Consider the following 91,577-nt stretch of genomic DNA (forward strand, 5'->3'; position numbering starts at 1 on the left):
CCACGGCTATCGCCGAGACCGGCTGGAACGTGGAAATCCTCGCGCCGCGCTCGCTGATCAACCGCCCGGTGCGCACGGTCGTCGCCGTGGGCGGTGCCACGTTGTTGGTGCTGATGCTGTTGCTGGGGTTGCTGATGCAGCGCCGCCGGCACTATCTGGAACGCATCGCCTTCGAAGCCAAGGCCCGCCGCGAGTTGGAAATGCGCGTGGCCGAGCGTACCAGCGACCTGGAGGGCCTTAACCGGCGCCTTAAACAGGAAGTGCTGGAGCGCGAGCATGCCCAGCAAGAACTGGTGCGCGCCCAGGATGATCTGGTTCAGGCCGGTAAACTCTCGGCGCTGGGCACCATGTCGGCGAGTATCAGCCATGAATTGAATCAGCCACTGGCGGCGATTCGCAGCTATGCCGAAAACGCCGAGATCCTGCTCGACCATGAGCGCACCAACGATGCCCGCGGCAACCTCAAGCTGATCAGTGAATTGACCGGGCGCATGGCCTCGATCATCGCCCACTTGCGTGCCTTCGCCCGCCGTGACCGTCACGCGCCGGAGAGCGTGGCCCTGCAACCGGCACTGGATGACGCCCTGGCATTACTGGCCAAGCGTCGGCGTTCGATGGAGGTGGAGTTGATTCGCGACTTGCCAGAGGCGACCTTGTGGGTGCAGGCCGGTGAAACCCGTCTGCGCCAGGTGCTGGGTAACTTGCTGGCCAATGCTCTGGACGCCCTCACCGAAAAAGGCCCGCCACGCAGACTCTGGCTGAGTGCCGAAACCACGCCCCAGGGCGTCAACCTGTACATTCGCGACAATGGCCCGGGCTTTTGCATGGAAGCCCTGGGCCGCGCCAGCGAGCCGTTCTACACCACCAAGACGCGCACCCAGGGCCTGGGCCTGGGCCTGGCGATCTGCGACACCCTGATGCGCGCCTTCGGCGGCGAACTGTTGTTCGCCAACCACAAGGAGGGCGGCGCGCTGTTAACCTTGAAATTGCGCGCCGGCTCGCCGGGCGTCAGTCTGCAACCGTCCGAGGACCGCAGTGTATGAGTATCGACAACTCGATTCAGGTGGTATTGATCGACGACGATCCACACCTGCGTCAGGCCCTGTGCCAGACCCTGGACCTGGCCGGCCTGAAAGTCCTGCCCCTGGGAGAAGCCAACGGGCTCACCGCACGCCTGTCCCGCGACTGGCCGGGCGTGGTAGTCAGCGACATTCGCATGCCCGGCATGGACGGCCTGGAACTGCTGGCTGAACTGCACGGCCAGGACCCCGACCTGCCGGTGCTGCTGATCACCGGCCACGGCGACGTACCGCTGGCGGTGCAAGCCATGCGTGCCGGCGCCTATGACTTCCTGGAAAAACCCTTCGCCAGCGACGCGCTGCTCGACAGCGTGCGCCGTGCCCTGGCCCTGCGCCGGCTGGTGCTGGACAACCGCAGCCTGCGCCTGGCTCTCAGCGACCGCCAGCAACTCAGTACGCGCCTGGTAGGGCACTCGCCACAGATGTTGCGCCTGCGCGAGCAAATCGGTGCACTGGCCGCGACCAAGGCCGATGTGCTGATCCTCGGCGAAACCGGGGCAGGCAAGGAGGTCGTCGCCCGCGCCCTGCACGACCTCTCAAGCCGACGCAGCGGCCCGTTTGTGGCGATCAACGCCGGGGCGCTGGCGGAATCGGTGGTGGAAAGCGAACTGTTCGGCCATGAACCCGGCGCGTTTACCGGCGCGCAAAAGCGCCGCATCGGCAAGTTCGAGTTTGCCAATGGCGGCACGCTGTTTCTGGATGAAATTGAAAGCATGAGCCTGGATGTACAGGTCAAGTTGCTGCGCCTTTTACAGGAGCGCGTCGTGGAACGCCTGGGTGGCAATCAGCTGATCCCGCTGGATATCCGCATTATCGCCGCCACCAAGGAAGACCTGCGCCAGGCCGCCGACCAGGGCCGCTTCCGTGCCGACTTGTATTACCGCCTCAATGTGGCGCCGCTGCGCATCCCCCCGCTACGGGAACGGGGTGAAGATGCGCTGATGCTGTTCCAGCACTTCGCCGACGAGGCCAGCAGCCGCCACGGCCTGCCCTTGCACGAACTGCAACCGGGCCAGCGCGCGCTGTTGCTGCGCCACAGCTGGCCAGGCAATGTGCGGGAACTGCAAAACGCCGCGGAGCGTTTCGCCCTCGGCCTGGAGTTGGCCCTGGATAACACCCAGGACCACCCCGCGGCCGGTGTGCTGACCTCCACACCCGGAGGCCTGAGCGAGCAAGTCGAACAGTTCGAAAAAAGCCTGATCGCCGCCGAACTGACCCGCCCCCACAGCTCTGTGCGCAGCCTCGCCGAAGCCCTGGGCGTACCGCGCAAAACCTTGCACGACAAACTGCGCAAACACGGCCTGAACTTCGCCGACAGTGCCGGCCAGAGCGCCGATGACGAATGACATCGTCCACCTACAAAGAGGCCGCCATGAGCCGTGATAGCCGTTACCTGGAATCCATCCTCCACCACGACATCCCACTCACCCGGGAAATGGGCCTCAGGGTGCTCGACTGGCAACACGACCAACTGCAACTGCACCTGCCCTTGCAAGCCAATATCAACCACAAGAGCACCATGTTCGGCGGCAGCCTCTACTGCGGCGCGGTGCTGGCGGGTTGGGGTTGGCTGCACCTGAAGCTGCGTGAAGCCGGGATTGAAGACGGGCACATCGTGATTCAGGAAGGTCAGATCAGCTACCCGCTGCCGGTGACCCAGGACGCGACAGCCATTTGCGCGGCGCCGGATGAAAAGATTTGGAAGCGCTTCGTGGCGACCTACCAGCGCTATGGGCGGGCGCGGTTGGCGCTGGAGACGTGGATTGTGAATGAGGGCAGTGCAGAGCGTGCCGTCGTCTTTACCGGCCAATACGTCCTGCATCGCTAGCAGCCATGACACAAAACAACTGTGGGAGCGGGCTTGCCTGCGATAGCGGTGGATCAGCCAATACCTGTATGACTGACACTGCGCCATCGCGGGCAAGCCCGCTCCCACATTTTGCTCTGCAGTGGCCTTAAGATCTGGCCAGGGTCAACAGCCGCTCACGCCACGCCGCCTTGGCCGGCAACGCCAGAAAGAACGGGTTCAGCAACGACTCCCGCGCCGGGTAACTGAACGGCTTGCCATTCAACTCCAACACTTCGCCCCCAGCCCCTTCCAATACACCCTGGGCCGCTGCGGTATCCCACTGCGAGGTCGGCGCCAGGCGCGGATAACAATCGGCACTGCCCTCGGCTAATAAGCAAAACTTCAAGGAGCTGCCGATATTCGCCAGTTTCAACTCGCCCAAGCCTTCACTGAGGCCATTGAGCAGGCGCTCCTGCTCAGGGCTGGTATGACGACGGCTGGCCACCACCGTAAAAGCCTCACCCGAAGCCGGGGCCTGGCGTACTTGAATCTGCTTGGGCGCTGCATTGACGTCCGACCGCCAAGCCCCCAGGCCCGCGCCGCCGAAGTAACAACGGCCAGTGGTCGGTATCGACACCACGCCGAACACCACGCGGCCCTGTTCGATCAATGCAATATTGACGGTGAACTCTTCACTCCCAGAAATGAATTCCTTGGTGCCATCCAGAGGGTCCACCAACCACCAGCGCTGCCAGCCGGCACGCACGCTCTGATCGATATCGGCGTCCTCTTCAGACAGCACTGGAATGCTTGGGTCCAGCGCGGTGAGGCCTGCGAGAATGAGATGGTGGGCAGCCAGGTCGGCAGCCGTCACGGGAGAATCATCCGCTTTGGACGTCACGGCTACCTCGGCACGCCAGTACGGCAGGATGGCTTCACCCGCCTGCCGAGCCAATTCAATGACCGGTGCGATAAACGGGTGGCCTAAAAACAGTTCGCTCATGCGGTGAACGCTCCACGCTGGGTCAACAGGTCTCTTACCAGATACAGCGCAGCCAGGGCGCGACCTTCGCTGAACTGCTCGTTTTGCGCCAGCGCCGACAGCTCACGCAGGTTGACCCGGTCTACCCGCATTGGTTCGGGCTCATCACCTTCAAGACGCTCTTCGTAGAGATCGGTAGCCAACACCACCTGGATCTTCTGGCTCATATAGCCGGGCGACAATGACAGCTCGGTGATGTGCTCCAACTGCCGTGCACCGTAGCCGGCCTCTTCCTTGAGTTCGCGGTCTGCCGCTGCAAGCACGTCTTCGCCGGGCTCGATCAGGCCTTTGGGCAACGACAATTCATATTCGTCAGTGCCGCCGCAGTATTCTTCCACCAGCACTGCATGATCTTCATCGATCATCGCCACAATCATCACAGCGCCGTAGCCCGTGCCACGCCCGACAAGACGCTCATAGGTCCGCTCAACGCCATTGGAAAAGCGTAATTGCACTTCCTCCACGCGGAACAAACGGCTACTGGCGACTATTTCGCGGGCGAGGACAGTGGGTTTCTGGCGCATAAACGGCTCCTTGGCGTGATCGGGTTACTATACCGTGGCTTTTCCGATTGTCTGTGTCGGATATTTTTACTTACATGAGACCCCACCATGCCCTCTCTGCCCTGGCACGCCATCGACACCGTCCTGCTGGACATGGACGGCACCCTGCTCGACCTGCATTACGACAACCACTTCTGGATGGAACACCTGCCGCAACGCTATGCCGAACTGCACGGCGTAAGCCGAGCCATGGCCGAGATGGAGTTGCAGCCACTGTTCGAGCGTAACGCCGGACAGTTGCAATGGTATTGCCTGGATTTCTGGAGCGCCGAGCTCAAGATCCCGGTGCGCGAACTCAAGTTGGAAACCGCCCACCTGATTGCCCTGCGTCCGGATGCCGATACCTTCCTGGCGGCGATCAAACAGGCCGGCAAGCGCGTGATCATGATCACCAACGCTCATCGTGATTCGCTGTCATTGAAGTTGGAGCGCATTGAACTGGCGCCGTATTTCGAGCGATTGATCAGCTCTCACGACTACGGTTTCCCCAAGGAAAACCCGCAATTCTGGGAGGCCTTACAAGCGGATATCCACTTTGACCCGGCCCGTAGCCTGTTTATAGATGACACTTTGCCGATCCTGCGCAGTGCCCGGGATTTCGGCGTGGGACATTTACTGGCAGTGAAAGAACCTGATAGCAAAAAAGGCTCAAAGGACACCGCAGAATTTGCGGCCGTCGGGGATTATCGAGAACTCATCGCCGGGCTTATGTAGGAGCGAGCTTGCTCGCGAAAAACGTCAACGATAACGCGTGCTTCCTGGATAAACGCGGTGCCTGTGAGTTTTTCGCGAGCAAGCTCGCTCCTACAAAAGGGCGAGCTTGCTCATTTTATCCTGCGTATTACTCAGGGATGCGCAGTGTCTGGCCCGGGTAGATCTTGTCCGGGTGCGACAACAGTGGCTTGTTAGCCTCGAAGATCTTGTTGTACTGGTTGGCATTACCGTACACCGCCAGGGAAATCGCGCTGAGGGTATCGCCCTTTTTCACTACGACGAAACGAGCAGCGGCAACCGCAGGACCACTGACAGTAATCTGGTCATCCACACTTGCCACGCCGGCAATGTTACCCAGCGCCAACAGGATCTTCTCTTTCTCTTCCTGCGTGGCCACTTCACCGGTCACCGTGACCTTGTCGCCATCCACCGTGGTCTGCACGTTTGGATTACCCAGGCCCACCTTGCTCACATGCTCCTTCAACTGCTCACTGGCGTTCGCATTACCCGGCGTCAACAGGTCGACAATCTTTTCGCCGGCTTCTTTGATAAAGCTAAAAATACTCATGGTGCGCTCTCCTTGGGATTTAATTTCCAGATGCCCAAGACTAGACCAGTCCTGCCGACTTGGGTTCCAGACTGGCTAAAGACTCAAAAGTATCGCAATCACCCCTGCCTGGAATAAGCCCGACGAAAACGCGGGTGAACCTTGATCGACGCCCTCTATCAATAGATCAATACAGGCGATTAGACGCGACCCTTTGTCGCGCCTAGTCTAATCACTGATCAATCCGCCGGTGGTACTGCCCCATGAACGCCAAGCGCCCTCACTGCGCGGCGCCCGCTCTCGAATCGACCGCGCCCGTCGCCAGCCAGAGCTATCACTATTGCAATCTTGAACACACTGAAGTCGCCAGCACTGCGCTGGCCGAAGAGGTGGCGTTGGCGATTGCCTACAACGATATCAGCCAGGCGGTGATGCTGGTGACGCCTACGGACCTGGAAGACTTCATTGTAGGTTTCAGCCTCGGCAGCGGCATTATCACCGACGTTAACGACATTTATGACCTGAAAATCAGCGGTTCAGGCGCAGCCCAGTACGCCCAGGTACAGGTTTCCAGCCGTGCGTTCTGGAACCTCAAGCAGCAACGCCGCCAATTGGCGGGCACCAGCGGCTGCGGCCTGTGTGGCGTGGAAGCGGTAGAGCAAGCATTGCCCGACCTCCAGGTACTGCCCGGCGCGCCCTTGCCGCCGGCGCAGTGGCTCGACGGCCTGCGCCAGCGTATCAGTGCATTCCAACCCCTGGGCCAGCACAGCGGCGCCGTGCATGCGGCGGTTTTTATGAACAGCCAGGGCGAATTGCTGATGGGTCGCGAAGACATCGGCCGGCATAACGCCCTGGATAAATTGATTGGCGCGTTGATCCGCCAAAAGATTCCGACCGACGGCGGCCTGGCGATTGTTACCAGCCGCTGCAGCCTCGAATTGATTCAGAAAGTCTTGCGCGCGGGCATCCAGACCCTGGTCAGCCTGTCGTCGCCCACCGGCCTGGCCCTGCAATGGGCACGCCGGCACAACCTCAACCTCATCCACCTGCCGCAAAAAAGCGCGCCACGGGTCTATAGCCCTGCGATGGAGCACCAGCCATGAGCCTTCACCACCAAGCCGACCAGACCCCAACCCCACGCTACAAGCCCTATAAAGGCCCAGCCGGTGGCTGGGGCGCCCTGATCAGTGTGGCGCAAGCCTGGCTGACCAGTGACAACGCCCTCAAAAACCTGCGCATGATGCTCAAGACCAATCAGAACGGCGGCTTCGACTGCCCGGGCTGCGCCTGGGGCGACTCGCCGGAAAGCGGCATGGTCAAGTTCTGCGAAAACGGCGCCAAGGCGGTCAACTGGGAAGCCACCAAGCGCCGCGTCGATGCGGCCTTCTTCGCCAAGCACAGCGTCACGGCGTTGCTGGAGCAAAGCGACTACTGGCTGGAGTACCAGGGCCGCCTGACGGAGCCAATGCGCTATGACGCCGAGACCGATCGCTACCTGCCCATCAGTTGGGATGCCGCGTTCGACCTGATCGGCAAGCACCTCAACGCGCTGCCCAGCCCGAACATGGCCGAGTTCTACACCTCGGGCCGCGCCAGCAACGAAGCCGCCTACCTGTACCAGTTGTTCGTACGCGCCTTTGGCACCAACAACTTCCCGGACTGCTCGAACATGTGCCACGAAGCCAGCGGCGTAGCCCTGGCGCAGAGTGTCGGCGTGGGCAAAGGTACCGTAACCTTTGATGACTTCGAACATGCCGATGCCATTTTCGTCTGGGGCCAGAACCCCGGCACCAACCACCCACGCATGCTCGAGCCGCTGCGCGAAGCGGTGAAACGCGGCGCTCAGGTGGTGTGTATCAACCCCCTGAAAGAGCGCGGCCTGGAGCGCTTCCAGCACCCGCAACATCCGCTGGAAATGCTCACCAACGGCGACAAGCCGACCAACACCGCCTACTTCCGCCCGGCGCTGGGTGGCGATATGGCTATCTTGCGTGGCATGGCCAAGTTCCTGCTGCTGTGGGAACGCCAAGCCCTGGCCGAAGGCAAGGAAGCGGTGTTCGACCACGACTTCCTCAATGAGCACACTACCAACGTCCTGGAATACCTGGGTCAGATCGACGATACCTCGTGGGAGGAGATCGTCGAGCAGTCCGGCCTGACCCTGGTGGAGATCGAGCAAGCGGCACGCATGTACGCCAAAGGCAAGAGTGTAATCATGTGCTGGGCGATGGGGATTACCCAGCATCGCCACTCGGTGCCGACCATCCAGGAAATCGCCAACCTGATGCTGCTGCGCGGCAATATCGGCCGCCCAGGTGCCGGGCTGTGCCCGGTGCGTGGCCACAGTAACGTACAGGGCGACCGCACCATGGGCATCAACGAACGCCCACCGGTGGCGTTTCTGGACGCGCTGGAGCGTCGTTTCCAGTTCCAGGTGCCTCGCGACAATGGCCATAACGTGGTGGAAGCGATTCACGCCATGCTTGAAGGCCGCTCCAAAGTCTTTATCGGCCTGGGCGGTAACTTTGCCCAAGCCACGCCAGACAGCACGCGCACCTTTGAAGCGCTGCGAAATTGCGACCTGACCGTGCAGATCAGCACCAAGCTCAACCGCAGCCACCTGATGCACGGTAAAGATGCGTTGATCCTGCCGTGCCTGGGCCGCACCGACATAGACATCCAGGCCGACGGCCCGCAAGCGGTGACGGTGGAAGACTCGTTCAGCATGGTCCACGGCTCCAACGGCCAACTGCAACCGCTGTCGAAACTGATGAAGTCCGAGCCGGCGATCCTGGCGGGCATTGCTGCCGCCACCCTGGGCAGCAAGCCCGTGGATTGGAACTGGCTGGTGGCCGACTACGGGCGCATCCGCGACCTGATCGCCGACACCATCCCAGGCTTCAAGGACTTCAACGAGAAGATCAAGCATCCAGGCGGCTTCTATCTGGGCAACTCCGCCGGCGCACGGCGCTGGAACACTCCATCAGGTCGCGCCAACTTCCGCCCGAACATCTTGCCCAAAGACCTGATCCACGAGCTCACCCACGCCACGGGCCGGGTGCCGGACCTGATCATGCAGTCAATGCGCTCCCATGATCAGTACAACACCACCATCTACGGCCTGGACGACCGTTATCGCGGGGTCAAAGGCCAGCGTGACGTGCTGTTCGTCAACGAAGCCGACATCATCCGCCTGGGCTTCAAGCCGGGGCAGAAGGCAGACATCGTGTCGCTGTGGGAAGACGGCCGTGAGCGCCGCGTGAAGGGCTTTACGCTGCTGGCATTTGATATTCCGGCGGGGCAGGCGGCGGCTTACTACCCCGAAGTGAACCCGTTGGTGCCGTTGGAAAGCACTGGCGACGGTAGCCATACGCCAACTTCTAAGTTTGTTGCGATTCGCTTGGAGGCGGCGAGTGAGAGTGGGTTGATCATGGCGCGCTCGGCCTGACTCGATCCGAGATATGTGTTGCTTGAACTAACGCTTTCGCGGGCAAGCCCGCTCCCACACTGGGATGGGTTCACCATTGAGACTGTGTGGACCGATCGAATGTGGGAGCGGGCTTGCCCGCGAAGAGACCAGCACAAGCACCGCACATTCTGCAGGCACAAAAAAAGGCCGCTTTTGCATAAAAGCGGCCCTTCCGAAGTAGCTAAAGACCCGTAAAAACGACTTAAGTTCCCCATACAAAACAGCAACTTAGCAAATTGTATACAACCTCTGCCGCCGGTCGGATTTCGATTGTCAGCGCCTCGATACAACCTCAGGATCGCGCCGTCATCCCTTGAGGTTTCCCTGAATGAAGTTCTCCTCGATTCTCTTGTTGTCCCTTGGCCTGGTCAGTGGCGCAGCCATGGCAGGCGGCACCACCGAAGCCGGTGTAGGCGGCGCATTGGGTGGGGTACTAGGTTCCGTTGTCGGCCAGCAGCTGGGCGGCAACACCGGTTCGACCATTGGCGCGGCCCTGGGCGGCGCAGGCGGTAGTGCAGTCGGCGCCGACAAACGTAGCCGTGGCGAAGCCGCCATTGGTGGCGCACTGGGCGCAGCCGGCGGTAACGTCGTAGGGCGCAGCGTTGGCGGCAGCACTGGTGCACTGATCGGCTCCGCAGCCGGCGGTGGCGCGGGCGGCGCGCTAGGCAACTACATGGGTAACGAAAGTGATCGCGACAGCCGCCATTACCGCGATCGCGACCGTGACGATCGTCGCTACTACCGCGATGGCCACCCAGGTCGCGGCCATGCCTATGGGCATCGCAAGAACAAGCATCGTTATCGCGACTGATAAACCCGCGCTCTGACGAACACATCCGATGTGGGAGCCGGGCTTGCCCGCGATAGCAGTGAATCAGGTTTAGACGTACTGCCTGATACTGCGCCATCGCGGGCAAGCCCAGCTCCCACATTTGGTCTGTATTGCTTGTAGGTGCGTCAAACCAGCAGCCGCTGCATCGCTTCGCGCAACATTCCCGGAATCGGCACTGGCTGGTTCGAGGCTCGATCCACAAACACATGGACAAAGCGCCCCGCCGCACGCGCCTCCTGCTCGCCCGCCTTGAATACCGCCAGCTCATACTGCACCGAGCTATTGCCCAGCTTGCCCACCCGCAGACCGACCTCAATGCACTCGGGAAAAGCGATCGAGGCGAAGTAATCGCAGGCCGAACTCACCACAAACCCCACCACTTCACCGTCATGAATATCCAACCCGCCCTGTTCGATCAGGTAGGTATTAACGGCTGTATCGAAGAAGCTGTAGTAAGTGACGTTATTCACATGGCCGTAGGCATCGTTGTCGTGCCAACGCGTGGTGATCGGTTGGAAGTGGCGGTAATCGTCGCGCACAGGCGTTGAGTCAGGCATCGGCAAGTCTCATCAAAGTTGATCCAATTGAGCATGGGCCCAGTCGCGCACCTCGGCGTAGGGGTAGTCTTCCAGCGCAGCAAAACCGGGAATGCCTCGCGCCTTCAACTTGGTAAACAACGGTACGCTGATACCGCCAAGGAAACGCGTCAAACGCTCCGCATTCGGCAAGTGCCCCGTGTGCTCATGATGCCTGTGGATAAAATCACCGCACAGCCCCATGAAGTTTTTATCCACAAGCGGCGGCAGGCTCGGCGGCGCCGGCAGATGGGCGACCTGGCCGTGGCATACCGAACAATGCCCGCAACGCCGGGGCGCATTATCATCACCAAAGTAGTGCGCCAGACGTTGCCCCAGGCAGTGGTCGGTGGCGAACAGGTCGAGCATGGCGTGAATCCGCGCGACCTCCGTCACCTCATGCTGCTTGAAGCCTGTGTATAACTCGGCGCTTAACGCGTGGGGGTCGAAATGGGTGTCGAGCAAACTGTAGACCTCAGTCATCTGCTTGCTTTCGAGCTCGATCAGGCCCTGCTCCTGAAAATAATCCAGTGCCTTCACCACCCGACTACGCTCGGCATTGTGCTGTTGATAAAGCGCATCGAAATCGACCGTCGCCCAGGTTTTAGCGCGCTTGCACACCTGGATGATCGCCGCGACAAACTGCTGCCGCTCGCCGGTAAAACGCGCCAGCAAGGCCTCGGGCTCGATCAGGTATTTGAAACGGTATTCCGCATAAAACGCATAGCGCGGCGCGATCACGCCCTTGAGCTCCAACTGCACCAGGAGCGTCTTGAGCGGCAACTCGCGAATATTGCTGTGGTCCGACAGCGACCTGAGCAGGAACTCCCACTGCCCTTCACTACGCGCGGCCTGCAACTCCTCCAGTACGCGCAAAATGCCTTGCTGCTCCGGCGTATCACCGTACACGAAGTTTTCCAGCACATTGAGGCTGTCGCGGTTGGCCAACACCAGGCAATCCGACGGCTGCCCGTCACGCCCTGCGCGGCCGATTTCCTGGCTGTAGTTCTCGATTGACTTGGGCAGGTCGAAGTGCACGACATTGCGGATGTCACTCTTGTCGATGCCCATGCCAAACGCGATGGTTGCGACAATGCAATTGGAACGCCCGCCCATGAAACGCTGCTGGATACCTTCACGTTTTTCATGGGGCAGCCCCGCGTGATAAGCCTCGGCCTGAATGCCGTGGCGGTTCAGATGCTCGGCAATCTGCTCGGCGGTTTTCTGCAAGGTGACGTAGACAATACTCGGCTGGTTGGCCCGCGCTTTCATCCATTCCACCAGCCTGCGGCGTTTGTCGTGGCCGCTGACTGGTTCCACCAGCAGGTTGAGGTTGGGCCGATAGAAGCCCGTGGTCACTACATCTTCGGCAGCAATGGCGAACTTGGCCTGCATGTCAGCGATCACCTTGGGCGTGGCCGTGGCCGTCAGCAACAGCGCCTGAGGGATGTTGAACTGGCGCTGGTAGTCCGGCAGCTTCAAATAATCCGGGCGGAAGTTGTGGCCCCATTCGGAGATACAGTGCGCCTCGTCTACCACCAGCAACGAGATCTGCACGCTGTTCAGGAAATTACGGAAACGCTCGTTCTTCAAACGCTCCACGGAAATCATCAGAATCTTGAGCTCGCCCGATCGCGCACGGGCCATTACATCATTGGCCTCATCACGGCTCTGGGCCGAGTCGATACTGCCCGCCGAAATGCCATGGCGCTGCAGGAAACCCAACTGGTCCTGCATCAACGCCAGCAACGGCGACACCACCAGCGTCAGGTGCGGCAGCAACACGGCCGACAACTGGTAACACAAGGATTTGCCCGACCCCGTAGGGAAAATGGCGGCGGCAGATCGCCCAGCCAGCACGGCGCTGACCGTCTCTTCCTGGCCCAAGCGAAAGTGTGGGTAACCAAAGACCTGCTGGAGGGTGTCGTGCATAAGGCTGTCACTCCATTGACCGCTGAGTTGGCTCAAAAACATAGCCCGGGATTCTCAGCGAATCGAGAAAGGTCGCGAGGAAAAAAGAGACAGGATGATACACAGAGGGAAGGATGGCTCAGGGCCGAAGTGGGACTTTTCCGAGAAAGTAACAAGACGCAGCAGATACAAATGTGGGAGCTGGCTAGCCCTCTCCCACATTTCAAAACCGTGCTACTGCTGAATCAGCGGTTTTGCACCCGCTCGATCGCCGTGTCATACACCGGGTTGGCCTTTTGCTCCTTGGCCAACTGGTAATGACGCAGCGCATCCGGGAACTGCCCGGCCGCTTCGTAGATGCGTGCAATGTTGTAGTAAGCACCGGCGCGCACAGTCGCGGCATTGGTACCGGTGGCCAGGGCGATAGCCTTGCGGTTGGCCCAGATCGACTCCGCGGTATTGCCGGCTTTCTGATACGCCAGGCCCAGGTTGCCGTAAGCCTTGCCGAAGCTGTTATCCAGCTCGATGGCTTGACGGAAGAAGTCGATGGCCTGATCCAGGTTACCGGCCTGGTAGGCCGCTTCGCCCTTGAGGTTCAGCTTCTTCGCATCGGCCTGTGCCGACGTGCTCGCCGTCACGGCAGTGACGGCCACACTGTCGTCCAGCAACGGCTTGACCTCGTTGAGTACATCTTCGGCGCCAACTCTCACGCCGGTGAAGGTGTTGATGTCCTGGAAGTCGCCACTGCCGGTCATGCGGAACACAGTCCACAGGTTGCCCGTGCGGTTCTGCGGCACATAGTAAGTGCGTACCAGGGATTGTCCCATGTACACGAACACCTTGGCCTCACTGTTGGACAACTCGCTGGAGGTGGGAGAGCCGCTGTTGGAATAGTCGTGCACGGCATAGACGTAGCTTTCGCCGTAATGCTTTTTCTGCAGGGTGATGGTCTCCGGGCCATAGCTATCGGTGTCATCCACGTCCAGTTCGGCGTCGGTGCCCTTTTTATTGTTGAAGAAGATGTTGTTGCCGGGGAAGATCATATGGGAGTCGAGGTCGCGCGGAGCCTTGCCCCAGGTCAACACCACACGCAGGCCGTCGAGATTTTCCATCACCGGGCTGATGGCATAGGTCATGCCTTTGCACGGGCACTTCACCACCAGGTTGGAATAGCCAGGCTTCTTGATGATCAGCAGGTTGCTGGCATCGTCAGCCACTTCACTGGTCAGCGTCACCTGGCCTTGCGCGTTGGTACGGCCCACCACGTTCTGCGCGCCATTACGTTGCAGCAGCACCTCGGCATCGGCGATTTTCTGGTCCTTGACCACCGCGCTCAGCACTTCAATCGGCAACTGCTCGGCCTGGGCAGAAAACGCCACCGCACACAAAGACATCGCCGAGGCGACACGAAGCAAACCCATGCTTAACTCCCTTTAAGTAGTGGGCGGAATCGCCCTACAAGATTTTGCGGTGAAACATACGCTGAAATGGGCTCGCTGGCAGATTTTTTATACAAGTTGTGACGGGCGCTTTATCCCGCCTACCGAGCTACGCATTGCGCTACATTCAAGCCTTGCTCTCCAAGAGGACGCAGCGATGAGCGAACTGACGTTTGAGCAAAAACAGAATCACTATCACAAGATCCGGCGTTCCAATTACTTGGTCAGCCTGCGCCTGGAAGGGTTGGATACCCAACCGACCGACGTCGACAAACCCCTGCCGACACGCGAAGCCGTCCTTGCCAAGTACCGCAACACCTCTAGCTGATGCTCGACAAATACGGGGTGGGCCAGGCCCCATACTGCTACCCCGGTAGCAGCACTCTGCGCAACCGCCTCCATTTGCTCGATGAGGCACGCCTGCACCAGGCCGAGCGGGAATTATCCGAAATCGCCGTAGGCAACCTTCCACTCTTTCCGCCGCCCTACGACCTTGATCGCCTGTCACCCGCTTCTCATCGACACTCAAGCATCAGCCAAAGACATCCAATCCGCCGCCCACCAGCGTATCCGCGCCGCCAGCGACTGATTGGAAACTTTCTCTTGCCTGACCTTCGAACACGCTGACCTCAAAGACATTTCCCACATCATTATTAATGCGCTGTACCTGCTCGTTCAGGACGGCTGTGATTTGTTGGAAGCCGCGCAACACGTTCAGCTGCAACCTGAACAAGCGCAAGTCTAAGCAACACCTGTGTAGGAGCGAGCTTGCTCGTGAAAATCGCCAACGATGACGCGGTAAATCAGAAAAAACGCGGCGCCCTTGAGTTTTTCGCGAGCAAGCTCGCTCCTACACTGATCAGCTTTACCCATTACATCGTTGCAAGCCATAAATGCCGGAGGCTTTTGTAAGACACCGCCAAACGTCACGCCATCCATTTCCCAAACTGCTTCAAATACCCGTTCAACCCTCTATACCAGTTACGCGTAGCCGACTGAACATAACCTCCTATCAACTGTCTCGGAAAAAACCGTGAGCATCGAAAGGACTCAATATATCGGCCACTATGGCATCACTTTCACGGTAATTCGACTCACCGTGATGCCAAACAATCGACAAGAGCTAGCCACACTTGGCTTGCTGGAAGCAAAAGCTTCAGCGATAGAGGTCCGCTTGCGGCTTCAGAAGTTGTACGAAAAAATGCTCGCCCGAGATCTACCCTGCGTCATGACAGTGGCCGTCTCAAAGCCACTAACAACCTCATAAAAGAAATCATTTCTGGCGCAGTTGCAGCCCCTGTCGGGATCATATCCAGCAAAGCAGAATCGATAGTCGAGAACGCTATCAGCGATTTGATTTCTCGCAGGATCCGCAACTTTCACAGCGCAGACATCGTCATCGGCCTGGATGCTCAGGTCAGCGGTGGCATAGGCCCGCAGCGCTCAAGTGTCTCAATGCATGTGCACTCCAGATGAACTTTAGTCAATGGCTTTACCTACAAACAGCGCTATTGTTCGCTCTCCATCTGCTGCTGTATTACAAAATCACTGACGGCACGTTAAGAACGCGTTTCGCCGTTACCTTCATCGTAACGGGACTGCTTCTGTTGTTCTGGCTACCCTACATCGCCATTGTCCTGAACATTCAACTTCTTCCCCTAGCCTTGTTCTTGATAGGCTTGGCTCTCTTCATCACGCGAAACAAATACCGCCTGCAACGTGACAGGCCCCCTCACCCACTCCTGCGTGCCCCCACCATGAACCTGGCCCCCAACTTCCCAGAAGACCCTGCCATGCAGCAACTTCTGCAATTGCTGCATGAAGAAATCGGCTTGCCAACACACAAGACCATTGGCTTGCACACCTCACTGAACTTCGACCTCGGGTGCGATGGTGCTGAGGCCAAGCAATTCATGGAGGCGCTGGAGCAGGATTTTGGTGTCGACCTGAGCGACTACGACGCTTATCGTTACTTCCAGCCGCCGGTGTTCGACGTGTTCCTGAAGCGTCGCGCCAAAGGCCGTGGTGACAAGACTCCGCTGACCATCGGCATGCTCTACCTGGCGATCAAGACCCACCGCTGGGACACGCAGACGCTGGAAAACCTGAGCTGAATCCAATGAAGGATTTTTTGTAGGGGCGAGCTTGCTCGCGAAAAACTCACAGGCGCCGCGTTCATTCAGCAAGCACGCGTTATCGTTGACGTTTTTCGCGAGCAAGCTCGCTCCTACAGTATTAGGGCAAGCCCGCTCCCACACTGGATCTGCGCTAATCTGGCGAGCCGTATAAATAACAAGGACCTTACATGGACGTAACAATGGGCCTGCTGGCTGCCCTGCTCTGGGGCGGCACGGACTTTCTGGTGGGCCTCAACGCCCGAGCCGTTGGCGTAAAACGCGCGGTGTATTTCGGCCAAGCCCTCGGTTTTTTGATCATGACCCTCCTGCTGGTCATTTTCCCAGCCTTCCTTTTCAAATCCCTTGATGCACCGTTAAGCGTTTGGCTCCTGGGCGTCGCCGCCGCTCTGCTGACGGTGTCCGGCGCCCTTGCGCTGTCCAAAGCCTTTGCCTTGGGCAAAGCGGCCATCGTCGCGCCATTGGTGACGTCCTATGGGGTCGTGACCACCTTGCTGTCCTGGGCCAGCGGTGAACACATCAGCCTGATACAACTGGGCTGCATCGCCCTGTGCGTGATCGGCGTTGTGCTGTCCAGCATTCACAAGGACAACGGTACGCCTCACAACAACCCGCGCCTGTCCATTGCCTACGCCATGTCCGCCGCAACCCTGTACGGCACCAGTTTCTGGCTGCAAGGTCGCTACACACTGCCAGCGCTGGGGCCAATCACCATGTTGTGGTTGGGTTACCTGGTGGGCTTGTGCGTGCTGGTGGTGATGGTGCTGAAGATCAAGGATGGCTTGAAGATCCCGCCGCTGAAAAATTGCGCGACGTTGACCGGTGCGAGCTTGATGAACCTCGGCGGGTTCTCGGCATTTTCGTGGGGCGCGATGGCCGGCTCGGTGTCGGTGGTGACGGTGATCAGTACGCTCTCTGGAGGGATCGCGGCGATCCTGGGGTTTGTATTTTTCAAGGAGCGTTTGTCAGCGGTGCAGGTCGCAGGCGTTGTACTGGTGCTGGTCGGTGCAGTGGTACTGCACATCGCCGACTAATCGCCCATAAAAAAGCCGCCTAAGAGGCGGCTTTTTTACAACGGCGAATCTTACAACTTAGGACCCGCCGCCTTGATCGCATCGCTGACTTCAAACTTCTTGAAGTTTTCGATGAACAGGCCAGCCAGAGCTTTCGCTGCTTCGTCGTAGGCAGCCTTGTCAGCCCAGGTGTTGCGTGGGTTCAACAGGCCGGTTTCAACGCCCGGTACGGCCAATGGCACGTCGAGGTTGATGGTGTCCAGGTGTTCGGTTTGCGCACCGATCAACGCACCGCTCTGGATCGCTGCAATCACGCCGCGAGTGGTCGGGATGTTGAAGCGTTTGCCGACGCCGTAGCCGCCGCCGGTCCAGCCGGTGTTGACCAGGTAGACCTTTGAGCCGAAACCACGGATACGCTTGATCAGAAGCTCTGCGTATTCGCCAGCCGGGCGTGGGAAGAACGGCGCGCCGAAGCAGGTGGAGAAGGTCGACTTGATGCCGCTGCCCGAACCCATTTCGGTCGAGCCCACCAGAGCGGTGTAGCCGGACAGGAAGTGGTAGGCCGCTTGTTCTTCGCTGAGGATCGACACAGGCGGCAGTACGCCGGTCAGGTCGCAGGTCAGGAAGATCACCGCGTTTGGCTCGCCGCCCAGGTTCTTCTCGGAACGCTTGGCAACGTGCTCCAGCGGGTAGGCGGCACGGCTGTTCTGGGTCAGGCTGACGTCGGCGTAGTCGGCGTGCTTGGCCTCGTCGATCACGACGTTTTCCAGTACCGCGCCATGCTTGATGGCTTTCCAGATAACCGGCTCGTTCTTCTCGGACAGGTCGATGCACTTGGCATAGCAACCGCCTTCGATATTGAACACCACGCCTTCGCCCCAGCCGTGCTCGTCGTCACCGATCAGGTAACGGCTTTCGTCGGCGGACAGGGTGGTCTTGCCAGTGCCTGACAGGCCGAAGAACAGGGTCACATCGCCTGCTTCGCCAATGTTGGCGGCGCAGTGCATCGGCAGCACGTCGGCAGCCGGCAGCAGGAAGTTCTGCACCGAGAACATGGCTTTTTTCATTTCACCGGCGTAACGCATGCCGGCAATCAGTACTTTTTTCTGAGCGAAGTTGAGGATCACGCAACCGTCGGAGTTGGTGCCGTCACGCTCTGGCACGCACTCGAAGTTGGCCACGTTGAGCACTTGCCACTCTTCACGACCGGCCGGGTTGTACTGGGCCGGGTTGATGAACAGGCAACGACCGAACAGGTTCTGCCAGGCAGTCTGGGTGGTCATTTTCACGGCCAGGTAGTGGTCTTCTGCAGCCCCTACGTGAACATGGGAAACGAAATGCTCTTGCGCGTTATTGAACGCCTCGACGCGAGCCCACAGGGCATCGAACTTGTCGGCCGGGAACTTGCGGTTGATCGAGCCCCAGGCGATGGCGTCCTGGGTGGAAGGCTCTTCAACGATGAAACGGTCAACCGGCGAACGACCGGTGCGGTGACCGGTTTCTACGACCAGCGCGCCAGTATCGGCAAGCACGCCTTCACCGCGCTGCAGGGCTTCTTTGACCAGATCGTCAACACTCAGATCGGTGTATACGGCGTTATTGGCTTGCGTCATGAGGTTCCCCGTCGGCCTATGGCCGAGTGCTCCAAACGTTTTGTAGTAGAAAGTTGCGCACTACTACCGCGAAAAAAGTGGGCCGGATTATGCCAGAAAAGCCCAAAAAGAGTAGGGCCCTCCCGTCAGAACACCTCTAATCCGGCGTTTGTCAGGTGATTTACCTGTGCTTAAACGTTTTAGTGGCGGGTGTCGGAAGGGGTGTCGCTGCCTGCGCCGGCGAACAATTGCGCTACATCAGCCGCGTCGAACAGGTAGCGCTGGTTGCAGAACTGGCAGTCGATCTCGATATGGCCGCCATGTTCCACCACCAGATTTTGCGCATCTTCCAGGCCCAGGCTGACCAGCGCGTTACCGGAACGCTCGCGCGAGCAACTGCAGTGAAAATGCAGGCCCTGTGCGTCGAACAGGCGCACGGCCTCTTCGTGGTAGAGGCGGTGCAGGATGGTTTCGTTGTCCAGGCCCAGCAGTTCTTCGGCCTTCAAGGTGTCGGCCAAGGCGATGATATGCCGCCAGCTTTCGGCACGATCATCCTCATCCTTGATGCGATCGGCCGGCAGTTGTTGCACCAGCAAACCACGGGCGCGCTTGCCGTCGGCGTTAAGCCAGAACTTGGTGCCCACTTGCTGGGACATAACGAAGTAGTTGGTGAAGCATTCCGACAGGGTCTGGCCGTCGAGGTCGACAATACCCTGGTACCGCTGGCCTTCAGTCGGGTCGACAGTCAGTGCCAGGACGCCGTTGGGCATCAGGTCGGCCAAGGTGGCATCTGCGGCAATCTGGTCAGCCTCGTAACGGGCCAAGCCACGGATCTCGCGCTCGCTCGAGCACTCGATCATCAACATGGGCACTGGCCCTTCGGAACGAGCCTGCAAGATCAGCAAACCGTCGAACTTCATGGTGCCCACCAGCAGCGCCGCGGCGGCCATCAACTCGCCGAGCAATTGCGCGACCGGCTCCGGATAGGCGTGTTTGGCAAGGACTTCGGCATAGCTGAGCTCCAACGAAACCATCTCGCCGCGGGCATCGCTCTCATCGAAGATGAAGCGTTGGGTGAAGTCGGTATCCGGTAGATCAGTCATAGGTCTGGGTATCTGAAGTGATGACAAAATGATTACAAGGTTTATAAAATTAAACGCTTTAGCACCATCTTGGTGCGACTTCTCCTGAATTCAAGGAGCTGAATAGAGCGATGAGGGACAGTTTATGAACAATCCGGGTTTGTTCCAAGCCAACTGGAACCTCCGGCGATGGGCTCTTTGCAATCTACTCGCTATCGGACTGCTGTGTTTTTGGCTGTGGCCCACGGGCCAGATGCTCTGTGTGATTTTCGACGAGTGGCTGTTTCATCTGCTCAATGGCCCGTTGGCCACGAACTCGACCTGGCTACATGTGTGGGCCGTGGCCAGCCTGCGGCCGTTTGATGCAGTGGTCGGCGTGATTTTGCTGGCGCTGTTGATCCGCGGCGACTGGGTGTTCAAGGCCGTACAGGTGCGCCAGGCGTTTTTTGGCTTCCTCGGCATTCTGCTGCTATTGCTGTTTATCCGCATGCTGTTCTCAAAACTCGCGGCGCACATGGGCTGGCAGCACAGTAGCCCGTCGATGGTCATCAGCGGCGCGATTCAAATGAGCGACTTTTTCCCAGGGTTGGAGAAAACCTGGGAATTGAAGGACCGCTCGAGCCAGAGCTTCCCCGGCGACCATGCTTCGGTGCTATTGATCTGGGCGATGTTCATGAGCGTGTTCGCCCGGCGCATCGGCCAGGTGCTGGTGATCTGGGGCCTGGCGCTGCTGTTCATGATGCCGCGGCTGGTAGCCGGCGCGCACTGGGGCCAGGACGATTATATCGGTGGCGTACTGCTGGCGCTGTTGGCGCTGGGGTGGGGGTATTACACGCCGTTTGCGGCGAAGGTGTCGGGCGCTTTGTTGCGGATGACGGCGCCGCTTTTCGGGCTACTGAGCAAGTTGCCCGTTATTGGGCGGTTGAGTGTCATGCACACAACTCCGTAACCCCCAGGGCTAAAAGTGGGAGCGGGCTTGCTCGCGAACGCGGGGTGTCAATCAATGCATCTGTGCCTGACCCACCGTATTCGCGGGCAAGCCCGCTTCCACATTTGATCGAATTTGCATGGGCGACTCGTGCAATCAATCGTCATTGCCGCTGCCGCGAAACTTGAACAGATCGCGGCGCTGCTTCTTGCTCGGCTTGCCGTCAGTGGTCAGGCCTGAAGCCCCTGCCTTGCGCATGGCCGCAGCGTTTTCGCGCTTGGCGATGCTGGCTTCGGTCTCGGCATACAGTGCCTGCGCTTCAGGCGCGCCCCGGCGGACGATGGAAAGCGCCTGTACTACGATGGTTTTTTCATCAAAGCCTGTACGAATCTGAAACTCGTCGCCGACGCGCGGCTCCTTTCCCGGCTTGCAGCGCTCGCCGCGATGATGCACCTTGCCGCTCTCGATAGCGGCCTTGGCCAGAGCGCGGGTCTTGTAGAACCGCGCTGCCCACAACCACTTGTCCAGCCGGACCTTCTCTTCCTCTTCCTGCTTTTGAGCCACTTGAATTCCTCGCTCTGAAAAATGTCGCAACTTTACCGTTGAAACCCTTCGACGCATAAACCCCAAGGCTCACCTAAGATACGCCAGGTAGCACCCTGTTTTCGCGAGGATACGCCGTGACCGACTTTCCCCTCTCACTCACCTCGCCCAACCAGCGGTGCGTGGGTTGCCAGCAAAGCGAGCCTCTGGGGTTCGATTTCGCGTTCGCCTACCAGCCTATCGTAGACCTGCGTGACCATTCGATCTTCGCCAACGAAGCCTTGGTGCGCGGTCCCCAGGGAGAAGGCGCGCTGTCGGTGCTGGCTCAGGTCAACGAAACCAATCGCTACCGCTTCGACCAGCGCTGCCGGACCAAGGCCATCGCCGGTGCCGCAGCCCTGGGCATGCAGACTCACCTTTCCATCAACTTCATGCCCAATGCTGTATATCGTCCGGAACTGTGTATCCGCAGCACTCTGGAGGCCGCCCGGGCGCACAATTTCCCGCTGGACCGGCTGATTTTCGAGACCCTGGAAAGCGAGCACGTAGATAACTATCGCCATTTGACGAATATTCTGCGTGAATACCGCGAATTCGGCTTCAAGACCGCCATCGACGATTTCGGCGCGGGCTATTCGGGGCTGAACCTGCTGGCCGATTTCCAACCTGACTTGATCAAGCTCGACATGGCGCTGATTCGCGATGTCGACCAGGATCCTGTCCGTCAGGTGATCGTCCGGGGGATTGTCACAATCTGTGAGCAGTTGGGGGTTACTGTCATCGCCGAGGGCATCGAAAGTGCCGGCGAGCGCGACTTCCTGTCCGACTGCGGAATATTTCTGATGCAGGGCTTCTGGTTCGCCAAGCCTGCATTCAAAGCGTTGGCTGAGGTATCTCCTCAAGCCTGGGCGAATTGACCGGTTAACCATATTGAAGACATTTGACCATTTGACCGTTGTGGGTCTGCGTGAGTGGGTGGCACTTCCCGACTTGGGAGTGGCGGGCCTGCGGGCGAAGATCGACACCGGTGCCAGTACCTCAAGCCTGCACGCCACCGATATCGAGCCCTTTGAGCGCGACGGTGAAAAGTGGGTGCGTTTTACCGCGCACCTGGGCAGCGTGGTGCAACTGCGTCACCGCCGCTGTGAAGCGCCCCTGGTGACGATGAAAACCATCAAGAGCTCCAACGGCCATGCACAGGTGCGCTACGTGATCAGCACTACCCTGGCCCTGGGTGATCGGGTATGGCGGGTGGAGTTCACCCTCGCCTGTCGCAAAGCCATGCGTTACCGCCTGCTGCTGGGCTCCAAGGCGCTGATTGACGGCCAGTTGGTGGTCAATCCGGGCCTCAAGTACGTTCAAGACAAGCCGGTGTTCCCGGTCTCCACTATTTCTGCCCCAGGTGCTGCATGAAGATTGCTGTGCTGTCGCGAAACCCGCGTCTGTATTCCACCCGCCGCCTGGTCGAGGCCGGCACTGAACGTGGCCATGAAATGGTGGTGATCGACACGTTGCGTGCCTACATGAACATTGCCAGCCACAAGCCGCAGATCCACTACCGGGGCAAACCCCTGGAAGGCTTTGATGCGGTAATCCCGCGTATCGGCGCTTCGGTGACGTTCTATGGCTGCGCGGTATTGCGCCAGTTTGAAATGATGGGGGTGTTTCCGCTGAATGAATCCGTGGCCATTGCGCGCTCGCGGGACAAGCTGCGCTCCCTGCAACTGCTGTCGCGCCGGGGTATCGGTTTGCCGGTCACCGGTTTTGCCCACTCTCCGGACGACATTCCCGACCTGATCGAGATGGTCAATGGCGCACCGCTGGTGATCAAGGTACTGGAAGGCACCCAGGGCATCGGGGTGGTGCTGTGTGAAACAGCAACGGCGGCGGAGTCGGTGATTGAGGCGTTCATGGGCCTCAAGCAGAACATCATGGTGCAGGAGTACATCAAGGAAGCGGGCGGCGCGGACATTCGCTGCTTCGTGGTGGGCGACAAGGTGATCGCAGCCATGAAGCGCCAGGCCAAGCCCGGTGAGTTCCGCTCCAACCTGCACCGTGGCGGCAGCGCCAGCCTGATCAAGATCACCCCGGAAGAGCGCATGACCGCGCTACGGGCGGCCAAGGTGATGGGGCTGAGCGTGGCGGGTGTGGACATCCTGCGCTCCAACCATGGCCCCCTGGTGATGGAAGTAAACTCATCGCCTGGCCTGGAAGGGATCGAAACCACCACCGGTAAGGATGTGGCGGGGATCATCATTCAGCATCTGGAAAAGAATGGCGGGCCGAATATGACTCGGACCAAGGGAAAGGGCTGAATACCCACACCTGCCACACGCCGCAAACCACTGTGGGAGCTGGCTTGCCTACGATGACGCCGGTACATTCAACATCGTCGTTGAATGAACTACCGCTATCGCAGGCAAGCCAGCTCCCACATTTGCATTCATATTGCTTGTTAGACAGCGTCTCGAGGCAGCATCAACCCCAGCGGCAGCCGCACCCGCGCTTCCAACCCGCCGCCTTCACGGTTGCGCAACTCGACATTGCCGCCATGCATCGACGCAATCCGCCGCACAATCGCCAACCCCAACCCGGTGCCCTTGCCTCCTCGGGCGCGGTCACCACGGGTGAAGGGGTTGAAGATACCCTCCAGCTCAGCCGGGTCGATTCCTGTGCCACGGTCCATCACGCTCAGCACCACGTAAGGCGCGGCACTGTCGCCAGAAACGTACGCCGCCACTTCCACATCGGAACCGGCATGGTGCAAGGCGTTGCCAATCAAGTTGTTCAGCAGGCGCTTCATCGACACCCGGCGTAATGCGAACGGCTGGATCGGCTCCAGGCGCGTGCGCACCTGCTCACCATTCTGGTTATAGGGCGCAACCACCTCACGCACGAGGTCGGTGAGGTCGACCTCCTCGACCACTTCATCCCGCCCGTCACGGATGAACGCCAGGAACTGGTCCAGAATAGCGTCCATGTCCTCGATGTCGCGCACCATGTCATCGGTGAGGTCGGTATGGTCCCCCATCAACTCCAGGGACAACCGTAATCGCGTCAGTGGCGTGCGCAAGTCATGGGACACCCCCGCCAGCATCAACTCGCGTTCGCGCCCGGCCTGTTCGACATCTTCTGCCATCTGGTTGAAGGCGCCGTACACCTCGGTCATCTCACTGGGCGTGTCGCTGACCGGCAAGCGCACACTGCGCCCCTGGCCCAGTTGGCGAGCGGCAAACACCAGGCGCTTGAGGGGTTGGTTGAGCTGGCGGACGAAAATCCACGCGGACGCCGTTGAAAGCAAGCCAATGGCCAGGAACCAGCCCAACACGTTCCAGATTTTTTGCCCCCTCAGCGGGTGCGGATAAAGCGGAACCTTGATCCAGGCATCCCCCAGGCTTGGCGCTCGCACCCACAGCGCAGGCGAAACATGCATACGCAGCCGCACCTCGGTGTCGGCACCCAACTCGGCCTGCATCTGGCGCTGGTAGATCTCGCTGTAAGGCCAATGCTGCTCGCCTTCAGGCACACCTGCGCCGTCAACCCGCGTCAGCGTCGACGCCTTGGCTACTTTTTCGCGGTTCTCAGGGTCTACCGCCCAATAACCACGCAACGTCAGGGCGACACCATGGCTGTACTGCCGGTCCACCAGCACGTCTTCGTTCATCAAAAGATAAACCAGCGTGAGCGCCTTGGAAAACAGAACGACAATAAGCACCAGCCAGAGGGTGCGGGAGAAGAAACTTTGTGGGAACCACAGCGGGGTTTTCATAGATGAAAGCTGCACACCTTGCAGGAACGAGCGGCGCTCGCAGAATTGCAGACGCCGGGCATCCCGTCGACCCTCATGGAGTCAAACGCCAGGATACCCGCCCCTGCAAATCATCGGTCACTTGGTTGCGGTGCCATCCGGCACAAACACATAACCCACACCCCACACCGTCTGGATATACCGCGGCTTGGACGGGTCTGGCTCGATCATCCGGCGCAATCGGGAAATCTGCACGTCGATGGAGCGCTCGAGGGCGTCCCATTCCCGGCCACGGGCCAGGTTCATCAGCTTGTCACGGGTCAGCGGCTGGCGAGCGTTCATCACCAGGGCCTTGAGCACTGCGAATTCGCCGGTGGTGAGCATGTGCACTTCTTCACCGCGCTTGAGCTCACGGGTGGCCAGCGACAATTCGTAATCGCCAAAGGTGACGCTTTCGTCTTCGCTGCCCGGTGCACCCGGTACCGCCGGTGCCTGGCGACGCAACACGGCCTTGACCCGCGCCATCAGCTCATCGGGGTTGAACGGCTTGGCCAGGTAGTCATCAGCGCCCAGCTCCAGGCCCTTGATGCGGCTCAGTTCATCGCCCTTGGCGGTGAGCATGATGATCGGGATCTGATTGTTCGCACCGCGCAGGCGCTTGCAGGCAGTGAGGCCGTCTTCACCGGGCAACATCAGGTCGAGTACGACCAGGTTGAAAACTTCACGCCCTAACAGACGATCCATCTGTTCGGTGTTCGGCACCGCGCGGGCACGATAGCCCTTGGAGTTGAAAAAACGCTCCAGCAGGCTGCTCAGCCCCGGATCGTCATCAACGATGAGAATTTTTTCGCCTTCAGCAGTTTGTGCGGTGCTGCTCATTGGATGCTCCTCTTATCTCGGCGCGCATTATGGCGTAGCTGCCGTTATACGCACCGTGTGCATTGTTAGCAGATTTTTCATCTACTGCCAGCGAACCCGCGCCCTACAAGCTGCGGCGCAGTAGCCCCCAAGGGCGGAACGCTGGTTATAATGCGGCGCCTCCGTGCAGGGCAACGTCAGATCGTTACCGTTTGCTGCCGGGCTTTTTTTACCCGCTTGTCGTGACTTTTTCGATTTCGAGGGTCAATAGCCAGCCTCTTGACCCAGGCAGCGGCGCCAGTCGGGCCGCTCAACCAGCCTCGCCGAGCCTTGTTTTTACGGGCCGGCGCGCTGATTTTAAGAATTTCAGGTGGTTTTATGGACAGCATCAACAGCCGCATCGCCGAGGAACTCGGCGTACGCCCACAACAGGTCGAAGCGGCCGTCGCTCTACTGGATGAAGGCTCCACGGTGCCCTTCATCGCCCGTTACCGAAAAGAAGTAACCGGCAGCCTCGACGACACCCAGCTGCGGCACCTGGAAGAGCGCCTGCGCTACCTGCGAGAACTCGACGAACGGCGTATCAGCATCCTCGCCAGCATCGAGGAACAGGGCAAGTTGACCCCTCAACTGGAACGCGACATCAAACTCGCGGACACCGAGACCCGCCTCGAAGACCTTTACCTGCCGTACAAACAGAAACGTCGTACAAAGGGCCAGATCGCCCTGGAAGCCGGCCTGGGTGATTTGGCCGATGGCTTGTTCAACGACCCATCGTTGACCCCGGAAACCGAAGCCGCGCGCTTCATCGACGCGGAAAAAGGCGTCGCCGACGTCAAGGCCGCCCTCGAAGGCGCCAAGTACATCCTGATGGAGCGCTTCGCCGAAAACGCCAGCCTCCTGGAAAAACTGCGTACCTACCTCAAGCAGGAAGCCATCCTCAGCGCCCGCGTCATCGCCGGCAAAGAGGAAGAAGGCGCCAAGTTCCGCGACTACTTCGAACACGACGAGCCGCTCAAAAGCATGCCGTCCCACCGCGCCCTGGCGATTTTCCGCGGCCGTAACGAAGGCATTCTCAGCTCCGCGCTGAAAGTCGGTGACGAGCTGCCGGGCACCATGCACCCCTGCGAAGGCATGATCGGTCAACAATTCGGCATCCAGAACCAGAACCGCCCGGCAGACAAGTGGCTCGGCGAAGTGGTGCGCTGGACCTGGAAGGTCAAGCTCTACACTCACCTGGAAACCGACCTGCTGGGCGAGTTGCGCGACGGCGCCGAAACCGAAGCGATCAACGTGTTCGCCCATAACCTGCACGACCTGCTGTTGGCCGCACCGGCTGGCCCGCGTGCCACCCTGGGCCTCGACCCGGGCCTGCGCACCGGTTGCAAGGTCGCGGTGGTCGACGCCACCGGCAAGCTGCTGGACCACGCCACCGTGTACCCACACGTACCGCACAACAAGTGGGACCAGACCCTGGCGATCCTGGCCGCCTTGTGCGCCAAGCACGCGGTCGACCTGATCGCGATCGGCAACGGCACTGCCAGTCGCGAGACTGACAAGCTGGCCGCCGAGCTGATCAAAAAATACCCGGCCATGAAAATGACCAAGGTCATGGTCTCCGAAGCGGGCGCTTCGGTGTACTCAGCCTCGGAACTGGCGTCCAAGGAATTCCCGGACCTCGACGTGTCGATCCGTGGCGCGGTGTCCATCGCTCGTCGCCTGCAAGACCCGCTGGCCGAACTGGTGAAGATCGACCCTAAATCTATCGGCGTCGGCCAGTACCAGCACGACGTGTCGCAACTGAAGCTGGCACGCGGCCTGGATGCGGTGGTGGAAGACTGCGTAAACGCCGTGGGCGTAGACGTGAACACCGCTTCGGTGGCACTGCTGGCGCGAATCTCGGGCCTCAACGCGACCCTGGCGCAGAACATCGTCAGCCATCGCGACGAAAACGGCGCGTTCAAAACCCGTGCTGCGCTGAAAAAAGTCGCACGCCTGGGTGAAAAAACCTTTGAACAAGCGGCCGGCTTCCTGCGCGTCATGAACGGCGATAACCCCCTGGACGCCTCGGCAGTTCACCCGGAGGCCTACCCGCTGGTGCAACGCATTGCCGCCGAAACCGACCGCGATATCCGTTCGTTGATTGGTGATGCCGCGTTCCTCAAGCGCCTGGACCCGAAGAAGTACACCGACGAAACCTTCGGTGTGCCGACCATCACCGACATTCTGCAAGAGCTGGAAAAGCCTGGCCGCGACCCACGTCCCGAGTTCAAGACCGCCGAGTTCCAGGACGGCGTCGAAGACCTCAAGGACCTGCAACCGGGCATGATCCTCGAAGGCGTGGTGACCAACGTGACCAACTTCGGCGCGTTCGTGGACATCGGCGTGCATCAGGACGGTTTGGTGCATATCTCCGCGCTTTCGGAGAAGTTCATCAAGGACCCACGTGAGGCGGTGAAAGCCGGTGACGTGGTCAAGGTCAAGGTCATGGAAGTCGACATCCCACGCAAACGCGTCGGCCTGTCGATGCGCATGAGCGATACCCCCGGCGAGAAAATCGATGGTGCCCGTGGCGCTCGCCCCGGTTCGGCGCCGCGCCAGTCGCAGAACAACGCCCCGCGCAAGGAAACCACCACCGCCGCGCCAAGCAACAACGCCATGGCGTCGCTGTTTGCCAACGCTAAACAGTTGAAGAAGCGCTGATGGAAATTCCGGCCGGTTTGACCCAGAGCGCATTCAGCGAACTGATCGGCTGCCGCCTGCAACGCCTGGAAGAGGGCGTTGCCGAGGTGGCCCTGACCCTGGAGCCGCACCTGCGCAACCGCGCGGGCAAGCTCCATGGCGGGGCGATTTTCAGCCTGGTGGATATAACCATGGGCCTGGCCTGTTCCAGCGCCCATGGTTTCGACCAGCAGAGCGCCACCATCGAATGCAAGATCAACTATATCCGCGCCGTGGAAGACGGTGAGGTGTTGTGCACCAGCCGGGTGATCCACGCCGGTCGCCGCACCCTGGTGGTCGAGGCCGACGTGTATCAGAGCGAAAGACTTGTCGCAAAAGCACAGGGCACGTTCGCTGTCCTATAGCTCCCCACCCCCGATTTGAGTTAATTTCGGCGCTGCGATAACAGCGTCGGAATTTTCTCGCTGCGCTGTAGCCCAATTCATGGAGTGAAGTCGGCAGATTCAGAGCGGGTCAAATCGACTCAAAACCAGGCGATCACGCCAGTTTCAACTTCACCCTTGTAGACCGTCCTGCCCACCCCCATATTGGGGCGACTGACGCGTGAAGGAATCCAACTTGAGCGAACTTCTCAACCGCCGCCTGGCCCTGCTCGGCAAGCGCGAACACCTCTCCCTGCTAGAGCAATGCTTGCACGGCATCGAGCGCGAATGCCTGCGCGTCACCAACGAAGGTCGACTGGCGCAAACGCCGCACCCCGAAGCCCTGGGCGCCGCGCTGACCAATGAACAGATCACCACCGACTACTCGGAATCGCTGCTGGAGTTCATCACCCCTGCCCTGCCGAACCCGGCCGATACTCTGAGCAGCCTGGACAAGATCCATCGCTTTGCCTACACCAAGCTGGGCAGCGAATACCTGTGGAGCCCCTCGATGCCGTGCCCGTTGCCGGCCGAGGAAGATATTCCGATTGCCTACTACGGCACCTCCAACATCGGCCAGCTCAAGTACGTGTACCGCAAGGGCCTGGCCCTGCGTTACGGCAAGACCATGCAGTGCATCGCCGGCATCCACTACAACTTTTCCCTGCCGGAAGCGTTGTGGCCGTTGCTCAAGGAAACAGAAGGGTTTGTCGGCACCGACCGTGACTATCAATCCACGGCCTATATCGCGCTGATCCGTAATTTCCGCCGCTACAGCTGGCTGTTGATGTACCTGTTCGGTGCCTCGCCAGCCCTGGATGCCGGCTTCCTGCGCGGACGCTCGCATCAGCTTGAAGTCCTCGACGCCGACACGCTGTACCTGCCCTACGCCACCAGCCTGCGCATGAGCGACCTGGGTTACCAGAGCAACGCCCAAGCCGGCCTGACGCCGTGCTACAACGATTTGGCCAGCTACACCGACAGCCTGCGCGAAGCGGTGGCAACACCCTACGCGCCCTATGTCGAAGTCGGCACGCACAAGGATGGCGAGTGGGTACAGCTCAATACCAACATCCTGCAGATCGAAAACGAGTACTACTCCAACATCCGTCCCAAGCGCGTGACCTACACCGGCGAGCGGCCGATCCAGGCGTTGATGGCGCGCGGCATCCAGTACATCGAAGTACGCTGCCTGGACATCAACCCGTTCCTGCCGATGGGTATCGACCTGCCAGAGTCGCGGTTCCTCGACGCATTCCTGCTGTACTGCGCGCTGAACGACAGCCCACTGTTCGCCAACAACGAGTGCGGCAACGCCACCTCCAACTTCCTCAGCGTGGTCAAGGAAGGCCGCCGTCCGGGCCTGCAATTGCAGCGTGACGGCCAGCCGGTGGACATGAAGGAGTGGGCGGCCGAGTTGCTGGAGAAGATTGCCCCGCTGGCCGCCCTGCTCGATCAGAGCCATGGCATCACCGAGCACAGCGAGGCATTGGACGCCCAGTTGGCCAAGGTCAAGGACCCATCCCTGACGCCGTCGGCGCAGGTGTTGGCAGCCATGGCTGAGCGCAAGGAAAGCTTTGCGCAGTTCTCCCTGCATCAAAGCGAAGTCCATGCCGAATACTTCCGCAAAGAACCTTTGGCGCCTGAGGAACAAGCGCACTTTGAAGAACTGGCCCGTGCGTCGCTGGCGCAACAGGCAGAGCTGGAGCAGAACGAAGTAGGCGATTTCGATGTGTTTGTCGGTTCGTACCAGGCAAGCATCCTCGCCATCAGCAACTAACCTGTAGGAGCGAGCTTGCTCGCGAAAAACTCACGGCCCCCGCATTCATCCAGACTGAACGCGTCACCGTTAACGTTTTTCGCGAGCAAGCTCGCTCCTACAAGTTTTAAGCTAATTCGAAAAAGTTATTTATTTTCGGATTCTTAGATCATTTAGTCTCCTCTCACGCCGACCCTCGGCCGCCTGATTGAGGAGCTTCCCTTTGAAACTGCTGACCCCTCTGCGCCTGTTGGCCGCATTGTCCCTGGCCGGTGCCAGCCTGTTTGCCCAGGCGGCGGACGTGACCATTGCGTATCAGACCACCGTGGACCCGGCCAAAGTCGCCCAAGCCGACGGCGCCTATGAAAAAGCCACCAACGCCAAGATCGACTGGCGCAAATTCGACAATGGCGCCGACATCATCGCCGCCATCGCGTCCGGCGACGTGCAGATCGGCTACCTCGGTTCCAGCCCGCTCACCGCCGCGATAACCCGTAAAGTCCCGGTGCAAACCTTCCTCGTCGCCACCCAGATCGGCGGCGCCGAAGCCCTGGTGGCGCGTAACGGTTCGGGGATCAACAGCCCTCAGGACCTGGTCGGCAAAAAAATCGCTGTGCCCTTCGTTTCCACCGGCCACTACAGCCTGCTCGCCGCCCTTAAACACTGGAACATCGACCCGGCCAAAGTCACCATTCTCAACCTCGCCCCGCCGGCCATCATTGCCGCCTGGAAGCGCGGTGATATCGACGCCACCTATGTCTGGGACCCAGCCCTGGGCGTGGCCAAGGAAACCGGCAAGGTGCTGATCACCTCCGGGGAGCTGGCCAAGTTCGGCGCGCCGACGTTCGATGCCTGGATCGTGCGCAAGGACTTCGCCGAGAAGCACCCAGAGATTGTCACCGCCTTCGCCAAGGTCACTCTGGATGCCTACGCCGCCTACCGCAAAGACCCACAAGCCTGGCTCGCCGATTCCGGCAACGTCGACAAACTGGTGAAACTCTCCGGCGCCAAGGCCAGCGATATCCCGTTGCTGCTGCAAGGCAACGTCTACCCGTTGGCCGCCGACCAGGTAACGCTGCTGGGCGCACCGACCACCAAGGCCGTCACCGACACCGCTGCGTTCCTCAAGGAGCAAGGCAAGGTCGAGGCCGTGCTGCCCGACTACGCCCCTTATGTCAGCGCCAAGTTCATTACCAACTGACCCAGGAGTTCACTGCGATGGCCTTGCTACAACTGGAGCGCATCAGCGCACAGTACCCAGGCGCCCCGGAACCGGTACTGTCCGATATTTCACTGGAGCTTGGGCCCCAGCAATTGCTGGTCGCCCTGGGCCCGTCCGGTAGTGGCAAGACGTCGTTGTTGAACCTGATTGCCGGCTTTGTCGAACCGTCTGCCGGGCGTATCACCCTCGATGGCGTGCCGGTCAAGGGCCCCAGCGCCGAGCGCGGCGTGGTGTTCCAGGACGACGCCCTGCTGCCCTGGCAGGATGTGCTGGCCAACGTCGCCTTTGGCCTGGAACTGGCCGGCGTGCCCAAGGCGCAGCGCGAAGTGCGCGCCCGCGAAATGCTCGCGCTGGTGGACCTGGCCGGTTTCGACAGCCGGCGCATCTGGCAGCTCTCGGGCGGCCAGAAGCAACGCGTCGGCCTGGCGCGTGCGCTGGCGGCCGACCCGCGTGTACTGCTGATGGACGAACCCTTCGGCGCGCTGGATGCCTTTACCCGCGAACAAATGCAGGAGTTGCTGCTGCAAGTGTGGCGGCGCACGGCCAAGCCGGTATTCCTGATTACCCATGACATTGAAGAGGCGGTGTTTCTGGCCACGGACCTGATCCTGCTGGCGCCCAACCCCGGCCAGATCGTCGAACGCCTGCAGCTGGATTTCGGCCAACGTTACGCCGCCGGTGAATCAGCCCGCGCAATCAAGTCCGACCCGCGCTTTATCGAAACCCGTGAACATGTGCTGGGCAAAGTGTTCTCCCAACGGCAGGTGCACGCATGAGCAGCTACGAACTTCCCGCCACGGCCAGCAAGGCGGTGGCACCTGTCGTTATTCCGGTACGCCGCAGCCTGAGCACGCGTTGGATCAGCGTGCTGACCCTGGTGGCCTTGCTCGCCCTCTGGTGGGCCGTCACCGCCACCGGTTTGATCGAACCTCTGTTCCTGCCGCCACCATCGGCAGTGTTGCAAAAAGGCTGGCTGCTGGCGACCACCGGCTACATGGATTCCACCTTGTGGCAGCACCTGGGCGCGAGCTTGAGCCGCATCGGCCTGGGCCTGGGCTTTGCGGTGCTGACCGCCGTGCCGGTGGGGATTGCCATCGGAGCCAACCGCATTGCCCAAGGCGTTTTCGATCCGCTGATCGAGTTCTACCGGCCAATTCCGCCGCTGGCCTACCTGCCGCTGATCGTGATCTGGTGCGGCATTGGCGAGCTGTCCAAGGTGCTGCTGATTTACCTGGCGATTTTCGCCCCGATTGCCATCGCCACCGCCACTGGGGTGCGCACCGTCGACCCGGCCAAATTGCGCGCGGCGCAGTCGTTGGGCGCTACCCGCGCGCAACTGATTCGCCATGTGATCCTGCCCAGCGCCCTGCCCGATATCCTCACAGGTGTGCGCATCGGCCTGGGCGTGGGCTGGTCGACCCTGGTGGCGGCCGAGTTGATTGCCGCCACCAGCGGCCTGGGGTTCATGGTGCAGTCGGCGGCGCAGTTTCTGGTCACCGATGTGGTGGTGCTGGGCATCCTGGTGATCGCCCTGATCGCCTTCGCCATGGAAATGGGCCTGCGCGCCCTGCAGCGTAAATTAGTGCCCTGGCATGGCCAGGCACACTGAGTGAAGAATCCACAATGAGCAGCCTGACCGTTACCCCATTAAGCACCGCCCTGGGCGCCCAGATCAGTGGCGTCGACATCGCTCAGCCGCTGAACCCTGAACAGCGCGACGCCATTGAACAGGCGTTGCTCGACTATTCGGTGCTGTTCTTCCGTGACCAGCCGATCACCCCTGCGCAACAGGCACGGTTCGCGGCAAACTTTGGCGACCTGCACATCCATCCGATCTACCCCAACGTGCCGGAACAGCCCGAAGTGCTGATCCTCGACACCGCCGTCACGGATGTGCGTGATAACGCGGTGTGGCATACCGACGTGACCTTCCTGCCCACGCCGGCCCTGGGCGCTGTGCTCAGCGCCAAGCTGCTGCCAGCCTTCGGCGGCGATACCTTGTGGGCCAGTGGGATTGCGGCGTATGAGGCATTGTCCGAGCCGTTAAAGCGCATGCTCGATGGCCTCACCGCCACACACGATTTCACCAAGTCGTTCCCGCTGGAGCGCTTTGGCAACACCGCCGAAGACCTTGCGCGCTGGGAAGCGACCCGCAAGAAAAACCCGCCGCTATCGCACCCAGTCGTGCGCACGCATCCGGTGAGTGGGCGTAAATCGCTGTTCGTCAGCGACGGATTCACCACCCGAATCAATGAACTGGAACCGGCCGAAAGCGAGGCCATTCTCAAGCTGCTGTTCGCCCACGCCACCCGCCCGGAATTCACCATTCGCTGGCGCTGGCACGAGAATGATGTGGCGTTCTGGGATAACCGCGTCACCCAGCATTACGCCGTGGATGACTACCGGCCGCAGCGGCGGGTGATGCACCGGGCGACGATTCTTGGGGATGTGCCGTTCTGACGCTTGGCGACAGATCGTTCCCACGCTCTGCGTGGGAACGCCTCCTGTGACGCTCTGCGTCACGACTTTAAAGCGGACGCCGAGCGTCCGGGGCTGCATTCCCACGCAGAGCGTGGGAACGGTCACCCAGTGGTGTAAGGTTATTCAGCAGTGGACGGTTTTTCCCACAGGTTGATCCCACCTTCCTGCGCAAACCGATCAATCTCCGCCAGTTCTTCAGCACTGAAGCTCAAGTTCTTCAACGCCCCGACGTTCTCGATAATCTGCTCCGGCCGGCTTGCGCCGATCAGCGCACTGGTTACCCGCGGATCACGTAATGTCCACGCCAACGCCAACTGGGCCAGGCTCTGGCCACGGCGTTTGGCGATTTCATTCAGGCCGCGTACATGGGCGATGTTGGCTTCGGACAGGTGCTGGGCCTGCAACGAGCCACCACCCGGACGATTGACCCGCGCATCGGCCGGTACGCCATTGAGGTATTTATCGGTCAACAAACCCTGGGCCAGCGGCGTGAAAGCGATCACCCCGGCGCCGAGTTCTTCAGTGGTCTCCAGCAGGTCTTTTTCCACCCAACGGTTGAGCAGGTTATAGGCCGGCTGGTGGATCAACAGCGGCACTTTCCACTCTTTGAGCAGCGCCGCCATTTCGCGGGTTTTTACCCCGGAGTAAGACGAGATACCGATGTACAACGCCTTGCCTTGCTGCACGGCGGTGGCCAGGGCGCTGGCGGTCTCTTCCAGAGGCGTGTCGGGGTCGAAGCGGTGCGAGTAGAAGATATCCACATAATCGACGCCCAGGCGTTGCAGGCTCTGGTCCAGGCTCGCCAATACGTATTTACGCGAACCGCCACCCTGGCCGTAAGGACCGGGCCACATGTCCCAACCGGCTTTGCTGGAAATGATCAATTCGTCGCGGTAGTGCTTGAAGTCTTCACGCAGCAACCGGCCGAAGTTGATCTCGGCGCTGCCGTAAGGCGGGCCGTAGTTGTTGGCCAGGTCGAAGTGGTTGATACCCAGGTCGAACGCCGTGCGCAGCAATGCGCGCTGGGTGTCGATCGGGGTGCTGTCACCAAAGTTGTGCCACAACCCCAGGGACAGGGCTGGTAGCACCAATCCACTGCGGCCTACGCGGCGATAGGGAATAGATTCATAGCGGTTTTCGGCAGCAATGTACGTCATCGAATCCTCTCTTGATCTAGGGCAAATAAGGCCCGGGAATAGGCATATTCCCGGGCCTTTTAAGCAGCTGAATCGCTTAAGTCTGCCTCTTCCTTTTACAGCAAAGAGCTACTTGAGAGGAACGCTATCAGCGCACCATGTGCAAGAACTGCAGATGGCGCTCGTACTGGTCGAGGATGTCATTGATGATCTGCTCCTTGGTGTAGCCCACCAGGTCATAGTCCTGGCTGCCCTCACTCAAGTGCACTTCGGCCCGATAGTAGCGGCGGTTGTTGATCTCTTTCTTGCCGATGCCGCCCAAGGCGAACGACGGCGTGAAGTAGCCACGCATCTGCACCTGGTAGATGAACGGACGTTCTTCGCCATGGCCGATTTCGAGGCTGACACTGTCGTTGGACGGGTCGGGCTGGGTCACCACCGTAAGGCCCTTCTCGACAAACACGGCGGTCACTTCTTCAATCGCGGGGCGCACCGTGGTGTCGAGGAAACGGTACACCTCGTCACGCGACGGAAAATGCACGGCCTGGCTCAAGCGCTGGCGCCAGCCGCCTCGACCTTTGCGTGAAGCCGATATCGGCGCCAGGGAATGCAACTGCGCAATCTGCTTTTGCGACTCCAGGTAGAACGCCTTGTGCAGCCCCCACATCATCAGCAGCAGGATCAGCGAGAACGGCAGCGAGGTCAGTACCACCGCAGACTTGAGCGAGTCGATACTGCCAGCGAACAGCAACGCACTGGTGACCAGGGCGGTCATCGCGCCCCAGAACACACGCAGCCACTTCGGCCCGTCTTCATCCGCGTTGCCGCCTTTGGACGAGAGGGTGGAGAGCACCACAGTGCCGGAGTCAGCCGAGGTCACGAAGAATACAAAGCTGATGAACACCGTGACCGCGATCACGGTCTTGCTCCACGGGTAGGTTTCCAGCAGCAGGTAGAGGCTCATCGATGGGTCATCGATAGCCGACTGGCCCAGTGCAGCCATGCCATGGTTGAGCACCTGGTCGATGGCGCTGTTACCGAAGATCGACATCCACGCCAGGGTGAAGCCCAGCGGAATCAGCAGCACGCCAAACACGAATTCGCGGATGGTACGACCACGGGAAATGCGCGCGATAAACAGGCCCACGAACGGCGACCATGCGATCCACCAGGCCCAGTAGAACACCGTCCAGCCGCCCAGCCAGTCGCTCGGCTCGTTGTAGGCGTACACATCAAAACTTTTGGTGGGCAACGCGCCCAAATAGTCACCGATGTTCTGGATCAGGGTGTTGAGCAGCTGCTGGGTAGGCCCGGCGAACAACACGAACAGCAGCAGCGCACAGGCCAGCAGCATGTTGATGTCGGACATCACCCGCACGCCTTTGTCGACGCCGGCCACGGCCACGATGATCGCCGCGCCCATCATCAGGGTGATCAGGCCCACCTGGATCCACTGGGTATGGGCAATGCCAAACAGGTAGTCCAGGCCAGAGTTGAGGTGCAGTACGCCAAAGCCCATGTCGGCGCCCAGGCCGAACACCGTGGCAATGATGCCAAAGCCATCCACGGCGTAACCGATAGGGCCATTGATGCGCTTGCCGATCAGCGGGTACAGCGCCGAGCGCAACGCCAGCGGCAGGTTATGCCGGTAGGCGAAATACGCCAGGGCCATGCCGACAAACGCGAACACGCCCCAGCCATGCAGGCCCCAGTGCAGGAACAACACCTGCATGGCCTGGCGCGCCGCATCGGCGTTCATTGCTTCGCCCTGGGGCGGCTGCACCAGGTGCGTCAACGGCTCCGAGACGCAGAAGAAAAACAGCGTGATGCTGATCCCGGCGGCGAACAACATGCCGGCCCAGGACAGGTAACTGAATTCGGGCTCGTCGTGGTCGGCACCGAGTTTTATCTTGCCGTAGCCCGATAGCGCGGTGACCACCACGAAGACCAGATACAGCGTCATCGCCAGCATGTAGTACCAGCCGACTGTGTTGGCCGCCCAGTTTTGCGCCGCCAGCAGCCAGGCACCGGCCTGTTGCGGGATAGCGATGACCGTGATGCCAAACAGCAGGATGACGGTGGCGGCAAAATAGAAAACGGGCGCATTCATGCGCACCATGCCGCTGGAAGGGGTGGACGATGCACTCATGAACGATGCACCTCAAGGTTGCGGGATATGGCTGTAAAAAACGGACTCAGCAAAGGTAAGCCTCCTGTTGTGAGCGGGCAGCGAACCACCGGTTTAACTTGAACGAACGTTCAAGTTAAACATGAATAGGCGGTCTGGGACTAATCTCGGGGCTGAGTGGTAGGTGTTTCCTACACTAGCTCAGGGATTGGTATGACGCGTGGAGGAGACGAATCGTTCAGCAACCCGACGGTGAAATACATACGAAATGTGGGAGCTGGCTTGCCTGCGATAGCGCTGGGTCAGCCACCCATCTGTTGACTGATACACCGCTATCGCAGGCAAGCCAGCTCCCACACTGACCGGCGTTTGGCTCAGGTATTACTTCTGCGCCCCATCATCATGCTGCAAATTCGCCTGGGTGATATTCGCCCCGGCCGGCACGCTGCGGGTCAGCCACACATTGCCGCCGATGGTCGAACCCTGGCCAATGGTGATCCGCCCCAGGATCGTCGCCCCGGCGTAAATCACCACATCATCTTCAACAATAGGGTGACGCGGGTGGCCTTTCTGCAATTGCCCATCTTCATCCGCCGGAAAGCGTTTGGCGCCCAGTGTCACGGCCTGGTAGATGCGCGCCCGCTCGCCGATGATCGCGGTCTCGCCAATCACCACGCCTGTGCCGTGGTCGATAAAGAAACTCGGGCCGATCTGTGCGCCGGGGTGGATATCAATGCCGGTGGCCGAGTGGGCGATTTCCGCACTGATCCGCGCCAGCAACGGCAGGCCGGCGCGGTACAGGTGGTGGGCCAGGCGGTGGTGGATCACCGCCAGGATGCCCGGGTAGCACAACAGCACCTCATCCACACTGCGTGCGGCCGGGTCGCCGTGGTAGGCGGCCAGTACGTCGGTGTCCAGCAGGCTGCGCAAGGATGGCAACGCCAGGGCGAAATCCTGGATCAGGCGAATGGCGTGGGCGTTGACTTCGCTGTCGTCCTCACCGCTCTGGCGCGCGGCATAGCGCAACTCCAGGCGCGCCTGGGCGAGCAAGGCGTTGAGCGCGACGTCGAGGGTATGGCCCACGTAGAAGTCTTCGCTTTCTTCGCGCAGGTCCGCCGGGCCCAGGCGCATCGGAAACAGGGCGCCGCACAAGGCCTCAAGAATCTGTGCCACCGCCTCGCGGGACGGCAACTCGCGGCCACCATGCTCGCCACTCAAGCGCCCATTGCGCGTTCGCCACTGGTCGCGGGCGCCGCGCAGTTGGCTGACGATGGTCTGCAATTGCCAATGACTGGAACGCTCACTCACGGTATTCACTCCTGACGAAATGGCCATCACTTTACGGTATGCACCCAGGCAGCTCTTAAGAACCAATGGTGTGAGCATAAGAACATTTCGTCATAAGCGATTGACGGTTGCCCGATGAAAAGTGCCTGCCTATAGTCCCCCAATCACTCAGCCACCGTGCGTAACCATGATCAAACAACAGCTCGACCGTTTTAACCGTCTGGAACTACTGGGCAGTGCCACGGCCCTGGAAAAACTCGAGCGGCTGTCGGCTTGGCTGGGCAGGGACATCTACGTCAAACGCGATGACACCACGCCGCTGGCCATGGGCGGCAACAAGCTGCGCAAACTCGAATACCTGGCCGCCGACGCCATCGCCCAGGGCGCCGACACCCTGGTCACCGCCGGCGCGATCCAGTCCAACCATGTTCGCCAGACCGCCGCGCTCGCCGCCAGGCTTGGCCTGGGCTGTGTTGCCCTGCTGGAAAACCCTACCGGCACCGACGACCCCAACTACCTGGGCAACGGCAATCGCCTGCTGCTGGAGCTGTTCGACGCCAAAGTGGAGTTGGTGGAAAACCTCGACAACGCCGACGACCAACTCAACGCCCTCGCCGACCGCCTGCGCAGTAACGGCAAGAAGCCGTACCTGGTGCCTATCGGCGGTTCCAATGCACTCGGCGCGCTGGGCTACGTGCGCGCCGGGCTGGAGTTGGCCGCGCAGATTGAAGACAGCGGCATTCAATTCCCCGCCGTGGTGCTCGCCTCTGGCAGTGCGGGTACCCACAGCGGCCTGGCCCTGGCCTTGAGCGAAGCACTGCCGCAGCTGCCAGTGATCGGCATCACGGTGTCGCGCTCCGAGCAAGCGCAATTCCCGAAAGTGCAGGGCCTGGCCGAACGCACTGCCGAGTTGCTCGGTGTGGCTATCCCCGACGCCTTCAAGGTCACCCTGTGGGACGAGTATTTCGGGCCGCGGTATGGCGAGCCAAACGCTGGCACCCTCTCGGCGATCAAACTTTTGGCCAGCCAGGAAGGTCTGTTGCTGGACCCGGTGTATACCGGCAAGGCCATGGCCGGTTTGCTCGACGGCATCGGGCGCCAGCGCTTTGAAGAGGGGCCGATCATTTTCCTGCATACCGGTGGCGCGCCGGCATTGTTTGCCTATGACTCAGTATTCAACTGATTGAATACTGTCGATGTGGGAGCTGTACATATTTCTAAAAAGAATATGAAATGGTGTTTTTATTATTTTCAAGACTTAAAAACCCACCTTATCATCGCGCCGAAGGCGAAGACGCGCTTCGCGCTTTAGGGCAGGATACGACTACCGCGTCACCTGCTTCGCTCACCATAAAAAACACAGGGGCTCTCCATGACTATTTCTGCATTTCGTCGCACGCTGTTGGTTGGCACTTTGGGCCTCGCGCTTGGCGCTGGCTGGTTGGGCCAGGCGGTTGCCGGCGAGCAATTGAACACCATCAAGAAGGCCGGCGAGATCAAGATCGGCCTGGAAGGCACCTACCCGCCGTTCAGCTTTGTCGATGAAAGCGGCAAGCTCAGCGGTTTCGAAGTGGAACTGTCCGAGGCGCTGGCCAAGGAGCTGGGTGTCAAGGTCAAGCTGCAAGCCACCCCTTGGGACGGCATCCTCGCCGCGCTGGAATCCAAGCGCCTGGACGCCGTGGTCAACCAGGTGACCATCTCCGAAGAGCGCAAGAAAAAGTACGATTTCTCCAAGCCTTACACCGTGTCCGGCATCCAGGCGCTGGTGCTGAAAAAGAACGTCGACTCGATCAAGAAAGCCGACGACCTGGCCGGCAAGAAAGTCGGTGTGGGCCTGGGCACCAACTACGAACAATGGCTCAAGGACAACCAACCAAAAGCCATTATCAAGACCTACAACGACGACCCGACCAAGTTCCAGGACCTGCGCATCGGCCGTATCGACGCCATCCTGATCGACCGCCTGGCCGCCCTGGAATACGCCAAGAAAGCCCCCGACACCGCCGCTGCCGGCGACGCCTTCTCCCGTCAGGAATCCGGTATCGCCCTGCGCAAAGGTGAGCCCGAGCTGCTCGATGCGGTGAACAAGGCTCTGGACAAACTGCGCGCCGACGGCACGTTGAAGACGCTGTCCGAGAAGTACTTCAACGCTGACGTCACGCAATAATGGAAGCAGGTTTCCAACTCGCGCTGGACTCCGCGCCCTTTCTGCTCAAGGGCGCGTACTACACGGTAATCCTCAGCCTGGGCGGGATGTTTTTCGGCCTGCTGCTGGGCTTCGGCCTGGCCTTGATGCGCCTCTCGCGCTTCAAGTTCTTGAGCTGGACCGCCCGGGTCTACGTGTCGTTCTTTCGCGGCACGCCGTTACTGGTGCAGCTGTTCCTGATCTACTACGGCTTGCCACAAGTGGGCATCGAGCTGGACCCGATCCCGGCCGCCATGATCGGCTTTTCGCTGAACATGGCTGCCTATGCGTGTGAAATCCTGCGGGCCGCCATCGCCTCCATCGAGCGTGGCCAGTGGGAAGCTGCTGCCAGTATCGGTATGACCCGTGCGCAGACGTTGCGCAGGGCCATCCTGCCCCAGGCGATGCGCACGGCGTTGCCGCCTTTGGGCAACAGCTTTATTTCACTGGTCAAGGACACGGCGCTGGCCGCCACCATCCAGGTGCCCGAGCTGTTCCGCCAGGCCCAACTGGTGTCGGCACGTACCTTCGAAATTTTCACCATGTATCTGTCCGCGGCCCTGATCTACTGGATCCTGGCGAGCATCCTGGCGCATCTGCAAAATCGTCTGGAAGACCGGGTCAACCGGCATGACCTGGAGTCTTGAAGCATGATCGTGGTTGAAAAACTGACCAAGCAATTCAACGGCCAGGTGGTGCTCAACGGCATCGACCTGGAGGTCAAGGAAGGCGAAGTGGTCGCCATCATCGGCCCCAGCGGTTCGGGCAAGACCACCTTCCTGCGCTGCCTGAACTTCCTCGAAGAACCCACCAGCGGCCGTATCAAGGTGGGTGACATCGAGATCGACAGCAGCAGGCCGCTCAACCAGCAACAGGGCCTGGTGCGGCGCCTGCGCCAGCATGTGGGCTTTGTGTTCCAGAACTTCAACCTGTTTCCCCACCGCACCGCGCTGGAAAACGTCATCGAAGGCCCGATTGTGGTCAAGAAGATGCCACGGGAAGCGGCGGCCGAACTGGGGCGCAAGCTGTTGGCCAGGGTCGGCCTGGCGGGCAAGGAAGCGTCGTACCCACGGCGGCTGTCCGGCGGCCAGCAACAGCGTGTGGCGATTGCTCGCGCATTGGCCATGGAGCCGGAGGTGATCCTGTTCGACGAACCCACCTCGGCCCTCGACCCGGAACTGGTGGGCGAAGTCCTGGCGACCATTCGCAGCCTGGCCGAAGAAAACCGCACCATGGTCATCGTCACCCACGAGATGAGCTTTGCCCGTGATGTGGCCAACCGGGTGATCTTTTTCGACAAGGGCGTGATCGTCGAACAGGGCGAAGCCAAGGCGCTGTTTGCCAACCCCAGGGAAGAACGTACCAAGCAGTTCCTGAGCAAATTCCTCGCCCACTGACGCCTCCCAGTGTAGGAGCGAGCTTGCTCGCGAAGAACGTTAACGATAACGCGGTGAATCAGATTGACCGAGTTGCCTGGGCGTTCTTCGCGAGCAAGCTCGCTCCTACAACGGGTTGCAGGTTGAGCGTGTAAAAGCCCCCGTCGCAAGCGCCTTAAAATCCCCCTCCCCGTCAGACCCGTCTGAATCTCGCCAAACCCGCCGTTTAGCCCTTTGCCTCCATTGACGCTCCTTGGCCAACCCTCTTATCTAGCGCCTTGAGGATTGGATCCTATCCCGGCTACTGACTGAATCGTGCCTTTCGAACCCCCTTGCGCCTGTGCGTCCAGGTTTCGGAACGATTGCTGCTGGCTGCATCAAGGAGATTACTTATGACACACACTCAAACCCCGGCCACGCTCAGTGCCCCAAGGCTTCCCCAGGCTATTGGAAACGGCATCAGCGCCCTGGCCTCCGCCCACTTGCAGGTCGATATTTCACCCTACCCGAGCATGGAAGAAGGCGACCTGATCGAACTGTTCTGGAACAACTGCTTCGCCGCCTCGCGCAAGGTGACGGCCTGCAGGATCGGCACGTGTACCCACTTATGCGTACCGCAGAGCTTTGTGCAGGACGGACCGGCACGCGTCCATTACCAGGTCTTGCAGATCGGCCATGGCCCGATGCGCTCGGCGGTGACGCTGGTGCGGGTCAAGACCAGCTATCCGGGCGGTCAGCCTTCGCCGCGCCTGAACCCTGAAGGCGACACTGAAAACCAGAATCTGGCGCCCGTGAACTTGCCCGAGACGATTCGCCGCCACGGCGTCAACAGCAGCCAGGTAAGGCGCGGCATTCCGCTGACCATCGAGCCTTACCTGAACATGAGCACGGGCGATGCCATTACGTTGCGCTGGGGCGATGTACGCTTGGACCTGCCCCGCATCCAAGCCAACAGCGTCGGCCTGGCGGTGCAGGTGTGGGTGCCGCCCCACGTGATTGTCGAAGCCGGCGACGACTGCCGGTTGGAAGTCACCTACTGCATTCTCGACCGCGTGGGTAACAACTCCCGCTGGGCGCCCGCCCGCACGCTGCGCATCGCCGCCTGCACACCGCCCCGCCCTGCCTCGCCCGCACCGGGCTATCAACCGCGTCGCTTCGGTTCACCCTGTGAACCGGGGTGACAGCCCTTCTATGCATATTCCTAAAAGTTAGTTTATTTAAATAATTAACACGCTTAGGGTATATGCACCGGACCACCGGACATTCCTGATTTTTCTGTTTATTTCATTGAATGCGAGTTCGGTATGGTCAGAATTACCCCGGTGCGCAACGCCAGGGCATTGCGTGCAGCCAAGGAGCGGCGCTGATGTCTAACTTGGCTCTAACACCCCCCCAGAGTGATCTGGACGTAGCCCCCCTGCTGTTGCCCGCCACGGTGTTGCGCAACGACGCCCAGGCACTGAGTGCAGCCCACGAACTGGCCCAGGCTGCACGCCTGCACGCCGCCCAGCGCGACCAGCAACGCAAACTGCCCTGGGCGCAGCTCGAACAGTTCACCCGCAGCGGCTTGGGCAGTATTTCCATTCCCCGTGAATACGGCGGCCCACAGGTGTCGTTTGTGACCCTGGCCGAAGTCTTCGCGATCATCAGCGCAGCCGACCCGGCACTCGGGCAGATCCCGCAGAACCATTTCGGCATCTTGTACGTATTGCAGGGCACCGCGACCGAGCGTCAGAAAAAGCAGCTGTTCCAGAGCGTGCTCGACGGCTGGCGCATCGGCAACGGCGGCCCGGAACGCGGCACCAAAAATACCCTGGAGCTCAAGGCACGCATTACGGCCGAAGGTGATGGGTACGTGGTCAGCGGCCAGAAGTTCTACTCCACCGGCGCACTGTTTGCTCACTGGGTCGCCATAAAAGCGTTGAACGATGACGGCAAGCAAGTCATGGCCTTCGTGCGGCGCGGCAGCGAGGGGCTGCGCATCGTCGATGACTGGTCGGGCTTTGGCCAACGCACCACCGCCAGCGGTACCGTCTTGCTTGATCGCGTGGCCGTGGAGCCGGAACTGGTCATCGACAACTGGCGCCTGGGCGAAAGCCCGAATATCCAGGGGGCCGTGTCGCAACTGATCCAGGCCGCCATCGACGCTGGCATCGCCCGAGGCGCCCTCGACGATGCCATTGCCTTCGTGCGTGAACGCTCACGCCCGTGGATCGACGCCAAGGTCGAACGGGCCAGCGACGACCTGTATGTGATCGCTGATATCGGCAAGTTGAAGATCGAACTGCACGCCGCCGAAGCCCTGCTGCGCAAGGCCGGCCAGGTGCTTGACCAGGTCAGCGCCGCACCGATCACCGCGCAGTCCGCCGCCCACGCCTCGATTGCCGTGGCCGAGGCCAAGGTGCTGACCACCGAAGTGGCGTTACAAGTCACCGAGAAGCTCTTTGAACTGGCCGGCAGCCGCGCCACCCTGGCCGAATTCAACCTTGACCGTCACTGGCGCAACGCCCGGGTGCACACCCTGCACGACCCGGTGCGCTGGAAGTACCACGCCATCGGCGCCTATCGGCTCAACGGCACCTTGCCGGCTCGTCATTCGTGGATTTAACCAACCAGAACACTTTTTCCACGAGCTTCTGGAGAAACTCATGACCCTTTCTCACCCCGTCGCGGTCATCACCAGCGACGAACAAGCGCTTATTGTCGCCAGCGATCTTGCTGAAGACTTGCGCCGCAACAGCGCCCAACGCGACCGCGAACGCCGCCTGCCATTGCCCGAACTGGACGTGTTTTCCCGCTCTGGCCTGTGGGGCATCAGCGTGCCCAAGGCCTACGGTGGCGCGGGCGTGTCCAACGTCACCCTGGCCAAGGTCATCGCACTGATCGCCCAGGCCGATGGCTCGTTGGGCCAGATTCCGCAAAACCATTTCTATGCCCTCGAAGTACTGCGCGTGAACGGCAGCCCCGAACAGCAGCAACGCCTGTACGCCGAGGTGTTGGCCGGCCAACGCTTTGGCAACGCCTTGGCGGAGCTGGGCACCAAGACCGCCCACGACCGCATTACCAGCCTCACCCGCGACGGCGACGGTTTTCGCATCAACGGGCGCAAGTTCTACGCCACCGGCGCGATCTACGCCCAGCGCATCCCCACTTCGGTGGTGGATGCAAATGGCGTGCAGCAACTGGCCTTCGTACCGCGTGACAGCGAGGGACTGACGGTGATCGACGACTGGAGCGGCTTCGGCCAGCGCACTACCGGCAGCGGCTCGGTAGTGTTCGACAACGTGTGGGTCGCGGCGCAAGACGTGGTGCCGTTCCAGAGCGCTTTCGAACGCCCGACCACCGTCGGCCCGCTGGCGCAGATCCTCCACGCAGCCATCGACACCGGCATCGCCCGCGCGGCCTTTGAGGACGCCTTGCATTTTGTGCGCACCAAGACCCGCCCATGGATCGACGCCGACAACGACAAGGCCACCGAAGACCCGCTGACACTCAAGAGCTTCGGCCACCTGAGCAGCCGGCTGCACGCCGCCGAAGCCTTGCTGGAACGCTCGGGTGAATTCCTCGACCGCGCCCAGGCCGACAGCAATGCCCAGACCGTCGCCGCAGCCTCCATCGCCGTTGCCGAAGTACGCGCTCTGAGCACCGAGATCTCCCTGGCGGCCGGCAGCACCCTGTTCGAACTGGCTGGCAGCCAGGCGACCCTGGCCGAACACGGCCTGGACCGCCACTGGCGCAACGCCCGGGTGCACACCCTGCACGACCCGGTGCGCTGGAAATACCATGCGGTTGGCAACTACTACCTCAACGATGAAAACCCGCCGCTGCGGGGGACCATCTGATGAGCAAAAAAAAGATCCTGCTCAATGCTTTCAACATGAACTGCATCGGGCACATCAATCACGGTTTGTGGGCTCATCCACGAGACAACTCGACCGAGTACAAGACCCTCGAATACTGGACTGAACTGGCGAAGATCCTTGAACGCGGGTTGTTCGACGGTTTGTTCATCGCTGATATCGTCGGCGTGTATGACGTCTATCAGGACTCCATTGACGTGCCCCTCAAGGAGTCGATCCAGCTACCGGTCAACGACCCGCTGCTGCTGGTGTCGGCCATGGCCGCCGTCACCCAGCACCTTGGCTTCGGCCTTACCGCCAACCTCACCTATGAGCCGCCGTACCTGTTCGCACGGCGCATGTCGACGCTGGATCACCTGAGCCGTGGCCGGGTGGGTTGGAACATTGTCACCGGCTACCTCGACAGCGCCGCCAAGGCCATGGGCCTTACCGAACAGGTCGAGCATGACCAGCGCTACGACCAGGCCGATGAATACCTGCAGGTGTTGTACAAGCTCTGGGAAGGCAGCTGGGAAGACGACGCGGTGCGCAACGATCGCCAAGCGCGGGTGTATGCGCAACCGGGCAAGGTGCACAAGGTAGAGCACCACGGCGAGTTCTATCAGGTGGAGGGTTACCACCTGTGCGAGCCCTCGCCGCAGCGCACGCCGGTGCTGTTCCAGGCCGGCAGTTCCGAGCGCGGCTTGCTGTTCGCCGGGCGGCATGCCGAGTGCGTGTTTATCAGCGGGCAGAACAAGGCCGCGACCAAGCGCCAGGTGGACAAGGTGCGCGCCAGCGCAGTGGAGGCTGGGCGCAACCCGGACGACATCAAGGTGTTCATGGGCCTGAACGTCATCGTTGGCGCCACTGAAGCGTTGGCCTGGAACAAGCACGCCGAGTACCTCAGCTACGCCAGCGCGGAAGCCGGCGTGGCGCACTTCTCGGCCTCGACCGGGATTGATTTTGCCCAGTACGCGTTGGACGAACCGATCCAGTATGTCAAAAGCAACGCGATCCAGTCGGCCACCCAGAACCTGCAGAACAACGACTGGACCCGGCGCAAATTGCTTGAACAGCACGCCTTGGGCGGGCGCTATATCACCCTGGTGGGCTCGCCTGAACAGGTGGCCGATGAGCTGGAATCCTGGATCAGTGAAACCGGGCTGGATGGTTTCAACCTGACGCGCATTGTGACGCCGGAGAGCTATGTGGATTTCATTGAGCTGGTGATACCGGAGCTACAACGACGGGGCTCGTACAAGACGGAATATGCGCAGGGAACGCTGCGGGAAAAAGTCTTCCACGACACGGCTCGCTTACCCAACCAACACACCGGCTCTACCTACCGCCACATTGTTTGATCGTTCCCACGCTCCGCGTGGGAATGCCTCTTGGACGCTCTGCGTTCGCTTGTGGGACGCGGAGCGTCCCTGGCGGCATTACCACGCGGAGCGTGGGAACGATCTCGCTACCTAAGACCTTATGACTGGAAAACCACTATGAAAAAGACATTCCTAAACCACCCAGTCAAAGCACTGGCCCTGGCCTTCGGCTTATTCAGCTCGGCGGTATTTGCCGCCGACGCCCCGCTGAAAATCGGCACCACCGCTGCCTTCGCCATTCCGCTGGAAGCCGCCGTAGAAGAGGCCGGCAAGCAGGGCCTGAAGGTCGAACTGGTGGAGTTCACCGACTGGATCGCGCCCAACGTCAGCCTCGCCGCCGGCGATATCGACGTGAACTACTTCCAGCACATTCCCTTCCTGGAAAACGCCAAGGCCGCCGCCGGGTTTGACCTGGTGCCGTATGCGCCAGGCATCATCAATAACGTCGGGCTGTATTCGAAAAAGTACAAAAACTTCAACGAGCTGCCCGCAGGCGCCAGCGTGGCGATTGCCAACGACCCGATCAACAGTGGTCGCGGCCTGCAACTGCTGGCCAAGGCCGGGCTGATCACCCTCAAGCCGGGTGTGGGCTACAAGGCCACCGAAGAAGACATCGTCGCCAACCCGAAAAACATCAAGATCCTGCAAGTGGAAGCGGTACAACTGGTGCGCGCCTATGACGACGCCGATCTGGTGCAGGGCTACCCGGCGTACATCCGCCTGTCCAAGACCTTCGATGCCGAGTCGGCACTGTTGTTCGACGGCCTCGATCATCCGGAATACGTGATTCAGTTCGTCATCCAGCCCAAGAGCAAAACCGACCCACGGGTGATCAAGTTCGTCGATATCTACCAACACTCGCCAGTGGTGCGTGCGGCCTTGGACAAGTCCCTCGGCAAGCTCTACCAGGTCGGTTGGGAAGCTAAACCATGAGTGCCGCCAACGCCCGATTGCACGATCTGGCCCCTGCGCCCAGCCACGCCGAACAGACTGAACTGCACCCGGACTTGAACCGCGCCCATGTGCGGTTCATCAACCTGGGCAAAACCTATGACGGCACGGTGCATGCGCTGCAAGGCATTGACCTGGCGATCCAGCGTGGCGAAGTGTTCGGCATCATCGGCCGCAGCGGCGCCGGCAAGTCATCGCTGATCCGCACCATCAACCGCCTGGAACAACCCAGCAGCGGACGGGTGCTGATCGACCAGGTGGACATCGGCAGCTTCGATGAAGACCACCTGGTGGCGCTGCGGCGACGCATCGGCATGATCTTCCAGCACTTCAACCTGATGTCGGCCAAGACCGTGTGGCAGAACGTCGAGTTGCCGCTCAAGGTCGCCGGTGTACCCCAGGCACAACGCGCACGAAAGGTGCATGAACTGCTGGAGCTGGTAGGCCTGCAAGACAAACACAAGGCGTACCCGGCGCAGCTGTCCGGCGGGCAGAAACAGCGCGTCGGCATCGCCCGCGCGCTGGTGCACGACCCCGAGATTCTGCTGTGCGACGAAGCCACCTCGGCCCTCGACCCGGAAACCACCCAGTCGATCCTCGGCCTGCTGCGCGAGATCAACCAGCGCCTGGGCCTGACCATCGTGCTGATCACCCATGAGATGGCGGTGATCCGCGACATCTGCGACCGCGTGGTGGTGCTGGAGCACGGGCGTATCGTCGAGCAGGGCCCGGTGTGGCAGGTGTTTGGCGATCCGCAACATGAGGTCAGCAAGACCCTGCTCGCACCGCTGCAACACGGCTTGCCGCCAGAGTTGCAAAGCCGCCTGCAACCCACGCCCGCCTCGGCCGACGCCGCACTGGTGCTGCGCCTGCAGTTCGCCGGCAGCGACACCCTGGAGCCAGACCTCGCGGCACTGTTCAGTGCCCTCGGCGGCCGTGTGCGTTTACTGCAAGGCGGCGTGGAACGCATCCAGGGGCATGCCTTGGGGCAACTGCTGCTGGCGGTGAATGGATCGCCGCACAACGCCGAAGAACTGCGCAAACGCGCGGCCAATTGGGCACAACAGGTGGAGGTGCTGGGCTATGTGGTTTGATCGTTTAGTGCAGGGCGCCATCGACACCTTGTTGATGGTGGGGGTGTCATCGCTGATCGCGCTGCTGGTGGGCATTCCGCTGGCGGTCTTCCTGGTCACCAGCGACAAGGGCGGCATCTACCAGGCACCGGCCCTTAACCGCGTGCTGGGAGCGTTCGTGAATCTGTTCCGCTCCATTCCGTTTCTGATCCTGATGGTGGCGCTGATCCCGTTCACGCGCCTGATCGTCGGCACCACCTATGGCGTCTGGGCGGCAGTGGTACCGCTAACCATCGCCGCCACACCGTTCTTTGCACGCATCGCCGAAGTCAGCCTGCGCGAGGTCGACCATGGCCTGATCGAAGCCGCGCAGGCCATGGGTTGCCGCCGCTGGCACATCATCTGGCATGTGCTGTTGCCAGAGGCGTTACCCGGCATCGTCGGCGGCTTCACCATCACCCTGGTGACCATGATCAACTCATCGGCCATGGCCGGGGCGATCGGCGCCGGTGGCCTGGGCGATATTGCCTACCGCTATGGCTACCAGCGCTTCGATACGCAGATCATGCTCACGGTGATTGTGCTGCTGGTGGTGCTAGTGGCGGTGATCCAGCTGAGCGGGGACCGATTGGCGCGGGTATTGAACAAGCGCTGACGTCACGGGCACTCATCCAATTGGGCAACGCTGGCACGGGGCACGAAGGTGATGGTTTTTTCCTTGGCCTGCCAGGGCCGCACGATGTAGCTGCCATCCGAGTCGGCCATCACTCGCAGTTTTACGCTGCGCTTGGGGTTGTCGGCGTCTACCAGCGCGCCGGGGACCTTGGCCTCTGCCGCCCAGGTCATCAAGGTACAAACACGCCCTCCCGAGGCGGAGCCTTGCAGCGGCAGGCCACCCAACTTGGCCCCGCTCGCCGGGATCAGCCCGAGTAAAACGATGAGCGCAAAGGCCACCAATGAGGCGAACGCCACCGGGTTTTTCTGGACGCGCATGCGCACCACCAAGCAGGCGGCGCTCCCCTGGATCAGGAACAGCACGGCCATTTCGGCGGCCATGAACGGCGCAAAGAACACGGCGCTGTCGGAGTACTCGCTGAAGGCGCGGGAGACCGGCACCGTCACCATCAGAATGACCACCATTTGAACGACCCCGGCGCCAGCACTGGCCAGCCAGAACTCGCCGGACAACTCACGCAGGGCAACATCGGCGGGACGCGCACGAATGATAATGCCGACATAAGCTACTACCGCCGCCATGATCGCCACGATCCAACTGAGCGTGAGCAACAACCCACTTTCGGCGTTCACGGACAGGTACACGGCGGACATCCAGAACACAAACATCACCAACAGGCTGGCCGCCCAATGTCCCAGTAACCTCCTGTGCTGGGCCGTCTCTTGCGGCGACTGCGGGCTGAGATTGAGTTGATCACTCAGGCGCACACCGGTGCCGTTCAGGCGCGTGAACAAGATGAACGTGGGCACCAGGATCGATGCACCCATCATGCCGATCACAAATACCAACATGGCGAACATAGCCGGCAAGGCAGTGAACGCCGACGCCGACAGGATACTCAGCGGCACCTTTTCCACCTGGATGTACTGGTACAGGTACAGGCCCGCCACCGAGAGAACCCCCACCGTCAGCGGCCAGGCACGCTCATTGAGCCACAACAGGCCATTGCTCAATCTCGTGGCGTATTGGTCGACCTTGTTCGGCGCGGTGTTGTCGCCAACGGGTGAACGTTTTTCCTCTTCCATGGATGTATAACCCTCTGCAAATTAGGGCCGAATCTTACCCACAATTTCCTGTGGCGGTCTGTCGGATGCGCGCACTGCGACCGCCGTGAAGCGCCCTACAGCGGATACACGGTTTTCAACTGATGAATGGGCCGGGGTATAGTCCCCGTACCTCAGCCGCAGCCGTGCGCCATGCCATGAAACTTGCTCCCGACGACCTCAACCAGATCACCTCCACCACCCTGGGCCACTACAACAAGGTGGCCGAAGACTTCCGTGAAGGCACCCGCGATCACGATGTGAGCCAGAACATCGACGCGCTGTTGCGGCATATCCAGGGCACGCCGCCATTCACTGTGCTGGATTTCGGCTGTGGGCCAGGGCGGGATTTGCAGACGTTTACGCGCATGGGGCATATCGCCGTTGGCCTGGATGGCTCCGAGCGTTTTGCGCAGATGGCCCGCGAAGACAGCGGCTGTGAAGTGTTGCAGCAGGACTTTCTCAAGCTGGACCTGCCCGCTGCGCGCTTTGACGGGGTGTTTGCCAATGCGGTGCTGTTTCATATTCCCAGGCAGGAACTGCCGCGCGTGCTCAAAGAGCTGCATGGCGCGTTGAAACCTGGAGGCGTGCTGTTCAGCTCCAACCCTCGGGGCGAGAACCAAGAGGGCTGGAATGGGCCGCGGTATGGCTCTTATCACGACCTGCAGGCGTGGCAGGCCTTGCTGACTGCGGCTGGGTTTGAAGAGCTGGAGCATTACTACCGGCCGGCCGGGTTGCCGCGGGAACAGCAGCCTTGGTTGGCGAGTGTGTGGCGTAAAGTTTAGTGCTGCATCGCCTGTTCCGGCCTCATCGCAGGCAAGCCAGCTCCCACCTTTGGAATGCATTTCACTGTGGGAGCCGGGCTTGCCCGCGATGGCGCCGTAACGGGCAGCGTTATTTCACCTGATACACCACCGGCTCCTCCCCCTCCACAAGCACCGTCACACTGCGCCCGGCATACCCCTGTTTTTCCACCGCCGAGAAATTCGCCACCAGCCGCGTTCCATCGGCGAAGGTGGTTTGCTGCAGCTGTTTGTCCACCGTCAGCCAACGGAAACCAGTCATTTCCTGGGTCGCCAAGCGCTGGTGCAACGGCCGGAAGAAGCGGTCCTGGCGCTGAATAATCGGCAGCCGCGCCTTGAGCGTCGCCGCACTGAGGTGGTACAGCGGCGGCACGTTGTAGAGCAGTTGGGTCAGTTCATTGTCGCCCTGCACATTGCTCAGTTTGAGGCTGTCGAACAGCCAATGATGGGTGGTGATCACCGAGCCGTGGAACACCGCCTGATACAACGGCAGGCGCATCGTCGGTTCGAAATACAGCGTGCGAAACGGCTCCTTCAACGGCACCGATTTGAAGAACACCGCCGGTTGCTCCGTGGGGTACCAGTTGCCTACGAAGTACGGCGACTGCGGGTCCTGGGTCATCTCGCGGTCACCCCAGCCGATCACCGGGGTCTGCATGCCGTGGGCAAACAGGATGCCCTGGGCGGTGATCGCGTTGCCGTCTTCCGAGCCTGTGACCAGCTTCGGCACGGTGTTGATCCAGCGGGAGGCGTCGATATTGCCTTCGGCGTTTTGTGCCTGGGTCATGCTGGCGTTGCTGCGATAGCTGTCGAACAGCATGCTGGTGGCGTAGGCATCGAGAAACCAGGCATTGAAGCCAGCCTTGGCGTGTACCGCCTTCACCCGCGCCTCCAGCAGCGGCCGCACGCAACGCGGGTCGGTGTAATGGCCGGACTTCTGGAAACCGGTTTTCAGCTTGCCGTCTTTCAACACGATCGCGCAGTCGCGATAGGCCTTGGCGCCCAGGTGGGCAGTGGTCCAATCGGGGTTTTCCGTGGCGGACAGGGCCGTTTCATAGGAGTCGTAAGGCGCCATCAGAAAACCGGCTTCCACCCCCGCGCGAATCGCTTCGGGATGCCAGAGGCCACCCTCCCAACCTTCGCCCAAGGTCAGCAACAGACGCTGCAGCCCGGCGTCGCGCAGGGTTTGAATAGTGCTACTGCCCCAGGTTTGCGGGCTGTCACTCAAGGCTCCCGCAAAGTCCACGGCCAGTTCACTGCGCAGCTCGCCATAACGAGCGGCAAGGCGGGTCATGTCTGGCTCTTGCACTTGCCAGGCCTGTCGGGCCTTGGTGTTGATCGCTGCGTTGAGGCCGCGCAGGAGCACGGTTTGCTCATAGCGATTCAAGGGAGTGGACTGCGCCAGCAACTGTGCGCTCTGTTTGTCCATCAGCGTCTTGAGTTCATGACTGCGCAGCCGTTTGATCAGTTTGGGCCAATCACGCACATCGCCCAAAGCCAGCAGGCCGTTGTCCCAGAGGTACACATGGCTGGCGCCCAGCAGCTTCTGGGCTTCGGGTGTTTGCCGCAGCTTGTCCGCCAACGGCTCATAACGGCCCTGCTCCACCAGCCACTGGCGGTAGCGCTTGGCGCCAGCCAACGGGTCGGCATCGCCCAGGGACAGGCGCAGCGTCATCGGCGCGTCGGGCGCCAGCGGGGTGAATTCATGGGCCGCGGAGAGGGCCAGGCCGTTGCCGTCGACTTGCCATTGCAGGCGGTTGTTGTAGGGGTTGGTCAACAGCCAGTTCAACGTGAAGGCACCGTGATCCACGCCCCATAGCGGCAGGCTCAGGTCCTGGGTGGTATTGAGCTCACCCCGCTCCAGCAGAAACGCCTTCCAGATCGCATTGCCGGCAGGCACGTAATGCCCCTCGGCCAAGGGCCAGATCAACCCTCGCCCCACGGCCTCGGCAGGCTGGCGCAGCAGGGCCAGTTCACCGGGCTCGCGGGCGTTGATGGTCAGGGCCAGGTCACGCTGTTGCAGGCGGGCGCTCAGGCGATAGGCGCCGTTGTCCCATTGCCAAGTGGCTTGGTCAGGCGTGTTTTGCAATTGGCTGACGGCATGCGCGGCCACACCGCTGGATGCCTGCACCGAAGCCTGGCCTGCGGGTGTCACGCGCAGCGCCAGGGTGGCGGGGTCGAGTTCGACGCGCCACAAGGCGTTTTCCAGTACGGTGGCGGCGAAGGCAGGCGGTGCAAGGAGCAACGCGCAAAACAGCAAGGTGAAACGCAGGCACTGCATGAGGACCGACCTGGGTTTGGAATGAGGACCAGAGGGTACAACATGCAAGGGTCAGCCAGGACGACGTCGGGATTTTTCAGAAGCTTCACACAGCCTCAGTCAGTTAAGGCTCTTTTGTAGGAGCGAGCTTGCTCGCGAAAAACTCACAGGCGCCGCGTTTACTCAGGAAGCACGCGTTATCGTTGACGTTTTTCGCGAGCAAGCTCGCTCCTACAGAATTAATCCTGTTGTGGCTGATGTTCCTGTTTCGGCTCGCGAATCTTGTACCAGGCCACATACAGCGCCGGCAGAAACAGCAACGTCAGCAACGTCGCAATGATGATCCCGCCAATCATCGCGTAGGCCATCGGCCCCCAGAACACCTCTCGTGCAATCGGGATCATGCCCAGGCTCGCCGCCGCAGCCGTCAGCAGAATCGGTCGACGCCGGTGTTCGGTGGCTTCCACCACCGCATCCCACGGCGTGTAGCCGGCCTCTTCGTACTCGTGGATCTGTGTGACCAGAATCACCGAGTTGCGGATGATGATGCCGATCAGCGCCAGGATCCCCAGAATCGCCACGAAGCCCATGGGCGTGCCCGTGGGGATCAACGCCAGCACCACGCCGATCAGCCCCAGTGGCGCGACGCTGGCCACCAGGAACATCTTCTGCACGCTGTGCAACTGGATCATCAGGAAGGTGGCCATCAGGAACAGCATCAACGGCACCACCTTGGCGATAGGCCCCTGGGCCTTGCCGCTCTCCTCCACGGTACCGCCGGTGGCGACTTTATAGCCCACCGGCAAGCCTTCGCTGAATTTCTCGATGGTCGGCGCCAATTGCTTGACCAGGTCGGTCGGCTGCATCTCATCGCGCACCGCGGCCTTGATGGTAATCGTCGGCTTGCGGTCACGACGCCAGACCAGCGGCTGCTCCAGTTCGTAACGCACCGTAGCAAAGGCCAGCAATGGAATCGAGGTGCCGTTGGGCGTAACGATCTGCAGGTTCTGCAAGGTTTCCGGCGTACCGCGCTCGGCATCCTCGGCGCGGCCGACCACGTTGATCAGGTAGATATCGTCGTGCACCTGGGTCACCGCCGCGCCGCTGACCACGCTGTTCATCAACTGCGCCACGTCTTCCGACGAAAGCCCCAGTTGCCGCGCCTTGTCCTGGGCGATGTCGACGCGCAGCACTTTGCCCGGCTCGTTCCAGTCGTAGATGATCTCGCCCAGGTGGGTGTTCTGATCCAGCAAGGTCGCCAGTTCAATGGCGTGTTTGCGCACCTGGTCGATGTCTTTGCCGGACACGCGGTACTGGATCGGCCGCCCTACCGGCGGGCCCATTTCCAGCGGCTGCACGTAGCTGCCGATACCGACAAAATCATCGCGCAAGCGTTGTTGCAGGCGGGCGATCAGGGCGCCACGCTCTTCCAGGCCCTTGCTCACAATCACCAGTTGCGCGTAGTAGGGGTTTTCCAACTGCTGGTCCAGCGGCAGGTAGAAACGGATCGCGCCCTGGCCGATGTAGGTGCTCCACCGGGCGATGTCCGGGTCGTCCTTGATGATCGCTTCGAGGCGGTCAACGGCCTTGCGCGTCTCGTTGATCGAGGCGTTTTGCGGCAGGTTCAGGTCGACGAGAATTTCCGGACGGTCCGACGACGGGAAGAACTGGTTCTGCACAAATTGCATGGAAAACACCGAGGCCACGAACAGCGCCACGGTGATACCAATCGCCCACCAACGGTTGCGCATGGCCCACAGCATGCCGCCATTGAAGGCACGGCCAATGCGCCCCGGCTCGGCGTTGTGCGGTTTCACATTGGCGCTGAGGATATGCACGCCGATCACCGGCGCAAACAGCACCGCCACCACCCACGACACCAGCATCGCCACGGCAATCACCGCGAACAAGGTAAAGGTGTACTCGCCCGCCGAACTGGCGTTGAGGCCAATCGGCACGAAGCCGGCCACGGTCACCAGCGTGCCGGTGAGCATCGGGAAGGCCGTGGAGGTATAGGCGTATGTCGCCGCCTGTTCCTTGGTTTCGCCTTTTTCCAGGCGCGTGATCATCATCTCCACGGTGATCATCGCGTCATCCACCAGCAGGCCGAGGGCGATGATCAATGCGCCCAGCGACACGCGCTGCATGGTGATGCCGCTGTATTCCATGAACACGAACACCAGCGCCAGCACCAACGGAATCGAGCACGCCACCACCAACCCGGCGCGCATGCCGAGGCTGATAAAGCTCACCACCAGCACGATGATCACCGCCTCGAACAACGCGCTGGTAAACCCGCCGACGGCTTCTTCCACCACTTCGGCCTGGTCGGACACCTTGTGCACGCCGACGCCCACCGGCAGGTCGGCGGTCAGCTCGTCCATGCGCCCGTGCAGGGCCTTGCCGAACGACTGGATATTGCCGCCCTTCTGCATGGCGATGGCCAAGCCTATCGCCGGTTTGCCGTTGAAGCGGAACATCGGCCGCGCCGGGTCCACATAGCCACGGCTGATGTCGGCAATATCCGCCAGCCGGTAGAAACGGTCATTGAGGCGCAGGTTGACGTTGGCCAAGTCTTTCTCCGAGGCGAACTGCCCGGAGGTGCGCACCGAAATCCGCTCCGGCCCAGCCTCGATCACCCCGGCCGGCGTTACCGCATTCTGCGATTGCAGGCTTTGCACGACCTGGCGCTGATCAATCCCCAGGGCCGCGAGTTTGCGCGTGGAGAAATTCAGGTAGATCACTTCGTCCTGCTGGCCGATCATTTCGACCTTGCCCAGCCCCGGTACCGAACGGATTTCGGCGCGCACCTGCTCCACGTAATCACGCAGCTGACGCATCGACAGGCCATCGCCGGTAAAGGCATACACCGAGCCGAACACGTCACCGAATTCATCGTTGAACGACGGCCCCTGCAAACCCTGGGGGAAGGTGCCGCGGATGTCGTCGATCTTCTTGCGAACCTGGTACCAGATCTCCGGGATGGCCTTGGCACTGGTGGTGTCCTTGAGGAACACGAACACTGTGGACTCGCCGGGCCGGGTGTAACTTTTCACGTAGTCGAGGGAGTCGAGTTCCTCGAGTTTTTTCTCGATGCGGTCGGTGACCTGCTTGAGGGTTTCTTCCTGGGTCGCGCCCGGCCAGCGGGTCTGGATCACCATGGTCTTGATGGTGAACGACGGGTCTTCTTCACGGCCCAGGTTCATGTACGAGAACACGCCCATCAGCAGCGCGACGAACATCAGGTACCAGACGAAGGACTGATGCTTGAGGGCCCAGTCGGATAAGTTGAAGCTCCCTTTCATCGCGGGCTGTCCTCGTCGATTTTGACTTTTTGCCCAGGTTTCAGGCTGTTCACGCCGGCGGTGACAATGTGCTCGCCGGGTTTGACGCTGCCATTGAGCAAGGCGCTGTGAGCATCACGGCTGATAACCGTGACCTCGCGGGGTTGCACGGTCTGGCTCTGGGTGTCGAGCAGCCAGATACGGGTCTTGCCGTCGACTTCCTGCAAGGCGCTCAGGGGCAGTTCGATACGCGGGGCGATGGCGGTGCTCAAAGTCACGCTGATTGCCGTGCCCAGGCGGAACGCCGGCGGGGTTTCGGCCAGGCTCAGGCGTGCGCGACGGGTGCGCGTGGCACTTTGGGCCTGAGGCTCGATCTCACGCACCACGGCAGTGGTGTGCACGCTGGGGTCCAGTTGGCCGGCGACGAGGAACACCACATCGGCAGGCAAGCGTTCAGCCAGGCCGGCGGGCAGGTCGATCACCGCTTCCTTGATGTCCGGACGGGCCAGGGTCACCACTTGCTGGCCGGCGCTGACTACTTGGCCGGCCTCGGCATTCCAGGCGGTGACGATGCCGGCATGGTCGGTGCGCAGTTCGGCGTAGTTGAGCTGATCCTTGGCCTGGTTGACCGAAGCACGGGCCTGGTCGAGGGTCGCCTGGGTGGTTTTCAGGTCGGTCTGGGCCACATCCAGCTGGGCCTGGGCGCCGACGCCACGGTTGAACAGCTCCTGTTGCCGCCGAGCGTTGGCCTGGGCGTTGATGAACTGCGCCTGTACGCGCGCCAGGTCGCCCTGGGCAGCGCGCAATTGGTTCTGCTGGTCGGTGGGGTCAAGCACGGCGAGCAGGGCGCCCTTCTCCACTTCGGCGCCGACATCCACAGCGCGACGGGCGATGCGGCCCGGCACACGGAAACCCAGGTTGCTTTCATAGCGGGCCTGGATGGTGCCGGCGAAACGGCCCAGGTTTTCCTGGTCTTCAGCCTTCACTTCCATGGACAGCACCGGGCGTATGGGTTCGGGCGGCGCCTCTTCCTTGGAGCAGGCCATCAGCAACAGGCTGGCGGCGACAATGAGCGTCAATTGCTTCATGGCTGCGCTCCGGGTTGGGCGATCTCGACGACCATGCCGGGGTGCAGCAATTGCCCACCGGCTATCACGACTTTTTCACCGCCTTTGAGGCCCTCGCCGATGATCACTTTGCCGGTGAGGTAGCGCGCCACGGTGACCTTGTGCAACTGCGCCTTGCCTTCGCCGTCCACCAGCCACACGGCTGGCTCGTTGAGGTCTTTGGTCAGCGCTGACCAAGGCAGCTCGATGCTCGCCTTGGCCGGGCCATTGGCGGTGGCGCTGACCACCGACCCCAGTTCCATGCCCTTGGGCAGGCTTTGCAGGGCGATCTTCACTTGGACGGTGCCGGTATTGGCGGCCACGGCGGGCGTGACTTCGCGGACTTTGCCCACGGCCTTGATGCTCGGGTTGTCCAGCAGGCTCACCGTAATCGGCGCGTCGGGCGGCGGCTCCACCAGCAAGGACTCATACACGTTGAACACGGCGTCACGTTCGCCATCGCGGGCGAGGCTGAAGATCGGCACGGTGGCCTGTACCACTTGGCCGACTTCGGCCTGGCGCGCCGTGATGATCCCCGGGGCATCGGCAATCAGCGAGGTGTAGCCCAATTGTTCGCGGGCATTGGCCAACTGCGCCTGGGCGGCGGCCAGGGCACTTTGGCTGCTGCGCAGCGCGGCCTGGGCGGCGTCATATTCGCTGCGGCTGGTATAGCCTTTGGGCAGGAGTTTTTCCTGGCGCACAAAGGCGGCGGCGGTCTGCTTGACCCGCGCCTGTTCGGCCACGACCTGGGCATGGGCCGAATCGACGTTGGTTTGCAGGTCCTTGGGGTCGAGCTTGGCCAGGACTTGCCTGGCTGTGACGCGGTCGCCCACGTCGACCATGCGCTGGATGATCTTGCCGCCCACGCGAAAGGACAGATCGGTTTGCACCCGCGCCTGGATATCACCGGTCAGCGTCACCGCCGCGGCGAAATCCGCCGACTGCACGGTTTGCACGAACACCCGTGAATGCTGCTTGGGCTCGGCTTTGTCCTGGCCACAGCCGCTGAGCAGCGCCAGGAGGCCAAGGCTGAAAATAAATGTCGAGGTGCGACCGCCCATGCAGGCTCCTTTTGCGTGATGCCGACGTTCAAGTGTGTATGCGACTGTGAGCTTAGATCAGGGTTCCTTATCTGCATGGAGGATCCCATACTCCAATGGTTCCCATGCTGACTAAATACACATGCTTAAAACCCTCGCGGTGGCCAATTACCGCTCGATCAACAAATTGGTGGTGCCCCTGGACCGGCTGAACCTGGTGACAGGGCCCAATGGCAGCGGCAAGTCCAACCTGTATCGCGCCCTGCGCCTGCTGGCCGAAACTGCCCAGGGTGGGGTGATCAATGCGCTGGCCCGCGAAGGCGGGCTGGATTCCACATTCTGGGCCGGGCCGGAAAACATCAGCCGGCGCATGCGCAATGGCGAAGTACCGGTGGAGGCCGTGGTCGCCCAAGGCGTCAAACGCTTGCGCCTGGGCTTTGCCGGGGAGGACTTCAGCTACGCCATCTCCCTGGGCATGCCCATCCCGGTTCCCGGCAGCGAGTTCAAACTGGACCCGGAGATTAAAAAGGAATGTATCTGGGCCGGCCCTCTCTATCGCCCGGCCAGCCTGCTGGTTCAGCGCTCGGGACCGATGGTACGCGCCCGTGATGGCCGCGCCTGGGACGTGCTGGCCCAACACACGCCCAACTATCACAGCCTGTTCGATCAGGTCGGCAGCCTGCGCGGTTCGCCGGAAGTGTTGCTGCTGCGCGAAAGCATCCGTGGCTGGCGCTTTTATGATCACTTTCGCAGCGATGTGGATGCGCCGGTACGCCAGCCGCAATTAGGCACGCGCACGCCGGTGCTGCATCACGACGGTCGGGATTTGGCGGCCGCGTTACAGACGATTCGCGAAGTGGGCGATGTCGAGGCGTTGCAGCACGCGGTCAGTGATGCCTTCCCCGGCGCACGGTTGCATATCGAACCGTTGCAGGGCGGACGCTTTGCCATTGAGTTCTATCAGGAAGGCTTACTGCGCCCATTGTCGGCGGCGGAGCTGTCGGACGGCACCCTGCGTTACCTGCTGCTGATCGCAGCACTGCTGACCCCACGCCCGCCGACCATGATGGTGCTGAACGAACCGGAGACCAGCCTGCATCCCGACCTGTTGCCGGCACTGGCGCGCTTGATTATCCAGGCGTCGAAGCAGTGCCAGGTGTGGGTGGTGTCCCATGCCAGCCGCTTGATTGCGGCCTTGCAGCAGGATGAGGGGTGTAATTCGATTGTGTTGGAGAAGGTGTTGGGGGAGACACGGATTGTGGGGCAAGGGATGCTGGATGCGCCGGCCTGGCACTGGCCGGAGTAGGAGCGAGCTTGCTCGCGAAAAACGTCAACGATAACGCAGCGCTATCTGGTAGCCCGCGTTGCCTGTGCGTTCTTCGCGAGCAAGCTCGCTCCTACAAGGACGGGGTGATCAATCAGCCCTGCCACTTACCGCCTTCAACAATCACACTCTCAGGCTTGGTGTCATCGCTCAGTTCTTTTCGCACATATTGGTCATAAAGCTTGAGCAGAAACTTCTCCTCGCCCAACTTCGCCAGCTCGGCATTCACCCAGTCACGCAGCTCGGTATTGCCCTTCTTCACCGCCGGGGCAATCGGCGCTTCATCACCCAGCTTCTCTTCCAACACGCGGTAACCCGGGTTCTGCTTGGCCCAGCTGAACAGCACCAGGTTGTCCTGGGCATAGGCATCACCACGTCCGGCCGACAGAGCTTGCAGCGACTCGGAGTTCTTCTCGAACTTGAGCAGCTTCCAGTCCGGATGGTTCTTGGTCAGCCAGATATCCGCCGTGGTGCCGGTGGTGACGATGGTCGTGCGGGTTGCCAGGTCATCCAGGCTTTTGACGGCGCTGTCATTCGGCACCAGAGCCTGCACCGCGACTTTCAGGTTGGGGTTGGTGAAGTCCACCGCGTCCTTGCGTTCAGGCGTCACGGTCATGTTGGCGAGAATCAGGTCGACCTTGTCGCTTTGCAGGAACGGAATGCGGCTGGCCGGTTCCACGGCGACAAATTCCACCTTGTTTTCGTCGCCCAACAGGTCCTTGGCGAATTGACGGCCGATGTCGGTATCGAAGCCGACATAACGACCCGCTTCGTCCACAAAACCGAATGGCGGCTTGTCGGTAAACACGCCGACAATCAGCTTGTCCCGCGCTTTGATTTTGTCGATGTAGCTCACAGCCGCGGGTTTTACCGGCTCTTCGGCCTTTTTATCGCAGCCGGCCAGCAAGGCGACGGCAAACAGTGGCAGCAGTAACTTTTTCATATCAGCTCCAGTTCCTTGATCTTTTTGGGCAGTGTTGAAACAAAGGAGAACTTCTCCAGGAACTGCTGCGCGCGCGCGGTCTGCGGGTTCGTAAAGAATGCCTCGGGGGTGTTGTGTTCGAGGATGCGACCGGCCTCCATGAACACCACGCGGTCGGCGACGGCGCGGGCGAAGGCCATTTCGTGGGTAACGATCAGCAGGGTCATGCCATCGCGGGCCAGGTCCTGGATCACTTCCAGCACTTCCTTGACCATCTCCGGGTCGAGGGCCGCGGTGACTTCGTCAAACAGCATGACCTGGGGGTTCATGCACAACGAGCGGACGATGGCGATGCGTTGCTGCTGGCCGCCGGAAAGCTGGCGTGGGAAGGCGTCGCGCTTGTCGGCAAGGCCCACGCGCTCCAGCAATTTTTCCGCCTGCTCACGGGCCTCCCGGGGGTCGCGCTTTTGCACTTTGAGCGGGCCGAGCAGGATGTTGTCGAGCACGCTCATGTGCGGGAACAGGTGGTAGCTCTGGAACACCATGCCGATGTCCTGGCGTACCTGGCGCCAGTCGGTGGTTTTATCCAGCAGCTCTTTGCCGGCGAACCGCAGACTGCCGCTGTGTGCCACTTCCAACCCGTTCAAACAACGCAGCAAGGTGCTTTTGCCACAGCCGCTGGGGCCGAGGATCACCACCACTTCGCCGCGTTGCACGCTCAGGTCGATACCCTTGAGCACCTGCGCCTCGCCGAAGAATTTGTTGAAACCCTGGAACTCGATCAATGCGCTCATGCTTGGGCCCAGCGCCGTTCCAGCACCTTGGAGGCGGCTGACAACGGGTAGCAGATAAAGAAGAAAAACAGGAACAGCGCACCGTAGATCAATACCGACTCATAGGTGCGCTCGATGATTTGCTGGCCGACCTTGATCACATCCACCACGCCGATCAGCACCGCCAGGGAGCTAGTCTTGATGATGCGCGTGTACACATTGATGGTCGGCGGCGTCATGCGCTTGAGGGCCTGGGGCAGCAGTACATAGCCGTACAACTGTGGGCCGGACAGGCCAATCGACAAGCCCGCTTCGCGCTGGCCACGGGGCAGCGAATGCAACGCGCCACGCACCACTTCGCCCACCTCGCTGGCGCCCCACAACGACAGCACCAGCACCGCGCACCAGAAACTGGGGATGCTCAGGCCGAAGAAGATCGGCACGCCAAAAAACAGCAGGTACAACCACACCAGTACCGGAATGGCGCGGAACAGTTCCAGGTAGACCCGCAGCACGCCGTTGATCGCTTTGTTATTCAAAGTGCGCAGCACGCCGTAGAGCACGCCGCCAACCGTACTGAAGGCGATGCTCAAAAACGAAATCGACAGGGTTTGCGCAGCGCCCTTGCCCAGTTGCGGCAACGACACCCAGAGCAACTCAAGACCCGAACTGGCCATGTTGGAGCCTCCTTTCCAGGCGGCTGAGCAACAGCGACAACGGCAAGAACAACAGCACGCAAATCAGCGTCAGCACAGCGAGCATTTCGTAGGTTTTGTAGTAGAGGGCGATGTAGCTCTTGGTGGTGTAGAGAATTTCCGGCACCGCCACGGCGGAAACCACCGTGGTTTCCTTGAGCAGAAAGATGAAATTGGCGAACAGCGCCGGCAGGCTGAGGATGCCGGCCTGGGGCAGGATCACATGGCGCAACAGCTGCCAATCGGACAGGCCAATGGACTTGCCCGACTCGATTTGCGCCAGCGGCACCGCTTCCACACCAGCGCGCAGCACCTCGGTGAGATAGGCGCCGCCCAGAAAGGTCATGGTGATGATCGCCGCCCAGAACCCGGAAATATTGAAACCCAGGGCAGGCAGCGCGAAGTAGACGAAGAACAGTTGGATCAACAGCGGCGTGTTACGCGCCAGCTCCACATAGAGCGCCACCAGGCGCGACAGGTAAGGCGTGCGAAACACCAGCAGCGCAGCGTTGATCAGCGCCACCAGCAAGGACGTGGCAATGGCGATCAGGCCGACTTGCAGCGTCACACCCACGGCCTTGAGAAACGCCGGCAGCGTGCTGAGGATAAAAGCGAAATCGAAGGTCATGTGCAGTCCATATCGCCGCATGGGTAATGCCGCGAGCGCAGTCCGTGCTGACGTGGATAACTTCAGCTAGCGCGAACTTTAAAGGTATAAAAATCAAAATTTAAATACCAAAATAGCATATTGATATCACCCAAAAACCTAACCCCTGCGGGAGCTGTCGAGCATTCCCACGCTATGCGTGGGAATGCCGCCCAGGACGCTCTGCGTCCGCTCTAAAGTCGTGACGCAGAGCGTCACAGGAGACGTTCCCACGCGGAGCGTGGGAACGAGCAATCGCACAGTTTTGACTGTATTTCAGATAAAAAAACGCCGACGCTGTAGTAGCCGTCGGCGTTGAAACCTTGAAGGGGGTTTTGGCTTACATCAGAACGCAGGCACCACCGCGCCGTTGTACTTCTTCTCGATGAAAGCTTTGACTTCCGGGCTGGTCAGGGCCTTGGCCAACTTCTGGATAGCATCGCTGTCCTTGTTGTCCGGGCGGGCCACCAGGAAGTTTACGTAAGGTGATTTGGAGTCTTCGATGATCAACGCGTCCTTGGCCGGGTTCAGGCCAGCTTCCAGGGCGTAGTTGGTGTTGATCAGGTCGAGGTCAACCTGGTCCAGCACCCGTGGCAGCAGGGCCGATTCCAGCTCTTTGAACTTCAGGTTCTTCGGGTTGCTGGCGATGTCTTTCGGCGTGGCCAGGGCGTTGGTCGGGTCTTTGAGGGTGATCACACCGGCCTTTTGCAGCAGCAACAGGGCGCGGCCGCTGTTGGAGCCTTCGTTCGGAATCGCCACGGTGGCGCCATCTTTCAGATCTTCGATTTTCTTGATCTTTTTCGAGTAGCCGCCGAAGGGTTCAACGTGCACGCCCACCACGGTAATCAGATTGGTGCCTTTACCCTTGTTGAAGTTTTCCAGGTACGGCAGGGTCTGGAAGTAGTTGGCGTCCAGGCGTTTCTCAGCGACTTGCACGTTCGGCTGTACGTAGTCGGTAAAGACTTTGATCTGCAGGTCCACACCTTCCTTGGCCAGGGTCGGCTTGATCAGCTCGAGGATTTCGGCGTGGGGAATCGGCGTAGCAGCCACCACCAGTTTCTCGTTGGCCTGGGCAAAGCCAGCAGTCAGGGCAGCCGCCAGAGCGGTAAACAACAGAACCTTTTTCATGCAATGTCCTTCTAACGACCGTTTTTATGTGAGGTGCCAGCGAAGTGCTATCGCGGCGTGGAAAGGACAATACCTAGATTTTTTATTCCCGAACAATATCTTTTATTCACGTTGATATTCCATTTTGCTCATACAGGAATTTACGCACCGATTCCTGCTCGGCCGGGCTGGCGCTGGCCAAAATTCGTCGCACTTGCTCCAGCGGCGAACCCGCCGCTGGCAAGTTCAAATGCTCGGGCAAGATTTCATCGCCGCTGCTCACCAGCAAGGCAAAGTGAATGACGTTTTCCAGTTCGCGGGTATTACCCGGCCAAGTGTGGTGTTCCAGCACCTGCTGGGCGGCGTCGCTGATCAGTGGCACCGGCAGGTCCAGGCGCTGGCTGTAGATGCCGAGGAAATATTCGGCCAGGGACAAGATATCCCCCACCCGCTCGCGCAACGCCGGCAGGTCCAACCGGCCCTCACTCAAATAATGGAACAGACGCTCGTGAAACTTGCCCACGGCCACGGCCTGGGCCAAGTCGATACTGGTGGCGGCCACCAGGCGCACATCCACCGGGCTGGGCTGGTGGGCACCCACACGGGTGACTTCGTGGTTTTCCAAAGCCGCGAGCAATTTCACCTGGATCGGCAGCGGCAAGTCGCCGATCTCATCCAGGTACAAGGTGCCGCCATTGGCCGAGCCGAACCAACCCGCCCGGCTGCTCGCCGCGCCACTGTGACTGCCGGCGGCATAGCCGAACAACTCGGCATCCGCATAGGTGGGGCTGATGGCGCCACAGTTGACCGAGACAAACAGGCCAGTACGGTCACTACCACGGTGGATGTGCCGCGCCAGCAACTCTTTACCGCTGCCGGTTTCTCCTCGAATCAATACGGGTAAGGCGCGCGGCGCAAGGCTTTCCAACTCTTCACGCAGTTGGCGTGAGCGTGGGTCGACGAACACCAGCGCCTTGGCGCGGATGCTCAACGGGCTTTTTTCAGCATCGGGAAAGGTCAGCAGCGGCTGGCCGAAGGTTTCATGCAGACTCATGGCAGGCTCCCGCCCCAATCCACTCAGGGACGGGGCGTTGAAAAAATATTAGGCGCTGCGCCGAGCGTGGTGCTCGAGGCGATGTTGCAGGCGATAGAGGTAAGCAAACCCTTGCTCCCAGCGCCGGTGGCCGGACTTCACATTGATATGCCCGGCGCCCGACAAGATGCCGGCTTCGGCGCCCCACTGACGCGCCAGTTCCAGAGCCCTGGGGGCGCTTACGGCACTGTCGTTGTCGGAGCTGACCACCTGGCTGGGAAATGGCAGCAGGTCAGTTGGAATAGGGGCGAAATTGCGCAGTGCAGGGGCACACGCAGGACGCTCGACATCCGCCGGTGCCACCAGCAATGCGCCGCGTACCTGCCGCAAGAAGTGCACGGGGGCAGTGGCGGCCCAGTGGGCCACGGTGATGCAACCCAGGCTATGAGCGATCAGGATGACCGGCGTGCTGTCGGCAGCGATGGCCTCGGCCAGTGCGGCGACCCAATCCTCGCGACGCGGCGTCAGCCAATCGGCCTGTTCCACCCGTGCGCTGTTGGGCAAGCTGTTTTGCCAATGGGTTTGCCAATGATCTTCTGGCGATCCTTGCCAGCCCGGCACGATCAGATAACGAATCGACTCGCTGTGCATGGGTGTGCCCTCCTGCAGCGTTTAACGTTGCTGGTCAGTATAGGGCGAGGCTCACACACCAATAAGGAATAAAAAAGAATTTATTAATAACCAAAAGGAATTTGCGCCCTTTTCAGAACTTGCTTTTACCAAGCCCTTCATTAAAACCGGCCATTGCGCCCCTGCCACCGCGGCGCAATGACCGAGCCAACCTCAGCGAGAATGATGCATAGAGTGTTCCGAGCCGATAGCAACTCCGAACTTATGGTTCATCGCCATATAATAATCACGCACTTGTGTAAGTTTTTCCGCATACGCTTGCGGAAGTAAAATACGCGCTTCCAACAGTTCCGTCAGTTCCTCAACTTCTGAAAAAAAACCATATTCTTTTTGCGCCAATACATCACCAAACATTTTCGGCCCAGTGATCTCGAAAATTTTCTTTACATACTCGTTATAAATTTGCCGCTCTGCGGCTGTCGAGTTTTCCTTCAGAAAGGGACGATTAGCGTTCAACCATTCTTCGTTTGCCTTGTATCGCTCATACGCCGTCTCCAGAATCTCGTCAAATACAGGGTTGTCTGGGTGGCTGGCAAAATTACTGGTGTTGAACCCATTGAAGTCCGCAGGTTCGTAAGTAACCGGCACGTTCATCAAGATGTCATTGGGCGTGGCTTTCAATGTGACCTCGCCCACATTAAAGGTCAGTGCATCATCCGTATCCAGATAGATGCCACCGTACTTTTTCATTAGCACCGCGCGCATGACGTCCGATGAGGCCGCTAAATTCTGCCCGCGCCCTGAACGGAAAAACTGATACATCTCGCCGTATTGACCTGCATTCAGAGCCTGAAAACTTTCATCGGCCTTTAAATCATGAACTTCAAGCCCGCCCACTTTATGATCCAACGCTGAATGTATTTTCTGAAAAGTATCCGCGTCATTGGCATCAACGTGAACAATCGATTTATACCCGGGGCTTTTCCGGGAATTTTCCATAATATTATTGAGTAGATTTTCCGGCATTTCATTGCCGGCCCAAAAATAGTGGATCACTTTCGGCACATCTGTAGCGCCGGACGGCAGTACCGGCATTCTCGGTAGTTTCAGTACTTTGGTTGTCATCGAAGCCGGCGCATTTTTACTGGCCTCAATCGCTTCGGCTTGAGTGCCACCCAGCCACCGTCCTTGACCTTTACGCCAATAAAAGATGTCGTTCACCTGACCATTGGCCTGGAGCCCGCGCCAAAGACCCGCTTCGACGTCATACGTAACTTTGGTACCGTATTGACCGACATAAACCATATAGTCTTTCCCGATCATGCGCCTCACGTCATCCATGGGAACCCTGACCTCCTCAAGGATCACTGGAGGTGAGACGGGCCCCATCGGGTATCCGATATGCCCATTGACACGTTGTGGTGGCCTGAAGAATGGGCGCGTTTGTTCAGTCACTTGGGTGGGTGTGCGGGTTGCAGCATCAACCCCTGCTGCAACGCCACCGCCAGACATCCTCTCTGTCAGCGCTTTCGCCAGTGGTGCCCCCGCGTGAGTGGCCAACGGCGGTACGGCGTTCAACACGCCAAACACAATGCGGTCGGAAGCCGTTGCTTTTCCCTGGACGGCATCATCAATACCGATACCTGTCTGGGCAGCCCCGGCGGCCAGGAAGAAAACATCCAGCCCTATAGCGACTTCGGGCATCACCAGCGCCAGCGGCGTCATGAACATGGCGACCTTGGTAGCCTCTTCCACGACATGCAGCACCTGGTTCTTGGTGTAGTCCCCGTCACTGACAATCGCATTGTCGGCGTCCGAATAGGACCGTGCTTTTTGCCGAACCTTGACCGCTTCGAAAGGATCACCGTGCAACTGCTCAACAGCGATGAAACGATCCGGCACCCAACCGTTGAGGCTCGCAAGGAAAGCATTGCCTGATGCCTGCGCATCGGACCAGTTTCCCATCCCCTGCAGGGTCTGACGTACGCCGTCTGAAAACGTTCTGTCAGCTTGATCCTTGAGGGAAAAGTGCGTCAACAAGGACGCGCGCTTTACGGGGTCCGAGGCTTGCCCGGCCAGCCACGTTGTCATTTGCTGAGGATTATCGAAGCGATGTATTGGCGAGGAGTTGCCAGGGATGTAAAGCAACGTCAACTGGGTTTTCCGATCGGTCACACACATCAAGTCGGTCGACTCAAACCCATTGATGCTCAGCAGGCCGATGTCCAGATCCGGGTCCTTCACGGCAGGCCCTTCAAAATCCTGGACCGTCAGCTTGGACCAATCCTTTTGCGCAACAGGCCCCAACGCTCGCTGGGCGAGTGCCGTCTCGGCAGGGCCAAGGCTCCCTTCCAGGCGCTGCAGATTGATGGCTTTGACAAACGAGATTTTACTCAATGCCGTATAAGATTCGCTGTGCTTGTCCCAAAACCCATCAAGGGTCTTCTTATACAGTTGGGTCCGGTCTGTATCCCAGACTAATGCCTTGAAGTCATCCACCGGTATGGAAACGCGGGTGTCGTCGTTATAGGGGGCATCGCCCGGCGCACTGGGCTCCCGATAAATACCTTGTCGAGTGTTTGCTTCCTGCACCCAACCGTCAATCTGGTTGTAAATATATATCGCTGGCGAAAAGTACTTGCCAATCTTTACAAACCAGCTTTCATCTTTCTTAATTGTTACATCTTGCCTGTTTTTCAATGCCGCTTGTGTCAGGGTGATTTTTTCTACCACCTCTTTTTCATCCTCACTGTCATCTTTAAATGTCACCAGATAGGTTTTATCTGGATCAATATCCACACCCCATTGCTGCTTTATCTTTGCAGATAAAATAGTGGAAATTTCTTTTTCGGGCGTTACAAAGTCGGCGGTTTGCTTGCTGATATAAGATTCTAAACGAGTATTTTTTTTGAATGCCGAGTTGCTCCCACCTCCTGGCGTAGGGCTTGCTTCAGCGCCCTGCAGTAAACTCTGTTTTCTCTTATAGTCAGCCAGCGTGGGCAAAATACAGGCTGATGGATGTCTCAGGCCGGCCATACGATCGTTCGAAGATGCCATTACCGCAGGCTTTTCTTCAGGCTTTTCAACCGTTAAATGGGGATTAACGAACGTATTCACGACTTGGACAGGAACGCGTATAGACATGCAATTACTCCATTAATTAAATCACTCTATGCGCCGACCAGAATAAGCATGCAGCCGAGAATTGCACGCTCGGATACATGTAAATTCTTTTCCTGTGCAACATCTGTAAACATGCAATGCTTAGATAAAAAAAGGGCCGCACCCTGCCAAGGAAAGCGGCCCAAAAACTGTCGAGACTTTTTGAAACTAACGTGCAGTGATCACCGACAACTTGGTGATGCCCGCACGCTCAATCGACGCCATGGCTCGTGCCACTTCGCCGTAGTTCACTCCATCGTCAGCCTGCAGTTGCACCCGCACATCGGGGTCCTTGGCCTTCGCCGCCTGCAGGTTGAACTCCAGCAGATCCGGCTGGATTTCGTCCTTGTTGATAAACAATTTGCCGGCGCCGTCGATGCTCACCACCAGCGGGTCCTTTTGCTCAACCGGCGCCACGGCCTGGGCCTTGGGCAGGTTGATCGGGATCGAGTTGGTCAACAGCGGCGCGGTGACGATAAACACCACCAGCAGCACCAGCATCACGTCCACCAGCGGCGTGACGTTGATCTCGCTCAGCACCTCATCACTGTCTTGCGTGGAGAAGGCCATGTCAGGACGCCTCCTTCACTTTCTGCGGGCTACCGGCGCCGGCCTTGGTCAGCGCCGGGTGCAGCAGCACGCGGAACGCGTTTTTCTGCGCCAGGCTGTAGAAGTCGTGGGCAAAGTCATCCAGGTCTGCCGCCGTCAGCTTCAGGCGGCGCAAAAAGTAGTTGTAGACCAGCACCGCAGGCACCGCGACGGCGATCCCCACGCCGGTCGCCACCAGTGCCGCGCCGATGGGCCCGGCCACGGTTTCCAGGCTGGCGGACCCGGCAGCACTGATCCCCTTCAGCGCTTCCATGATCCCCCACACGGTGCCAAACAGGCCGATAAACGGCGAGGTGCTGCCGATACTGGCGACTACAGCCAGACCGGTTTCCAGGGAGCGGCGCTCACGCACAATTTGCTGGCGCAGAGCGCGTTCGAGGCGGTCCTGGTGATTGATCGCCTGGCTCAAATCCGCAGCGTGGGTGGTATCGCCCACCTGGATCGCGGCATAACCGGCCTGGGCTACACGGGCGGCGGCGCCAGGCTGGGTTTCGGCGAGTTCGGCGGCCGAGTCGAGGCTCGATGCCGCCCAGAACTGTTTGTGAAACTTGCGATCCTGGGCCTTGAGGCGACCGAACTGCACGCCCTTGAGCAAGGCCAGGCCCCAAGTGGCGACCGAAAAGGCCACCAGCAGCCAGATCACCGTGCTTTCGATGGATTCAAGTGGAGATGCCAATGCCATGATGTTTTCCCTCTGCGCCGCTGAATAATTAATGAATCTTGAAATCGATGGGCACGCTCACCCAGCCGTTCAGGGCCACATCGCCCTGCTTGGCAGGCACGAAACTCCAGCGCTTCACCGCCGCCAATGCCGCGTCATCCAACTGCTGGCGACCACTGCTTTTTTGCACCTGGATCTCACCCGGTTTACCGCTGGCCAGCACCTGCACCCGCAGCAACACCGTGCCTTCCCAACCGCGACGCTGAGCCAGTGACGGGTATTCCGGCGCCGGGTTTTTCAGGTACGCGGCGTTGGCCGAAGCAGGCGTCACCGGCGCTGGCGCCGCAGGTGCGGGCGGTGCAGGTGGCGCTGGCGTCGGTGGTGCAGGTGGCTGCTCGACGGCCTTGGGGGCCGGCTTGGGCTCAGGTTTAGGCACGGGCTTGGGCTTGGGTTTCGCAATGGGTTTGGGCGGCGCCGGCTTGGCCGCCAACTCATCCACCAGCGGCGGCGGGGGCTCGACCACAGGCGGAGGCGGTGGTGGCGGTACAGGCGGTGGCGGCTCAACCACCGGCGGCGCCGGCTGGGAAAATTCGATGGTTATCGGTGGAATTTCCGGCGGCACAATCGGCAGCACCGGCGTGGGTTTCTGGCTCACCCAATAGATCACTGCACCGTGCAGCGCCAACACCAGCAACCCGAGCAAAACCCCTTCGCGGCGGCTGGAAAAACGCTTCGGGGTCTTCTGCAAGCGCAATTGCCCCAACGGCGCGCGATGCGGCCGGCCAAGGTCGACCAACTCACCACTCGGTGCCTGGCGCCACTGCGCCTCAGATGCACTGGCGGCGGTCTGGACTTTGCCCATTGATTCACTCCCTGCGGTTTTGAAAAACCGACGGGCCAGCGTGAAGGCCCGTCGAGGGCTGAATCATCGGTGCCAGACACTTATCTCTTAAAGTAATCTTTAAAGTTATATATAGAACAAAAACGCATAAATAAAACAGCCGATCACACCAAAGCCACGTGGTCCGTGGCCTGGCTTCAAGCCGTTGTTTTTCAATGCCTTTAAGGCATACAAAATATTCGTCAAAGGTATGGGCTCAGTGCGGGTTCCCACTGCACAACGCCAGTAACTCGTCCAACAAACTCTGGCCCGCTGCGCCCAAACCACTGCGGCCATACAGGGCCAACCGCACGCCATGAACAGGTGGCAAGCCACTCTCTGGGCCGAGTATGCGATGGCCCGGTTGTAACACCCGTTCTGGCAATAAACTGATGCCCAAGCCTGCCGCCACCGCCGAGCACACACTGGCCAGGCTGGCGCTGGAATAGCCGATGCGCCAACGCCAGCCGGCCCGTTCCAGATGGTGCAGCATGTCGTTGCGATACAGGCCACCTACGGGGAAAGCCACCAGCGGCAGCGGGTCGCGGCCCAGGGCCGGGGTGCTCAGGCTGTCGACCCAATACAAGGGCTCCGGCCACGACGCCACACAGTCGTCGCTGTCGCCCATCTGCTTGACCAGCAACACATCGAACTCACCGCCCCGGTACTGGCGCTGCAATTCGGGGCCCAGACCGCTGGTGACTTCCAGCCGCACCCGTGGGTACGCCACCACAAACGCCGAAAGCAGCGGCATCAGGCGCTCGGCGGCGAAATCCTCCGGCACGCCGAGGCGCAACACACCGTCGCTTTGCTGGTTGATCAGCACGTCGGCGGCTTCTTCGTGCAACGCGAGAATACGGCGCGCATACGCGAGCAGACGCTCACCCTCGGCGGTGGCCACTACCCGGCGCTGATCGCGGTCCAATAACTGACAGGCCACTGCGTCTTCCAGGCGGCGGATCTGCTGGCTGACGGTGGATTGAGTCAAATGCAGGCGCTCGGCCGCCCGGGTGAAATTGCCGCAGTCCACCACGGCGACAAAGCTGCGCAACAACACGGGATCGAACAACGTCATCACCATTGCGTTTGCCACTGATTGGCATGTTTATATTTAATTTCAGCATACCTTGCTGGCTGACCATACTTCACCTTTCATCGCACCCCGGGGCCTTGTATGACCAACGATCAACCACACCTGCAACGCGCTATCGCTTTGGCCCATGCCAACGTCGCCCAAGGTGGCCGCCCCTTCGGCGCGGTGCTGACGCGCAACGATGAGGTGTTGGTGGAAGCCGTGAATGAGATCCACCTGACCCAGGACCCCACCGCCCACGCCGAGCTGCTGGCAATTCGCGCAGCGAGCCGGCAGCTGGGTGCACGCCTGGAAGGGTGCGTGATCTACGCCAGCGGCCAGCCTTGCCCGATGTGCCTGAGCGCCATGTACCTGTGCGGTGTAGAACGCGTAGTGTTTGCCGCCAGCAACGAAATGGCCGAGCCTTACGGCCTGTCGACCGCAGCCATCAGCCAACAGGTTGGCTTGCCCATCGACGCGCAACGCCTGCCCATTCAGCACCTGCCCGATACCGCAATGACTGCGCTGTATCACCAGTGGAAAACCCTGCATGACCCTGAATAAATCCCTCGCCGGCTGGGGCCTGCTGGTGGTGCTCGGCCTGAACCTGCGCCCGATCCTCAGTTCCATCAGCCCACTGCTCGGCGAGATTCGCCAGGCCACCGGCCTGAGCTTTCAGAGCAGTGCCCTGCTCACCAGCCTGCCGGTGATCTGCATGGGGTTGGTGGCACTGGTGGGCGTGCGCGTGGAGGCTCGCTTGGGCGAGCGTCGCGGCATCGCCCTGGGCTTGTTGATGATTCTGCTGGCGTGCCTGGCGCGCTGGTTGATAGGCGAAGCCTCGGCACTGCTGGTTACCGCGCTGCTTGGCGGTGCGGGTGTTGCGCTGATCCAGGCGCTGGTGCCGGCAATGATCAAGCGTGAATTCCATCACCGTGTGCCCGTAGCGATGGGGGTGTACTCGGCGTCGCTGATGGCCGGCGGTGGGCTGGCGGCGCTGCTCAGCCCGGTGATAGCCACGCATTTCCAGCAATGGCAGGCAGGCCTGGGTGTGTGGTTATTGCCGGCGCTGGGGGCATTGCTGCTGTGGGCCTGGCTACCGCTGGGCGCCGCGCGCAATCCACTGCAGGCGCCTGCGTTCAAAGGGTTGCGCAACCGCCGCGCCTGGCTGCTGGCGCTGTATTTCGGCCTGGTCAATTGCGGCTACATGAGCATGGTCGCGTGGCTGCCGGCCTACTATCAGCAACTGGGCTGGGGCGTGCTGCCCAGCGGGTCGTTGCTGGCATTCATGACGATTTTTCAGGTGGCGGCCGCCCTGCTGATGCCGGTGCTGGCGCAACGCGGTATCGACCGCCGCCCATTGCTCAGCATCAGCCTGCTGGCCCAAACCATCGGCTACCTCGGCCTGATCATTGCGCCGCAGGAATATCCCCACCTGTGGGTGGCCTTGTGCGGCTTCGGGTTAGGGGCGTGCTTTGCCCTGAGCCTGCTGCTGACCCTCGACCACCATCGCGACCCACGCCAAGCCGGGCAACTGGCGGCGTTCGTGCAAGGCGTAGGCTTTTTGATCAATGCGATTTCGCCGTGGCTGACCGGCTGGCTGCGCGAGCTTACCGGCAACTTTGTCAGTGCATGGGTGGTGCTGACGGTGACGGTGGTGGCGATGCTGCTGGTGACGCGGGTGTTCAGCCCGGCCACCTATCGCACCGACCTAGAAGTCGTAGCGCCCAGTCACGCCTAGGGTGCGCGGCGTGCCCAGCAGGCCCTCGTAACCGCCGTTACCACCGGTCCACAGGGTGGTGTAGTAGGTTTTGTCGAAAGCGTTTTTCAGCCACAGCGACACATCCCACTGCCCCTGGTCATAGTCGCCGCGCAAACCGGTAGACAGGTTGACCACCGCATACGCCGGGATCTGCCCGTAGTCGGAATCTTCCACGGTGCCCACCGCCTTGGAACGGAACGCGTAGCTGGCGGTGACGTAGGGTTCGAAGCCGTTCGCCAGGTTCCACTTGTACTCGCCGTTGGCGTTGGCAATCCACTTGGACGCGCCCACCACTTGGTGGCCGCTCAAGTCGCAGGACGCCGGCGCACCGGGACGCAGGCTGGTTTCCGGCGGGCATGGCGCATCCTTGTAAGACAGGTACGTCACGTCATTGAAGGAACCGTTGATGTTCAGGGTCAGGCCCTTGATCGGCACCAGGGTGCTTTCCACCTCCACCCCCCGCGAGCGTACCGAGCCGGCGTTGGTCAGGTACTGAACGCGGTTGTCCTGGTCGTAGGCGTTGGTCTGGTAGCCGTTGACCTGGGTCCAGAACAGGTTGGCATTGAGCTGCAGGCGGCGGTCCCACAACGTGCTCTTGAAGCCTAGCTCGGCGTTGTTGGCGCGCTCGGTGCCGATCAGCAACGAGTCGGCACCGGCCGTCGGCGCAGACCCCACCGCCAGGTTCACACCGCCGGACTTCTCGCCATGGGACAGTGTCGCGTAGCCCAGCAGGTTTTCATTGAAGTGATAACTGAGATTGAGCAGCCCCGACGGCGTGGCGCTGTATTGCGACAGGTCGCCCGAGTCATAGGCCCCGGTACGCCCACGCCGCGCCATGGCGGCGGCCCCGCTGACCGCCGCGCCACCGAAGGGCGCATTGCGCGTGACCCAGGCGCTTTTTTCTTCGTAGGTGCCGCGTACACCGGCGGTGAAATCCAGGCGCTCGGTCAGGTGCCAGGTGCCTTGGGCGAACAGCGCGAAACTGTCGGTGCGGATATGCCCGTTGCCCACACTGCTCACATTGCTCAACGCACCGGCGGGCGTGCCGTTCCAGATATCGGCCTTGGGCCCGTAGTAGGCAAAGGATTTGTTATCCAGGTCGGAGCCGAAGTAGTAGGCGCCGAGCACGTAATCGAAGAAACCACCGCTGGGCGACGCCAAGCGGAATTCCTGGGACCACTGCTTATCTTCCACCGAAACCCCAGCGTTATACGACGCCGGTACGTTGAGGCCATCATCGTTGCGCGGGGTGAAATTCCACCAGCGGTAAGCACTCACCGAGGTCAGGGTGAAGTCGCTGGGCAGCGTCCAATTGGCTTCCAGCGAGGTACCGCCCTGGAACACCGTGACGTGCTGGTCGTTGTCCAGGTTGACCTTGCGATGGGTGCCGTCCACCAGGGTGGCGCCTGCCGCGTTGGCCCGGGATTGATACAGGTTGGTGCCATTGATGGTCGGCCCGGTGCTGTACAGCACGCGGGTGCCGGCGCTGGAGTCTTCTTCGTTGTAGTCGCCGATCCAGCGCAGGTTGAACGCTTCGTTGGGCTTGTACAGCAGTTGCCCGCGAAAGCCCTGGCGTGAACCGCCGTTCAGATCATGGCCATCGTGTTCATTCTTGATGTCGCCGTCGCTGCGGGTGCGATAGGCCGAGAAACGCCCTGCCAGGTCATCGGTCAGGGGGCCGGAAATCGTGCCCTTGGTCTGGAAATAACCGTCCTCGCCCAAGGAGGTTTCGATGCTGCGCTCCGGGGTAAAGCTCGGTGCGCGGGTGCTGATGTTGATGACCCCGGCAGTGGTGTTCTTGCCGAACAACGTGCCCTGGGGGCCGCGCAAAACTTCAAGCTGCTCAATGTCCATCAGGTCGAACACCGCCATGCCCGGGCGCCCGAGGTAGACGTTGTCGATATACAGCCCCACGCTGCCTTCCAGGCCATCGCTGGCCGGGTTGTTGCCCAGGCCGCGGATCGACACGCTGGACTGGCGCGCATGCATATAGGCGACGTTGACGCTGGGCACCAGTTGCTGCAAATCCTGGATGCGGTACACCCGCTGGGTTTCCAGGGCCTGGCCACCGACCACGCTCATGGGCGTCGGCACGGCCTGGGCACTTTCGGTACGCCGCCGGGCAGTGACCGTGACAGTTTCCAGTTGGCCACTGGCGCTTTCGCCCTTGCCGGCAGGCGCGGGTGTTTCAGCGGCCTGGGCCGGCGACCAACTGCTGCTACCGGCCACTAGAACAGCCAGGGGCAAGGACTTGAACAAACTCATAAGCGGCTCCAAAACCCCGGAATACTCGTCGCCTTATATTCCTAAAGGTTATTTATTTATGTTTTTACGAACATTTACTGCATAAGAGATAGCCTTTATAAGGAGTCGACGTAATGCATAGCCAATGCATTTCCCGGATATTTTTGATGTGAAAAATGCATATCGATCTGCGCCAGCTTCGCCACTTCATCGCCCTCGCCGAACAGCGCAGTTTCGTCGCGGCAGCCGCAGCGGTGAACCTGTCGCAGTCGGCGTTCAGCCGCAGCATCCAGGCCCTGGAACACAGTGTCGGTTGCCAACTGGTGGACCGTGGACGCAAAGACCTGGCCCCCACCAAACAAGGCCTGGTGCTGCTCGAACATGCACGCCGCCTGGTCAGTGGCGCACAACAACTGGCCAACGAAATCAGCCAGTTCAACGGCCTGGAAGCCGGTGAACTGCGCTTCGGTTGCGGCCCCGCGCCGGCAGCTGGGTTAGTACCACGTGCCATTGGCAGTTTTATCGGGCGCTACCCCAAGGCCCGCGTGCAGTTCCAGGTGGATGACTGGCAAAGCCTGGGCAAGCGTCTGCTCAGCGAAGAGTTCGAATTCTTCGTCGCCGACACCCGCCACTTCGAAGCCAACCCCGACTACCACACCCACCGCCTGCGCCCGCGCCGTTGGCACTTCTGCTGCCGCGCCGGGCACCCCCTGACCGTGCGCAACAGCGTCAGCGCCGCCGAGCTGATGAGCTACCCCCTGGCAGTGACCATCCGCCCGCCGAACCTGCGCAAAGTCATCGTCGACCTCAGCGGCCGGCCGGATTACCAGCCCAATGTGGAATGCGAAAACGGCTATAGCTTGATGGGCGTGGTGCTGCGCTCGGACGCCATCGGCATCGTCAGCGCCAACAGCGACGTGCTGCACATGGCCCGCGGCGAACTGGTGTGTTTGCAGATTGAGGGATTGGACGAAAACCTGGAGGAGCGCTACACCCGCTACGGGATCGTCAGCCGTGCAGGGTATCGGTTGTCGCCGCTGGCGCAGGCGATGATTGAGCAAATCAAGGAGATTGATGAGAGAGACGAGGATGCTTATGCGTTGGAAAATATTGCGGTCTGACCAAGCGGTGAACAGCGGCCCGCAACGTCAGTGAAGTCATCATTAGATAACAAAGATCACCTACAAGAGGGTCTATAACCTTTTGACCCGCACGAGGAAGCGCATTTGATGGACTGTATCTTTTGCAGCATTGCCCGCGGTACTGCACCCTCCCACCTCCTGTGGGAAGACCAGACCCACATGGCCTTTCTCTCCATATTTCCCAATACGCCGGGGTTCAGTGTGGTTATCCCCAAAACCCATCACGGCAGCTATGCGTTTGCCGAACCGGACACCGTGCTATGTGACTTGGTCATCGCAGCCAAGAAGACGGCGAAGCTTTTGGACAAAGCGCTAAAAGGTGTGGCTAGAACGGGCATGATTCTGGAGGGTTATGGCGTCGATCATCTGCACGCCAAATTATTCCCGATGCACGGGACCGGGGAAGATAGCGCCTTCAAAAAAATCAGTTCGTCCCAGGACAAATATTTTGAGCGTTATGAAGGCTATGTCTCCTCCCATGACGCTGCCAGGGCAGATGATAAAGCGCTGGCAGGATTGGCCGCTCACATCAGGTCCTTCGCCGGGTAAGCCTGCTCCCACCATTTGATCGCGGGGTGGCAGGTAGATATGTATCTGCTGTCAGGCCGTCATCGCAGGCAAGCCAGCTCCCACAGGGAAATGCATTTCAACTGTGGGAGCTGGCTTGCCTGCGATGACGCCAGCAGCCACACCCATGCACTCAATGCATAGAACCCAGTCCCCAAATGCACTTGCCAGAGCGCCCCTCGAACGGCGAAAAAACCCACCTGTCCTCCGTTCGGTAAATTCCTATGTCTGACCCCAAACCCCTGCGCAACGTGCTCTACATCATGTGCGACCAACTGCGCCGCGACTACCTGTCCTGCTACGGCCATGCCCATCTGCACACGCCGAATATCGACCGCCTGGCCGCCGCTGGCGTGCGTTTCAGTCGGGCCTATACACAAGGCACCATCTGCGGCCCGTCGCGCATGTCGGCCTACACCGGGCGCTATGTCAGCAGCCATCAGGTGGCGTGGAATGCAGTGCCGCTGCCGCTCGAAGAGCTGACGATCGGCGACTACCTGCGCCCCCACGGCATCCGCACCGCCCTGGTGGGCAAGACCCACGCCACGCCGAATATTGAGGCCTTGCAGCGCCTGCAGATAGACCCCGACAGTGCCCAGGCCGAGCCACTCAATGAGGTCGGCTTCGACGCGTATCTGCGTCACGACGGCATCTACCCCGACAGCCCGCTGTTCGAGGATAAGCGCGAGTCCGCGCCCTACACCCAATACTTGCGTGATCACGGCTACCACGGCAGCAACCCTTGGCACGAATGGGCCAACGCCGCCGAAGGTGAGAACGGCGAAGTGCTCAGCGGCTGGCATATGCGCAACGCCGGCAAACCCGCACGGGTGGCCGAAGAACATTCGGAGACCGTCTACACCACCGACCGCGCCATCGACTTTATCGACGAACAAGGTGAACAGCCCTGGTGCCTGCACCTGTCGTATATCAAGCCGCACTGGCCCTACATCGCGCCGGCGCCGTATCACGCGCTGTACGGAACCGAGCATGTGCAAGCGCCGATTCAACCTGACCACACCAGCGATCACCCGGTGTACCAGGCATTTCGCCAACACCAGGAGAGCCAGAATTTCTCCCGTGACGAGGTGCGCCTCACGGTGATTCCGACCTACATGGGCCTGATCAAACAGATTGACGATCAACTCGGGCGGCTGTTCGACTTTCTGCAAAGCGCTGGCCGCTGGGACGACACGCTGATCGTGTTTACCAGCGACCACGGCGACTTCCTGGGCGATCATTTCCTCGGTGAAAAAGAATTCTTGCTGGAGCCTGCGGTGGGTGTACCGCTGATCGTGCGCGACCCACGTGCCAGCGCCGATGTCAGCCGCGGCACCGTGGATGAGCGTCTGGTGGAAACCATCGACGCCTTGCCCACCTTCCTCGACGCCTTGGGCTTGCCCGCCGCCGACCATCGCCTGGAAGGCCGCTCATTGATTCCATTGCTGCAGGGCGCACAACCCACCTGGCGCCGCTATGCCATTGCCGAATACGACTACGCCTTCCAGGCTCCCGCTCGTGAGCGCCTGGAGCAACCCATCGACCGTTGCCGCATGACCATGGTGCGCAGCGAGCGCTGGAAGTACCTGGCCTACGACGGCTTTCGCCCGCAACTGTTCGACCTGGAAAACGACCCGCAAGAACTGCACGACCTGGGCAGCGATCCCGCCTATGCCGAGGTACGCGAGACGCACCTGGGTTATCTGTTCGACTGGCTGCGCGGGTTGAAGCGGCGCACCACCATCAGCCACACGGAGGTTGAGGTGCGCGGGCAATGGTTTCGTTATGGTGAGCCAGAGGCAGAGAAAGTGGTGAAGATCGGAGTCTGGTAAACATCACAAATCCAAATGTGGGAGCAAGCCCGCTCCCACATTTTTAATCCTCACCCGGCTTAAAGACCTTTAGTGGTTTTGCTTGTTTGCCCCTGCACCCCCACCGGCACATCCCCCTTGAGCGTAACCCGGCGTACGATGCGCTCCTGGGTGCCGTAGTCGTCCACCGCGTAATGCTGGGTGGCGCGGTTATCCCAGATCGCCACGTCACCGGTGTTCCAGCGCCAGCGCACGGTGTTTTCCAGGCGGGTGACATGGCCTTGCAGCAGGTTGAACAACTGCGCCGACTCTGCCTGGGAGTAGCCTTTCAGGCGTTTGACGAAGTGCCCCAACAGCAGGGTTTTCTCACCGCTGACCGGATGCACGCGCACCACCGGGTGTTCGGTTTCATACACCGTGGAAGTGAATACTTTGCGGTATTCCTCCAGCTTCTCCACCGCCACATCCGGCTTGCGTGCGGCGTAGTCGTATTCGTTGCTGTGCACCGCCCACAGGTGATCAGCCAGTGCGCGCAGTTCCACACTGAGGTCGTTGTAGGCAGCGGCTGTGTTGGCCCATACGGTGTCGCCGCCGGACACAGGCGCCAGCACCGAACGCAGGATCGAGGCCTTAGGGTAGGCATCGACGAACGTCACGTCGGTGTGCCAGGAATTGGCGCGCTGGCCACGGGTGCCATCCAACTCCATCAGGAACCGCGTGCCGTCTCGTACCGGTACGGTGGGGTGGGCGATCGGCTCGCCGAGCAGGTGAGCAAAGGCTTCCTGGCTCTGGTCATCGAGATGGGTCTGTTCGCGGAAGAAGATCACCTTGTACTGCACCAGCGCCTGCTGGATGGCCTCGACGGTGGCGGCATCCAGCTCACCGGACAGTTTGATGCCACGGATTTCGGCGCCGATCCGCCCGGCTACCGGGTGAATATCAAGTGGTTGGGCGATGGGTTGAACGGCTAATGCGGCGTTGCTCATTGTGATGACCCTCATGTGCCTGCGAAACGGTGGGGGGACGCTTCCAGCAACGCTCTATCCATATGCAATTTAGGTCTAGCAAATGAATGAATACTTCGTTGACGGAATAAGAGCTTGCATTTAAAACCTCAGCTTGCTCGGTCGCAAATGCCTTCGACCTATTTTTAAAATGCCGGGAAAGCATATGGATCTTCGCCAACTGCGCTACTTCATCGCCCTCAACGAACACCGCAGTTTCGTGCGTGCCGCGGACGCCATGGGCATCACCCAACCAGCGTTCAGCCGCAGCATCCAGGGGCTGGAACAGGAGTTCGGTTGCGTGTTGGTAGACCGTGGCCACAAGGACTTGCGCCCCACGCCGGAAGGCCAGGTGGTGTTGCAGCACGCCCTGAGCCTGGTGCATGGCGCAGCGCTGCTGAGCAGTGAAGTGACGCGCATGACCAAGCTCGACGCCGGTGACCTGCGCTTCGGCTGCGGCCCGGCGCCAGCAGTGAAACTGGTGCCGGATGCGGTGGCGCGGTTTATCAACGCCCACCCGAAAATCCGCACCACGTTTCAGGTGGATAACTGGGAAACCCTCAGCCGCCGCCTGAGCCGTGAAGAGATCGAATTCTTTATCGCCGACATCCGCCAGTTCGAAGCCGACCCGAATTTCCAGACCCGCGCACTCACCCCCAAACGCGGAGTGTTTTTCTGCCGCCCTGGGCATCCCTTGCTGGCCAAGGACAGCCTGTCCACCAACGATATGTTCGACTACCCGCTGGCGGCGCCGCTGATCTCCCAAGGCATTCGCAAACTGCTGGCGAACCTGAGTGGGCGTATGGATTTCTCCCCGAGTATCCAGACCGAGCACTTCCCGGCACTGGTGAGCATCGTGCTGCAAACCAATGCCATCGGCGTCGGCACTGAAGAAGCCTTTGCCGAGGACATTGCCAGGGGGGCGCTGGTGCTGCTGCACTGGCGCAACTTGCCGCAGCACATGGATACCCTGAGCGCACGCTGCGGGATCGTCAGCCGCACGGGGTCGCGGTTGTCGCCGGCGGCGAAGGCGATGATCGAGATGTTGGTGGAGGTGGATAGCCAGCAGGTCAGTGTGGCGGTTTGAAGGGCCTCATCGCAGGCAAGCCAGCTCCCACATTGAGCGGTGAACACGTTCAAGTGTGGGAGCTGGCTTGCCTGCGATAGCGATAGCCCAGGCACCGACAAGCTCAGAGCCCCGCCGCCACCAACCCAGGCGCCACCCAATCACTCACCTGAAACGACTTGCGAATCAACTTCTCCCTGGACGCCAGGTCCACCGCATCCTGCAATTTTCCAAGGAACACCGGGTCGAGTGTGGAGGGGAAAACTTCGCTGAGTTTCTGGTCTTTCAAATCATTGGTGAGGATCACCGGGGGGTAACTGGCCAGCCCTGATACCAGCGCTATGTACGCCTGTTTGTTGTTGTCATCGGTCAACCACTGCACCGCTTGCTGCTGGGCCTTGAGCAGCTTGGCCACCGCATCGGGATGTTCATCGACAAACTTGGCGCTGCCCACCAGCACGGCCTGGATGCTGCCGGCATCGCCCAGGTCTTTGGTGGTCAGCGGTATTTCTGCCAAACCTTTGGCCTGCAACGCCGTCAGGGTGGACCCGCCCCAGGTGGCGTCAATCTGCTTGGCCGCCAGGGCGGCAGCGGCCGCGTTGAAGTCCAGGTTGATCACCTTAAGGTCCTTCTCGCTCAAGCCCTGGCTGGCCAAAGCGCTGTCGAACGACAACTGGCTGGCCGTGCCACGGAACACCGCCACGCGCTTGCCCTTGAGGTCTTGCAGGGTCTTGATGCCGGAGCCCGGCACCACGCCGAGGTAGTGTTTCACTCCCCGTGCAGAGGCGCTGAGCAGCCGCGTGTCAAGGCCATTGGAGCGGCCGATGATCGCTGCCAGGTCGCCCAGATAGGCCAGGTCCACCTGGCCGTTGGCGAACGCTTCATTGATCACCGGGCCGGCGCCCTTGAAGTAATTCCATTGGATCTTGATGCTTTGGTCGGCAAAGGCTTTTTCAAAGATCTGCTGTTCACGCAACACGTCGGTGATGCCACCGCCGCTGTGCTGGCTGCCGGCACTGAGGTCGGGCACCGCGATGCGGATTTCCTTGAGGTCGGCGGCATGCACCAACCCGGCCAGGGCGGTGCCGGCGAACAGGCTGATCAGACGTTTAAAGGGCAGTTTCATAAGCGCAGCTCCTGGTGGGCGACGGTCGCCTGGGGAGCAAAAAGTAGGCACAGACTGAACAAAACTTTAAATACTATAAATTCACAATTTAATAGCTTTTAGAAATATGCAAGTTAACCCGCAGCCTCCAGAGGCATATGCATAAACAGCATCGAAAATATTCTTCGAATGCATTGGATGCGTGGCGGCGTGAGGCTTTAAATGACTTTTCTTATCTCACAATCATCTTGATCACGGTTTTGTAAGATCGAAATCACATAACGCATTCGGAGGTCTTCCATGGCCCGAATTTCACTTCTGAGCCTGCCGCTGGCGGCCCCGCCCAAAGGCATCGCGCCGCGCTGGCCGCAGCTGGGCCAGCGTTTATTGCCGTGGCTGCTGCCGCTCACGCTGTTTGCCTTATGGTGGCTGGCCAGCCGCAATCATTGGATGAGCGAGCAGATTCTGCCCACTCCCGCCCTGGTGTGGAGCAGCGCGGTGGAATTGGCCGGCGGCGAGTTATGGAGCCATCTGGCCATCAGCTTGCAGCGCTTGTTCTGGGGCCTGCTGGCCGGTGTCAGTGCCGGCGCGATACTGGGCGCGTTCCTGGGTTTCAGTGAGCGCGCCGAGCGCTTGGTGTTCCCGACGTTCAGCGCGCTGGCGCAAGTGCCGACCCTCGCCTGGATCCCGCTGTTCATGGTGTTTTTCGGCATTGGCGAAACCCTCAAGCTGGTGGTGCTGGTCAAGGCCATCGTGGTGCCCGTGACCCTGCATACCCTGGTAGGCGTTCGCGACGCCCAGCCCAATCTGCGCGAAGCCGCCCGTGTACTGCGCCTGCCTGGCCACTTGCTGATCCGCCGTCTGGTCCTGCCCGCCGCACTGCCTGCGTTCATGGCCGGTGTACGCCTGGCCCTGGCGGCGGGCTGGACCTCCCTGCTGGCCGTGGAGCTGCTGGCCTCCAGCGAAGGCATCGGTTACCTGATGGTGTGGGCGCGCCAGTTGTTCATGCTCGATATCGTCTTCGTGTGCATCGTGGTCATTGGCGTGCTGGGTGTGGTGATGGACCGCGGCATCGGCTGGCTGGACCGCAAGTGGGTGCACTGGCCCCATCCGGCCACTGCGCAGATTCGACGCGGGCCACGCTACGAAGGCTGGCAGCGCTTGCAACCCTGGCTGTTGCCGCTGCTGCTATTGGCGTTATGGCAAGTAGCGACTCAGCAGGATTGGGTCGATCCAAACATTCTGGTCAGCCCCTGGGCGGTGCTGCAAACCAGCGTGGCGGGCGTGCTGGATGGCAGCCTGACTACGGCGCTGGGCAAAAGCCTTGGCCGGGCCCTGGGCGGGTTGCTGCTGGGCGGTAGCCTGGGCTTTGCCATGGGCCTGTGGCTGGGGCTGTCGCGGCGCAGTGAGCGGCTACTTGGCCCCACTTTGTCCGCGCTGCGCCAGATCGCGATTTTCGCCTGGGTGCCGCTGCTCACCGCCTGGTTCGGCCTGGGTGAACTGGCCAAGTGGGTGTTTATCGCCCTCGCCGCCTTCTTCCCGTTGTTTATTGCCACCCAGCGCAGCGTGCTCAACTTGTCGCCCCAGCTGCGCGAAGCCGCGCAGGTGCTGCGCCTGAACCTCTGGCAACGCTTGCGCCGCATGGTACTGCCGGGCGCCGCGTCGGGGATTTTCGCCGGCCTGCGCCTGAGCCTGATCTACGCCTGGATGGGCACCCTCGGCGCCGAATATTTCATGCCCTCAGATGGCGGCATCGGCAGCCTGATGATCGGCGCCCAACAGTTGCTGCGCATGGATTTGATCATGAGCGGCATGCTGCTGGTCGGCCTCACCGGCGCCGCTCTGAACCTGATCGGCCAACGCATCGAAACCCGTGCCACCCGCTGGAGACACGCATGAACGCACCGATTGTCAGCTTCAACCACGTGGGTAAGTCCTTCGACGTCGATGGCTTCGAACTGGAAGCCATCCATGAATTCAACCTGGAGGTGGCCGAAGGGGAATTTGTTGCGATTGTCGGCTCCAGTGGATGCGGGAAATCCACACTGCTGCGCTTGCTGGTGGGCTTGGATACGCAGTTTCGCGGCGAGATCCAGGTCGATGGCAAAGCCGTCAGCGGGATCGGCGGCGAGCGCGGCATTGTGTTCCAGGAGCACCGCCTGTTCCCGTGGCTGACCGTGGCGCAAAACATCGGCCTGGGCCTGGTCAACGAGCCCCTGAACGAGGCCGAGCGCAACCGGCGCATCAGCGACTTTATCGAACTGGTGGGCCTCACCGATTTCACTCGCGCCTACCCCCACCAACTCTCCGGCGGCATGGCGCAACGGGTGGCGATTGCCCGCGGCCTGGTGGCCAGCCCGCGCATCCTGTTGCTGGACGAACCCTTCGGCGCCCTGGATGCACTGACGCGCCAGCAGATGCAGGACGAACTGCTGGCGATTCGTGCCCGCGCCAGGATCACCACGGTACTGGTGACCCACGATGTGGAAGAGGCGATTTTCCTCGCCGATCGCGTGGTGGTGATGGAGCCGCGTCCGGGGCGAATCAAGCAGGTCGTCGAGATCGCCCTGCCTCATCCGCGCCAGCGCAGCAGTTTTGAATTCCACCAGCTACGCGAAGAGCTGTTGCACGAATTAACCAGCGACGACCATTACCAACCGCCGGTGCGCGAACAGATCCGCGACCTGCCATTGGCGTTCATTGCTTGCTGAAAGAGAGCTCAGTGCGCGGGTGTTCCTGGGGCTCCAGGCGATTGGCTCGCGCAAACGTGCCCAAATCATTGAAGCGCACCCCCATCTCGGCCATGACCTTGTGCGCCACCTTGGCGGTCATCTGGCGGATGTAGAACGGTTCTTTCACCACAAAGTGATGGATGCCGTGGGTGCTGCCGAAGTTGAAGCAGAACGCCTGCAACGGCCACAGCCACCAAGGGTTCAGCACTTGGGTTTGCTGCATCACATTGCCCAGTTCCACATCGCCGTAGTAATGCATGTTGGAGCTGACAAAGTGCAGGCAGAAGGTGCGCAACACGTTCGGGCCGATGATCACCACCGCAGCGATATCGATCACCTGCATCACCTGCAAGGTACCGGCTGACCACTGAATGGGCGCGCCCATCAAACTGGCAATCCCATTGGCGGCATGAAAGCCCAGGAAGACGTACCACGCGCCCCAATGCAGCAAGGCCAGCGGTGCGTACACCAGCAGCACGCGCTTGAGGATGCTGAACCTGTGCGGCCAGGTCTTGGCGCGCAACAGGCGGATCAAGGCCGACATCATGTTGTCCCCCACCATCAGCAACCGTGCGATGCCCCAGGGTTCGCCATTGGTGATCGCGCGCTCTTCCATGTCGGCTTCGGTGCCCGAGACCTTGTGATGGTTGAGGTGCAGGTGCCGGCGTATCCATGGGTTGATGGTGCTTGGCCGCGCCAGCCATACCAGGCCCATCATCAGGTTGTGGGGCACGCGTTGCTTGCGAAAGTACATGCTGTGGATCAGGTCGTGTTCCAGCTCGTGGGTGAGCGAGGCGAAGAAGGCATTGAGCAGCAGACACACCCACCAGGCCATATGACCGCTGATATAGAGCGCTGCCGAGCCGAACATGCCCAGCAGGGCAAAGGCCAGGATGCCTGCGCCCAGCGCGTCCTGATGCAACAACCAGGGGTGCCGCTGGCGCAAGCGCACGCCTTCGGCCATCACCACCTCGCGGATATGCGCCGAACGCTGTTGTGCGTTCAACGGCTGGGGGCTTGCAGAAGTACCGTCCATGCTTCCATTCTCTTGTGAAGTGATGCCTGCATCCTGCACCCAACCCTAGCGCAGGACGCTAGCCGCGCACGCCAATCTGTTGACCACAAGCGCCAATTGCCATGACCGAACCCACTTCCCTCGCCAGCTGGACCCGTGCCCTGCGCAAGCAGCTCGACGCCCTGGGCCTCGACAGCGCCGCGCTGTGCGCCGAGGCCGGGCTCGACCCGCAGCAGATGGACGACCCCAACGCCCGCTACCGGTTGTCGGCCACCACGCGCCTATGGGCGCTGGCGGTACAGGCCAGTGGCGACCCGGCGATTGGGCTGCGGGTGTCGCGGTTTGTCAGCCCCACCACCTTTCATGCGCTGGGTTACGCATTGGTGGCCAGCGGCAGCTTGCGCGAGGTGTTCGAGCGCATCGTGCGCTATCACCAGGTGGTCAGTGATGCCTTGGACCTGGAGCTGAGCCGCCACGGCGACGTCTACCGTTTTCGCCTGCTCCAACCCCCAGGCAGCCCTGCGCCCGCGCCGGAAGCGATTGATGCCTTTGCGGCGATCTACGTGCGCACGTGTCGCAACCGCCTGGGTCGCGACTATGCGCCGTTGGCCGTTTACCTGCGGCGCCCGGAACCCGCCGACCCCGAGCCGTGGCACAGGGTACTTCGCGCTCCGGTATGGTTTGCCGCCGACGAAGACCGCCTGGAATTCGCCGCCAGCGACTTCGACAGCCATCTGGACGACGCCAACCCGGAGCTGGCCGAACACAACGAAACCGTGCTCAAGCGCACCCTCGCCCAACTGCAACCGCTGACCTGGGAACGCAAGGTGCGCGCCGCCATCGAGGCGCAATTGCCAGACGGCGAGCCAAGCGCCGAACACATTGCTCAAGCGCTGCATTTGAGCCTGCGCAGCTTGCAGCGGCATCTGGCCGATGAAGGGTGTCGGTTTGACGCCTTGCTCAATGAGTGCCGGCAAAACCTGGCGTTATTGCACCTGCGCGACCCGCAGTGCTCATTGGCCGAGATCAGCCACTTGCTGGGGTTTGCCGATACCAGCAGTTTCAATCGTGCGTTCAAGCGCTGGACGGGGATGACGCCGGGGCAGTTTCGCGACGGGTTGCAGTAGGAAGGGCCTCATCGCAGGCAAACCAGCTCCCACAGGGGAATGGGGTTCACATCATGTGGGAGCTGGCTTGCCTGCGATGAGGCCAGTACAAACACCACAAATCCCTGAGTTTGATTACAAACCTGTCATCCAATTGTGCGGCTTTTGTCCGCGTCCGCTGGTTACCGTGACGGCCTGCTTTCTGGAGCCCTCACTATGTACCGCACTGCCTTGTTCCTGAGCCTCGCCGTGGCCACCGTCGCCCAGGCGGCGCCACAATTACCACGCCATGCCGAGCTGGATCTGCACACCGCTCGCCAACTGGCCGACGCCAGCCTGGCCCACTGCACCGCTGCGCTGACCGTACTCGACCGCGGTGGCAACCTGTTGCTGGGCCTGCGCGCTGACGGTGTCGGCCCGCACAACAGCCTCGCCAGCCAACGCAAGGCGTACACGGCGCTGTCGACAAAAACCCCGACCCGGCTGTTTGCCGAACGGGCGCGTAATAACCCCGAAGCCGCCAACCTCAACAGCTTGCCCGAGCTGCTGTTGCTCGGCGGTGGCGTGCCGCTGTTTGCCGACGCCGAACTGGTCGGTGCCCTAGGCATCGCCGGTGCCGGTGGCGCCGCGCAGGATGAAGCCTGCGCCGTACAGGCCGCCGAGCAACTGGGCCTGAAAATCACCCCTTGATTCCACTTCCCTCAAAAGGACTTCGCGATGAAAACCTTGAGCATGACCCTCGCCGCACTGAGCCTGAGCGGCCTGTGCAACCTGGCCCTGGCCGACGGCAACCCCCTGAGCGTGCACGTACTCAACCTGGAAAACGGCCTGCCAAGCGCCGGGGTCAATGTCACCCTTGAACAGCATGTGGGCGATAAATGGCAGTCGCTGTCTGAAGGTGTGACCAACCAGCAAGGCCGCATCGCCGAGCTGTTCCCGGCCAACCGCAGCATGCAGCCGGGCGAGTACCGCGTGGTGTTCAAGACCGGCGATTACTACAAGAAGGCTAACCGCGAGACGTTTTTCCCTGAGGTACCGGTGATATTCCAGGTCAAGCAGGCCGACCAGCACTACCACATCCCGCTGTTGCTCAGCCCTTACGGTTTCTCTACCTATCGCGGTTCATAGGCCCGCGGCCAACCGCAGCCCATTGAGGTCGCGTATCTCGATGGCACCGTAACTCAAGCCGATAATGCCCTGTTGCTCCAGCGCCTTGAGCAGACTGTTGATGGTCTGGCGCGACAGGCCCAGCATCGCCGCCAGATCCTCCTGGGGCAGTTGCAGCACGCGGCGCGCCTGATCCACTTCGCCGTAGCCTTGGGCAATCATCAACAACCGATGGGCCAGCCGCTCTGAGGCGGGCATCAGGCTTATCTGTTCGATATTGATCAACGACAGCCGCAGTTTATGGCTCATCAACAGCGCCATCTCCCGCCAGAACAGCGGATGCCGTTCGAGAATGCCGAGCATCGCCGACTGCGGCACCTGCAGCAGCCTGCAAGCACCCGTGGCCAAGGCATCGTGGGTGCGCGGCAAGTTGTCGAACAGGCAGATCTCGCCGAACCAGTAGGGCGTTTCCACCAGGCTCAACACCGCTTCCTTGCCCTGAGCACTGACCGCACTGATGCGCACCGTGCCTTCCAGCACCGCATACACGCCGCACGGCGGGTCACCGCGCTTGAACAGGTACTGCCCCGCCGTCAGCACACGCAACCGCGCCGCCCCCAGCAGGCTACGCTGCAAGTCTGGCGGCAAATGGCTGAACCAATGACCGCGAGCCAATTGCGCGTGCCATGTCCCTGTGTCCATGCGAACTCCGAAGATTGTCGCCCAGTTGACAGTTAGGCACCGACTGACAGGGCATGATCAAACATCCTACAGGAGGAACAACAATGAAAAGCCTCGTCGACCACCTCAGTCAATACGCCGCGTACCACCGCGACCCACGCAACATCGCCAGCCACTTCATCGGTATTCCGTTGATTGTGGTGGCGGTGGCCGTGCTGCTGTCGCGCCCCGAATGGTCGGTGGGCGGGCTGTGGCTATCACCTGCGGTGCTGTTGGCGCTGTTTTCGGCGTGGTTTTATCTGCGCCTGGAACTGGCCCTGGGCGTGTTGATGACTATGCTGATGGGCTTGTCGGTGTGGGCCGGGCATGTGCTGGCGGCGCAAAGCACGGCGGTGTGGCTGAGCAGCGGCGTGGGGATGTTTGTGGTGGGCTGGGTGATTCAGTTCATCGGGCATTACTACGAAGGCAGGAAGCCTGCGTTTGTGGACGATGTGTCCGGGCTGATCGTGGGGCCGTTGTTTGTGGTGGCGGAGTTGGCGTTTTTGCTGGAGTTGCGGCAGGACCTCAAGCGCCAGATTGAAGAGCGCTCTGGGCCGGTGGCGCGGCGCGGTCTTGATCGGTCCCATGCTCTGCGTGGGAATGCAGGCCAGGACGCTCCGCGTCCAAAAGC

General features: G+C 60.7%; 83 protein-coding genes and 2 pseudogenes. 48 read left to right on the forward strand and 37 right to left on the reverse strand.

The features are described 5' to 3' along the window. From APH41_RS17060 to APH41_RS17070, 3 genes are all read left to right on the forward strand, one after another. Window positions 1–1,043, forward strand: a 1,043-nt coding sequence (locus tag APH41_RS17060) for a sensor histidine kinase (protein WP_177333574.1), incomplete at its 5' end; no start/stop codon positions are given. Continuing rightward, entirely contained in the window at window positions 1,040–2,425 is a 1,386-nt protein-coding gene (locus APH41_RS17065) for a sigma-54 dependent transcriptional regulator (RefSeq protein WP_034125509.1), read from the forward strand. The genes APH41_RS17060 and APH41_RS17065, both read left to right, overlap by 4 nt. A gap of 26 nt (window positions 2,426–2,451) precedes the next feature. Next, window positions 2,452–2,907: a thioesterase domain-containing protein gene (locus tag APH41_RS17070; protein WP_034125508.1), complete on the forward strand. Its 456-nt coding sequence runs from the start codon at window positions 2,452–2,454 to the stop codon at window positions 2,905–2,907. Between the two features lie 127 nt (window positions 2,908–3,034). Here the strand turns inward: APH41_RS17070 and cysQ are convergent, their stop codons facing one another. Together cysQ and nudE are read right to left on the reverse strand one after the other, a co-directional pair. Continuing rightward, window positions 3,035–3,871 carry a 3'(2'),5'-bisphosphate nucleotidase CysQ gene (gene cysQ / locus APH41_RS17075; RefSeq protein WP_034125507.1) on the reverse strand — a complete coding sequence of 279 codons (837 nt, stop codon included), beginning with the start codon at window positions 3,869–3,871 and terminating at the stop codon, window positions 3,035–3,037. Further along, complete coding sequence (gene nudE / locus APH41_RS17080) at window positions 3,868–4,434, reverse strand: ADP compounds hydrolase NudE (protein ID WP_014716485.1); 567 nt, start codon at window positions 4,432–4,434, stop codon at window positions 3,868–3,870. The genes cysQ and nudE overlap by 4 nt, the downstream gene beginning before the upstream one ends. Before the next feature lie 87 nt (window positions 4,435–4,521). On the opposite strand from nudE, the gene yrfG reads away from it, so the two are divergent. Beyond that, window positions 4,522–5,187 (forward strand): GMP/IMP nucleotidase, encoded by a 666-nt coding sequence (gene yrfG, locus APH41_RS17085; RefSeq protein ID WP_034125505.1) that lies wholly within the window; start codon window positions 4,522–4,524, stop codon window positions 5,185–5,187. Window positions 5,188–5,314: 127 nt separating this feature from the next. Here yrfG and lysM read toward each other — a convergent pair whose 3' ends face one another. After that, the gene (gene lysM / locus APH41_RS17090) at window positions 5,315–5,755 is read right to left on the reverse strand and encodes a peptidoglycan-binding protein LysM (protein ID WP_043047371.1); all 441 of its coding nucleotides are present in this window, start codon (window positions 5,753–5,755) and stop codon (window positions 5,315–5,317) included. A 242-nt stretch (window positions 5,756–5,997) separates the two neighbouring features. On the opposite strand from lysM, the gene fdhD reads away from it, so the two are divergent. The 3 genes from fdhD to APH41_RS17105 all read left to right on the forward strand — a co-directional run bounded on the left by fdhD (window position 5,998) and on the right by APH41_RS17105 (window position 10,014). Next, window positions 5,998–6,837 carry a formate dehydrogenase accessory sulfurtransferase FdhD gene (gene fdhD / locus APH41_RS17095; RefSeq protein ID WP_003187702.1) on the forward strand — a complete coding sequence of 280 codons (840 nt, stop codon included), beginning with the start codon at window positions 5,998–6,000 and terminating at the stop codon, window positions 6,835–6,837. Beyond that, window positions 6,834–9,182 (forward strand): FdhF/YdeP family oxidoreductase, encoded by a 2,349-nt coding sequence (locus APH41_RS17100; protein WP_054920252.1) that lies wholly within the window; start codon window positions 6,834–6,836, stop codon window positions 9,180–9,182. Before fdhD ends, APH41_RS17100 begins: the two co-directional genes overlap by 4 nt. A gap of 349 nt (window positions 9,183–9,531) precedes the next feature. Next, a complete protein-coding gene (locus tag APH41_RS17105) occupies window positions 9,532–10,014 on the forward strand; it encodes a glycine zipper domain-containing protein (protein WP_034125502.1) in 483 nt (160 codons plus the stop codon). Between the two features lie 146 nt (window positions 10,015–10,160). On the opposite strand, the gene APH41_RS17110 is transcribed toward APH41_RS17105, so the two are convergent. The 3 genes from APH41_RS17110 to APH41_RS17120 all read right to left on the reverse strand — a co-directional run bounded on the left by APH41_RS17110 (window position 10,161) and on the right by APH41_RS17120 (window position 13,942). Then, complete coding sequence (locus APH41_RS17110; RefSeq protein ID WP_054920254.1) at window positions 10,161–10,592, reverse strand: thioesterase family protein; 432 nt, start codon at window positions 10,590–10,592, stop codon at window positions 10,161–10,163. A gap of 12 nt (window positions 10,593–10,604) precedes the next feature. Next, window positions 10,605–12,542, reverse strand: a complete 1,938-nt coding sequence (locus tag APH41_RS17115; protein WP_054920256.1) for an ATP-dependent DNA helicase RecQ — start codon at window positions 12,540–12,542, stop codon at window positions 10,605–10,607. Between the two features lie 224 nt (window positions 12,543–12,766). Beyond that, window positions 12,767–13,942 (reverse strand): tetratricopeptide repeat protein, encoded by a 1,176-nt coding sequence (locus APH41_RS17120; protein WP_054920258.1) that lies wholly within the window; start codon window positions 13,940–13,942, stop codon window positions 12,767–12,769. Between the two features lie 175 nt (window positions 13,943–14,117). On the opposite strand from APH41_RS17120, the gene APH41_RS28850 reads away from it, so the two are divergent. The 3 genes and pseudogenes from APH41_RS28850 to APH41_RS29445 all read left to right on the forward strand — a co-directional run bounded on the left by APH41_RS28850 (window position 14,118) and on the right by APH41_RS29445 (window position 14,705). Further along, on the forward strand, window positions 14,118–14,288 hold the full coding sequence (locus APH41_RS28850) for a YhfG family protein (RefSeq protein WP_156359062.1): 171 nt from the start codon (window positions 14,118–14,120) through the stop codon (window positions 14,286–14,288). Next, window positions 14,288–14,479, forward strand: a pseudogene (locus APH41_RS29440) (cell filamentation protein Fic); the annotation flags it as partial. The gene APH41_RS28850 and the pseudogene APH41_RS29440, both read left to right, overlap by 1 nt. After that, a pseudogene (locus APH41_RS29445) lies at window positions 14,454–14,705 on the forward strand (hypothetical protein). The pseudogenes APH41_RS29440 and APH41_RS29445, both read left to right, overlap by 26 nt. On the opposite strand, the gene APH41_RS17130 reads toward APH41_RS29445, so the two are convergent. Beyond that, complete coding sequence (locus APH41_RS17130; protein ID WP_054920263.1) at window positions 14,702–14,899, reverse strand: hypothetical protein; 198 nt, start codon at window positions 14,897–14,899, stop codon at window positions 14,702–14,704. The pseudogene APH41_RS29445 and the gene APH41_RS17130 overlap by 4 nt on opposite strands. Window positions 14,900–15,717: 818 nt before the next feature. On the opposite strand from APH41_RS17130, the gene APH41_RS17135 reads away from it, so the two are divergent. Next, a complete protein-coding gene (locus APH41_RS17135; RefSeq protein WP_054920265.1) occupies window positions 15,718–16,074 on the forward strand; it encodes a DUF1493 family protein in 357 nt (118 codons plus the stop codon). Window positions 16,075–16,265: 191 nt separating this feature from the next. Beyond that, window positions 16,266–17,129, forward strand: coding sequence for a DMT family transporter (locus APH41_RS17140; protein WP_229999887.1), 864 nt, complete (start codon window positions 16,266–16,268; stop codon window positions 17,127–17,129). Window positions 17,130–17,179: 50 nt separating this feature from the next. Here the strand turns inward: APH41_RS17140 and APH41_RS17145 are convergent, their stop codons facing one another. Together APH41_RS17145 and hslO are read right to left on the reverse strand one after the other, a co-directional pair. Continuing rightward, on the reverse strand, window positions 17,180–18,721 hold the full coding sequence (locus tag APH41_RS17145; protein WP_054920267.1) for a phosphoenolpyruvate carboxykinase: 1,542 nt from the start codon (window positions 18,719–18,721) through the stop codon (window positions 17,180–17,182). A gap of 179 nt (window positions 18,722–18,900) precedes the next feature. Then, a complete protein-coding gene (gene hslO / locus APH41_RS17150; RefSeq protein ID WP_054920269.1) occupies window positions 18,901–19,803 on the reverse strand; it encodes an Hsp33 family molecular chaperone HslO in 903 nt (300 codons plus the stop codon). Window positions 19,804–19,927: 124 nt separating this feature from the next. Between hslO and APH41_RS17155 the strand changes: the two genes are divergently transcribed. Next, a complete protein-coding gene (locus APH41_RS17155) occupies window positions 19,928–20,731 on the forward strand; it encodes a phosphatase PAP2 family protein (RefSeq protein WP_054920271.1) in 804 nt (267 codons plus the stop codon). 135 nt (window positions 20,732–20,866) lie between these two features. Here APH41_RS17155 and APH41_RS17160 read toward each other — a convergent pair whose 3' ends face one another. Continuing rightward, window positions 20,867–21,274: an RNA-binding S4 domain-containing protein gene (locus APH41_RS17160; RefSeq protein ID WP_003236026.1), complete on the reverse strand. Its 408-nt coding sequence runs from the start codon at window positions 21,272–21,274 to the stop codon at window positions 20,867–20,869. 116 nt (window positions 21,275–21,390) lie between these two features. On the opposite strand from APH41_RS17160, the gene APH41_RS17165 reads away from it, so the two are divergent. From APH41_RS17165 to rimK, 3 genes are read left to right on the forward strand one after another with little or no spacing between them, the layout of a single operon-like run. Then, window positions 21,391–22,170, forward strand: a complete 780-nt coding sequence (locus APH41_RS17165; protein ID WP_054920273.1) for an EAL domain-containing protein — start codon at window positions 21,391–21,393, stop codon at window positions 22,168–22,170. 46 nt (window positions 22,171–22,216) lie between these two features. Then, entirely contained in the window at window positions 22,217–22,666 is a 450-nt protein-coding gene (locus APH41_RS17170) for an ATP-dependent zinc protease (RefSeq protein WP_169856571.1), read from the forward strand. Continuing rightward, window positions 22,663–23,568 carry a 30S ribosomal protein S6--L-glutamate ligase gene (gene rimK, locus APH41_RS17175; protein ID WP_003187674.1) on the forward strand — a complete coding sequence of 302 codons (906 nt, stop codon included), beginning with the start codon at window positions 22,663–22,665 and terminating at the stop codon, window positions 23,566–23,568. Before APH41_RS17170 ends, rimK begins: the two co-directional genes overlap by 4 nt. A 140-nt stretch (window positions 23,569–23,708) precedes the next feature. Here the strand turns inward: rimK and APH41_RS17180 are convergent, their stop codons facing one another. Together APH41_RS17180 and ompR are read right to left on the reverse strand one after the other, a co-directional pair. Continuing rightward, on the reverse strand, window positions 23,709–25,022 hold the full coding sequence (locus APH41_RS17180; protein WP_003187671.1) for an ATP-binding protein: 1,314 nt from the start codon (window positions 25,020–25,022) through the stop codon (window positions 23,709–23,711). 117 nt (window positions 25,023–25,139) lie between these two features. Beyond that, a complete protein-coding gene (gene ompR, locus APH41_RS17185) occupies window positions 25,140–25,880 on the reverse strand; it encodes a two-component system response regulator OmpR (RefSeq protein WP_003187669.1) in 741 nt (246 codons plus the stop codon). A 357-nt stretch (window positions 25,881–26,237) separates the two neighbouring features. On the opposite strand from ompR, the gene APH41_RS17190 reads away from it, so the two are divergent. From APH41_RS17190 to tauD, 7 genes are all read left to right on the forward strand, one after another. Then, window positions 26,238–28,562 (forward strand): Tex family protein, encoded by a 2,325-nt coding sequence (locus APH41_RS17190; RefSeq protein WP_054920276.1) that lies wholly within the window; start codon window positions 26,238–26,240, stop codon window positions 28,560–28,562. Continuing rightward, window positions 28,562–28,945 carry a PaaI family thioesterase gene (locus APH41_RS17195; protein ID WP_052199927.1) on the forward strand — a complete coding sequence of 128 codons (384 nt, stop codon included), beginning with the start codon at window positions 28,562–28,564 and terminating at the stop codon, window positions 28,943–28,945. The genes APH41_RS17190 and APH41_RS17195 overlap by 1 nt, the downstream gene beginning before the upstream one ends. Window positions 28,946–29,159: 214 nt before the next feature. Continuing rightward, on the forward strand, window positions 29,160–30,743 hold the full coding sequence (gshA, locus tag APH41_RS17200; RefSeq protein ID WP_054920278.1) for a glutamate--cysteine ligase: 1,584 nt from the start codon (window positions 29,160–29,162) through the stop codon (window positions 30,741–30,743). 202 nt (window positions 30,744–30,945) lie between these two features. Further along, a complete protein-coding gene (tauA, locus tag APH41_RS17205; protein ID WP_034125493.1) occupies window positions 30,946–31,923 on the forward strand; it encodes a taurine ABC transporter substrate-binding protein in 978 nt (325 codons plus the stop codon). 17 nt (window positions 31,924–31,940) lie between these two features. Then, a complete protein-coding gene (gene tauB, locus APH41_RS17210) occupies window positions 31,941–32,720 on the forward strand; it encodes a taurine ABC transporter ATP-binding subunit (RefSeq protein WP_054920280.1) in 780 nt (259 codons plus the stop codon). Continuing rightward, window positions 32,717–33,553 (forward strand): taurine ABC transporter permease TauC, encoded by an 837-nt coding sequence (gene tauC, locus APH41_RS17215; RefSeq protein ID WP_054920282.1) that lies wholly within the window; start codon window positions 32,717–32,719, stop codon window positions 33,551–33,553. The genes tauB and tauC overlap by 4 nt, the downstream gene beginning before the upstream one ends. Window positions 33,554–33,567: 14 nt before the next feature. Continuing rightward, window positions 33,568–34,404, forward strand: coding sequence for a taurine dioxygenase (tauD, locus tag APH41_RS17220; RefSeq protein ID WP_054920284.1), 837 nt, complete (start codon window positions 33,568–33,570; stop codon window positions 34,402–34,404). 140 nt (window positions 34,405–34,544) lie between these two features. On the opposite strand, the gene mgrA is transcribed toward tauD, so the two are convergent. The 3 genes from mgrA to epsC form a co-directional block, all read right to left on the reverse strand. Next, window positions 34,545–35,582, reverse strand: coding sequence for an L-glyceraldehyde 3-phosphate reductase (mgrA, locus tag APH41_RS17225; protein ID WP_054920286.1), 1,038 nt, complete (start codon window positions 35,580–35,582; stop codon window positions 34,545–34,547). A 127-nt stretch (window positions 35,583–35,709) separates the two neighbouring features. Then, window positions 35,710–37,671, reverse strand: a complete 1,962-nt coding sequence (gene betT, locus APH41_RS17230; RefSeq protein ID WP_177333575.1) for a choline transporter BetT — start codon at window positions 37,669–37,671, stop codon at window positions 35,710–35,712. 399 nt (window positions 37,672–38,070) lie between these two features. Beyond that, complete coding sequence (epsC, locus tag APH41_RS17235) at window positions 38,071–38,997, reverse strand: serine O-acetyltransferase EpsC (RefSeq protein ID WP_054920291.1); 927 nt, start codon at window positions 38,995–38,997, stop codon at window positions 38,071–38,073. Window positions 38,998–39,163: 166 nt separating this feature from the next. Here epsC and APH41_RS17240 point away from each other — a divergent pair, with 166 nt between their 5' ends. The 11 genes from APH41_RS17240 (at window position 39,164) to APH41_RS17290 (ending at window position 50,437) form a co-directional block, all read left to right on the forward strand. Beyond that, window positions 39,164–40,159 (forward strand): D-cysteine desulfhydrase, encoded by a 996-nt coding sequence (locus tag APH41_RS17240; protein WP_054920293.1) that lies wholly within the window; start codon window positions 39,164–39,166, stop codon window positions 40,157–40,159. Window positions 40,160–40,348: 189 nt separating this feature from the next. Beyond that, window positions 40,349–41,143 (forward strand): cystine ABC transporter substrate-binding protein, encoded by a 795-nt coding sequence (gene tcyJ, locus APH41_RS17245; RefSeq protein ID WP_014716462.1) that lies wholly within the window; start codon window positions 40,349–40,351, stop codon window positions 41,141–41,143. Then, window positions 41,143–41,808 carry a cystine ABC transporter permease gene (gene tcyL / locus APH41_RS17250; RefSeq protein ID WP_054920295.1) on the forward strand — a complete coding sequence of 222 codons (666 nt, stop codon included), beginning with the start codon at window positions 41,143–41,145 and terminating at the stop codon, window positions 41,806–41,808. Before tcyJ ends, tcyL begins: the two co-directional genes overlap by 1 nt. A 3-nt stretch (window positions 41,809–41,811) precedes the next feature. Beyond that, window positions 41,812–42,558, forward strand: coding sequence for an L-cystine ABC transporter ATP-binding protein TcyN (tcyN, locus tag APH41_RS17255; protein ID WP_014716461.1), 747 nt, complete (start codon window positions 41,812–41,814; stop codon window positions 42,556–42,558). 371 nt (window positions 42,559–42,929) lie between these two features. Next, complete coding sequence (locus tag APH41_RS17260; protein ID WP_054896661.1) at window positions 42,930–43,718, forward strand: hypothetical protein; 789 nt, start codon at window positions 42,930–42,932, stop codon at window positions 43,716–43,718. A 185-nt stretch (window positions 43,719–43,903) separates the two neighbouring features. Continuing rightward, a complete protein-coding gene (locus tag APH41_RS17265) occupies window positions 43,904–45,145 on the forward strand; it encodes an SfnB family sulfur acquisition oxidoreductase (protein ID WP_054920297.1) in 1,242 nt (413 codons plus the stop codon). Between the two features lie 40 nt (window positions 45,146–45,185). After that, window positions 45,186–46,379, forward strand: coding sequence for an SfnB family sulfur acquisition oxidoreductase (locus tag APH41_RS17270; protein ID WP_054920299.1), 1,194 nt, complete (start codon window positions 45,186–45,188; stop codon window positions 46,377–46,379). After that, entirely contained in the window at window positions 46,379–47,737 is a 1,359-nt protein-coding gene (locus APH41_RS17275) for an LLM class flavin-dependent oxidoreductase (RefSeq protein WP_054920301.1), read from the forward strand. Before APH41_RS17270 ends, APH41_RS17275 begins: the two co-directional genes overlap by 1 nt. Window positions 47,738–47,875: 138 nt before the next feature. Beyond that, window positions 47,876–48,691 (forward strand): MetQ/NlpA family ABC transporter substrate-binding protein, encoded by an 816-nt coding sequence (locus APH41_RS17280; RefSeq protein ID WP_054896665.1) that lies wholly within the window; start codon window positions 47,876–47,878, stop codon window positions 48,689–48,691. Further along, window positions 48,688–49,803 carry a methionine ABC transporter ATP-binding protein gene (locus APH41_RS17285; protein ID WP_054896666.1) on the forward strand — a complete coding sequence of 372 codons (1,116 nt, stop codon included), beginning with the start codon at window positions 48,688–48,690 and terminating at the stop codon, window positions 49,801–49,803. Before APH41_RS17280 ends, APH41_RS17285 begins: the two co-directional genes overlap by 4 nt. Beyond that, entirely contained in the window at window positions 49,793–50,437 is a 645-nt protein-coding gene (locus tag APH41_RS17290) for a methionine ABC transporter permease (protein WP_003187635.1), read from the forward strand. Before APH41_RS17285 ends, APH41_RS17290 begins: the two co-directional genes overlap by 11 nt. A 2-nt stretch (window positions 50,438–50,439) precedes the next feature. On the opposite strand, the gene APH41_RS17295 is transcribed toward APH41_RS17290, so the two are convergent. Then, the gene (locus APH41_RS17295) at window positions 50,440–51,543 is read right to left on the reverse strand and encodes a hypothetical protein (protein ID WP_054920304.1); all 1,104 of its coding nucleotides are present in this window, start codon (window positions 51,541–51,543) and stop codon (window positions 50,440–50,442) included. 176 nt (window positions 51,544–51,719) lie between these two features. Here APH41_RS17295 and APH41_RS17300 point away from each other — a divergent pair, with 176 nt between their 5' ends. Beyond that, complete coding sequence (locus APH41_RS17300; protein ID WP_034125479.1) at window positions 51,720–52,346, forward strand: bifunctional 2-polyprenyl-6-hydroxyphenol methylase/3-demethylubiquinol 3-O-methyltransferase UbiG; 627 nt, start codon at window positions 51,720–51,722, stop codon at window positions 52,344–52,346. Window positions 52,347–52,455: 109 nt separating this feature from the next. Here APH41_RS17300 and APH41_RS17305 read toward each other — a convergent pair whose 3' ends face one another. The 4 genes from APH41_RS17305 to APH41_RS17320 all read right to left on the reverse strand — a co-directional run bounded on the left by APH41_RS17305 (window position 52,456) and on the right by APH41_RS17320 (window position 60,075). Beyond that, entirely contained in the window at window positions 52,456–54,645 is a 2,190-nt protein-coding gene (locus APH41_RS17305; RefSeq protein ID WP_054920305.1) for a glycoside hydrolase, read from the reverse strand. A 218-nt stretch (window positions 54,646–54,863) separates the two neighbouring features. Further along, on the reverse strand, window positions 54,864–57,929 hold the full coding sequence (locus APH41_RS17310) for an efflux RND transporter permease subunit (RefSeq protein WP_032894148.1): 3,066 nt from the start codon (window positions 57,927–57,929) through the stop codon (window positions 54,864–54,866). Continuing rightward, entirely contained in the window at window positions 57,926–58,996 is a 1,071-nt protein-coding gene (locus APH41_RS17315) for an efflux RND transporter periplasmic adaptor subunit (protein ID WP_054920307.1), read from the reverse strand. The genes APH41_RS17310 and APH41_RS17315 overlap by 4 nt, the downstream gene beginning before the upstream one ends. After that, entirely contained in the window at window positions 58,993–60,075 is a 1,083-nt protein-coding gene (locus APH41_RS17320; protein ID WP_054920309.1) for an efflux RND transporter periplasmic adaptor subunit, read from the reverse strand. Before APH41_RS17320 ends, APH41_RS17315 begins: the two co-directional genes overlap by 4 nt. Before the next feature lie 121 nt (window positions 60,076–60,196). On the opposite strand from APH41_RS17320, the gene APH41_RS17325 reads away from it, so the two are divergent. Beyond that, window positions 60,197–61,360: an AAA family ATPase gene (locus APH41_RS17325; protein WP_054920311.1), complete on the forward strand. Its 1,164-nt coding sequence runs from the start codon at window positions 60,197–60,199 to the stop codon at window positions 61,358–61,360. A gap of 112 nt (window positions 61,361–61,472) precedes the next feature. Here the strand turns inward: APH41_RS17325 and APH41_RS17330 are convergent, their stop codons facing one another. The 12 genes from APH41_RS17330 to APH41_RS17385 form a co-directional block, all read right to left on the reverse strand. After that, window positions 61,473–62,321, reverse strand: coding sequence for a transporter substrate-binding domain-containing protein (locus APH41_RS17330; RefSeq protein ID WP_034125473.1), 849 nt, complete (start codon window positions 62,319–62,321; stop codon window positions 61,473–61,475). Further along, entirely contained in the window at window positions 62,318–63,094 is a 777-nt protein-coding gene (locus APH41_RS17335; protein ID WP_034125472.1) for an amino acid ABC transporter ATP-binding protein, read from the reverse strand. The genes APH41_RS17330 and APH41_RS17335 overlap by 4 nt, the downstream gene beginning before the upstream one ends. Next, window positions 63,091–63,750: an amino acid ABC transporter permease gene (locus tag APH41_RS17340; RefSeq protein ID WP_034125471.1), complete on the reverse strand. Its 660-nt coding sequence runs from the start codon at window positions 63,748–63,750 to the stop codon at window positions 63,091–63,093. The genes APH41_RS17335 and APH41_RS17340 overlap by 4 nt, the downstream gene beginning before the upstream one ends. After that, window positions 63,731–64,396 (reverse strand): amino acid ABC transporter permease, encoded by a 666-nt coding sequence (locus tag APH41_RS17345; RefSeq protein ID WP_003187615.1) that lies wholly within the window; start codon window positions 64,394–64,396, stop codon window positions 63,731–63,733. The genes APH41_RS17340 and APH41_RS17345 overlap by 20 nt, the downstream gene beginning before the upstream one ends. A 363-nt stretch (window positions 64,397–64,759) precedes the next feature. Further along, on the reverse strand, window positions 64,760–65,542 hold the full coding sequence (locus APH41_RS17350) for a MetQ/NlpA family ABC transporter substrate-binding protein (protein WP_054920313.1): 783 nt from the start codon (window positions 65,540–65,542) through the stop codon (window positions 64,760–64,762). Window positions 65,543–65,648: 106 nt separating this feature from the next. After that, window positions 65,649–66,575: a sigma 54-interacting transcriptional regulator gene (locus APH41_RS17355; RefSeq protein WP_054920316.1), complete on the reverse strand. Its 927-nt coding sequence runs from the start codon at window positions 66,573–66,575 to the stop codon at window positions 65,649–65,651. Between the two features lie 48 nt (window positions 66,576–66,623). Further along, window positions 66,624–67,205: an alpha/beta hydrolase gene (locus APH41_RS17360; protein WP_034125468.1), complete on the reverse strand. Its 582-nt coding sequence runs from the start codon at window positions 67,203–67,205 to the stop codon at window positions 66,624–66,626. Between the two features lie 192 nt (window positions 67,206–67,397). Then, entirely contained in the window at window positions 67,398–70,328 is a 2,931-nt protein-coding gene (locus APH41_RS17365) for a glycosyltransferase family 32 protein (protein ID WP_156359063.1), read from the reverse strand. A 186-nt stretch (window positions 70,329–70,514) separates the two neighbouring features. Beyond that, window positions 70,515–70,916 (reverse strand): biopolymer transporter ExbD, encoded by a 402-nt coding sequence (locus tag APH41_RS17370; protein WP_054920319.1) that lies wholly within the window; start codon window positions 70,914–70,916, stop codon window positions 70,515–70,517. 1 nt (window position 70,917) lies between these two features. Next, entirely contained in the window at window positions 70,918–71,640 is a 723-nt protein-coding gene (locus APH41_RS17375) for a MotA/TolQ/ExbB proton channel family protein (RefSeq protein WP_087149534.1), read from the reverse strand. A 25-nt stretch (window positions 71,641–71,665) separates the two neighbouring features. Next, complete coding sequence (locus APH41_RS17380; protein WP_054920321.1) at window positions 71,666–72,478, reverse strand: energy transducer TonB; 813 nt, start codon at window positions 72,476–72,478, stop codon at window positions 71,666–71,668. A gap of 235 nt (window positions 72,479–72,713) precedes the next feature. Next, entirely contained in the window at window positions 72,714–73,565 is an 852-nt protein-coding gene (locus APH41_RS17385; RefSeq protein WP_054920352.1) for a LysR family transcriptional regulator, read from the reverse strand. Window positions 73,566–73,670: 105 nt separating this feature from the next. Between APH41_RS17385 and APH41_RS17390 the strand changes: the two genes are divergently transcribed. Beyond that, the gene (locus APH41_RS17390; protein ID WP_054920323.1) at window positions 73,671–74,132 is read left to right on the forward strand and encodes a nucleoside deaminase; all 462 of its coding nucleotides are present in this window, start codon (window positions 73,671–73,673) and stop codon (window positions 74,130–74,132) included. Further along, on the forward strand, window positions 74,119–75,306 hold the full coding sequence (locus APH41_RS17395; RefSeq protein ID WP_054920326.1) for a CynX/NimT family MFS transporter: 1,188 nt from the start codon (window positions 74,119–74,121) through the stop codon (window positions 75,304–75,306). Before APH41_RS17390 ends, APH41_RS17395 begins: the two co-directional genes overlap by 14 nt. On the opposite strand, the gene APH41_RS17400 is transcribed toward APH41_RS17395, so the two are convergent. After that, complete coding sequence (locus APH41_RS17400) at window positions 75,277–77,592, reverse strand: TonB-dependent receptor (protein ID WP_054920328.1); 2,316 nt, start codon at window positions 77,590–77,592, stop codon at window positions 75,277–75,279. The two genes, APH41_RS17395 and APH41_RS17400, sit on opposite strands and share 30 nt — an antisense overlap. Window positions 77,593–77,747: 155 nt before the next feature. Between APH41_RS17400 and APH41_RS17405 the strand changes: the two genes are divergently transcribed. The 3 genes from APH41_RS17405 to APH41_RS17415 all read left to right on the forward strand — a co-directional run bounded on the left by APH41_RS17405 (window position 77,748) and on the right by APH41_RS17415 (window position 81,112). Beyond that, entirely contained in the window at window positions 77,748–78,692 is a 945-nt protein-coding gene (locus tag APH41_RS17405) for a LysR family transcriptional regulator (protein ID WP_054920329.1), read from the forward strand. Between the two features lie 108 nt (window positions 78,693–78,800). After that, on the forward strand, window positions 78,801–79,262 hold the full coding sequence (locus APH41_RS17410) for an HIT family protein (RefSeq protein WP_054920331.1): 462 nt from the start codon (window positions 78,801–78,803) through the stop codon (window positions 79,260–79,262). A gap of 242 nt (window positions 79,263–79,504) precedes the next feature. Next, a complete protein-coding gene (locus tag APH41_RS17415; protein ID WP_054920333.1) occupies window positions 79,505–81,112 on the forward strand; it encodes an alkaline phosphatase family protein in 1,608 nt (535 codons plus the stop codon). A 59-nt stretch (window positions 81,113–81,171) separates the two neighbouring features. Here APH41_RS17415 and APH41_RS17420 read toward each other — a convergent pair whose 3' ends face one another. Continuing rightward, window positions 81,172–82,077, reverse strand: coding sequence for a TauD/TfdA family dioxygenase (locus APH41_RS17420; RefSeq protein WP_054920335.1), 906 nt, complete (start codon window positions 82,075–82,077; stop codon window positions 81,172–81,174). A gap of 184 nt (window positions 82,078–82,261) precedes the next feature. Between APH41_RS17420 and APH41_RS17425 the strand changes: the two genes are divergently transcribed. Then, the gene (locus APH41_RS17425; RefSeq protein ID WP_054896683.1) at window positions 82,262–83,182 is read left to right on the forward strand and encodes a LysR family transcriptional regulator; all 921 of its coding nucleotides are present in this window, start codon (window positions 82,262–82,264) and stop codon (window positions 83,180–83,182) included. A 103-nt stretch (window positions 83,183–83,285) separates the two neighbouring features. Here the strand turns inward: APH41_RS17425 and APH41_RS17430 are convergent, their stop codons facing one another. Further along, window positions 83,286–84,287, reverse strand: a complete 1,002-nt coding sequence (locus APH41_RS17430) for an ABC transporter substrate-binding protein (RefSeq protein ID WP_054920337.1) — start codon at window positions 84,285–84,287, stop codon at window positions 83,286–83,288. A 279-nt stretch (window positions 84,288–84,566) separates the two neighbouring features. On the opposite strand from APH41_RS17430, the gene APH41_RS17435 reads away from it, so the two are divergent. Then, window positions 84,567–86,165: an ABC transporter permease gene (locus APH41_RS17435; protein ID WP_054920340.1), complete on the forward strand. Its 1,599-nt coding sequence runs from the start codon at window positions 84,567–84,569 to the stop codon at window positions 86,163–86,165. Beyond that, window positions 86,162–86,977: an ABC transporter ATP-binding protein gene (locus tag APH41_RS17440; RefSeq protein WP_054920341.1), complete on the forward strand. Its 816-nt coding sequence runs from the start codon at window positions 86,162–86,164 to the stop codon at window positions 86,975–86,977. Before APH41_RS17435 ends, APH41_RS17440 begins: the two co-directional genes overlap by 4 nt. Here the strand turns inward: APH41_RS17440 and APH41_RS17445 are convergent. Continuing rightward, a complete protein-coding gene (locus tag APH41_RS17445) occupies window positions 86,964–88,034 on the reverse strand; it encodes a fatty acid desaturase (RefSeq protein ID WP_054920343.1) in 1,071 nt (356 codons plus the stop codon). The genes APH41_RS17440 and APH41_RS17445 overlap by 14 nt on opposite strands. 101 nt (window positions 88,035–88,135) lie before the next feature. Here APH41_RS17445 and APH41_RS17450 point away from each other — a divergent pair, with 101 nt between their 5' ends. The 3 genes from APH41_RS17450 to uraH all read left to right on the forward strand — a co-directional run bounded on the left by APH41_RS17450 (window position 88,136) and on the right by uraH (window position 90,247). Continuing rightward, window positions 88,136–89,140, forward strand: a complete 1,005-nt coding sequence (locus APH41_RS17450; RefSeq protein WP_054920345.1) for an AraC family transcriptional regulator — start codon at window positions 88,136–88,138, stop codon at window positions 89,138–89,140. Between the two features lie 195 nt (window positions 89,141–89,335). Continuing rightward, window positions 89,336–89,809: a heme-binding protein gene (locus APH41_RS17455; protein ID WP_034125453.1), complete on the forward strand. Its 474-nt coding sequence runs from the start codon at window positions 89,336–89,338 to the stop codon at window positions 89,807–89,809. A 27-nt stretch (window positions 89,810–89,836) separates the two neighbouring features. Further along, on the forward strand, window positions 89,837–90,247 hold the full coding sequence (gene uraH, locus APH41_RS17460) for a hydroxyisourate hydrolase (protein WP_014716425.1): 411 nt from the start codon (window positions 89,837–89,839) through the stop codon (window positions 90,245–90,247). Here uraH and APH41_RS17465 read toward each other — a convergent pair. After that, window positions 90,242–90,928 (reverse strand): Crp/Fnr family transcriptional regulator, encoded by a 687-nt coding sequence (locus tag APH41_RS17465; protein WP_054920347.1) that lies wholly within the window; start codon window positions 90,926–90,928, stop codon window positions 90,242–90,244. The two genes, uraH and APH41_RS17465, sit on opposite strands and share 6 nt — an antisense overlap. 83 nt (window positions 90,929–91,011) lie before the next feature. Here APH41_RS17465 and APH41_RS17470 point away from each other — a divergent pair. Next, window positions 91,012–91,577: DUF962 domain-containing protein (locus APH41_RS17470; protein ID WP_233453616.1), on the forward strand; the 566-nt coding region annotated here is incomplete at its 3' end.

This window comes from Pseudomonas sp. NBRC 111138, from assembly GCF_001320835.1.
GTDB lineage: Bacteria > Pseudomonadota > Gammaproteobacteria > Pseudomonadales > Pseudomonadaceae > Aquipseudomonas > Aquipseudomonas paracarnis.

Excerpts from the sequence above, each read along its gene's own strand:
- hslO (WP_054920269.1), bottom strand. The coding sequence starts at position 19,803 with ATGACTGATCTACCGGATACCGACTTCACCCAACGCTTCATCTTCGAT.
- APH41_RS17100 (WP_054920252.1), top strand. The coding sequence starts at position 6,834 with ATGAGCCTTCACCACCAAGCCGACCAGACCCCAACCCCACGCTACAAG.
- APH41_RS17325 (WP_054920311.1), top strand. The coding sequence starts at position 60,197 with ATGCTTAAAACCCTCGCGGTGGCCAATTACCGCTCGATCAACAAATTG.
- APH41_RS17365 (WP_156359063.1), bottom strand. The coding sequence starts at position 70,328 with ATGTCTATACGCGTTCCTGTCCAAGTCGTGAATACGTTCGTTAATCCC.
- APH41_RS17070 (WP_034125508.1), top strand. The coding sequence starts at position 2,452 with ATGAGCCGTGATAGCCGTTACCTGGAATCCATCCTCCACCACGACATC.
- APH41_RS17350 (WP_054920313.1), bottom strand. The coding sequence starts at position 65,542 with ATGAAAAAGGTTCTGTTGTTTACCGCTCTGGCGGCTGCCCTGACTGCT.
- APH41_RS17315 (WP_054920307.1), bottom strand. The coding sequence starts at position 58,996 with ATGAAGCAATTGACGCTCATTGTCGCCGCCAGCCTGTTGCTGATGGCC.
- APH41_RS17430 (WP_054920337.1), bottom strand. The coding sequence starts at position 84,287 with ATGAAACTGCCCTTTAAACGTCTGATCAGCCTGTTCGCCGGCACCGCC.
- APH41_RS17290 (WP_003187635.1), top strand. The coding sequence starts at position 49,793 with ATGTGGTTTGATCGTTTAGTGCAGGGCGCCATCGACACCTTGTTGATG.
- APH41_RS17435 (WP_054920340.1), top strand. The coding sequence starts at position 84,567 with ATGGCCCGAATTTCACTTCTGAGCCTGCCGCTGGCGGCCCCGCCCAAA.
- tcyN (WP_014716461.1), top strand. The coding sequence starts at position 41,812 with ATGATCGTGGTTGAAAAACTGACCAAGCAATTCAACGGCCAGGTGGTG.
- cysQ (WP_034125507.1), bottom strand. The coding sequence starts at position 3,871 with ATGAGCGAACTGTTTTTAGGCCACCCGTTTATCGCACCGGTCATTGAA.
- APH41_RS17445 (WP_054920343.1), bottom strand. The coding sequence starts at position 88,034 with ATGGACGGTACTTCTGCAAGCCCCCAGCCGTTGAACGCACAACAGCGT.
- APH41_RS17345 (WP_003187615.1), bottom strand. The coding sequence starts at position 64,396 with ATGACCTTCGATTTCGCTTTTATCCTCAGCACGCTGCCGGCGTTTCTC.
- APH41_RS17195 (WP_052199927.1), top strand. The coding sequence starts at position 28,562 with ATGGAAATTCCGGCCGGTTTGACCCAGAGCGCATTCAGCGAACTGATC.
- APH41_RS17450 (WP_054920345.1), top strand. The coding sequence starts at position 88,136 with ATGACCGAACCCACTTCCCTCGCCAGCTGGACCCGTGCCCTGCGCAAG.
- APH41_RS17155 (WP_054920271.1), top strand. The coding sequence starts at position 19,928 with ATGAACAATCCGGGTTTGTTCCAAGCCAACTGGAACCTCCGGCGATGG.
- APH41_RS17410 (WP_054920331.1), top strand. The coding sequence starts at position 78,801 with ATGGACTGTATCTTTTGCAGCATTGCCCGCGGTACTGCACCCTCCCAC.
- APH41_RS17145 (WP_054920267.1), bottom strand. The coding sequence starts at position 18,721 with ATGACGCAAGCCAATAACGCCGTATACACCGATCTGAGTGTTGACGAT.
- APH41_RS17390 (WP_054920323.1), top strand. The coding sequence starts at position 73,671 with ATGACCAACGATCAACCACACCTGCAACGCGCTATCGCTTTGGCCCAT.
- APH41_RS17455 (WP_034125453.1), top strand. The coding sequence starts at position 89,336 with ATGTACCGCACTGCCTTGTTCCTGAGCCTCGCCGTGGCCACCGTCGCC.
- uraH (WP_014716425.1), top strand. The coding sequence starts at position 89,837 with ATGAAAACCTTGAGCATGACCCTCGCCGCACTGAGCCTGAGCGGCCTG.
- betT (WP_177333575.1), bottom strand. The coding sequence starts at position 37,671 with ATGAATGCGCCCGTTTTCTATTTTGCCGCCACCGTCATCCTGCTGTTT.
- APH41_RS17295 (WP_054920304.1), bottom strand. The coding sequence starts at position 51,543 with ATGGAAGAGGAAAAACGTTCACCCGTTGGCGACAACACCGCGCCGAAC.
- APH41_RS17425 (WP_054896683.1), top strand. The coding sequence starts at position 82,262 with ATGGATCTTCGCCAACTGCGCTACTTCATCGCCCTCAACGAACACCGC.
- APH41_RS17065 (WP_034125509.1), top strand. The coding sequence starts at position 1,040 with ATGAGTATCGACAACTCGATTCAGGTGGTATTGATCGACGACGATCCA.
- APH41_RS17190 (WP_054920276.1), top strand. The coding sequence starts at position 26,238 with ATGGACAGCATCAACAGCCGCATCGCCGAGGAACTCGGCGTACGCCCA.
- APH41_RS17335 (WP_034125472.1), bottom strand. The coding sequence starts at position 63,094 with ATGAGCGCATTGATCGAGTTCCAGGGTTTCAACAAATTCTTCGGCGAG.
- APH41_RS17105 (WP_034125502.1), top strand. The coding sequence starts at position 9,532 with ATGAAGTTCTCCTCGATTCTCTTGTTGTCCCTTGGCCTGGTCAGTGGC.
- APH41_RS17120 (WP_054920258.1), bottom strand. The coding sequence starts at position 13,942 with ATGGGTTTGCTTCGTGTCGCCTCGGCGATGTCTTTGTGTGCGGTGGCG.
- tauB (WP_054920280.1), top strand. The coding sequence starts at position 31,941 with ATGGCCTTGCTACAACTGGAGCGCATCAGCGCACAGTACCCAGGCGCC.
- APH41_RS17300 (WP_034125479.1), top strand. The coding sequence starts at position 51,720 with ATGAAACTTGCTCCCGACGACCTCAACCAGATCACCTCCACCACCCTG.
- APH41_RS17285 (WP_054896666.1), top strand. The coding sequence starts at position 48,688 with ATGAGTGCCGCCAACGCCCGATTGCACGATCTGGCCCCTGCGCCCAGC.
- APH41_RS17115 (WP_054920256.1), bottom strand. The coding sequence starts at position 12,542 with ATGCACGACACCCTCCAGCAGGTCTTTGGTTACCCACACTTTCGCTTG.
- APH41_RS17305 (WP_054920305.1), bottom strand. The coding sequence starts at position 54,645 with ATGCAGTGCCTGCGTTTCACCTTGCTGTTTTGCGCGTTGCTCCTTGCA.
- rimK (WP_003187674.1), top strand. The coding sequence starts at position 22,663 with ATGAAGATTGCTGTGCTGTCGCGAAACCCGCGTCTGTATTCCACCCGC.
- APH41_RS17260 (WP_054896661.1), top strand. The coding sequence starts at position 42,930 with ATGACACACACTCAAACCCCGGCCACGCTCAGTGCCCCAAGGCTTCCC.
- mgrA (WP_054920286.1), bottom strand. The coding sequence starts at position 35,582 with ATGACGTACATTGCTGCCGAAAACCGCTATGAATCTATTCCCTATCGC.
- fdhD (WP_003187702.1), top strand. The coding sequence starts at position 5,998 with ATGAACGCCAAGCGCCCTCACTGCGCGGCGCCCGCTCTCGAATCGACC.
- APH41_RS17400 (WP_054920328.1), bottom strand. The coding sequence starts at position 77,592 with ATGAGTTTGTTCAAGTCCTTGCCCCTGGCTGTTCTAGTGGCCGGTAGC.
- APH41_RS17330 (WP_034125473.1), bottom strand. The coding sequence starts at position 62,321 with ATGAAAAAGTTACTGCTGCCACTGTTTGCCGTCGCCTTGCTGGCCGGC.
- tcyL (WP_054920295.1), top strand. The coding sequence starts at position 41,143 with ATGGAAGCAGGTTTCCAACTCGCGCTGGACTCCGCGCCCTTTCTGCTC.
- tauC (WP_054920282.1), top strand. The coding sequence starts at position 32,717 with ATGAGCAGCTACGAACTTCCCGCCACGGCCAGCAAGGCGGTGGCACCT.
- APH41_RS17415 (WP_054920333.1), top strand. The coding sequence starts at position 79,505 with ATGTCTGACCCCAAACCCCTGCGCAACGTGCTCTACATCATGTGCGAC.
- lysM (WP_043047371.1), bottom strand. The coding sequence starts at position 5,755 with ATGAGTATTTTTAGCTTTATCAAAGAAGCCGGCGAAAAGATTGTCGAC.
- APH41_RS17265 (WP_054920297.1), top strand. The coding sequence starts at position 43,904 with ATGTCTAACTTGGCTCTAACACCCCCCCAGAGTGATCTGGACGTAGCC.
- ompR (WP_003187669.1), bottom strand. The coding sequence starts at position 25,880 with ATGAGCAGCACCGCACAAACTGCTGAAGGCGAAAAAATTCTCATCGTT.
- APH41_RS17180 (WP_003187671.1), bottom strand. The coding sequence starts at position 25,022 with ATGAAAACCCCGCTGTGGTTCCCACAAAGTTTCTTCTCCCGCACCCTC.
- APH41_RS17275 (WP_054920301.1), top strand. The coding sequence starts at position 46,379 with ATGAGCAAAAAAAAGATCCTGCTCAATGCTTTCAACATGAACTGCATC.
- APH41_RS17320 (WP_054920309.1), bottom strand. The coding sequence starts at position 60,075 with ATGGGCGGTCGCACCTCGACATTTATTTTCAGCCTTGGCCTCCTGGCG.
- APH41_RS17130 (WP_054920263.1), bottom strand. The coding sequence starts at position 14,899 with ATGGATGGCGTGACGTTTGGCGGTGTCTTACAAAAGCCTCCGGCATTT.
- nudE (WP_014716485.1), bottom strand. The coding sequence starts at position 4,434 with ATGCGCCAGAAACCCACTGTCCTCGCCCGCGAAATAGTCGCCAGTAGC.
- APH41_RS17140 (WP_229999887.1), top strand. The coding sequence starts at position 16,266 with ATGGACGTAACAATGGGCCTGCTGGCTGCCCTGCTCTGGGGCGGCACG.
- APH41_RS17440 (WP_054920341.1), top strand. The coding sequence starts at position 86,162 with ATGAACGCACCGATTGTCAGCTTCAACCACGTGGGTAAGTCCTTCGAC.
- APH41_RS17280 (WP_054896665.1), top strand. The coding sequence starts at position 47,876 with ATGAAAAAGACATTCCTAAACCACCCAGTCAAAGCACTGGCCCTGGCC.
- APH41_RS17340 (WP_034125471.1), bottom strand. The coding sequence starts at position 63,750 with ATGGCCAGTTCGGGTCTTGAGTTGCTCTGGGTGTCGTTGCCGCAACTG.
- APH41_RS17270 (WP_054920299.1), top strand. The coding sequence starts at position 45,186 with ATGACCCTTTCTCACCCCGTCGCGGTCATCACCAGCGACGAACAAGCG.
- APH41_RS17355 (WP_054920316.1), bottom strand. The coding sequence starts at position 66,575 with ATGAGTCTGCATGAAACCTTCGGCCAGCCGCTGCTGACCTTTCCCGAT.
- APH41_RS17360 (WP_034125468.1), bottom strand. The coding sequence starts at position 67,205 with ATGCACAGCGAGTCGATTCGTTATCTGATCGTGCCGGGCTGGCAAGGA.
- APH41_RS17310 (WP_032894148.1), bottom strand. The coding sequence starts at position 57,929 with ATGAAAGGGAGCTTCAACTTATCCGACTGGGCCCTCAAGCATCAGTCC.
- APH41_RS17240 (WP_054920293.1), top strand. The coding sequence starts at position 39,164 with ATGATCAAACAACAGCTCGACCGTTTTAACCGTCTGGAACTACTGGGC.
- APH41_RS17110 (WP_054920254.1), bottom strand. The coding sequence starts at position 10,592 with ATGCCTGACTCAACGCCTGTGCGCGACGATTACCGCCACTTCCAACCG.
- APH41_RS17420 (WP_054920335.1), bottom strand. The coding sequence starts at position 82,077 with ATGAGCAACGCCGCATTAGCCGTTCAACCCATCGCCCAACCACTTGAT.
- APH41_RS17370 (WP_054920319.1), bottom strand. The coding sequence starts at position 70,916 with ATGGCCTTCTCCACGCAAGACAGTGATGAGGTGCTGAGCGAGATCAAC.
- APH41_RS17135 (WP_054920265.1), top strand. The coding sequence starts at position 15,718 with ATGAACCTGGCCCCCAACTTCCCAGAAGACCCTGCCATGCAGCAACTT.
- tcyJ (WP_014716462.1), top strand. The coding sequence starts at position 40,349 with ATGACTATTTCTGCATTTCGTCGCACGCTGTTGGTTGGCACTTTGGGC.
- APH41_RS17465 (WP_054920347.1), bottom strand. The coding sequence starts at position 90,928 with ATGGACACAGGGACATGGCACGCGCAATTGGCTCGCGGTCATTGGTTC.
- yrfG (WP_034125505.1), top strand. The coding sequence starts at position 4,522 with ATGCCCTCTCTGCCCTGGCACGCCATCGACACCGTCCTGCTGGACATG.
- tauD (WP_054920284.1), top strand. The coding sequence starts at position 33,568 with ATGAGCAGCCTGACCGTTACCCCATTAAGCACCGCCCTGGGCGCCCAG.
- APH41_RS17380 (WP_054920321.1), bottom strand. The coding sequence starts at position 72,478 with ATGGGCAAAGTCCAGACCGCCGCCAGTGCATCTGAGGCGCAGTGGCGC.
- APH41_RS17395 (WP_054920326.1), top strand. The coding sequence starts at position 74,119 with ATGACCCTGAATAAATCCCTCGCCGGCTGGGGCCTGCTGGTGGTGCTC.
- APH41_RS17405 (WP_054920329.1), top strand. The coding sequence starts at position 77,748 with ATGCATATCGATCTGCGCCAGCTTCGCCACTTCATCGCCCTCGCCGAA.
- APH41_RS28850 (WP_156359062.1), top strand. The coding sequence starts at position 14,118 with ATGAGCGAACTGACGTTTGAGCAAAAACAGAATCACTATCACAAGATC.